Source organism: Snodgrassella alvi (assembly GCF_002777425.1).
Taxonomy (GTDB): domain Bacteria; phylum Pseudomonadota; class Gammaproteobacteria; order Burkholderiales; family Neisseriaceae; genus Snodgrassella; species Snodgrassella alvi_B.
In genome coordinates this window covers 1-115343 of record NZ_MDVC01000107.1, presented here as the reverse complement: position 1 = coordinate 115343, position 115343 = coordinate 1, and the positions used below count along the sequence as shown (strand labels likewise).

Genomic DNA, 115343 nt, shown 5'->3' with positions numbered 1-115343 from the left:
TGATGTGTCTGTGCTGGACAATTGTGGTGATTCTCAGTCGCTGGGTACCGGAATATTTTCAAGAACCGATGGCATTGATGGGAGTAATGGGTATTCAGTTTAATGCCGTGTTTTGCTTTTTTAGTCTGCTGCCAATTCCACCGCAGCCAGGCGCCCAGTTTGTTAATAGCTTTCTGTCGCCTCGTGCTTCGATGCAGTACCGTAAGCTGGAGCCATACGGTACATGGATTATTATATTTATGATTATCAGCGGTTTACTATCGTTTATCCTGTGGCCATTTACCAATCTGATTATTTCAATGATGTCTTTTTTAATCAATCTGTTCTGATTATTATTCATACTACAATAAATAATGACAAATAATATCAGGCCGTAGACTTTGTTTCTGTGGCCTGATATTTTTATCTTGAATGAATAAGTTAAGCTACGGCAAATCAGGGATTGATATTGCTTTGTCCCAAAGTGACTCTATCCAGACCGGCTAAATCAGGCAGGGTGTGAATCTGGCTAAAACTGTGTTGCGCCAACATATCACGCACGGCTTTTCCCTGATCGAACCCATGTTCCAGTAACAGCCAGCCAGCCGGACACAGAAAGGCTGCGGCACCGGCAATAATCGTTGCCAGTGCACTCAAACCATTATGATTATCTGTTAGTGCATGCTGCGGCTCAAAGCGTAAATCTCCCTGCTGCAAATGCTGGTCGTGTACGGCGATATACGGTGGATTAGATACAATCACATCTACACTATGCGGTTCTGGCTGGGGCTGCGCTTGATACCATGAACCCTGCCCGAAATGTACATTTGCCTGCAAGGCTATGGCATTGCTACTTGCGATAGCCAGTGCCTCTTTACTGATGTCTGCTGCCCATACCTGCGCATCAGGCCGTTCACAGGCAATGGTAACGGCGATAATACCACTGCCTGTACCCAAATCCCACAGAGTGCCCTGTTCAGGTAAATGTGCCAGCGCAGCGTCTACCAGATGTTCGGTTTCCGGACGGGGAATCAGTACTGCTGAAGAAACCTGAAAACGCCGGCTGTAAAATTCGCGCCAGCCAAGCAAATAGGCTAATGGTTCACCTGCCAGCCGTCGCTGTGCCAATTGATTCAGGCTGGCCTGTTCGCTAATGCTCAATGGCTGCTGGCCATGAGTAATGATGTAGGTATGGTTGATATCCAGCACCTGCTGGAGCAACATGCGCGCTTCCAGTCGTGGTAAGTCACAGTTGTGTAACCAGCCGTCAATGGTAATGGGTAAATTTGTATTCATTATTTACTTAGCAAAGCCGATTGGTTTATAACAGAAACAGAGTGGCCAGACCGAGAAAGATAAAAAAGCCTCCGGAATCAGTGACCGCCGTAATCAGCACACTGCTGCCCAGTGCCGGATCGCGGCCGGCTTTCTGCATGCACACGGGAATGAGCACGCCTACGGTAGCGGCCAGTAACAGATTCAGTGTCATGGCGGCCACCATCACCAAACCAATGCCGACACTGTGATAGAGGAAATAGGAAACTATGCCCATCACTGAGCCCCAGATAATGCCATTGACAAGAGCAACGCCCTCTTCTTTGCGCAGCAGACGCCACGCCTGACTATTGCTAATCTGACCATAAGTCATAGCACGTACAATCATGGTAATGGTCTGATTACCGGAGTTACCACCAATACCGGCCACAATCGGCATCAGGGTAGCCAGTGCCACAATTTTTTCAATTGAGTTTTCAAACATGCCAATCACGCGACTGGCCACAAAAGCGGTACACAGATTGACAGCCAACCAAATCCAGCGATTTTTTACCGAATCGACTACTGGCGCAAATAAATCTTCCTCTTCCCGCAAGCCGGCCATATTCAGCATATCGGTTTCGGATTCTTCGCGAATCACGTCCACCATTTCATCTATGGTAATGCGTCCGATTAATTTGCGGTTACTGTCTACTACCGGTGCTGTTACCAGATCATAGCGTTCAAATGCGGCGGCCGCTTCTTCTGCATCATCTTCCGGCCGGAAGGTAACCACATCATCGGCCATAACAGTAGAAACCAGTAAGTCCGGGTCAGCAACCAACAAACTGCGGATGGGTAATACGCCTTGCAACACATCATAATTGTCAACAACAAAGATTTTATCGGTATGATCGGGCAGACGTTCAAACCGTCGCAGATAACGTAATACCACTTCGCAGCTTACATCAGCACGAATACTGACCAACTCAAAGTCCATGAGTGCGCCAACCTGATTGTCTTCGAACGACATGGCAGCGGTAATTTGCGCTCGCTCTTCTTCATCGCGGCTGCTTATTGCCTCATAGACAACCTCTTTGGGTAAATCGGGTGCTAGCTCGGCCAGCTCATCGGCCTCCAGATTATTCAGAACAGCCAGCAACTCCTGCTGTGCCATATTCTCAATCAGGGTTTCACGCACCGGATTAGAAACTTCCAGTAATACCTCACCATCTTCAGTAGGTGTAGCCAGCTTCCATACCAGCATACGTTCCTGCAATGGCAATGATGCCAGCAAGGTAGCCATATCGGCAGGATGCAGTTCGTGCAAAGCGGCAATTAGCTCAGCCAGTGCCCGCTGCTGCTCCGGTGTCTGTAAATAAGACTGGGTATGCGAATGAATATGTTCGGCAACTGGTAAAAGAGTAGCAACCAGCTCACAGATGTGGTCGGTGTCCAGATGCAGACGTTCCATCTCGCTGGGATTGCTATGGCTATCCATTGTATCGTTGTCCTAATTGTTGCACTGTGTAACTCAGGATGTTACTGCCATGCGTACAGGCCATATATCCTGACGCAGCAGTCCTTGCCTGATAGATAAATTAAAGCCTGCTTCGGCAGGCTATGGGTATATTATTGTACACGGATTTTAGCCAGATACTGTTACTTTATGCTGTATAACCGCCAGCAATGGAAAGTATTAATATAGCTATAGTGAGGCTGTGTCAGGATTTGAAGTTAAATATTAATGACAAACATGTAATACAGATTCAAACAGGTATTGCATTACCTGTTTGGATATACATTAGTGGCAGTAATAACTCAGCCACCTGCCTGCGCTGAAACAGTATTAATGCTATACAGGCACACAGTAGACAGGATGATTGCTGTGCTCAAAGAAGATTTCAATTTAAAATCTGCTATTTGTTTTCATTGCTGGTAATCTGGGATTGGGTGGCCATCACCATCTGCTGACGATAAAGCTTTAAGGCTTGCCCTACTACTTCCCCGTTCTGATAGGGAGCATAAATTTCATCTGTATTAGACAGGGTTGCACCCTCACCCATCGCAGCACGAATCAGTTCAATGGCCTGTGTAGTATCCGTAGCTGAGCCATGTCCATAAACTTAATCCCATACAGCCCAAACCCAAAGCAGATACTCCCTGCCCGCTTTTGCCCAGATAACACTATTGCATATTGCTCTCTCTTTTCTGTCTGTTACGCCACTGGTGTAATCAAACACAGCATACTCCGTGTATTCATATAGATTAAGTATCCATATTTTCAATTATTTATAATAGAAACTCACCAATCTGCCTGCATAACACCAATTGTTGCTGCTGGATAAAAAATACCACCAGACGTTGCTGAACGCTGGTGGTATTAGTAGCAAAAGCTGTTAGATTAAGCCCAGTATTTCTTTTTCGAGGTTTTACCAATACCGGGATTAAAGCTATTAGTTGGGTCAAGCTGGCGATAGAATTTTTTCAGGGCTGGCTTGGCATGATATAAATGGCCAACATTATGTTCTGCCGGATATTGCGCGCCACGCTGATCCAGCAATACCAGCATTTCATCTTCAACCTTATTGCAGTCGGTACCTTTTTTGGCAATATAGTCCTGATGGAAAACATGGCAGAAAAAGTGGCCATAATACATTTTATGAATAAAGTGCTGATTAATGCTTTGTGGCAATGTTTCGAACCATTCGCTGTCATTGCGCCGCAAGGCCACATCCAACGCAACAATGTTTTCTACCGTATCGCTATGCACATTGCGGTAGGTAGTAGCCGCGCCGGCTGCGGCAAAGCGATGCAGCATGGCGGCTTCGGCTTCTTTTTCATTACAGCGGAAATAACTGCCGGTTTTTTGCTCGAAAAAGGTTTGCAAAAATTCTTCTGCTTCGGCAATACCATCGTCAGCCATTTTCAAGATAAGGTGATGCTCGTAACGGTCGCGGTAGTCACGGATTGACTGAGGTAAGTGCTGAGGCAGGAATTTGCACATGAATACCGCAAAACGGTCTGAAAAATTCTTCGGGAAAAACGGAATTTTTGCCAAGGTACGGTCGACAAAGTTCTTGAAAGCAAACAGGCGCGGCATGGCATCGGTACCGAACTTCTGAATGGCAACAAAAATATCCTTGCCATATACCGCAGCAATATCAAAAGCTTCACGGTGCATATATTCGCCCGATACCGGCAGATTTTTGAATGTACTGAGAATATGACGACGAATATCATCCAGCTCATGCGTATCATTGCTGCCGATATAGAAAACCGCAGAATTTTTTTCTAATGGGAAAGTATCCAGACGCACGGCAAATACCATCAGACGTCCGGCACTGCCGGAAGCTTCATAGTGGCGTGCCGGATCGGCATTAAAGCGCGCTGGCGTATCTGCATCAATTTCGCGCACATGGTCGCGGTATTCGTGGTCATGTCCCATGCCGGCATCGCGCTTGATGTCTTTATCACTGTAATGACCATTTTGCAGATTCTGCAAAATGGTTTCCGGGTCATCTCCCAGCTCAATGCCAAGATGATTAACCAAATGCAGCTGGCTGTTTTCATCAAGCTGAGCAAAAACAGCCATCTGGGTATAGGCAGGGCCGCGCTGGATAAGCGCACCGCCTGAATTGTTGCACACACCGCCCATAACCGATGCGCCGATACAGGATGAACCAATCACGGAATGCGGGCCACGCTGGTATTTTTTCAGCTCTTTTTCCAGACGATACAGGGTACTGCCCGGCAAACAGATTACCTGTTCGCCATTTTCAATCACCTGAATGCCATCCAGCCGGCGCGTGCTGACAATCACAATCGGCCGGTCATAATCGTTACCATCCGGAGTAGAACCACCGGTGAGGCCGGTATTGGCGGATTGAGTGATGACAATCACGTCGGCTTCCACACAGGCTTTTAATACGCGCCACTGCTCAACCAGTGTACCCGGAAGCACGACAGCCATAGCATCGCCCACACCGAAACGGATGCCCTGCCGGTAAGGCAGAGTACGCGCCGGATCGGTGAGGGTATGTTCTTGTCCGACAATTGCCTGTAATGTATGAACGAGGCCTGTATGTATATTGATATCCATATTACTTCTCCTTTTGTATACAGTTACTTATTTCTAATCAGTACAGGCCATTTTAGAACAATTATATGTTAACGGAAAGAACTTTAACATGAGGCAGTAGCCATCAGGCCTCAGGCAGAAAACCTCCACTCTGCCGCTGCCACAGCATGGCATAAACGCCATTTTTGGCCAGCAGCTCGCTATGTGTCCCCTGCTCGACAATCTGCCCCTTATCCATCACAATCAGCCGATCCATGGCTGCAATCGTAGACAAGCGATGCGCAATGGCCACCACGGTTTTACCCTGCATCAGCCGGGTAAGATTTTCCTGAATAGCCGCTTCCACTTCTGAATCCAGCGCACTGGTGGCCTCATCCAATAGCAGGATAGGAGCATCTTTCAGAATCACCCGCGCAATAGCGATGCGCTGACGCTGCCCGCCAGACAGTTTTACCCCGCGTTCGCCGACATGGGCATCATAGCCATGCCGTGCCTTGGCATCGCTCAATGCCGGAATAAAGCCATCAGCAGCAGCCTGTTGTGCTGCCTGTACCATCGCTTCTTCTGAGGCATCCGGGCGCCCATAGACAATATTGTCGCGCACAGAACGGTGCAGCAGCGAAGTATCCTGCGTTACCAGCCCCAATGCCGCGCGCAGACTGTCCTGCGTAACATCACGAATGTCTTGACCATCAATCAGAATGCGCCCGCCTTTTACATCATAAAAACGCAGCAACAGATTAGTCAGCGTGGTTTTACCGGCACCACTGCGCCCTACCAGACCCACTTTTTCACCGGCACGGATATGCAGATTAAAGTCGCGCAACAGCGGTTTATCGTCGCTATAGGCGAAATTCACATGCTCAAAATCAATTGCGCCCTGATTAACCTTTAACGGCAGAGCTTTTGGCTTGTCCACAATTGTATGGGGACGGGACAGGATTTTCATGCCATCTTCCACCGTGCCGATATTCTCAAACAGGCGCGCACTTTCCCACATTACCCAGTGTGACAACCCATTAATCCGCGACGCCATTGCCGTAGCGGTGGCAATCGCACCGACACCAACCTGCCCATTTATCCATAACCAGATACCCAGACCGGCGGAGCTGACCACCAGCATAATATTAATCGCGGTACTCAGACTGTCGAGCAAAGTAGCCAGCCGCATCTGCGCGTTGACCGTCACCAGAAATTCCTGCATGGATGCCTTGGCGTAGGCAGCTTCACGTGCACTATGAGAAAACAGCTTTACCGTAGCAATATTGGTATAGGCATCAGTAATGCGGCCGGTCATCAGGCTGCGTGCATCCGCCTGCTGCTGGGCGGTTTTAGACAGTTTCGGAATCAAAAAGCGCAGTACCAGCACAAACAACACAATCCACAGGACAAATGGCAATAATAACCAGCTATCCATACCGGCCAGAATAATGCCGCTGGTGACAAAATACACCAGTACATACACCAGCATATTGGCCACCGACATCACTGTATCGCGCACCGCCAGCGCCGTTTGCATTACTTTGGCGGAAACCCGTCCGGCAAATTCGTCCTGATAAAAACCCATACTCTGCCCGAGCATCAGGCGGTGAAAATTCCAGCGCAAGCGCATCGGGAAAGCGCCCTGTAAGGTTTGAAATTGCACATTGGAAGACAGAAACGACCAGAAAATACTGAATATCATTACCGCCGCCATCAGAATCAGCTCATGTCCTTTTTCCGGCCACAATCTGTCTGGTGCATAGCCACCAAGCCAGTCGACCACCGTACCGAGAAACCGGAATACCAAAGCCTCCAGAATCCCCGTACCTATGGTCATAATTACCATTATCAGCAGCCAGAGGCGTGCGCCCTCCAGACAGCTCCAGATAAACGGCAGCACACCCTTTCGCGACGGCTGCGGCAAAGTCTCGGGATAAGCATCAATGCGGTTTTCAAACCAGCTTAAAAATCGGTTCAATAACATACTGCGTGGACTTTCTGCATAATTGAGCCATAACGGCCGCACAAACGATTATTGCAGCCAGAAAAATGATAAACGAAATCATTATACATAATCTGAAATATAAATCAGCTCTCATTGGTTTGTGTTAAAATCCTGCCGGCACATCAGCATACCAGACAGTCGCTGTGTACAATACGTGCATGGAGGAAAGTCCGGGCTCCACAGAGCAGAATGCCGGCTAACAGCCGGGCGTCGTGAGGCGACGGAAAGTGGAACAGAAAGCATAACCGCCGATGGCTGTGGTTTACCCATAGCACAGGTAAGGGTGAAATGGTGCGGTAAGAGCGCACCGTGCCGTTGGTAACAACGTGTAGCAGGCCAAACCCCATTCGGAGCAAGACCAAACAGAATGCGCTGACGCTGCTCGCCGAGCATTCGGGTAGGTTGCTTGAGCGGCACAGTAATGTGTCGCCCAGATGAATGACTGTCCCAGACAGAACCCGGCTTATCGGTTGTCTGATGTGCCCCCCAGCATTGCTGTTTATCCGTCTGGCTGTTTAAATTTCTATCAGACTATGTACTGCCAGTTTGCTGTACAATCAGGCACAATATAGATTACTCGGTAACCGCTACTCGGTATCAGCCTTAAAACTCCTGTATATTACTTGTATAGCATGCCATGAACTGCTGCAAAGAATATGTTGGGATTTACTGGCAGCATTAACCGGACAGTGTCATTAGTCTACACAAAATAAACTGTTTTTTACTTATAAATTGGCATCTTACAGTCTCTCTTCCTGTACATTGACAGCTGTTTGATGTCAGGCTTCGCTATTCTTATTTTTCGGTATCCGCATGCATACGCGCCAGTTTTTGTCTTTATATGGTTCCATTTTTTTCCTGTTTTCAGGTTATGGGCTGTTTCTGAATTCGGCTGGGGTAAAGCTGTCCCAAATGGGGATCAGCAATATCACCATCGGTATTCTGAATGCAGCCTTTTTTGTTGGTGGCACCATTTCTGCCATCGTGTCACACCGCATTATTTCGCGCGTAGGGCATATCCGCAGCTTCAGTGTGTTTGGTGCCCTGTTTGCCATTGCCGCCCTCGCCCATCTGATGGTGGAACAGTTGTGGTTGTGGGGCGTATTGCGTGCGGTACTGGGCTTTTGTCATTACAGTTTATTAATGGTGGTGGAAAGCTGGTTTACCGCACGCAGTGTCCCGCAAACCCGCGCCAAGATTCTGGCGTTGTATGAAGTGGTGTATTACGTATCATCAGCGACCAGTGTATTGTTGCTGAGCCTGAATATGTCCAGTAACAATATCTTCACGCTGGCAGCCATTCTGGTAATTGCCGCCACATTACCGGTAGGGCTGACACGTATGCAGCAACCGGAAATTCCTAAGCGTGAGCGCATCAGCCTGCCACATGTCCTTTCCATTGTCCCACTGGCGTGGTTAGCCTGTTTTATGGCCGGGATTTTTATTAATGGCTTTTTCACCATGGGCTCCGTATTCATGCTGAAACTGGGTTACAGCCTGCCTAAAGTATCCCTGTTTCTTGGTTCAGCGATGATTGGCGGTTTCACCATTCAATTGTTTATCGCCTGGCTGTCGAATAAATTCGGCCGTCCGCGCACCATTTTCGGCTGCGCCTGTGTAGCTGCGGCAGCCGCAGTCTGTGGTATGCTGTTGCTGTTAGTTATGCCGGGCAATATCTGGGCACAATGTGTGATTGCACTGGCTATCGGCTGTAGCGGCTTTCCACTGTATGCACTGGGGCTGGCGCGCGCCAATGATGTTTTACCCGCCAATATGAATACAGTAGAAGTGAATCGCTGTCTGCTGTTTGTATATGGCTTGGGTTCACTGGTAGCACCGTTGCTTCTCGGTGCAGTGATGCAGCTGTTTAATCACTATGGCTTTTACAGCGTGTATGCCATTATTGCCACTGTTCTGGCGGTATATGCCTTTATGCAGCCGGCCGTACCGATTTCGGAGCGCAGTGTTTATGTACCCGTATCCGGCAATGTCGGGCCGATAGCTCCTGAGCTTGACCCACGTAACAATGATGCTACCGATACCCCGTATGATGCCGACAGTGCTGAACAGCATGTTCAAGCCACCTTGCAGAATACCGAAAAGCAACAGCAAGCAGACAATTAGTTATTCCTGAAATAACACCCAGATACTGTATAAAGAAAACTGCCCGGGATAGTGTAACTATTCCGGGCAGATATCATGTAATGTCTGAAACCTATTCTTTCAGCCACGGAGACTTACGCCGTCCCAAAGCCATAAACGGCTTTTCAATATACTGATAAGTTAAAGTACAGATAACCAGTAATACAAACATGACTGCGGTGGACAGTAATGTGTACTGAGTACGATTTAAAACCAGATTGTGCACTGCAATATATTTATTCAAACAGAACCAGCCAATGCCATGTAACAAATAAATGCTGTAACTGGCATCACCAAGCCGTACAAAGGCTTTCAGCCGGAGCAGCCCAAATATATCGCCGCCCAGCGCTATCAGGATAAACAGCAGGGCAAACAGGGGCAGGAAGTTGATGTAGTAGCGGCCAGTGGTGATGCTGAAAATCAGCACCAATAACAGCACAATTGCGCTGTCACACAGCTTTTTCGGTATCTGTATCGATTCTGGCACTATTCTGGCCAGTGCGCCCACGGCAAAGCAGGCGATGAAATAGGCTTTTTGCTGATTAAACGGGGCGACACAATAGACGGCGATAAATAACACGCTGATTGCCAGTGGTAGCTGGCCGGTTTTCTGGCGTACAAAGCACAACAGCGGCAGGGAAAAGTAAAAAGCCCATTCCCAGTATAATGTCCACGCTACACCAGCATTAATCAGCCGTGCATCCCTCATGTCAAACAATGGCGGTTTGACACCGGTAATGCCGGCATCAAACCAATAATACAGGTTTAGCAGCATATCGCGGCTTACCAGTGTATGCCGTTGCAGATACAGTGCCAGCAGCACACAGCAGCATGAAGACAAATAAAATATCGGGGCAATGCGCAAGAAGCGCTTCAGATAAAAATGCAGCCACGATGCCGGGCTGGATTGGGCAAACAGATAGCCTGAGAGCATGAAAAACAGGGTAACGCCGAATACGCCCATGCGCAGGTTGAGCGGATTATGCGCAAATACAGCCGGTGTCCACGGCTGGCCATGCAGATAATAATAGCTGTAAACATAATGATGCATGGCTACGCTGAATGCCAGCAGAAAGCGCAGGCCATCCAGCCGCTCTATCCGCCGGCTGCCGGGATTATCCATAAATACAAACAGCCGCGAACTGAATACTGCCCAGCACAGCAGTAATAATCCCAGTATCCAGCCAAACATCTGATATGATTGAAGCATAATCCCTGCAAGCTGGCAAAGGTTGGACACAACCCGATATTAATGGGTTTGGTCAGGGTTTGTGAATCTCGTTTCCATCATAATGCATGGCTGTTAATACACATCCCGCTGATAACGCTGCTGCTGCCGCAGCTCACTCAGGTAGTCATCGGCATCTTCAAGGCTAAGCTGCCCGTGAGTGGCCACGATATCCAGCAATGCCTGCTCAACATCATGTGCCATTTTGCTGGCATCGCCGCAAACATAAATATGTGCTCCTCGCTGTAACCATGCCCAGATATCCGCGGCCTGTTCACGCAGTTTATGCTGCACATAGACTTTTTCGTTGCCCTGCCGGCTCCAGGCAAAGTCGTAACGAGTCAATAACCCGCTTTTGCGGTATTGCAACCATTCAGCCTGATAAAGAAAATCATCGGTAAATTTCTGATTACCGAAAACCAGCCAGTTTTCGCCCGCGTCGCCATTGGCATCACGCTGCTGCATAAATGCGCGAAACGGGGCAATGCCGGTGCCGGCGCCAATCATAATGATAGGCGTATTACCGTCTTCGGGTAAGCGGAATCGGTGATTTTCTTCCACAAATACCCGTACCGCTCCACCCTCCTGCAAATATTCACCAAGAAAACCCGAAGCACCGCCGGTATATTGCCGGCCACGCTGGCTAAAGCGCACAACCCCCACTGTTAAATGAACTTCTTCCCCAACCTCGTCCTGACTGGAGGCAATGGAATACAGGCGTGGTGTCAGCGGGCGGAAGAGGTCATGCAGTGTCTGCGCACTGAGTAGCTGCGGATAGGAAGCCAATACGCTTACCGGCGGCGTGGTGGCGATAAACTGTTGCAAGGCAGCAGCATCAGCAATGATGCCATCCAGTTCGGCAATATGTGCCTGCTGCGCATAAGCCTGTACCAAAGCTGGTGTAGTCTGCGTAATATCCAGCTCGTTTTGTAATGCCTGTTCAATAGTCACCTCGCGGCCATCCGCCAAACGCACCGGTGTATCCTTATCCACCTGCGTATGTTGCAGAATTTCGCTGACCAGCATAGGAGCGTTCTGATAAAACACGCCCAGTGCATCACCGGGCTGATAGCGGATACCGGAACCGGCCAAATCAATTTCAATGTGTTCAACGTCTTTGCCGGCATTGGGCGTTGTAATTCTCTGCCGTACACTCAGGCTGGCCGTGAAAGGGGCTTCTTTAGTAAATACCGCCGTCTGGGCGGCAACCACACTTTGCTGTACCTCATTACTCACACCGGCATGACTGCTATTCAGGGCGCTAATCAGAGCAACGATTTTATCCTGCCACGCTGCTGCGCTGCTTTGATAGTCAACATCGCAATCTACCCGCTCGGCAAGACGCTGGGCACCCAGTTGTGCTAGCTGCTGGTCAAAATCTTTAGCACACTGACAAAATTGCGGATAGCTGCTGTCGCCCAGTCCCAGTACGGCAAAATGAAGCTGATTAAGTGCGGGGGCTTTTTTACCGAACAGATATTTATACAGCGGTAAGACTTCTTCCGGTGGTTCACCCTCCCCCTGAGTGGAAGTAACCAGCAGCAGAATATCTTCACTGGCAAGCTGCTTGCTTTTGTAGTCGCCACTGGCACAGAGGGTAGCATTAATGCCCGCGGCTTCAAGTTTCAGTTGCAGACTTTCTGCCACACGGCGGGCATTGCCGGTTTGTGAGGCGGATAAAACCAGTACTTTACGTGCCACAACTGCTGCGGCAGCACTGGCTACAGGAACGGCTACCGGAGCAGCAGCACTTCCCTGCTGGCTGGTTGCCCATGCATAGCCAGATAACCATGCTAGCTGCGTGGGCGATAGCTGCGCGAGTGATTGCAGCAATTCGGGGGATAGGGGTATGGTCATGGCTTGTGCTCGATAAAATTATGATTAATTTCATTTACAGGCTGCTAAAAACAATTCAGCCATACTAGCAAGCACAAAGATTTTTGAGAAAGAAATGGCGCTTATTTAGTTAGAAGCGACAAGCATATGTAAAAAGGCAGCCGGCGGGCTGCCCAGAAACGCATAGTCTGACTTCTCCAGACTGTCGTGCTTAACGTTGTATACCGATTTCGGCAAAGGTATTGCGCATCACTTCATCCAGTTGGCTGGCTGAGGCACGCATTAAGCCCTGCTCTTTTTCATTCAGCGGAATTTCAATTACCTGACGGACACCATGACGGTTGAGCACGGCCGGCGTACCAATATACATATCCTGAACACCATACTGGCCGTTCAGATAGGCGGAAACAGGCAAAATGGTGTTTTCATCGTCCAGCAGCGCCCGACAGATACGAGCCAGTGCCGCGCCGACACCATAATAAGTTGCCCCCTTGAGGCGGATAATATCGTAAGCAGCATTAACTACGCGGTCGGCAATAGTGTCTAAATCGGCTTCGGTAAAGCGCGGGTCATTTTTAATCCATTCTGCCATAGTCAAACCGCCTACACTCAGGTGTGACCAAGCCGGAAATTCAGTATCGCCATGTTCACCAAGCATATAGCCACTCACAGTACGCGGGTCGACATCAAACAGATAGCCTACATATTTACATAAACGGGCAGAATCCAGTGAAGTGCCGGAACCGATTACCCGTTCTGCCGGAAAACCGGATAATTTCCATGTGGCATAGGTAAGAATATCCACCGGATTGGACGCCACCAGAAAAATACCATTAAAGCCCGATTCGACGATATGAGTTACGATACTTTTAATGATATGCAAGTTGCGGTTAACCAAATCCAGACGCGATTCACCCGGTTTCTGTGCTGCACCAGCGGTAATCACGACGATATCAGCATCGGCAGCATCGCTGTAATCGCCAGCGTAAATGTTTTTCGGGTAGGTAAACAGTAAAGCATCGGCAATATCTTTGGCATCTCCATGCGCCTTGTCCCGGGCAACGTCGACAATCACCAGCTCCTGACCGATACCTTGAAGAGTAGCTGCATAAGCAAAAGTAGAACCAACAGCACCGGCACCAACCAGCACAATTTTCTGATGGTTTTTAGCATTAGTGGGCTGCAACATAATTCAACCTCGTTTCTATGGATAAATGCAAATCTACGCGAATTTATGCATAAATTGTAACAGGTTATCACATGACAATTTCATTATTTATTAATATTCATCATTAATTACATATTTTGGTGCATGCTGCCTATAAATATGATTTTGTATAAATGTTTTATTATTTTTTCCAGACTTTTTGTTTATATATTTATGTTTGCATGATTTGTACCATACAAAAAAATACGGCCACGAACAGACCGATTATTCTGCAAGGCATGTGCTTAAATGGCAAACAATATTCACATCAGCCAAGCTGACAACTGTACTATATTGATACAGGCTAGCGAGGGTTTCAAACAAAACGCTCTGGCTTGCCGTTCTACGGTGCAAGGTGCGTAAGGGTGGTATTTGACTAATTTGTAATGGCTTTGTCAGAGAAAAAATTTTTATATATCTGGTATTTCAATTAAATTAAAGCAATATATATAATTCAAAAATCACTAAAAAAAGTTAAGTTAAAACTAATTATAATTAACTCATCAAACAATTATAGAGGTGATACCAATATGACCAATCAACATTTTTCTGCTGATGCGCCGGTTTCATCAAAAGAAGAAGATAAATTTTCTCGATGGAAATTTGCAGAAAGAGTTGGACAAGTGATTGCGAGAAGAGAGGATCCAAGTGGTCTTGTGATTGGGCTATATGGGGTATGGGGAGATGGAAAAACTTCCGTTCTAAACTTTATACAGCAATCCCTCAAATCTGAAGAAAAAGTTATTTGCATCAAGTTTAATCCGTGGCGTTACGGTACTGAAAATGATTTATTAAAAGGTTTCTTTTTTACCATTGCGGAGGCATTAGATACTAAATTAATTAAAAAGGGTGATTATTTTAAGGATTTAGTAAAAAACTTAGCGCCACATGCTGGAGAAGCAATAAATTTGGGCTGGCTGGGTAATATAATTAGTCACTTCATCAAAAAAGTTGATACAGATGAATTGAAAAAGAGAATTGAAGCTGCATTAGAAAAAGCCCAAAAGCGAGTTCTTATTTTAATTGATGATGTGGATAGATTGGATAAGGCAGAAATCCAATTATTATTTAAAATTGTTAAATTAATCGCCGATTTTAAATATACAGCCTATATTTTAGCCTTTGATAAAGATATTGTGGCTTCATCATTACAAGAGAGATATGCGGGTGCTAATCATCATGCCGGTGAAGCATTTCTAGAGAAAATCATCCAAATACCCTTATATTTACCTGCAATAGATAATAAAAATTTACAACAATTTTGTCTCAATAATATTAATAATGCTTTAACTGTAGCTGAAATTAAGCTTACTGATGAACAATATCGAACGTTTCGTCACTATTATTTTAGTGCCTTTAATGAACAATTATGTACGCCTCGCAGAGCTAAACTCTATGGTAATGCGTTGTTATTTTCTCTTCCTCTATTAAAAGGTGAAGTTAATCCTGTTGATTTAATGCTTATTGAGGGCGTTAGAATTTTTTATCCATCTTTATATGAAGCTATTAGAAACCATAAGAATTTTTTTACAGGAACATTCCAGAAACAAAATAGTGAATCAGTAAAAAAGCAAATAGAAGATATTATTAATACCGCATTTGATTTGCCACATATTAATAAAGAAAATATTATCAGATTATTAATGCAATTATTTCCTAATTTAAATCCGAGATCTAAAAAAATTCCTTTTAATTTTGAATCTTATCAAAAATGGGATTTGGGTCAACGTATTTGTTCAGAAAATTATTTTTCAAAATATTTTTTGTATTCAGTTCCAAATGGCGAAGTTGCTGATTCGGCTATATCTTCTTTATTATTAAACTTAGCGTCTTGGCACCCCGTTTTTCATGAAGATGAAAATCCATTAAATGGTTTAATAAATACTGATAATGCAGGCAATATTATTCAAAAATTGACGAATAAAGCCAATAGTATTCCAAGTAACATTGCTTATCCATTAACAATTGCAATAGCCCAGAAAAGTGAATTAATGCCTAATTCTGAAACATTATCAAGTTTCTTAACAGCGCTAGATCAATTCACTATGTTATCAGGTGATTTAATTCAAAATGTTGAACAAGATAAAAGAGCAGAATTAGTTTATACATATATTGATATTACTTCATCTCTTGCGTTCAAAGTAGCACTTTTCCGCTGGTTGAGTAGCGAGGATGAAGAAAGACCAGAAAAAAAATGCTTTTCAGATGAATGTATCAATCAATTTGGCAGATATTTAGGTAGAAATATTATAGAAAAACATATAGCTCAAGGTGAAGATATTATTGTAGATTATTCTGAGTATTTATCTCATATCTTTGATATATTACATAAGTATGTTAACAATTATTGCGTTAATGATTATGTTATGCAATTAATTGCTCAAGACCCTACGGCCATTATACGTTTGCTTACCGCATATGTGCCAACAGCATGGAGTGCGGCAGGTCAATATAAAGCTGATTTTACAAGGGAGCAATATAATAGTTTAACTGAAAAAATAGATGTGTCTGCTTTTATTGAAAGCATTGAAGAGAATTTTTCTCATTTGCTTGATATACCAGATGATTATCCAAAAAATCCTTGGAAAGAAAATCCAAATGCAGGGGAGCTGTTTATACAACAATTTTTGTGGCTACATAATCATCCTGAAAAGGATTAATCACTGGAATAAATAATAAAGCCGCAAGCTGGCTTGCGGCTTACCATTTTATTTGTTGTTACATCATTCCGTTTTATTAATCAATCTCTCAACTGCTATAGGGGTGATTTCTAAAATCTTGGCAATATCTTCAATGGATACACCTTTTTCCAATAAAACATTAATCAATGCTTTTTTCTCGGAATCAGCTTTTTCTTTTATCTCTTTTGCTTTTTGCCGTGCTGTTTTAGTCTTGCTCTTTTCAACCGCCAGTTGTTCTTTGGCGATTTTCTTCTCTTCTTTGCGTATCCGTTCAACCACTTGGTAAGGCGGTACATATTTCAGGCTTTGTTCGAGCTCTTCCATCAGTCTGATGGTGCGAAAGCTGATGTAGCTTCTGGGGGTGATAATCAGGTGGTCGGTAAGCTCGATATTTAAAATGCGGGCAACCTGAATTAAGCGGTCGGTGGTGTCTTTATCGTCCTCAGAAGGGGTTAGCGAGCCGGATGGATGGTTATGTACGATAATCACGCGTGAAGCGTTTTTCATTACGGCTACGCGAAACACGTTCATGGGCTCGATGTTGACTGCTTTATAGGTGCCGAGCGCAATCAGTTCGATATACAGGATATAACCGCGCAGATTCATGCCGATGATCCAGAAATGTTCTTTTTCTTGGTCAATTTTGTTTTCACGCAATAATACGCGCTGCATGATGCTGTATACGTCGTCTGTGTTCTGGATATAGCGTTTGTCATTTTTGGTCAGTTTAATATCCATCTTATCCCTATGTAAAATAACTTAAAAATAATATAACGTATTCTGTCTGTGCTAAGCAGTAGTTAATCTACACCGATAATTCATGTTGATAAAGAATGTTTGATTTGGGCTGGCAATATTCTTTTAAACAATAAAGTTAAGCGGTGATGGTTTGCTAAAACCAACGAGCGGCAGATAACCTGACTATACATGCTATTGTTTATGATTATACCATTAGATACAAGCTGTAAAGGCCTGTTGTGTTTCAAGTGTGATGGTGAATTTTTTTGTGTATCTATGTTGTTTTAATGGTTTTTAAATGTTGCTTCTGCTGCGCTTTATCATGCGGATATCCTTTGCCGTATATATGGCACATGGCTGATTCTGTTTTTATCAATGGCGGGGAAATACGGCGCGCTGGATATATCCGCTATCAGATGCTTACTGGAGCTGTGGGGAGGATTTCTGACTTTGAGTTTCTGCTATTTTATGAGGTAATTTCCATCAGGAAAATGGTTTAGGTTATAAGCGGTTTCGGTATGATAAGCTTGGCTATAGCCGGTTTGGCCAGCCATACCCGATAGAATTAGCTGAGCGCATTAATTTCTATCAGTGTCTGGCTGGCTGCAATGGTATGTGATACTAAAGCTGTTTTACAGTCCTACGGCATAATAGAATATGCGGCCAACTATAACTATATGTTTAACCGATACGTATTCATCCTGATACTCTGCTTTGTTATAGGCATGCAGGCGTACTTCATCGTAAGGCATGGAATACAGTTTTCTGATGCGATACTGGTGATTCTGTTTAATCAGATACAGATTGCCGTCAATTATATTGGTACGGTTTAAATCTACGGCAAAAATTGTTCCGTGCGGAATGATGGGATCCATGCTGTTATCTCTCACTGGAAAGCACACCACCATTTCGGGGCTGATTTTTTTACGCGCCAGAAGCTCGGTACTCAGGCTGAATTTTTTGCAATGCTGTCCGTATGGCTGTTTTGAATGTGCATAACCGGCCATTTCAATCGATGGATACAGGCATACCTGTGTTTCATCCTGATTGTACGGGGCAATGTCAATTACAGCAGGCACGCCGGTAGTCTGTGTCGGAAACGGTTTGCCTCGACCTTCTCGTAGCCACGCTAAATTGACACTCAATATGTTGGCAAGTATATCGAGATTCTTAGGTTCGTAATGGCCGCATTCCCACTTGAATACGGCAGTTTTGGAGACGCCCATTTTATCGGCAATCTGTTGTTGAGACAGGCCAATACGCTGCCGAGCCTGTTTAATGCGATCACTTAACATCTGTTATTTCCCGATTAAAAAGACAATAGAATATTAACTTAATTGGTGTTATGTTTTGTTTACAAAAATAGTTATTGTCAACATGTGATTTGACAATTTTTCTAATTATTCTTTGCAATATTTACGTTATCTATAATAGTCTTAAGTTGTTAACCTGCAATTGGGTTGATACAACACATATAGGTTATAGCAATATAACCTATATTCAATTAATGTTCACACATTATTCTTACTTGTTGTTTACATACACTTTTTATATTGCTGTATTTGTACTTACCTCTAAGGCCTGTGCTATGAATAATCTTTAAACAAATATTTACGTGGTATGTATGCTTGGGTATATGTTTTAATCAATAGCTAGCTGAAAGCATCTGTAAATGGTTTTCCAATAAGTTTGGCTATTGCCTCTGCAATTCTTTTACTTCTTCTACCACTTGTTATAACTTCAGCAACGGAATGATTTGTCACATTTAAAGCATCTGCAATTAATCGCGCAGATAAGCCTTTTTTCTTTGAATCTTCATAAATTTCATTCGGCTCCATAGTTTTCCCATTAAAATACTGGTCTACTTGACTGATTTACCTGCTTGTTTTAACTAACGAACTAACTTTACTACAAAGATATTTGGTATAGCAAGTATCTTTGTGAATTTAAAGGGGTTTAATTATGCAATTAATTGATTTGGCAATGAATTTAATTAATGAAAGAGAGCGTCTCGGCTATTCACGCAAAAATTTCGCAGCACAAACAAATGTTAGTAGTGAAAGTCTACGTTTATATGAATCAGGAAAAGTTAATATGTCTGCTGAGTTTTTACTTGCGGCAACAAAACTGGGAGTTGATATTCAGTTTATATTTACGGGGATAAGATCTATGAATTTAGATGTTGTTTCTTCTAAAAATAAGGAGGAGATTACTGAAAATGTCTATGCTGTAGGAAATTTAATATCTGGCAATGTCAATAATTCGGTTATTGCGGCATCTGAAGCGGTTGTGCACCATACTCAAATTTATTCTAACAAACGAGAAAATGAAAAAAATAAAGAAATTATTTATATCACTGATAAGGAAATAAGAAATTTACAAGAGCTGGTTAGACAAATTGTAGAAACTGAAAAAATTTTGAAAAAAAAACCGAGGACAGCACGGTCGGTTTGGCAGAGTTTAAGCGCATATTGTAATACCAGTAGTTATAAATGCATAGCATTAAAGGATTACGAAAAAGCGGAAACATATTTAAAAAAATGGCTTAGCTTGTTAATCTATGAATTTGGGCGCAACAAGCTGCAATCAAAATAACAGATTAAATGATTTCTATACTAGTTAGTTGTGACTGGTTATGCTGTTTTAATTCGATTAATATAAACTAGTGAATATGCAAATAAATCCATGCGTCTGCATATTTCTTTGTAGCGGTTATCGGCCAAACAAATGTTTTTTGTTTGGCCGATAACCATATTAATTCATACTTTTCTATAACCAATTAATTTAATTAAATAATTAAGCAAAAAACTGTGCATTTTGTTTAGTTTGCTAATTATAAACAAATCAAACCAATCTAATAGCCCATGCTTTGTTCAATGGAATTGGTTTACTCATGACTTGCAAGCAAAACACAGAAATAATGGTAAAAAACAAGGCTACTATACGATTTAATTTATATAACACTGTATAACTTAGAAAAAAGTAATAGGTAATAAAATTTTAGAAATCGAATTCAATTTAATGTTTTTAAAAAACTTTTTTAAGTTGTACATTTGAAATAAAAATAATTGCGCCATATTAATGCTTGAAATCGATATGGCACAACAGTTTAAATATTGCTCAAACCTTTTTATTATCTGCTTAAAAGATTTCAAAATTTGCGCAATTTTTGCCTAAAAAGGTACAAAAGCTGAATTTCAAATTTTTGCCATCCCCCTCCCTGAATGCCCGTGTTTCCTATATTTCAGCCTTTTGTGTGTGTTGCAGAAAGGTTCAAAAAAAAAGCACTACCCCACGTGTAAATGCTGCTGTGGCTAATAATGAATAACTATACACTGCCAGTGTGAAGTGAGGCTGGCAGTGTATGTGAGAGGGTTAATTATCTGCGCCGGATTTTTCAGGCTACAGACACGCACTTGAGTGCGGTTTTAGGCCAGTGAGGCAATCATGCCGGCGGCTACGGTGTGATTGGTGGTTTCGTCAATCAGGATAAAGGCACCGGTAGCCGGATTGGCTTGGTAGGTAGTGGCTACTATTGGTTTCTGCACGCTGAGCTGTATGCGGCCGATATCATTCAGTTGCATACTGTCGCTGTCTTGGCGGTGATTCAGGCTTTGTACATCGAGCAGGTAATCAACCTGCCTGATTTTGGTATAAACGGTCTGTGTGCTATGTTTGAGCCAGTAGCGTCGGGCGCAATTCAATGGCTTGCTGTCAAACCAGCATATTGAAGCGCTGAGATTTTTAACTGGCTGCAATGTGCTGTCTGCGGCAACGATGCTGTCGCCGCGTGATACATCTATATCATCAGCCAGTACTATGGTGAGCACGGTACCGGCCTGTGCCTGCTCTACCTGACCGGCCGGGGTATATATGGCGGCAATGGTGCTGGTCTGGCCGGCCGGTTCGATGCGCACTGGGTTGCCCACGCGCAGGCAGCCTTGTTCCAGCCGCCCCTGATACCCGCGAAAATCATCGGCACTGCTGCCATCCAGCCGCGCAACGCGCTGTACTGGAAATAGTGCCGGTGCGGCCAAAAGCTGGCTGTTGCGGTTGGCCACGGGCAGGCTTTCCAGCAGTCGTAACAATGGCTGCCCCTGATACCACGGCATATGCGCGCTGACGGTTACGATGTTGTCTCCATTGAGGGCGGAGATGGGTACGTAGTTAATATTGTGCAAATCCAGTGCTGTAGCCAGTTTGTTATAGGCACGTTTGATGGCGTTGAATTTTTCTTCGCTGTAGTCGAGTAAATCCAGTTTGTTTACGGCCACGATGATGTGTGCTGTTCCGAGCAGTTTGAGGATGGCACTGTGGCGCTGGGTTTGCGGTAATAAAGCCGGTGTGTGTTCGCTGTAATCCAGCCGGGTGGCATCTATCAGGATAATGGCGGCATCGGCGGTTGAGGCTCCGGTTACCATATTGCGGGTGTATTGTTCATGCCCGGGGGTGTCGGCAATGATGAATTTGCGTGCTGGTGTGGCAAAATAACGGTAGGCTACGTCGATGGTTATGCCCTGCTCGCGCTCGGCGGCCAGCCCGTCGGTGAGCTGGGCAAAATCGGGGACGCCATCGGCGGTACGTTTGTGTTTGCCGTGATACAGGGCGGCCACTTGATCGGCCAGTAATGACTGGCTGTCAAACAGTAGACGCCCTATCAGGGTAGATTTGCCATCATCCACGCTGCCGGCAGTTATAAAACGCAATACGGAATCGGTGCTCATCGGTGTCTCACTTTTGTGGGGTTGCTGCCTGCGCCAGCATTTGTTGCAGGCTCTGCCAGACGGGTGGTAATTCGCTGAATCCGTCTTCGGCCATTAGGTGGCCGCCAGACGGTACATAATCGATGCTGCTATGCAATGCATGGGCGATGGTGCTGCTGGCGGCTTCGGGAACATAGGGGTCATTGGTGGAAATAATGCTGTGTACCTTCATGCTGATGTGCTGCAAAGCGGTGAAATCGGGCTGGCTGGCATGGATATAGTCATCCAGTATTTTTAATTCGGGCAGTTGGGTGGCAAAGCCGGCCACTAGTATGAGCCCGCCCAGCCGTGCCGGCCGGTGCCGGCTGAGAAAGTGCAGCAAGGTGATGACGCCGAGGCTGTGGCCAATCAGAAAGGTGTTTGCTTGGGGCTGGCCGATAATTTCATCCAGTGTCTGCTGCCACTCTGCGGCCTGTGGGTAGTCTGGTGTGGGCATGGCCGGCTGGGTTACGGTGTTACCGGCGGCGCGTGCTTGTGTGGCCAGCCAGTCAAACCAGTTATCATGCGGGCTACTCTGAAAGCCGTGTACGATAAATATATGCGGTGTTGCTGTGGTGGGTGTATTGGCCATCAGAAATAACCTGCTTTCTTGCGCTCTTCCATTGCTGCTTCTGATACTTGATCATCCATGCGGGTAGCGTTGCGCTCGGAGATGGTGGTTTGTGCGGTTTCGGCTATGATTTCTGCTGCGGTGGCCGCTACGCTGGCTACGGGGCAGGTGCAGGAAATATCGCCTACGGTACGGAAGCGTACGCTGCGGATTACGCTCACTTCGTTTTCTTTTTTGGGTGTCAGCTCGGTTACTGGTACCAGCATATTGCCGCGTTCTACGACTTCTCGCTGGTGTGCATAGTAAATCGGTGGCAAGGCAAGCTGTTCGCGCGCGATGTATTGCCAGATATCGAGTTCTGTCCAGTTGGAAATCGGGAATACGCGCATGTTTTCGCCCGGGTGCAGGCGGGTATTGTATAAATCCCATAATTCCGGCCGCTGGTTTTTGGGATCCCACTGACCAAATTCATCCCGAAAGGAGAAAATCCGTTCTTTGGCGCGGGCTTTTTCCTCATCCCGCCGCGCGCCGCCCATTAATGCATCAAAGCCATTGGCTTCGATGGTTTCCAGCAGGGTGATGGCCTGTGCGGCATTGCGTGAATCGGTAGCACGGCGCAGGGTTACACTGCCGCGGCGGATAGAATCTTCTACGCTGCCAACAATCAGCCGTGCGCCCAACTGTTGTACGGTGGCATCGCGAAAAGCGATGACTTCGGGATAGTTGTGTCCGGTATCTATATGTACCAGTGTAAGCGGTAATTGCAGGCTGTGTCCGGGAATCTGAAATGCTTTGACGGCCAGTGCCAGCAGTACTACTGAATCTTTGCCGCCGGAAAATAGTAACGCCGGATTGCGTGCTTCGGCTACTACTTCGCGGATGATGTAAATCGATTCGGCTTCCAGCCAGTCCAGATGTTTGTCTTGAATACTCATGATGTTTCCGTTATGGCTGCCAAGCATGTCGGCCATGCCTGCAACGCTGGGTTGATTTCTGCCTATTTGTGCAAACCACATTCTTTGCTATCCTGACTTTCCCACCACCAGCGTCCGGCACGAATGTCTTCTCCGGCTTTTACGGGACGGGTGCAGGGCTCACAGCCAATGCTTGGATAGCCTTGCTGGTACAGCTCGTTTACTGGCAACTGCTGCATCTGGGCATATGCCCATACTTCGGTTTCCAGCCAGTCGGCCAGTGGATTGTATTTGGCGATGCCATGCGCTTTATCCTGCTCCGCCAGTGCTAACGCTGTGCGTGTAGTTGATTGCTCCCGCCGCTGTCCGGTTATCCATGCATCGGCCTTGTTCAGGGCGCGGCCAAGCGGTTCGATTTTGCGGATATGGCAGCATTCACGCCGCAGGGCAACGCTGTCATAAAAAGCCTGTTTGCCATGGGCGGCTACATAGGCATCAACAGCGTCTTCATCCGGCCGGTATTCGGCAATGCGGATACCCCAATGCTCATAGGCGGCACGCAGCAGGTTCTGTGTTTCGTTATTGAGTGCGCCGGTATTGAGGGTAAATATTTCAATTGGTAGCTGCTCGCGCACAATGATATCGGTAATGACCATGTCTTCAACCGCCAGACTGGAGGCAAATTTAATATGCTGATGCTGCCGTACAATCTGCTGTAAACGTGTCTGCAACTGGGCGGTTAAGGCCGGCAGGCGTTTGGTGGCGGCCGCATCATGCGGTGGTGTCCACAGGCGAGGGCGCAACATGGTTATGACTATCCTGAATGTACAATTTGTTAATGACAGCAACTGTTTAAGCTGATTACTGTCTGAATCACACGGATAGTAGCAAGCGCAGGCAACGGCAAGGAAAGAATAAAAATTTCTTTCTTTATAACCAAATCCCCAGTCTGTGCATGGCGATGGCAGATATAACTGCCAACGCTTTGGTTAGAAAAATTGCTTCTTTTTCAGGCGGGCACTGGTGCTTATAAGATGGCATGCTAAATACAACGATAAGCCAGTATGAATCACTATCCGATATTTACTCATTTATATCAGCGCAAGGTATTACTGGTAGGCGGCGGTCTGGTGGCCGAACGTAAGGCCAGCGCGCTGTTACAGGCCGGCGCGCGGCTACAGGTGGTTGCGCAGCAAACCACTGCTCAGTTTGCAGAGTGGTTTGCGGCACAACAAGCCGAATACATTGGTACGGAATTCAGCCCCGATTTATTGAATGGTGTGTTTCTGGTGGTTGCAGCCACCAGTGACCATGCGCTGAATCGGCGTATTTTTCAGGCGGCCGAAGCGGCGGCGACATTTTGCAACTGTGTCGACCAGCCGGCCTGCTGTTCCTTTATTGTGCCGGCACTGATTGACCGCAGCCCAATACAGGTAGCGGTGAGCAGCGACGGCCACGCGCCGGTGCTGGCGCGCCTGATTCGCCAACAGATTGAAGTGTTGCTGCCTTTCTCTCTGGGACGGGTGGCTGCGGTAGCCGGACGCTGGCGCAAACAGGTGAAAACTGCCTTACGCAGTCTTAGTGAGCGGCGGCGTTTCTGGGAGCAGTTGTTTCAGCACAGCCGCTTTGGCCAGTATATTGCCAGCGGCGATGAAGTTGCGGCAGAAACGCTGTTGCAGCAACAGTTAACTCAGCACCAGCCGCTGCCGCAGGGTGAAGTGGCGCTGGTGGGTGCCGGCCCGGGCGATGCCGGCCTGCTAACTTTACATGCTTTGCAGGCCATGCAGGCAGCGGATGTGGTGTTATACGATGCACTGGTATCGGCAGAAGTGTTGGCGCTGGTGCGTCGCGATGCTTTAAAAATCAGTGTGGGCAAACGCTGCGGACGCCATCAGGTGCAACAGCAGCAAACCAATGAGCTGCTGGTAGAGTGGGCACAGCAGGGTAAACGTGTGGTACGCCTCAAAGGCGGTGATCCGTTTGTCTTTGGCCGTGGCGGTGAAGAATGTGCGGTATTGCAAGCGGCTGGCATTCCTTTTCGTATTATTCCCGGCATTAGTGCCGGTTTGGGAGCCACTGCCTATGCCGGTATTCCACTCACGCATCGCGATTATGCCCAGAGTGTTTTGTTCGTTACCGGCCACCAGCAATTGGGCAGCCAGACATACGGCTGGCAGACGCTGGCCTGTGCACGGCAAACTCTGGTGATTTATATGGGAACGCTGCAAGCGGCAGAAATCAGCCGGCAGTTAATTGCCCATGGGCGGGCGGGCAGTACGCCGGTAGCGATTATTTCGCATGGCACTCAGGCCAATCAATGTGTCTTAACCGGTGAACTGCATCAATTGGCGGTACTGGCACAACAGGCAGCCACACCGGCGCTGATGGTTATTGGGGAGGTGGTACGGTTGCGGCAGCAACTGGCGTGGTTTCAGCCACAGGGCAATTCTGTCGCCGACGAGGCAGCAGCTTAGCGATGATGTGCTTGCTGCCATAAAAAAACAGCACGTGCGCAGACGTGCTGTTGTTGTTTTCTGTATAACCTGTATCAGTCTGCCCGTGCCGCTGTCTGGGCATAATTGGCCAAGCCAATTTCTTCAATCAGGTCTAGCTGTGTGCCCAGCCAGTCTAGATATTCTTCATTTACTGCTTTTTGCTGTTCAAGCAAATCGCGTGACACAAAATCAAGCTGATTTTCACACACGGCAATCGCATCGGCCAGCGCGATATGCTTGGCCTGTTCCGCCTGCTGGTCACACTGTAAAATTTCGGTGATGTTTTCACCCACCAGAATCTTGCCATATTCCTGCAAGTTGGGCAGCCCTTCCAGCAGCAGTATGCGTTCAATCAGTGCATCGGCACTTTTCATGTCGCGAATCGAGTGTTTGTACAGCACTTCGCCCAGCTCGGCAAAGCCCCAGTTGCGTAATATCCGTGCATGTAAAAAATACTGATTGATGGATACCAGCAGCAAACCCAGATTTTTATTCAGTGCCTGTAAGGCCAAACGGTCTCCCTGCATATTTTTCTCCTTACAACTGGTTTTGCAGATAGTTTGGCAAACCCATTACTTCAATCTGGCGTAATTGCTGTTCCAGCCAGTGGGCATGGTCTTCTTCGGTATCTTTCAACTGTGCCACCAGAAACTGCCGGGTGACATAGTCTTGTTCCTGTTCACATAGTTTAATTGCATCTTTCAGGTTCTGGCGCACACTCAGCTCGGTAGCCAGATCATTTTGCAACATGCTCACTACATCGGTACCAACATTGACTGCATCCGGCACCATGTTTGGCTTGCCATTGAGCATCAGAATACGGTGGATAAACTGGTGGGCGTGGTCGGTTTCTTCCTGCATCTCATGGTCTATGCGCTGAAAAAGCTGCATATAGCCCATATCTTCATACATACGTGAGTGCGCAAAATACTGGTCACGTGCGGCCAGCTCTCCTGCCAGTAAGCGGTTTAAACAATCCAGTACAACTTTTTTGCCTTCCATATTTGCTTCCTTTTTGCTCAAAGCTGTTCTGTTGGCATAGCCAGACAGCTTTGATTAATTATTAAACAGTCATCAACAATCCAGCCTGACCCTGAAACCGTCATCACCAGATAAACCATTTAAATAGCATTAATTTATGCTGTTGTTTTCGTACCTGTGCTGCGTATACTAAACCTATCAGTAGATTAAGCATGCATTTGCATCACCGTACTGTATCCAATGGGGATAAATAGTCTACCGCAGTATTTTGTGCAGCCGTGAATTGCAGGCTTAAATTAATCTGCCATCCCATCCCCCGCTAAACAGGTGTATTAATTACGCAATATTTTCAATACAATAATCGATACAACCATTTGAACTTATCATAACATTAAATTTCATCACTATTTTTAATCTAAATAAAACTAATTTTCATAATTATTCATCTGAAAATTCAAAAATTAACTTAAATATTCAATATAAACATAGCATTAGAATAATAATGGTTCTCATCATTTATTAAAATCTATCAGCAGGCCTGCCTGAGCCAGTTAAATTAGAAAATATTTATATAAATTAACTTTATTTAACTAATATACAGACACTTGTACAACCAAATTATTACATAGCCATAATGAAGTTATGCCAGAGAAAATATAACCATTCGCATTTATTGCCTGTTCATGCCATATCCGCCAATCCACATATTTTTTGTCGTATTTATTGTTGGTATAAATGTAATGGACACCAGTGGTACAGATAGCTACAACTGGTGCCTGCAAATAGGCCAATAAAATATATTCTGCAACGATATGCTTCAGCTTACCCAGCTTAGGGGAGCAGATTTAGTCGCGTATGCGTACTGCTGCTGGCTGACAAAATACGCGGGGGCGCCAGTAATACCACAAAGTTATTAATGCACTCATACCTGCCCTTCATGACTCAAGTGAATGGTGGCTGCACCACCCTGATGTAATTGTTGTAAGGCTTGCAGGGTAGTTACATAGGCACGCGGATTATCCATAATCAGATTAGCCAGTTTCAACGGTAGCCGCATCTGCTGATAATTCAGGTGCGACCAGGCTGCATCACTGGCCAGCAGCGTCCAGCCATTATCTGTGGCCACAAAAGCGCGCCACTCCTCCTGTTCCGGCAGCCTGTGCCAACTTGCGCGTGGCCAATACATTGGCCTGATAGAATTCTGCCCAGCTTCCCCAGGCTGAGGACTTGGCTGCACAATGCCAGACGGCGTCACAGCACTGCATTAACTGACACACTGTTCGACACTGGCCTGCTCCAGATCAAGCGCAGTAAATGACGCTTGATACTGGTGCAGCCATTGCGCAGCCGCCTGATTGCGACCGGTGGCATGTACTTGATGTCCCTGCTGCAATAGAGATTCCGCTGCATTGCGCTCTAGCCCACTGGTGGCACCAGTGACTAGTATTTTCATGGCAACAGCACCATACCCCCAAGTGTTAGGCCGGCAGCAGTACCCAACAACATTAACGGTTTGCCCGCATGTACTCTTCCTGTCGTCCATGCTTCATGCATTACCGAGGGGATGGAGGCAGCCACCTGATTACCGCGATAGCGGTAAATATCCACATACTGATCCGGCCTGATACGTAGCTGCTTGCAAATATGTTTAAGCGCCAGATGACTGGCCTGATGCATCAGCACACAATCCAGTTGCGACATACTCAAACCGGCCTGCTGCAACAGACGCTCGGTAAAGCTTTCAAGCAGTGTGGAGGCTAGCCTGAATAATTGCTTGCCTTTCATATCAAACAGAAAATCACTGTCATCCATCCCTACTCGCAGATTGCGTCGCGTGCCACCACAACGCACCTCACATAAATCCAGCCCCTCAGGATAGGTTTCCAGCAAAAACGACACAATACCACTGCTGCCATCGCCTTTTTCCACAATTGCACAAGCTGCACCATCACCAAAAATCAGTGCAGACTCCTCATCATCCCAGTTAAGACCGCGCGAAGGCAGATCGGCAGAAACAATAGCAATGCGCCGGTACACACCCTGATTAAGCAGACAGGCTGCCGTTTCCAGCGCAGTCATAAAACTAACACAAGTATTATTGATATCGAAACTGGCAATATTCTGCGGTAAATTGCTAACTTTTAGAATATGCGCGGCTGTATACGGTAATACCTGAATACCAATTGCCGAAGCAGAAATCAGCAAATCAATAGATTCCGGCGCAATCTGCTGGCGTTGCAGTGCATCATTCAATGCCTCGACAGCTAACTGTGCCTGACCGACATCATCAGTAATATGAAAACGGTGCTCTATACCGGAACGTCGCTGCACATAACCATCAGGTTTGTTAAAACGTTTGTCTAGCTCGGATGATGTCACACACCTTGCCGGTACGGCAGCACCTGTAGATAGAATTTTTAACGGTATAGTTGCACATATTGAATTTTGAACAGTCATTCGCTTCACCTCAAATATTAATCTTCATTATGTAAATTAATGATACAAATCAATGTTATTTAACGTCTATAAAATTTTATTCACAAATTTTGATACAGCACAAATATTAATCAAGAAACTGATTATTCAATAAATCCTATTCAGTAAATTTTAATTTCATATGGGTAAATAATCTTATTGGCATATTTAATTTTTATAAGAAACTCTATATCAGCCGATACTTTTTTTAATCAGAAATTTATGACAAAACTAAATAAAAATATAGTAAATAAACAAATTTATTGTATAAAATTTACCCTTAATCACAATAACATATGTAGTTTATTAACAACATACAACAAAAATTGACTTATACAACACATCTCAAACATAATTATATATATAAAATTTATGTATAAAAAAAACTACTCACATTACTCAGTTGAAATCAATAAAAAATCCGTACTAGAAACTCATATCTACAACTGACATACTGCCAGCATAGAAAGAAAGTTTTAGTACGGATTGATTTAGATTAAAAACGAATTATTGCCTTACAACACAATACCGCCAGTAACCCCGTATACCTGAGCTGTCACATAGCTGGATTCATCAGACATCAGGAAAACATAGGTAGGTGCAAGTTCAGCAGGCTGACCGGCACGGCCAAGTACAGATTCACTCTGGCCAAATTTCGGAATGGCTTCAGGAGGCTGGCCGCCGGTAATTTCCAGTGCAGTCCAGATGGGGCCTGGTGCCACAGAATTTACCCGGATACCTTTTTCGGCCACCTGTTTGGCCAAGGCCTGAGTAAAGGCCACAATCGCAGCTTTAGTTGCAGCATAATCCACCAGATTAGGACTAGGCTCAAAGGCTTGTACAGAACTGGTGGTAACAATGGTAGAGCCAGCAGGTAAATGAGGCATAGCAGCCTGAATTACCCAAAACAAGGAAAATACATTAATCTCAAATGTTTTTTTCAACTGTTCCGTACTGATATCACAGAAACGCTCTACTGCGGTCTGTTTGCCGGCAACCAAAGTCAAACCATCCAGTCCACCCAGCTCGGTATGCGCTTTTTCAACTAGCTGTTTGCAGAAATGCTCATCACTCAAATCACCGGGAATACACACCACTTTACGGCCAGCTTCCTGTATTAGTGCTGCAACCTGTTTAGCGTCTTCCTCTTCAGCCGGCAAATAATTAATTGCCAGATCAGCACCTTCACGGGCGTAGGCAATCGCTGTAGCGCGCCCAATACCCGAATCGGCACCGGTGACCAGAATCTTGCGTCCGCTCAAACGGCCATGACCTTCATAGCTTTTTTCGCCACAATCCGGTACCGGATCCATCCTGCTTTGCAGGCCCGGGGCAGGCTGATACTGTTTAGAAAAATCCTGATGGTAGTACTTGGTTCTTGGATCTTGTAAACCTTCTTGATGATTCATAATACATCTCCATGTTTAACAATGCTTTATCCAGATGGAACAGCAAAACCATCATACGACAGATTATGATACGCGCAAAGAAAATCCCCTGTAATTTATGTCAATATTGTAGTTAAAATTTATTAATCTCAATGGCTTGTATATTTTTATACAAATTATGACAAAAAATAACCAGAGCAGGCTGAATACTAAACATAATTATCCATATCCAGCATAAGCAGCCCGCCCGGACAAACCTCAGAAACGATGCGTATACGAAATACCAGCAATATGTGCATGTGAACGGTAATCCGCCTCACCTCGTACATTGCTGGAAACATGCACACCCTGATCCTGCTGGTTCATATGCGTCTGCTGAATATGCAAATAGGCATACGATACGGCTACAGTATCATTTTTATTCACATCATATTTGACACCAGTGCCAAACAGCCAGCGGTTACCATCAGGAATTGTAGACAGTCGCGTAGACGAGCTGCGTACCGGCGACTGGTCATAATTCACCCCGAAACGCCACTGTAGGCGCGGATTCTGCTGGTAGGAGGCTCCTACACCCACTGCATAAGTATCACGCCAATTAGTGACAATATGCGTAGTATTAGAAGTAGCCCCATGTACCGGATCAATCGCTTTGTCGTGCTCAAAATTAATATCCAGCTGATGCAGACGCGAAGAACGCGTCCAGCTCACATTACCAAACACATTCCACTGCGGATTCACTTTCCACATACCATGTAGCGACATCACTTCCGGCGTGGTAATTTGTACCTGCGCACCTTCCAGAGCCTTAAAGCCAAACTGCTCAAACAACGGTGCATAGCTTTGCGCATAGCTGCCCATTGGCTTCCAACGTGCGGTACCGTGCAAATGCTGGTTAATTTTCGAGCGATAGCTAACACCTACCCGCACATCATCATTAATATCCCACAGCCAGCCAGCATTGAAGCCATAGCCCCAGTCATTGCCTTTCACCGTGGCACGCGCATCAAATGCTCCCGGTGCTTTCTGATGTAATACAGCCTGCGGAATGCCAGACTGTGCACTGCCCACCGGCGCAAAATCAGCATATTTCTGTACTTCCGCATGCAGGTACTGCGCAATCAGCCCGACACCAATCGAGTGTCTGTCATTGATTTTATAAGCGATAGCCGGATTAATATCCAGCGCTTTCACATTAGTTTTATTCACGTTATAGCGCAGCACTGAATCAGAACTGTCATTAGTTCTGGCTGCATACGGAATATATACCCCCAGTCCCATACCCCATTTATCATTCAGGCGATGGGAAAAATACAGTTGCGGTACCAATTGAGCAGTATTGGCAATATTATCCTGCTCAGGCCCCTGCACAGCAGAGCCATCCGCAAACGTACCGCGGGCATTACGGTATGTAATATCGGGCTTAATTACAAATAAATTAGTATCGATCTGTGTACCATCCAGATTCATCAGTCCGGCCGGGTTATTCACAATAGTTGCCGCATCCGCAGCCTCAGCAGCCGCAGCATTACCGGCTGCTACCGCAGTTACAGACTGTAAACCCAAATGATATCCAGACGCATATACAGGAGAAATAATCGTTGCAGCACTGATAAATACAGTGCTTATTTTCATCACAGCTGGCAAATGTCTTGTCATTGTGTTTTTTCTCAAAGGCAGAAAACAAAAAAGACCTTAATTAAAGGTCTGAAAACAAATAAAAATATTCAGAAAAACTGAAAATCAGCTAAATTTGAGTGTTTATTCTAACCCAAAAATCCCAAAATTGCCGTTTAGCATCCTTACAATTTTTCAATTAAATTAAATTCACCATATCTAAATACAATTATTTTTCACCCAAAAAGCATAAAAATTCAGCTTAACAACCGCACCAGCATAAATAAAAATCAATAATTTTCAACAATATACACAAGAATCAAATTATACTCAAAAGATTAAAACTAGCATAATGCCCTGCAACTCAAACACATATAAAATCAAATAACAATAAATTGGTTTTTCCAGCCCGAACATGAAACATATCTGCCCAACACAAATTACAGCCCAAATATTCTGTGCCAGCAGCAACTGCCAATCAACAGACAGGGCATAAATACCCAAAACATAAATACAGCCAGAAAATAATGGCACAAAAGCTAAGTACAGCCATCCATCAAAACCTCATCACCGCACCAACCCTGTATTTGCCCGACTTTGCAATCATTAATTATTTTTTATACAGCCACTTTGGCATTTTATAACAACAAATACAATAAACTATTCCGGCATGCATACATGCATATTTCCCAGTTGCAGACCGCAAGCACAACAGCCTAACCGCAATATCGGCCATTTTTACCATAATCATCCGCCTGACAGCCATTTACAGTAGCCAGCACCAATGGTTACACTGTCACATTATTATCGGTTTACATGGTTACACAACAATGTTTCAACGACTGAAACGCACCTGGCCGCTATTACTATTATGGCTGGATCTGATTTACAGTTTCATCCTGAATATTGTTGCCAGCATCTCACTAGAACAAACGCCAGCGTCGCAAAACAATTTACCGGTATCACCAGACATTGCTTTCAGCTGGTTACAGGTAATCGCTAATGGCGGCATGGTGCTTACCCTTAGCTTTGCCTTCTCTATCCTGCTACAACTGAATCGTGCCGTGCAGCAGCATCAGTCGTGGCCAATGACACCAGTAAGAATCTCCGCCCTGCTGATTGTGCTGGCTTTCAGTCTGCCCGCCTGGTGGCAATGGCTATGGGCATTATGGGCACTGGCTCATGGCCAGATGGTAGTCGAATGGCACAATCTGCGTTATCTCATCGTTTCGATACTGTTACTGTATCCGGCCTGCCTGTGCCTGCGTTTACTCTGGATTCGGCACCGGCAGCACAAAAACATAGATGATTCCGACAATTTCATCCAGCCTGCCGGTACCCAGCCACCATACTGATTACCCGGCACTGCCTCAAGCAAATGCTGGCCGCAAGCCAATATAGGATAAAATATGCGCCAGAAATACAGCTGCGGATTAAACTTACATGAACACACAATCCATTACCACCTTACTCAACAGCATCACCATTCCAGCCAGTAGCCGTACTCTGGGTAGTGAAAAAGCCGTGAGTAACGTTACCATCGCCAACGATGGCATTCATCTTGACCTTACCTTTCCTTACCCTGTTGCACACCTCATTGATGAACTGCAACAGCTTATTGATCAGGCCATCACTGCCAAATTTGGCGATACACCCCTATTTGTACAAGTACAGCTGGCCATAGGCAAACACAAAGTACAGCCTGGCGTACAAACTATCGCCGGCGTTAAAAACATCATCGCCGTAGCTTCAGGCAAAGGCGGTGTGGGCAAATCCACCACCAGCGCCAATCTGGCCGTTGCTTTAAGCCGTATGGGCGCACGCGTAGGCGTACTTGATGCTGATATTTACGGCCCCAGCCAGCCTACCATGCTTGGCGTAGCCGCACAGGAACCACGCCAGCATGACGGCAAAATGATTCCCGTAATGGCCGCCGGTGAAATTCAGGTGATGTCAGTGGGCTTTCTGGTTGATACCGATCAGGCAGTTATCTGGCGCGGCCCGATGGTAAGTCAGGCTTTACAGCAGCTATTGTTTCAAAGCCAGTGGGACGATGTGGATTACCTGATTATCGACTTACCCCCCGGTACCGGCGATATCCAGCTCACACTGGCACAGAAAATTCCGGTTACCGGTGCAGTAGTAGTCACCACACCGCAAGATGTAGCCCTGATTGATGCCCGCAAAGCTGTGAATATGTTCCAGAAAGTGAATATTCCCATTTTCGGCGTGCTCGAAAACATGTCCATGCATATCTGTTCTCAATGCGGCCATGCCGAATCCATTTTCGGGCACAATGGCGGTAAAGAACTGGCGGACAGACTCGGCGTTCCCCTGCTGGGGCAGCTACCGTTAACACTGGCAGTACGTGAAGCCATGGATAATGGTAGCGCCTGTATACTGGCACAACAGCAGCCCCAAATCGCCAGCCTGTATGAACAAGCAGCATGGAAGCTGGTACAGGCATTGGCGGATCAGGGCAAAGACTATAGCCAGCGTTTCCCCAAAATTGTGGTTGAGTAAGCCCGAACAAACAGAGACAATTCCCCAACCATGCGATAACATTCACAACGGTTGTGACCGCACAACCGTTGACACAGCCTACCCGTATCCGGTCATATAGCAGAAGCAGCAACATCGAATTAACCCATTGTTATCGATAATAACTATGGTGATGCCATTTTATGAACACCCCGTTTTGGCCTTTACTGGCTCTACTTGCCGACGGTCTGGCACATAATGTCCAGACACTGGCAAATACCCTGAATAAAAAAATTCCCCAGCTCAATGCAGCCTGGCAGGATATGCCTGCCCACATCCAGAATCTATTGCGCCAGCACAATGACGTCTGGCAGCTCACCAAAACCCTGGCACTGATACCAGAACACATCTTCAACAATTGTGCCCGCCAGTATGGGTTTAATCCCCGTCTGCTGGTACAAACCACTTCCACCAACACCATCCTGCTGGAACAAGTGCGCCGCGCACCTACTGATGCCCCACCACAAATCTGTTTGGCCTATGAACAGACTGCCGGCCGCGGCCGACAAGGCAAAACATGGCAAAACCGCATTGGCGAATGCCTGATGTTTAGCCTGAGCTGGTCATTTCAGCGCTCACAGGCTCAACTGGGCGGTCTGGCACTGGTCGTGGCACTGGCCGTAGCCCAAACCCTGCGCGAACTCGGCATAACAGCACAAATCAAATGGCCGAATGACCTGATGCTGGATAACAGCAAACTTGGCGGCATTCTGATTGAAACCGTACCACAACAGAAACAAACCACCGCCATCATCGGCATCGGCTTAAACTTCAGCATCCCCGAGCAGGTGGGCACAGCCTCCGCTATCCTGTCGCTGCTGCCACAGGCGCAGGTAACACAGATTTTTCAGGGCATTCTGTCCCGACTGGCACAATACCTGCCACGTTTCAATCAGGATGGACTCAGCCCCTTTCTGGCCAATTACAACCAGCTGCACCGCGATCAGGGACAACTGGTACACCTGTTAGCTAATGGCAGCAGCATTGCCGAAGGCACAGTCAGCGGTATTGCCGCTTCCGGTGCCCTGCTGCTGCAAACCGCCAGCGGTGAACGCAGCTTTGTCACCGGCGAAATCAGCCTGCGCCCCGGTGCGGCACAAAGCCAGTCTGAAGAGGCCAGCAGAAAACGTTACCTGCTGCTGGACGCCGGCAACAGCAAACTCAAATGGGCCTGGGTAGAAAACGGCTGTATACTCAGCTATGGCAAAGCAGCCTATTACGACCTGCAACCATTAATACAGGACTGGGCACAACATGGTACCGGTGTACAGCGCATTATCGGCTGCGCTGTTTGTGGCAAAACACGCCAGCAGCAAATCGCCAGCATTCTGCCCAGCCCGGTAATGTGGTTGCCTTCCATGCCAGAAGCGCTTGGCATCTACAATCATTATCGCAAGCCGGCTGAACATGGCGCCGACCGCTGGTTTAACGTCATTGGCAGCCGGCGCTACAGCCGTCAGGCCTGCGTTGTGGTCAGCTGTGGTACAGCCGTCACCGTGGATGCACTTACCGATAACAATCATTATCTGGGTGGCAGCATCTTGCCAGGATTTCATTTAATGAAAGAAGCATTATCCAAACGCACAGCCAACCTCAACCGCCAGCTGGGCAAACCCTATGCGTTTGCCACCACCACCCCGAATGCTATGGCCAGTGGCATCATGGATGCAGTCTGTGGTGCCATCATCCTGATGCATGCACGACTGCAACAGAAAGTCGGCGACGGCAAGCCTGTCGACATCATTATTACCGGCGGCGGAGCCAATAAAGTAGCTCAGGCACTACCTAATACATTTGTCTTAGACAACCGCATTGAAATTGTGGATAATTTAGTGATTTATGGTTTACTCAATTGGGTTGAATACGCATGAAATGGCTGTTTGCAATCTTGGTAGCATTAAATATTATTGTTTTCGGCAGCATGATAGCTGGTAAACTGGTACATGGCGTATCTGCCTCACCCGCTGCCGCCAGCGCCGCCAGCCCTGCTGCGGAAGTGGTTGAAGCTGCCGCACCAGCCACCCCGGACATCAGCGTGCGCCATACAACTGAAGCAGCTGAAACAGCCGCCAGCAGCAGCGTGCCTGCCACCAAACCCGCCAGTAAAACCGATACCGCCGCGGCCAACAAACCAAAAACTGACACGCCCACTGACGCTCCCGCCAACGCCGACAAACCGGCTACACCTACATCTATACCTACAACCAATACCTGTACCGCCACAGTTACCCTGCCAGAAGATGATTTTCACCGCATCAAAGGCCTGCTTAACCACTGGCCGTTTACCACCAGCCGCTTCATCGAGCAGGTTAGCAGCTCAGCCAAACCACATCGTGTGCCCACACCTACCCGTTACATGGTGGCACTCTCTTCAAGTGGCGACAGCGATATCCGTGCCCGTCTGCAAGAACATGGCTTTGACTACGGCATCAATCAGGGCAAAGTCAGCCTCGGTGTATTCAACCGGCGTGACGACGCAGAAAGCTTAATGGCACGCGCTAAAATGCAGGGATTCAGCGATGCCTTTATCACCACTTTAGGCGGCAGCAGTAGCGACAGCGATAGTGAAAGTGACAGCCATTCTGGCCACGCTCCCATCAGCATTGCCAAAATGCGCGTTGTATTCAGCGGTGTAGACAACTCTGCCATGCATGATATCAACGCCATTACCGGCCGTTATGGCCGCATGCAGCGCAGCGGTAACTGTCACTAAGCCAGTCAGCAAACCCTCTTGAGGCTTCATGAGCACCCGTGCAGTTATCCTGAAAAACATATCCGCCAATCTGTTGCTGCAACTGATAACTGCACTGGGCGGGTTTATCCTGCCACCACTGATCGTCGTAACCTATGGTTCGGCTACCAACGGCATGCTCGCCTCCATCAAACAGTTCATTGCCTACCTCACCCTGCTTGAGGCTGGCATTGGCGCCGCTGCCATCGTTGCCCTCTATCAGGCACTAACTGCCCGCGACAACCAGCTACGCAACCGCATTCTCGCCGCCACCCATCACTTTTACCGCATTTCCGGCAGCCTGTTTGCCATCGCACTACTGGTACTGGCCATCCTGTTTGCCTGGCTTACCCACAACGAAATCAGCGCCAGCCTCACCTTCTACATGGTACTGGTAATGGGTGCGGTCAACATCCTCGACTTCTTCTTTTTCGGCAGCTACCGCGCCCTGCTCACCGCCGACCAGAAAACCTACATCATATCCACCATACAGGCTGGCAGCATCCTCGCCAACATTACCGTCTGCTACTGGCTGATCAGCGCCGGCTACAACATCCTCACCGTACAGATAGCCTCCACCCTGATACAGGCGAGCAAATTCCTGCTGTACCGCCACTATGTCAAACACCACTACCGCAACCTAAACCAGCACTACAACAAACACAACGCCTACCAACTGCAACAAACCTGGGATGCACTCACCCACCAGCTCACCGGCCTGCTTATATTCAGCTCCCCGCTGGTACTGATTACCCTTTTCCTATCACTGAAAGACGCCAGCATTTACGCCGTCTATGCCCTGATTTTTGGCGCCATCAAAATGGCCTTACAGTCCCTGTCGCAGGGCATGCAGGCCATATTCGGCCATAGCCTCACCACCAACCCCGAGCGTACCCGGCACAACTTCTGCCGCTATAACCGCCTCTTTATGTGCTTTCTCGGCTGGGTTTACACCTGCACCGGCCTACTGCTGACACCCTTTATTCAGCTCTATACCCACAACATGACCGATGCCAACTACCACCAGCCACTACTGGCCATCCTGTTTTTACTGGTAGGCATCATCGAAAACAGCCGTATCCCCAGCATGACCATCATCATGGCCGCCGGCCACTACAAGGCCACCAAACCACAGGCACTGCTTGAAGCAGGCCTCAACATCACCTGCTCCCTGTGCTTTATCCAGCTATGGGGCAGCGCCGGCATCCTGCTGGCGGCACTGGTATCTTTCCTTTACCGCAGCAGCGAAATGGTACATTACACCTGCAAGCATATTCTGTCCCTGTCCTACACACGCCCCTACCTGTTATGGCTGGTGGTATTTGCCACCATCAGCATCAGCATCAGCATCGGCTGGCAACCCGTCAGCAGCATCGGCGTACACAACTATCTGGACTGGATTAAACTCAGCTGCATTACCGGCCTGAGCGCCGCCATACCTTTCAGCCTCCTGCTATTTCTTATCTATCGCCGGCCTGCCCAATGATACCCAAACTGATTCACTACTGCTGGTTTGGCCCCCAGCCACTGCCTGCCACCACCCAGCGTTATCTGGATAGCTGGCGCCAGTTTCTGCCCGACTACCAAATCCAGCTGTGGAACGAACACAACTTCGACTATCAGGCCAACCCCTACGCCCGCGCCGCCTACGCCGCCGGCAAATATGCCTTTGTTGCCGACGTCTGCCGCATTCAGGCACTGTATCAGCACGGTGGCATCTATCTGGACACCGACGTACAGATGGTGGCCTCATTCGACCCCTTCCTGCACCATCACTGCTTTACCGGTTTCGAACAGGGCATGAATCCCTACACCCGCCAGCTCACCTGTAACCCGCAGGCCGGCGTCATGGGCTGCGAAGCCGGCAGCACCCTGATGCACGATATCTGGCAGCAATACCAGAACCTCGAATTCAACCCACAGCAGCTCATCACCATCAACCAGCTATTCAAACAGCTCTACCAGCAGCACGGCATTATCCTCAACAACCAGCAGCAGGAAATCCCCGGCTACGTCTGTGTCTACCCCAGCGACTACTTCATGGCCAAAAACGCCTATACCCACGAACTGAACCGCACCGCCAACACCGTCTGCATTCATCACTACGATGGCACATGGCTCAACGACAGCAAATGCATCGACCAGCTCAAACGCCGGCTGCTAAACCTCCTGCGTACCACCCTCGGCGCCCGCAACAGCCAGAAACTCATCGCCCTGCTCAAACGGAAACATTAATGAACACCAACACCGACAATGCCCCGATTGACTTCGTCCTGCCATGGGTAGATGGCAGCGATCCAGCATGGCAGGCCGAAAAAAACCACTACCTGCCCCAGCATAATGGGCGCAGCGATGCCACCAGCAGCAACCGCTATCAGGACTTCGGCACCCTGCGCTACGTACTGCGCTCCATCGAACAAAACTGCCCGTGGTATCACAAAATCTACCTGATTACCGCCAACCAGCGCCCGCACTGGCTGCAAACCAACCATCCCAGAATCGAAATCATCAACCACACACAACTGTTTATCCAGCCGCAGAACCTGCCCGTATTCAACTCATCCGCCATCGAAATGAATCTGGTCAACCTTCAAGGCCTGAGCGAACACTTCGTCTACCTCAACGACGACACCGTTATCCTGCGCCCCACCCCACGCGAACGCCTGTTCCAGCACGGCCTGCCCGTCGACTTCCTCTGTCACGGCTGGCTAAAGCGCAACGCCCTGTTTCGCCGCCTGCGCGGCCAGAATAGCTGGGTAGACGCCCTTAACAACAACATCGCCCTGATTAACCGCATATATAAGCCCGCTACCCTGAACACACAGCACCTTTTCGCCCCCAGCTACAGCCTGCGCGAAAAACTCAGCAACGCCCTGCTTAAATATCTCCACCGCCACTACTTCTGGTTTGCCCACTGGCACCAGCCCCAGCCCTATACCCGCAGCACCCTGCAACAGGTTTACCAGCATTTTCAGCCCGAAATCCTCGCCTGCACCACCAACCGCTTCCGTGCCCGCAACGACCTCACCATCTACCTCAACCGCTACTGGCATCTGGCCAGCGGTGCCTTCATCCCACACAAACACAACGACGGCTTTGTACGCAATATCAGCAACCTAACCGAACTCAACCGCGCCATTGACCACCTGCACCAACACCCCGAAATCCGCTTCGTCTGCCTCAACGATACCTGCAACAACAGCAACGAACTGGCACAGCTCAACGCCGCCCAGAGCGCATTCTACGAACACTACCTGCCCAACCCAGCCTCATTCGAACAAAACAGCAGCCAGCCACCACAACAGCGCGCATAAATGTAAAAAATCAGCACCTAGCCTTAATTTAACTACACAAACCCACCGCGCCAGCCAGCCAGGCGGCACCAGCCAACATTGTTGCGATATAATAAACAAATCTTCACAAACCCCGTGCATACACATCTACTGCGGTCAACATCATGAAAACCCGTCCTTTTTCCGTTTTGCTTTCCCTGTATGCACAGGAACAGCCCGGCTGGCTCAGCGCCTGTCTGGACAGCCTGTGTGCCCAGAGCATACAGGCCGAAGAAATCATCATGGTACTGGATGGCACCATCGGCACCGAACTACAGCACGTACTTAGCCACTACCAAACCCGCCTGCCGCTGAAAATCATCCCCCTGCCACAGCACGTTGGCCTTGGCAACGCCCTCAATGCCGGCTTGCAGCATTGCCGGCACGAATGGATCATGCGCATGGATACCGACGACATCTGCGCACCTGAGCGCTTTGCGCACCAATGGGCATATATCCAGCAACATCCAGAAATTGCCCTGTTCAGCGGCCAGATAGCCGAATTCAGCACCACCCCGGAACACACCAGCGCCGTCAGACAAGTACCCCTTACCGACAGCGCCATCCGCCACTATGCCCAGTGGCGCAACCCCATCAACCACATGGCTGTGGCCTACCGCAAAAGCGCCGTACAGACAGTAGGCGGCTACCAGCACCACCAGTGGATGGAAGACTACAATCTGTGGCTGCGCCTGCTGGCTGCCGGCTATCCGGTTGCCAACCTGCCCGAAACCCTCGTCTACGCCCGTGCCGGCCACAATATGCATGCACGCCGGCGCGGACTGCGCTACCTCTGTAGCGAATGGCAGCTACTACGGCTCAAACGCCGCCTCCACAGCCAGCCCCTGCTAGCTGCCCTAAGCTGCTTTGCCTTGCGCGGCAGCAGCCGCCTGCTGCCCACCAGTCTGCTGGGGCACCTCTACCAACATTTGCGCCTGAACAAATAAACCACACATCATGCGAAAATTACTGTCCTATAAAAGCCGCCTCTTCTTCGGAACCCTGCTGGTTATGCTATTGCCACTGGCCATCATGGAGCCCATCAAAGGCTTCTCGCAGGGGCGTGCCGCCTTCATCACCAGCACCATCCTTGCCGGCATCGCCCACCTGCTCAACACCAAATCCCTGTCCGTATTCAGCAACTTTCCCGGCAGAAAATCCGCCGTCATCGCCCTGCCGCATACCTTCTTCTGGTTTTTCGGCATGTGGATGGCCGCCAAATTCTTCAACCTGCCCTATACCGTGTGGTTCCTGTTTATGGCCGGCTGCCTGTCTCTCTTTTTGTGCGTAGCCTACATCTACTACCGCAACAAATTCATCACCACCTACGCCTACCTGCCTTATGGCCGCGCCCTCAATGCCGACCAGCTACCCAACGTCAACTGGATAAAACTCACCAGTCCCGGTCTGCCCGCAGCCACCACCATCAACGGCATCGTAGCTGACCTGCACGAACCCGAGCTCGACCACCACTGGCAGAAATTCCTTGCCCGCCAAACTCTCGACGGCATGCCCGTTTACAACATCCGTCAGGTAGAAGAATTCCTAACCGGCCGCGTAAAAATCCATCACCTGTACGAAAACGACCTCGGCTCCCTCCTGCCATCGCCTACCTATGTCCTCATCAAACGCCTTACCGACATCCTGCTTATCCTGCTGTCTGCCCCCCTTACCCTGCCGGTAATGCTCATCACCGCCATCGCCATCAAACTCGAAAGCCCCGGTGACATCCTGTTCCGCCAAAACCGCATCGGCCGCGGCGGCCGCGAATTCTGCATCTACAAATTCCGCAGCATGTGCAGCGACTCCGAAAAAAACGGCGCCCAGATGGCGCAACTGGGCGACGCCCGCGTCACCCGCATCGGCCACATCATCCGCAAAACCCGCATCGACGAACTGCCCCAGTTCTGGAATATCCTCAAAGGCGACATGAGCCTTATCGGCCCCCGCCCCGAACAAAAAATCTTTGTCGACCAGTTTATTCAGGAAATCCCCTTCTACGACTACCGCCACATCGTCAAACCCGGCATCTCCGGCTGGGCACAGGTTACCCAAGGCTACGCGGCCGACACCGAACAAACCCAGATAAAAATCGAACACGATTTTTACTACATCAAACACTTCTCCTTCTCACTCGACATCCTCATATTCTTCAAAACCCTCAAAACCATGCTCACCGGCTTCGGCGCACGCTAACCCAGCCATCCCCATACAAAACGCTACCAGTAAAACCTTACCGGTAGCGTTGCAACACACAAACAGAAACCCATAAATCCAACAAAAAGCAAACCACGAACATCAAAACAGCCAAGCAGTAATACTCATAACATCGCTTAATCTTCTGTTTACCACCATTTTCTATAATCTATTCAATTCCTTTAATTACATACCAATCGAAATCTGCCTGCACTGCGCATCCATATACACGTATCAAAAAATAATAATCACATCCATTGCCAAATCCAACATCAATCTATAGCAATTAGCGCATAACATGCCTCAACTAAATCTATGCATAACCAATTATCAAAACCTAATCAAAACCCAAGATTATTCATATACAAATATTTATTCCCCGTATATAACATATCCTAACAATATAATTATTTCACAAACCTTATTTAGTCATTAACAATTATCAAATAACAGAAAACTTAAACACCAAACAATATTCAGCCATTCCCTGAATGTAAATAATATGTTAATTTATCTTTATAAAATAGAGAAAAAGGGCTGCTTATGAAGTCTGGATATAAAAAGATTGTGCTTATCGTGGTGCTGCTGTGGCAGATATTACTGCTTACCGGCTGTGACTATTATTTGAGCGAACAGCCGGAAAAACAATCAGCGCAGCAGGTACCAGAACCATTCCGCAATCAGGATAGTCGTGGGCGTTATGACACCATTGGCAAACTAGGCACTCACTCCATCAGCATCCCCGCGGGCGTGATTGATGGCTGGGCACGTTATATCGGCGATCCGGGCGATTTTGCCGATCCGAAAATCAAAGCCAAATACCAGCGTCCACCTAAAACCTATGATTTACCGATTGAATCATTTGGCTTTCTGTATCGGATTACTGATGGTGATGTCTATACTTCTTTCCGGCAGACACAACAGGATTATCGCCGTGATAATGAAACCCTAATCCCTTATGGCAAACCCTTTCCGTGGGCAAGCGTAAGTGTCTATGGCCAATATGATGCTGCGCCGTTGAATTTTAACTTCACTGTTCAGAATGAATTCAAATTGGCAAAAGAAATCACCTATTTTGATTATATCCTGCAGGAACAACCGCTGTATGGCTTAACCGTATATAAAGCCAATAATGGCATTAATCCGGAAACCGGCGAACCATGGAAATCTGATGCCAATGCCAAGGATATTTTGCTCAAAAAAGATCAGGCTGGCAATATTAAAACCTATATCCAGTGTGAATTTACCCAGCATAAAAATTTTTGTAGCCATATGTTTTATAACGATGACTGGCATATCCAAATATGGATTAGTTATAACCGTGTTTATCTGCCACAGTGGCAGGAGATGGAGAGTAATATTATCAAAATACTGGATAGCTGGCGGGTAAGCCCAGAAGGCAAGCTGCTGGGCAAACAGATTGGTAAGGCCTAGTTTTTGGTAGTGGTACAACTGATTAATTATCGCAAGGAGATTACTATGTTTGAAGCACAAAAAGTATCAGTAAATGAAATTAGGGCATGGCGAGAACAAATTGAAAATGGCGATTTGTCCGATGCTGGGGAAATGTATCAGCAACTGGCCAAACGTGGCTATCATTATGCCAAATGGGCGTACGGGGTAGCATCCGCAGATACCATTACCGGCAATGGCGCACTGGAATTTATGCAGGCGGTGGCGAAAGAACATCACCATATTTTAACGGACGACGAAACCAATAAGATTCGCTGCGCTGGTTGAACTTAGCGCAATGTAAATATTTATTAATATATCCGATATACATGAATACTGAATTGTTGTTTAACATTTAATTTAAAACAATAAAATTTTTAAAATCGCATTCTTTTTCTTTTCTTTTCGTAAAATTTATGTTAATTTTTACTCTATAAAATAGAGCAACAGGGCTGCTTATGAAGTCTGGATGCAAAAAGATTGTGCTTATCGTGGTGCTGCTGTGGCAGATGTTGCTACTTGCCGGCTGTGACTATTATTTGAGCGAACAGCCGGAAAAACAATCAGCGCAGCAGGTACCAGAACCATTCCGCAATCAGGATAGTCGTGGGCGTTATGACACCATTGGCAAACTCGGCACTCACTCCATCAGTATCCCCGCAGGCGTGATTGATGGCTGGGCACGTTATGTTGGCGATCCGGGCGATTTTGCCGATCCGAAAATCAAAGCCAAATACCAGCGTCCACCTAAAACCTATGATTTACCAATTGAATCATTTGGCTTTCTGTATCGGATTACTGATGGTGATGTCTATACTTCTTTCCGGCAGACACAACAGGATTATCGCCGCGATAATGAAACCTTAATCCCTTATGGCAAACCCTTTCCGTGGGCAAGCGTAAGTGTCTATGGCCAATATGATGCTGCTGCACCATTGAATTTTAACTTCACTGTTCAGAATGAATTCAAATTGGCGAAAGACATCACCCATTTTGACTATATCCAGCAGGAACAACCGCTGTATAACTTAACCTTATATCGGGCCAATAATGGTATTGATCCGGAAACCGGCGAACCATGGAAATGGGATGACAATGCCAAAGATATTTTTATCAAAAAAGATCAGGCCGGCAATATTAAAACCTATATCAAGTGTCAATTTACTCATCATATCAATTCTTGTAGTCATATGTTTTATAACGATAGATGGCATATCCAAGTATGGATTAGTTATAGCCGTACTTATCTGCCACAATGGCAGGAGATGGAGGGCAATATTATTAAAATACTGGATAGCTGGCGGGTAAGCAGGGAAGGCAAGCTGCTGGGCAAACAGATTGGTAAAGCTTAGTTTTTGGTAGCAGTAGAACTGTTGATTATTTTCAAGGAGAACAGTATGTTAGAAGCAAAAAAAGTAAGTAGAAGTGAAATTCAGGCATGGCGTGAGCAAATATTAAATGGTGATTTGAACGATGTTGGCGAGGTGTATCTGCAACTGGCCAAACGTGGCTATCATTATGCTCAATGGGCGTATGGGGTAGCATCGGCGGATACCATTACCGGTAATGGCGCATTGGAATTTATGCAGGCAGTGGCGGAAGAACATCATCATATTTTAATGGCCGATGAAACCAATATGATTCGCTGCGCTGGTTGAGCTTAGTGCAATGTAAATATTTATTAATATATTCCATATACACCAATACTAAACTACTGCTTAACATTTAATTTAAAACAATAAAAATTTTAAAATCGCATTCTTTTTCTTTTATTTTGGTAAAATTTCTGTTAATTTTTACTCTATAAATAGAGCAACAGGGCTGCTTATGAAGTCTGGATGCAAAAAGATTGTGCTTATCGCGGTGCTGCTGTGGCAGGTATTGCTGCTTACCGGCTGTGACTATTATTTGAGCGAACAGCCAGCACAGCAGGTACCCGTACCATTCTATAACCGTGATAGCCGTGGCCGCGCCGATACCATTGGTAAGCTGGGTACTCACTCTATCAGCATCCCCGCTGGTGTGATTGATGGCTGGGCACGTTATATGGGTGATCCGGGCGATTTTGCCGATCCGAAAATCAAAGCCAAATACCAGCGTCCGCCAGAATCTTACGATTTGCCGATTGAATCATTTGGCTTTCTGTATCGGATTACTGATGGCGATATTTATACCTCTTTTCGGCAGACACAACAGGATTATCGCCGCGATAATGAAACCTTAATCCCATATGGCAAACCTTTTCCGTGGGCGAGCGTAAGTGTCTATGGTCAATATGATGCTACTGCGCCGTTGAATTTTAACTTCACAGTTCAGAATGAATTCAAATTGGCGAAAGAAATCACCTATTTTGATTATATCCAGCAGCCACAACCGCTGTATGGCCTAACCGTATATCGGGCAAATAATGGTATTGATCCAAAAACCGGCGAGCCGTGGAAATGGGATGACAATGCCAAGGATATTTTTATCAAAAAAGATCAGGCCGGCAATATTAAAACCTATATCAAGTGTGAATTTACCCATCATATAGATTCCTGTGACCATATGTTTTATAACGATGACTGGCATATCCAAGTATGGATTAGTTACAGCCGTACTTATCTGCCACAGTGGCAGGAGATGGAGAATAATATTATCAAAATACTGGATAGCTGGCGCGTAAGCCGGGAGGGCAAGCTGCTGGGCAAACAGATTGGTAAAGCTTAGTTTTTGGTAGCAGTAGAACTGTTGATTATTTCTAGGGAGATAAATATGTTAGAAGCGCAAAAAGTATCGGCAGCTGAAATCAAGGCATGGCGTGAGCAAATATTAAATGGGGATTTATCCGATGTTGGTGAAGTGTATCAGCAACTGGCCAAACGTGGCTATCATTATGCTAAATGGGCGTATGGGGTAGCATCGGCAGATACCATTACCGGTAATGGCGCGCTGGAATTTATGCAGGCGGTGGCAGAAGAACATCATCATGTTTTGACTACCGATGAAACCAATAAGATTCGCCGCGGCATGGCCTTGGGTTATCTGGCTATGCTAGAGAAAAAGGCCGGTTCGGGTAGTGTCAGTCAGGATATTACTTATCAACAAATGAAAGAATTTCATATTAAGGTATTTAAAGATAATAATGTTGATATTAATTACTGGACGCTGTATGAGCCGATGCGCATTATCGAACAGTATGCGTCGGGGAAACTCATTGGTGGGCGCGAAATCAAAGGCGAACAGGTTGTCGAACGAGAGTGGGAAGCTATGTGGGCAACCGAAGGCACCAATGTCGATAGCTGGACGATGAGCTTTGGATTATCTGAAATCATGAGAGATGCTCATAATGGGTATATTTATATTGATAAACTAACTGGTAAACCTAAATCCTCTGCTGCGATAGAGCTAATGGCAGCGAGTTTGGGTCTGGTTGGGGGAATGCTGCTTCGGAGTTGCTATAAAAAAGTGCCAATTTCCAGCGCTGATCAGGCACTGGCGAAAAAGTGGATAGATAATACTAGCAGATTTGCCCCGCTAAAGGATTATTGGCAAGAATTTGGTAAAGAAGGTATGGAAAACTTATGGTACAAGGACTATGGTTCTCCATACGATCGGGCAATTGGGCGATATTTTACCAATCAGCAGAGTTCAGATGCAGAATTAGAGCAGTTGAAATATAACTGGGACGTAGCTGGCGGCAAGGCGGTAACACAATGGATTATGGCAGCAATATTAAATACTAATAGCATTAATTCATCCAATCCGCGGATTAATAGCATTAATTACGATAATTTTGCTGATAAAGGGATGGGTTTTGTCTTTGATCCGGTGAATGGTCATCGCAATGAAATTGCCGGGAAGCCGGGCAAGTTTGAATTTAAATACCAGCTGGCATTTATTGATGAGCTGCCGGAAAAATTATTAACGCAGTTGCAGGCATGGGAAAAACAAGGCAATCAACAAATGGTATCGCTGTATCTGAATGCACTGATGCAGCTTAATCCGGTAGTAGTATTGAATCCGGATAAGATGCCAACGGCGCGGAAAATTGATGATGTAGGCGAAGACTGGATTAAGGTGCGCACCTGGATGATTCAGGAAATGCGCCTTGCTCAGGCAGATGAATATAATCAGGTGTTAAGTGATAAATTTAATGAACATGACGGTGTTGCTTTTTCTAGGCGCCCGAGCTATCTGCAACAAAAATCGATAATAGAATCGATTCGTAAGCAATACGGCTTCGGCGCCGAAGATGCGATTGTATTTCGTGATGAGCAAACCGGGCAAAGCTGGAGTACCGATGCCAATGCTGGTGATGACGCCCATCAGGTGGTGATGCTGGGCAATGGCACTACTAAAGTAGTGGGCGGCAAGCAGGCGGATGTGATTTTTGGTGGCAAGGGCAATGATGATATCTCTGGCGGTGACGGTGATGATTATCTGTTTGGCGGCGCCGGCAATGATACGCTCAGGGGCGGTAAAGGCAATGATATTCTGGTAGGCGGTGTTGGCGCAGACAAGTATTATTTCAATAGCGGCGATGGCAAGGATAAGATTTATGATTCTGACGGCAAAGGCAGTATCTATCTTAATAACCAACTGCTTTCAAAACTCAAATGGACAGCAAAAGAAAATAATGTCTGGATTTCATCCGATGAGAAATGGCGTATAAGTGTGGATAAAATCACTGGCGACCTGGTGATTCAATCGCAGGAAAACAAAAATGATATTTTAACCATTGTCGGCTGGGAGCAAATGAGTGGCGGCAAGCTTGGTATCAGGCTGCCCAAATTCAAGGATAGTAACAATAACAATAATAAAATCAATAAAATTGTTGGCGACTGGCGCACAAAAATTATTCATGAAGAAGGCCACTTTGATTTAGACAAGAGTTTCGCCGGCCAATATTACTGGGGCTGGAAAAATCGCAATGCCAAAGGTGCGATTATTGGTGGTGTGATAGAAAAAGGCTTTGAAGATGTGATTAAGGGCACAGACGGTGCCGATGAGATTAATGGCCTCGATGGCGGCGATGCGATTGACGGCATGGGCGGTAACGATATTATTCTGGGCGGCGATGGCACGGATTTACTTGCCGGAGGTGGCGGCTCCGACATCATCAAAGGCGGTGCCGGTGATGATTTTATCTGGGCTAATCATCATTTAACTATTGGTAATCGTGTCCGCCCGGATGAGCGCTGGACGATGCCGGCTTCCGGTAAAAAACTAATTTATGCCGGCCCAAACTGGGGCATATATATTAATCGGGATGGCGTCCGGATATTTGATGGTATTAGTGGAAGAAGTGATGATGCTGCGGATGGGGGTGGAGACTATTTATATGGTGGTGATGGCAATGACCATATTGTAGGCGGTAATCTGAATGATTATATTGAAGGTGATTCAGTGGCTCCGGGCAGCACGGAACAGGGTGACGATATCATCTATGGTATGGCTGGCAATGATTATATTGTAGGAGGCAAAGGAAATGATTTTTTATATGGCGATGGTATTACAACGCCAGGCTACCTAACCTCGCTGGCGGGTGCCTTACATGGGGATGACTATATTGATGGCGGCGACGGCAATGATGAGATAGTTGGCGGTGGTGGTAATGATGTGATTATTGGCGGCGATGGAGATGACCGCCTGTTTGGCGATGATGGCATTTATGAAACAGGAAAAATGCTGGACGCTAAATATCATGGCAATGACACTATTTATGGCGGTGCCGGTAATGACAAAATTATTGGCGGTGGTGGTGATGATTATCTCTATGGTGGTGATGACGACGATATAATCTGGGGTGATGATTCAGACCCCAAAGGCCGCCATCCGGAGCTTAATGGCAACGATCATATTTGGGGCGATGCCGGCAATGATATTCTCGATGGTGGCTATGGCGATGATGTGATTCATGGCGGTGATGATAATGACAAAATTTATGGTGGCGCCGGCAATGATGAACTGTATGGCGACGCTGGCGATGACGAAATTTATGGTGACTGGTTAGATAAAGATATTACCGAACATGGTAATGATTTCATCGACGGCGGCACCGGCAATGATAAGCTGGCTGGCGGTGGTGGTGATGACTGGATTATCGGTGGTGATGGCGATGATATGCTATGGGGTGATGATGGTCGTGAAGGCCATGAGCTAAATACCACCATGGCGGGGAATGATTATCTTTCCGGCGGCGCTGGCAATGACATGATTTTTGGCGGCTATGGCGATGATACACTGGATGGCGGCATCGGCGATGACATTCTCTTTGGTGGTGGTGGCCGCGATACCATTTATGGTGGCGATGGTGATGACCAGATATTCGGTGATTTCAATTCTGGTGTCGGTATGGATATTGTGGCTACAGACAATAGCTATAACGATACTATTTACGCTGGTAACGGTAATGATCTGGTGGTGGGGCAGCTGGGTGATGACCTGATTTATGGTGGTGCGGGTAATGATAAATTATTCGGCGATCTGGGCTGGAAGAATCCGAAAGAAAACCGGCCGCAGGATAATGGTAATGACACCATCTATGGCGAAGAAGGTGATGATTATATAGATGGTGGCTATGGCAATGATTACCTTGATGGTGGTACCGGCAACGACACCGTTTTTGGCGGTGGCGGCAATGATGTGCTCTATGGCGGGGAGGGCAATGATTTCCTCAGCGGCGGTAATGCGATGAATATGAATGATACGGATACGGCCGGTGGTAATGATGTGATTTATGGCGGCGCCGGCAATGATACGATACTTGGCGGCGAAGGCAATGATCTGCTGCAAGGCGATGAAGGAAATGATTACCTCAGTGGCGGTAATGGTAACGACCGGCTTTACGGCGGCGACGGGCGTGACTGGCTGCTGGGCGGCAAAGGCAATGATTATCTGAATGGTGGTACAGGTGATGATTACTTTGTATTCAAGAGTGGTGACGGCGTTACCACAATTGAGGATTACAGTGGGCAGTCGATAGTGATTGTGGATGTGCCACTGGATAATCTGTCCATCAGTACTTACGAAAAAGGCATTAAGGTAACCAATGGAGTTAATGGGGATGTAATCTATCTGGTTGGCTATTATCTGGATGGACGTGCCAACAGCCTGGATATGAATAATTTATTATTTGCCCAGCCTAATGGTGGTAATTCTTATATAACGCGCTCCTTAAAGCAGCTGACTGATAACATACAGCATCATAATGCCGCCAAGTATGACCGCATTATTGAAGGCAATGATAGGGATAATGAGCTTTTTGGTACGGCCGGCAAGGATTTGATGTATGGCTATGGCGGTAATGATATTTTACATGGCTATGGCGGCAATGATTTGCTTGATGGCGGCGACGGCAATGATATTCTGTATGGCGGTGCCGGAGATGATCAGTTATTTGGTGGTGCTGGCATGGATATTCTGGAAGGAGGCAGCGGTAATGATTTGCTGGTTGGCGGTAGCTGGCAGCGGGATCGTTATGTATTCCGAGCCGGTTATGGATACGATGAGGTGATTGATCAGGCGGCAAATGAATCGCAGGGCGATATTCTGGATTTTGTCGACTACCGTAGTGATGAGTTGCGACTAAGCCGCAATGGGGATGACCTGCTTATCGGCCATATTGGTTCACATGATCAGGTACGGCTGGATAACTGGTTTGCGGATGCGTCGTACCGGCAGTATCAGATTCATACTGCGGATGGTATGCACTATACAGCCGCACAGGTACAGCAATTGGTAGGAGCAATGGCTACTTTCTCCAGTGGCAGCAGTGAAGGCCGGATATGGGCGGCGGATGAGGTGAAGCAGTTTGCACCGCCGAATATTCTTGCGGCCAACTGTGGTTAAGCCAAAAGCACTGTAGTACAGACAAGCCTGCAAATATAATTTGCAGGCTTTTTATTGTGGATAAAGATAGCTGATGCTAAGCCATAATAAATATTATTTCCCTCAGCCCCGAAATTTTCAGGTAGCCATAAAACATTCCGATTCAATACCGACAGGCTATGAATATATTTTGTACTCTGTCGTGATATATAACATCTGCTACTTAGGCTAATAAATAATATTTCTCTGGCAGATGATATTAAATTCCTATATCTGGTAGTTTGATTAATAAAACTAATGCCAGGGTTTTAAAATCAAGCAGTACGGGGAGCAATGGAATTGTTTCTAGGCTGATTATCTATACTGCTGATATCATTTGCTATTACAAGACAAAACCACTGCCGGCATGAATTTAGTGGTTTGCTATTTGGCTAAATTCAGACAATCATCAGTTGAGGATTACCTGAATCAAGCAACCACATAAACCAGCAGATTAGTTAAGGAATAGTTTTTGCTGTAATTGCACTGCACAATCTCGAGCAATCTGTTTACATTCATCAGCTTCTGCTTGTAAAAATAATTTATCTGTACGCTGTTCAAATTCCGCTAAATTACCTACCAGAGTATTTCCGCCTACAATTTTGATTTCTCCTTGTAAATAGACTGCAAAAATTGTTGCTTTTACTGAAGGACAATTTTTATAAACTATGTTTTTTATTTTTTTAGGATTTAATTCGATACAGCCAAACGCCAAATCTTCAGGCAAAGTAGTGATTTTAGTATGTCGGATATCTAAAGTATTCTTCACAGATAAATTTTTAGGAAGTCTTTTAATTTTTGTATTATTTAAAATTAAATCGCCATTTAACTTTAAATTATCCGGTAATTTTTTAATATTGGAATAGCTAAGCCAAAGATCACCTTCTACTTTTAAATCAGACGGCAAAGTTTTGATGCTGGTATTGCTTAAATACAATGTATTTTTTACAAATAGATTTTTAGGAAGCTTTTTAATTTTTGTGTTATATAAATCCAGCGTTCCGTTTACTTTTAAATTATCCGGGATTTTTCTAACCTTGCTATTATATAAGTCTAAATCGCTACTAATATGTAAATTATCCGGTAATTTTTCAAGTTTGGTTGAGCTAAAGTTGAGCTTACCCTCAACTTTTAAATTTTCAGGCAATTTTTTGATTCTGGTGCGGCTCATATCAAGATCACCACCTACCATCAAATTATCCGGTAATTTTTTAATAGCTGCATAGCGTAATGTTAAATCCCCTTTCAGACAGAGATTATCCGGCAGTTTTTTTAATTTGGAATAATCCAGATATAAACTGTTTTTTTCTTCTGTATTGGCAGGCAATTGCTTTATCTTAGCGTATTCTAAACCTAGGCTGGTGCATTGCACATTTGAATGCTTTAATAATTTTTTGACATTAGTGCCGCGTAATCCCAAATATCCGTTTACAATTAAATTATCTGGCAACTTTTTTATTTTTGAAAAACCTAAATCCAGATAGCTGTTGACGGTTAAATTATCGGGTAGCTTTCTAATTTTAGAACCGCCTAAAGCAATGCCATTTGCCACAGTTAAATCATCTGGTAATTTTTTTATTCTGGTACCGCATAGTTCCAATTCACCGCCTACTTTTAAATTGCTTGGCAATTTTCTGATTCGGGTATTACTCAACTCTAAATCACCAGCAATAACCAGATTATCTGGTAATATTTTAATTTTAGAATCATTCAGTCTGAGACTACCCGCTACATTTAGATTTTTAGGTAATTTTTTAATTCGGGTACGATCAAGATTCAGATCCCCCTGCACGTTTAGATTGTTAGGCAATCTGTCTATCTTAGTATCTGACAGATCCAGTTTACCATCTACATGTAATTTTTCCGGTAAATATAAAAGATGCGAATCGCCCAAATCCAAATCTCCTTTTACAATAAGGTTGGCTGGTAAGGATTTAATATGGGTTCCCTCTAAATTCAAATCGCCATTTACAGTTAGGTTATCCGGTAATGAGGCAATTCTGGTCTTCAGTAAATCTATAGAGCCTTTTACATTTAAATTAGCAGGTAATGCCTTGATTTTGGTACCGCGCACGCATAATCTACCATTTACTGTTAAATTATCTGGCAATTTTTTTATCTTTGTTACTTTTAGATCGAGATCGCCATTAACAATGAGATTATCCGGTAAGACTTCAATTCTCATCCCTGTCAGATCAAGATTTTCAAATATTGTTACTGTATTATCTTCAATAGAATATTTAATCTCACGTGTGTCGAGAAATGCGATAAATTGTTCCATAACTTAGTTTTCTGTGTTTTTAACTTAGGTTATTAATAAAAATTAAGCCGATTTAATGCGCTAAAATCCGGGGTATTTATGGATGATTATTTTTCGGCTACTAAAGCTTATATCAAGCTGAATGATTAAATTCTAAAATAAATAACACATAACAATGCTAATTAGATATTTATGTATATTTTCAGGCTGTTTATCTATACTGCTAACAACATTAATATTACGATACACAATTTTTGCCAGCCTGAATTTAGTGGTTTACTATTTGGCTAAATTCAGGCAACCATCAATTGATGATTACCTGAATCAAACAATCACATAGACCAGCAGATATTATTTAACAGATAGTTTTTGCTGCAACTGCGCGACACAATCTCTTGCTGCCTGTTTAAGTTCACTGGCTTCTGGATTAATAAATTCTTTGTTGGCATACTGTTCGAATTGTTCCAGATTGCCAATGAGGAATTCATTCATAAAAATTTTAAATTCTTCATGCAGATAGGCAGCAAAAATCGCTTTCTTTCTGGAAGTACAGTTTTTTCTGTAGGCAATGTTTTTTATCTTGTTAAGGCTCAGACTCAGCCATCTGACATCCAGATTTTCAGGCAGAGATCTGATGGCGGTATTTTTTAGATTTATGCCATGACTAAGTTTCAAATTATTCGGCAATTTACTGATTTTAGTGTCATTCAGTAACATGCATTTTCCTACTTTCAAACCTGCTGGCAAAGATTTAATTTTGGTTTTGCTTATATCCAGTGTATCACCTACATATAGATTGTCTGGCAGTTTTTTTATTTTGCTGTCACTTATTCTTAAATCAGTTTCTATGCGCAGATTAACAGGTAAATTTCTGATTTTAGTACCAGTTAAAACCAGTTTGTTTATTTCTTGCAGATTTTCCGGTAGCCTGTCAATTGGGGAAAAACTTAAATCCAGTCCATTTTTAACATTGAAATTTTTGGGTAATTTTTTAATTCTGGTACATTGCAAGTTAAGGGTACCGCCAACGCTAAGGTTTTTAGGCAGCTTTTTAATATCTGTGCTTTCAAGATATAGCTCCCCGCCTACACTTAAATTTTTCGGCAATTTTTTAATTTCAGAAAATTCCAGATTTAAACTATCTTTTATTTTCAGATTATCTGGAAGTTTCTTTATTTTGCCACAGGAGATATCTAAACTATCAAATCTGCCATTAAAATTTTTCAACATTTGATAGATTTTTGTGCCGGACAATGACAGCCAGCCGTTTACTGTAAGATTTACCGGTAATCTTTTAATCCATGTGGCATTCAGATTTAAATCTCCATTGATAGTTAAATTAGGCGGCAATTCTTCAATACCAGTATTGCATAAATCTAAACTACCTTTGACAACTAAATCATCAGGAAATTCTTTTATTTTGGTACTACGAAGATCCAAGCTACCGGCCACATTGAGATTTGCCGGAAGTACTTTAATTTGCGTACTGCTTAAATCCAGATCACCATGTACATATAAATCATCAGGTAAAATATCGATTGGACAGTTTTTCAGACATATGCTACCTTTTATATTGAATTTTTCTGGTAGTTTGGTAATGACGGTTTCTGAAGCGTCAAAATCGCCCATTACCGTTAAATTTTCTGGTAATACATCAATTCTAGTATGAAATATATGCAAGTAACCATTGATAGTTAAATTTTCTGGTAATACATCAATAGGTGTATAACTTAAATTCAAACTACCGCCAATTTTTAAATCTGCCGGTAGTGCTTTAATTTGTGTAGATATCAAATATAACCCCCCTTGTACAATCAAATTATTGGGCAGTTTTTCTATTTTGTTGCCATACAAATCCAAATCACCATAAACTGTTAAATTATCAGGTAATTTTTCCAGACCGATTTGTCTTAAATTTAGATTTTCAAGTACACTGATAGTGCGATTTGCAACAGTATATTTAATTTGTTTTTGATCTAATATTTCAATAAATTTTTCCATTTGTCTAAATCTGTGTAGTTATAAACATTAATAAAATATGATATAGGGACTTATTCAGATTAGTTATGCATATGTAATATGCATTGAGTCAATGATATTTATGCAAAACTAATTTGATAAGTATGTTAAATAAATATAATCTGTAATCAGATAGCACACAATTTTGTGTGTTTTTCTTCAAAAAAATAATTTTTATTTATTTGAAGAAAGAGATAAACACGTGCAGATTACCCGGTATCGGGCTGCTTTTGTGGTTGTTGAAAGAAAGAAAATTAATACAGCTACAATATAGAAATAATACATTGCTGAAAGTTGTTTAACTGCTAGCTCTAGCAGTAGTGAGGTACTGCAAATGTACACCAAAGAATAATATGTGTAAATAATCTTCTGATGATAAATGGCCACTATTGGCGCAGTGTTGGTTAAAAACATCTTGAATAGTCATCCATATACTGCTGCCAGAGTTTATACAGGTAGATTATGTCGTTATGTTTTGATGCTGGCTAGTACTCTTTGCCGCTATAAATTAGTCACTCTTTATTAAGCTTAATCTCGGTTTAATACAATCAGGCTATAATTACAGGATGCTGCTCACACATGAGTTTTTAATTGATGTAGTCAGACTATACAGGTGGCACACTGCTGCCTGATTTCTGGTTATTACTTTGTTTTGTTCAAAAATCATTACGGATAGTTTATGGCCATTCTGGTAACAGGCGGCGCCGGCTTTATCGGCTCCCATACCTCTGTACAATTACTCAATGCCGGCCACGATGTGGTTATTATTGATAATCTGTGCAATGCTTCACCTGCGGTATTACCGCGTTTAAGCCGGATTACTGGTAAAGAAGTAACGTTTTATCAGGGAGATATTCGGGATCGCAGTTTGCTGCAAGATATTTTTGCCCGTCACTGCATTGAGCATGTGCTGCATTTTGCCGGTCTGAAAGCGGTAGGTGAAAGTGTGCGCGAACCACTGAAATATTATGATAATAATGTCAGTGGCAGTTTGATTCTGGTGGAAGAAATGGCGAAAGCCGGGGTATTTAATCTGGTGTTCAGCTCGTCCGCCACGGTGTATGGTACGCCGGATACTGTTCCGATTGATGAAAGCGCTGCTACAGGTGGCACAACCAATCCATATGGCACTTCCAAATATATGGTAGAGCGGATGTTAATGGATATACAGGCGGCAGATGCGCGCTGGAGTATCACCTTACTGCGTTATTTCAATCCGGTAGGTGCGCATGAATCCGGCCTGATTGGTGAAGACCCGAATGGCATTCCGAATAATCTGCTGCCGTATATCTGTCAGGTAGCGGTAGGCAAGCTGGCACAATTATCGGTATTTGGTGATGATTATCCTACTGCCGATGGTACGGGTGTACGTGATTATATTCATGTGATGGATTTGGCCGATGGGCATTTAAGTGCTATGCGCGCTACGGGCAATCGGCCGGGTGTACATATTTACAATCTGGGTACGGGTCAGGGCTATTCGGTACTAGAAATTGTGCGCGCTTTTGAAGTAGCCAGCGGCCAGAAAATTCCTTATCAGATTGTTCCTCGCCGCGCCGGCGACATAGCTAGCTGCTATGCCAATCCTGAGCGCGCTGCACAGGAACTGGGCTGGCAGGCACAGCGTGATCTGGCCTGTATGATGGCCGATGCATGGCGCTGGCAAGAGCTCAATCCGCAAGGTTATGGCAGTGATGATTTGGCCTGATTGCTGCCATTCCTGTGTTTAAACATCAAAGCCACTGAGGATATCAGTGGCTTTGATGTTTTCGGTTTTTGAGTTTTGATGCAAAATTTAACGCTAATCGCTAAGCCGCTCCTGAAAATAGGTTTAAAGATACTTGAGATCGTTACCGGTTAACTATCGCTAACTAACTGGTAAGACACATTATAATATAATGATAATAATTATCAATATCATTGTAGTGATTTTTACATAATGTTTTTTTTCCTGTCGCTAAAACAATTCTGCTTCTGCTTTTGATGCGACAGATGGCTGTCACACAGAGACAGCTTGTTTTCGGTATAATTGCCCACAATTGTATTCTGGTTAAACCATTTCCCTGTTTGTGCTTTTGTCACAACTCAACCTTTTATTGCTCATGCCTATCTCTACTCAAACCGCTCAACTTGTACACCAACAGCTACTGGCCGATAACGAGCTGGCCGTGGCTGATTTTACTCATGCATTGTCACTGATGGGTGCTCACCACATTGACTATGCCGATATCTACTGCCAGCGCAGTATCTATGAAAGCTGGCATCTGGAAGAGGGCATGGTGAAATCAGGCAGTTTCCAGATTGAGCAGGGCGTGGGGGTACGCGCGGTAAGTGGGGAAAAAACGGCATTTGCCTATGCCGATAATCTGAATGTACAGGCATTAACCAATGCTGCGCAGGCGGTACGGGCGATTGGTCAGGCCGGGCAGCAGCGTTCAGTTGGCCTGACTACGCTGCCGCTGGCCAAGCCACTGTATGGTATGGCTAATCCGATGCTAAGTCTGGATGCGGCAGCCAAAGTGGCTTTATTGCAGCAGGTGGAAACACTGGCAAAAGCAGCAGATCCGCGCGTTGTGCAGGTAATGGCCGGGCTGGTATGCGAACACGAGCTGATTTATCTGGCACGGCTGGATGGACGGATACATACTGATATTCGCCCGCTGGTGCGCTTGTCGGTGACGGTAATTGCCAAACAGGGTGAGCGGCGTGAACAGGGCAGCAGTGGCGGTGGCGGCCGCTTTGACCTGGGCTATTTTGATGAAGCCATGCTTAAATCATATGTGGATACGGCCGTGGCACAGGCGCTGACTAATCTGGAGGCGCGTCCGGCACCAGCAGGTTCGATGACGGTGGTTTTGGGTAACGGCTGGCCGGGTGTATTGCTGCATGAAGCTGTTGGCCATGGTCTGGAAGGTGATTTTAACCGCAAGGGTACCAGTGCATTTGCCGGCCGGCTGGGTGAGCGTGTTGCCGCAAAGGGGGTGACAGTGGTGGATCAGGGTAATATTGCTGAACGCCGCGGCTCTCTGAACATTGATGATGAGGGTAACGCCACCAGACGCACTGTGCTGATTGAAGACGGTATTTTATGTGGTTATTTGCAGGACGAAACCAATGCCCGCCTGATGGGGGTACCGGTAACCGGTAATGGCCGCCGTGAAAACTATGCTTCAGCACCGATGCCGCGTATGACTAATACCTATATGGAAAACGGCCAGCTTAATCCTGAAGAAATTATTGCTTCTGTCGATAAAGGCTTATATGCGGTGAATTTTGGTGGTGGACAGGTAGACATTACCAGTGGCAAGTTTGTATTCAGTGCTTCGGAAGCATGGTGGGTTGAAAACGGCAAGCTACAGTACCCGGTTAAAGGAGCCACCATCATCGGCAGCGGCCCTGAGGTATTAAAACACGTCAGTATGATTGGCAATAACACCAGTCTGGACAGTGGTGTAGGCGTATGTGGTAAAGACGGCCAGAGCGTTCCGGTAGGTGTGGGACAGCCCACCTTGCGTATTGATGAAGGTCTTACCGTTGGCGGTAGCCAAACCTAATCAGCACCAAACCAGTAAAAAAACGGGCGAGCATTTCTGCGCCCGTTTTTTTAATCTGGCCATAGGTGTGACTTTATTATAGCCTGTGCTTAACTCGCCTGAATAGAATCGTATTCAGGCTTTCATCGCGGTTATTAAAGAAAAGTTCGCATTCTTTTTAGTACAGATAATATTTGTCTACGCTAATACTATTAAACATGGCCAACTACTGCGTCGCTAATAATCAGAATAAACAGTCTGATGGTTTTTTCTTACGCTGTATTAAGCTTTTATTCCTGTGATGCAGGTATATACGTTTATTTTTACAGCATCAATCAGCATAGCATACGAATTTCAGCAGTGTGCTGGCTGAATCATGCTGATGTCTCGTTCACCACCCAATATCAGCCGGTAGTGCTTGGGAATGATTTCTACACATACTTTGCTTTCTCGGCACGACAAGCCACAAACAAAATTTTTATCCGCAATACTGTCGCAATAACCACAATACGGCTGGCTATAGTCATTGGTTATCGCTATATTACAATTAACAGATGACTACATGCCAACAGCAGCACTATCCGGCTGTACTGCTTGTACATAAGTTTATCGACACGCATCCTGTTCACATTACTTAACTAATCAGCTTTCAATTCGAGTAAATATTCTACCAATAAATATATAATACTACGAAAAATATCCTTATTTATGTGAGTATAATAGTAATATATATTAAATATTTTAATAACACATCTTTAAGCTGTTTTGTTTAACCTAAGTTATTCTGTGAGTCGCCATATGTTTGTTACCAAAAAAATAAAATCTAAGCCCAGCCTAATAAAGTTCCTGATAGTCAGTACTTTATTAAGTTTAAACTTTAATCTTGCCATGGCGCAGGATATACCGGACGATGCAGCCCCACAGGCGCGGATACGTATATTCGGGCAAAACGGCAAGCCTACCAATATGAAATACAGCTTTCAGGGGCATGTGGTCAAAGAATCAACCGGTGGCAATATGGGCGGTGCATTTGCTTCATTATTGGGTGTAGCCCGTAACAGCACTATCGGCATACCAGCCACTACCACTCTGGATACTATGAAGCAGCACAATCATAATCTGTCGAAGCTGTATTACCGTGAATTCACTATCCCGGCCAACGTACCCATTACCATATTTAATGCGATTATTGGCCTAACCAACGTTAATAATACCCATCATGGTGGGAAAATAATTACTAACCAGCCATCCTGCCAGAGTAAAAAACTTACGTTTGTCGCCGAACCAGGTAAAGATTATGAAGCTATTGCTACCTATACCATAGCAAAGTGTGGCGTGATTCTACAGGAGGTAAATGCAGATGGATCAACAATACTACTACTTAACTCTGAATCTGATGGTCAATAAAATTACACACTAGTACCGCCTGTTCACGATTACATTCACAGTCACAGATTTAAGATGGCTATAGCCATAATGATTTAAGTCAGCCAACTAGCCATGTTGCTACTGGCTGGTAAAATTAAACGTTTATATAAAATTTGAAACTGTCTGGATAAATAAAATACCCGCAGCTATATATCTCTCTTAACAAAACCTGCCAATCAGGCATTTTGCGGATAGCAGCGGGAAAAGAAGGCGTGCTCCGATACTTCTGAATGAAATTTCAAGCTTCCCTGCATTTAAGCAAAATAGTCAGCAGCGATATATTGCTGCTGCTAGTTCAAGCTACACAATTCTGATTATATTTATATAATTAGTGTGACATTAAAGCTAAACCAATACCTGCTGTCATATTGTTCTATATGCTTCTTAACTGGTCATCTATAACCATTATCACAATGTTTGCCAGACTGTATAACTGTTATTTATTATTCAAAAATCAATAATATAAAAACAAAAAAGTGGTTACATTCGCCAGATAAATATTTCTGGCAAACACAACCACTTTTAATCAATACAACAATTAATTAGATTCTACTGCGGCCTGTACATCGCTATACGGAGCTTCTTTAGTACCAGAATGTGTCGTTGCACAGGCAGACAGTGCCATAGCAGCCAATAAAGCGCCGATTCCTAATAATTTTTTCATCATAGTGTCCTTTGTGATTGGTTTGAAAAACTGCTTTGCTAATCCAGTTTAACTCTACCACTATAACAATCAGTCCATGCAAATTTTGCACTTTCCAACCGCATAATATACCCAATTTACGACACTAATTAATTCATATAGGACAATAGCTTATATCAGCGAAGTTACGTAAGCAGTAAGTTTAATGACCCGTATGAGATGATTCCACCCCACCTTTAAGATTACCATATACCTCAGTCTGGCCACCGCCGGTGCCATGACTGGCACAACCAGCTAATACCAGTGCACTGCACAACAAGCCTAGAGACAAAAGTTTCTTCATTCCACTATCCTTTCTTTAAGGGTTAACATGATAATTTTGCATAAGTTTAACATAATGCGCCGCAGAATATGGCAAAAATTCGCGTTCTTTTTCTGTTAACGGGCGAATTTGCTGCACGGGAGAGCCCATATACAGATAACCACTGGCCAGCCGTTTGCGTGGCGGAACCAAACTGCCGGCACCAATCATCACCTCATCTTCAATAATGACGTCATCCAGCACGATTGAATTGATACCCACCAGAACGCGATTACCAATGGTGCAGCCATGCAGATTAACATGATGGCCGATGGTTACATCTTCACCAATCAGCAGGGGTGAACCCTCTGGCTTCGCTGCTGTTTTATGGCTCACATGCAGCATACAGTGATCCTGAATATTGCTTCTGGCGCCAATCTGCATCCTGTTCACATCTGCACGAATCACCGCAAACGGCCACACAGATACCTGTTCGTGCAATACCACATCCCCGATAACCACTGCCATATCATCTATATAACAACTATCAGCAATTTGTGGTTGCGTATCCAAATAAGAACGAATATTGTTTTTCATGGTTTTGACCTTATCCTATTGCATTATACACATCATTTAGAGCAGAAGATAAACAGCAGCTCCTGCCTTTTCCACCCGATTTACCTGAAAAACCGCAAATTTACAGGTATTTTTCTCATGAGAATACTATGTCTGAAAATGTTTTGTTGAATCTGGATAGCGAACCGCGCTTTGATGCCATCAGCGCCACTGATATTGAACCGGCCATGACTGAAGCCATGAATCAGGCCAATGCCGCCATTACCGCGCTGAAAGCAGAATCTGGCGTAAACTGGAATAACACGGTAGAAGCATTAACCAATATCACCGAACGTGTCGGCCGTATCTGGGGGGTGGTTGCCCATTTGAACAGCGTGGCCGATACGCCTGAATTACGCGCAGCCTATAATGCCCTGATGCCAAAAGTAAGCGAATTTTTCACTGCCATCAGTCAGGATATCGCTTTATATGAGCGCTTCAAGAGTATCAAGGCCGGTGCAGAATATGCACAATTGAGCGCAGCACAGCAAACCAAACTGAATCATGATTTACGCGATTTCGTCCTGAGCGGCGCCGAATTGCCGGCACAGGAACAGGCCGAATTTGCAGCCTTGCAGGCCGAAGGCGCGCAACTTTCTGCTGCATTCAGCCAGAATGTACTGGATGCCACCGACGCGTTTGCATTGTATTTTGCCAATGGTGAAGCATTGGTCGGTAAAGAGAATGCATCCAGCCATAGCAGCACCGCTGCCGATTTTGCCCATGACAGCGAAATTAGCGGGCTGACAGAAGAAGCTCTAGCCATGTTTGCCGCCGCAGCCGAAGCCGAAGGTAAAACCGGCTATAAAATCGGCCTGCAAATGCCGCATTATCTGGCGGTAATGCAATATGCGCACAACCGCGAACTGCGCCGGCAGCTTTATCATGCCTACTCAACCCGAGCCAGCGAGCTGGGTGAGGCCAAATGGGACAATACCGCCAATATCAACCGTATTCTGCAAATCGCCGCACGTGAAGCACAATTGCTGGGTTTTCAGAATTATGCCGAACTGTCTCTGGCCACCAAAATGGCCGATACACCGCAGCAGGTACTGGCATTCCTGCAAGACTTAGCCAGTCGCGCTAAACCATTTGCCGAAAAAGATTTGGCCGAAGTTAAAGCATTTGCCCATGAACAGCTCGGACTGGATGATTTACAGCCATGGGATATTACCTATGCCAGCGAAAAACTGCGTCAGGCCAAGTATGCATTCAGCCAGATTGAGGTAAAAAAATATTTCCCGGCCGACCGCGTACTGGCTGGCCTGTTTGCTCAGATTGATAAATTGTACGGTGTGCATTTTATTGAAAAACAGGTACCGGTATGGCACCCAGATGTACGTTATTATGAGCTGGAGCAGGGCGGAGCCATTATTGGCGGTGTATACATGGATCTGTATGCACGTGCTGGTAAGCGCGGTGGCGCATGGATGAATGACTACCGTGGCCGTCGCCGTTTCACCACCGGAAATCATGCCGGCCAGCTCCAAACACCGATCGCCTATCTGGTATGCAACTTTACCCCGCCCGTAGCCGGTAATATTGCACGTCTGAGCCATGATGAAATCCTGACCCTGTTCCACGAAACTGGCCACGGCCTGCATCATCTGCTTACTCAGGTAGATGAGCTGGGGGTATCCGGCATTAATGGCGTGGAGTGGGATGCTGTAGAAATGCCCAGCCAGTTTATGGAAAACTTTGTCTGGGAATACGATGTGCTGGCAGGCATGAGCAGCCATCAGGATACCGGCGCGCCTTTACCAAAAGAGCTTTACGACAAAATGCTGGCGGCCAAAAACTTCCAGACCGGCCTGTTTATGCTGCGCCAGATGGAATTTGCTCAGTTTGATATGGAAATCTACAGCCATCCGGGCTGCGACTGGCAGCAAACCTTGCAGGAAGTACGCCGCAGAGTAGCAGTGATGCCACAGCCAGACTTTAACCGCTTTGCTCATTCCTTCAGCCATATCTTTGCCGGTGGTTATTCTGCCGGTTACTACAGCTATAGCTGGGCTGAAGTGCTTTCTGCTGATATCTATGCTGCGTTTGAGGAAGAAGCTGATGCAACCACCACAGGTAAGCGCTTCTGGCGTGAAGTCCTCGCGGTAGGCGGCTCCCGCCCGGCCATGGCGTCATTTAAAGCTTTCCGCGGCCGCGAGCCACAAATTGATGCGCTGTTGCGTCATTGTGGTTTTAATATGTAGTTTATCAGAAATCTATATAGTAAAAATTGCCTGCATGACACAATTTATTGTTTTGCAGGTAATTTTTTAATTAACAATTCAAAATTTGTTTGTACTAGAATTGTAATTATTTAATTTTTCATATAAAAACAAATGGTTTTAATATTTATCAATATATTATTATGTTACATATTGATTAAATATAAAAAATAATATTAAATAAAGTTAAATTGAAGCTCTAGTGTTTAAATCATTAACCATCCCGAAGAAAGATGTAAATGGTTACCAAAGATGCAAGCTCTAAAATTTTGGGATTTCTCTACCAAATGCAACGTGCACTTTATCGGATTTTTTCCTGTGAAACTAATAATACAGTTATCGGAATCGAAACAGCAGATGACGTAGTTGAAGAAATACGTTCCGAAAACGAAAATTGGCAGGTTTTTTTCGAACAAGATAAGCATTCAATCCAAAATAACCACCAACCATATCAAGACAGCAGTTACAATTTATGGCACACACTCCATATCTGGCTATTTTTTATAGAAGAAGCACGTGAAAAATATGAAAAAATCACATATTGTTTGGTATCTAATAAAACGATCAAAAAAGATAACTTAGCATATATTTTATCGCAAGCAAAAAGTGATCAAGAAATTGATGCAGCACTAGCAAGATTAAAAGAAAAAGGAAAGGCAATTTATAACGGCTTAAAGGATAGCAGTGAAATCAAAAAAACAATAGGGGAAGTATTAAAGTATCAAGATGAAAATTTAAAGTTCTTAATTAAAAATATTACCTTACTTTCTGAGGATGGAACAAAGTCAACTCAAGATCCCAAATCGGCCACTATTAATTTATTACACATACCATCTGAACTTATTCAGGAATCTGAAAATATCTATAAATCCGTATTTGCACATATGATAAATGAATGCATCTGCGCGTGGAAACAGAAACAAAGTGTTCAATTAATACCGCAGACTTATAAAAATCTTCTGTATAGTGAACTTATCGCAAGAAAAAAAAATCGCTTCTGTGAACAATCCTTTTACAAAACAGCATATCAAGAATATCTGAAGAAAGATATTGATAAAAAGCATCTATTTATAGATCAACTTTGTAGTATAAATAAAAGCGAGGAACATATTAATACAGCATTAAAAAACTATTGGGCTTTTTATTCCGAAAAGGTGAGACTCGAAAGTATTGGCGATATTCCCTTGGATGCATGGCAGGAACGTGAAGATATATTGTACCAGCGCTGGAAGAATGAATGGACAAAGTACGATCTTTCAAATGTTACCGAGGATGAAAAAATTTCTCAATATGAAAAAATATATGATTCAACTACAGATATAAGTTATCTTCCTGATTTAAATAACAACCCTACTAAACAGCCTTATTTTACACAAGGCCATTATCATTTTCTAGCCAACGATAATACCAATGAATTTTATATTTATTGGCACGATAAATTTAAAAAAAATGAGGAATTTTAGATATGACTTATCTGGATCGAAATATTATCAACAACAGTATGCTATCTTGTTATTTGCAAGTTTATTTCTGCGATGAGCTACTAAAAAAAAATAATGAGCGCAATCCTGACCTATTGTTATTTTTATTAATTCTACCTTTTGTTTGGCACAAATCTAGTAGGGAAGCTATGCAAAACCGAAAACTCAATACAAATCTCAATACAATTATAGAAGAAAAACCTGCGATCCGTATAAATTTAAAACAACGTATTTCCAGCTTTTCAGGTGCCACTCTTCAAGGTTTGAACCTTGCAGTAGCGTCTGGATTAATAGCAATCATTAATGCTGATACTGAGCAAGCGTATTTTAAAAGAACTTCCAAAAAATTACCCCAAGCTATTAAAAATAGCTTACCAAAAGAAATGACTAAAACACTTAAACGTTTAGCTAATTGGTATGCAAATATGGATACGGCTTCAATTTATAAATTACTTTTGGGAAATACAATATGCAACTAATGATAGATTCACTACTATTATGGCCATCTAATCCAAAGAACAAAATTCAAAAAATAGATTTTAAGAAAGACAAACTGAATTTTATACATGGAATTAGTGGAACAGGAAAATCTGCTGTTATTCCCATAATTGATTATTGTCTTGGATCAAGTAAATGTGCTATCCCTGCTGGAATAATTAGAGATAGTGTTCAATGGTTTGGAATCATCGTTGATATCCAGAATGACAAATATATTATTGCGCGTGAAAAACCTATCGGCAGATCAGCTGGAAATTTTTATTTTAAGCCTTATACAAATGAGTTTCCTCTTAAATTAGAAGTTACCCATAATCTGACAACATTCAAAAGTCAATTTAATAATTTTGCACAATTAAGTGATTTAATATTAGCGGAAAAAGATACGTCTATAGGCTTTGATGGAAGAGCATCATACAGGGATATTGCTGCATTTAATTTTTTACCTCAGCATATTGTTGCAAACCCATATGCACTTTTTTTCAAAGCTGATACTTATCAAAATAAAGAACGACTAAAAAGAGTTTTGCCTTTAGCCCTGGGTATTCATGACCGAGAATATATGAGAAAGGAGAAAGAATGTAGAGATCTGGAGAAAGAACTTCAAAGAATTGAAAGAAATCAACAAGCCAGACAAATCAGAATAGAAAGTAGAAAATCTGAAATTGATCATTTATGGTATAAATGTATTGAATATGGTTGTCTTTTACCCACATCTGACTACACATCCAATATTTCTTTAGATAAAAAGATTGAAGATCTAAAAAATATACATAACTTATACAAACAAGGAAATGCTGTTTTTTTAGAAAAAAATTTAAATTATTTTTCCACAAATGATGAATACAATCATTTAATTCAACAAGAAGAAATAATTCAAAAAGAAATTTTTGATCTTAAAAATAGCATAACCGATTATGAGCAAATTTTTTTGAAAGGTAGAGACTTTACCTTGGCAATTGAGACAGAAAAAAAGCACCTAATTGGCTTCGACTGGTTAAAGGAAAATTTGTCTCCCTCTGGCAAGTGTATTGCTTGTGGGGCAGAAACTAAGTTTTTATCATCTGTCATTAATAATCTGGAAACTAAAGTCTCTGAAATTAACACTTTATCAAACGCACTATTTAATAATCCTATTACTGATACTATAAGTGCAGAATTAAAGCAAAAATTAAGAGATAAAAAAAATATATTATCTGAAATAAATAAAGCAAAATTAAATATCATCAACGCCAACAAAATAGAAGGTGATTCCTTAAAAAAAATATATATATTATTAGGAAGAATTGAAGAAGCCTTAATCTATCTGAATAAACTTGAGCAAACTGATAATATTGATAGCAAACCTGAAATATTAAAACAAAGAATTAATTCTTTGAAAGAATATTTATCTAATTCAGCAATTAGAAATCACGGATTAACGACATATTCAAAAATTAATTCACTTATCGACTCATATTCATCCCAACTTCAGCTTGAGCAACATGGAGAGATTCAATTAGACTCTAAAGAACTTACATTAAGCTTTAGAATAAATAACACAGTTAAAGAATATTTATGGGAAGTAGGAAGCGGTGCGAACTGGATGGGGTATCATATTTCAGCATTTTTAGCGATCCACGAATTCTTATCTCTCCCAGAAAACATTAATTTACCTCCATTTAGTTTTATAGTGATAGACCAACCTAGTCAGGTATATTTTCCAAGTACCCCAACAGGGGAAAACCTGTTAGATCAATATAGCACTAATAATTTACCAATCACCGCTACAACACAAAATGATATCCTAGCAACAAAAAAAATCTTCGAAGTCCTGTCCTCTGCACTTCAAAAAAGTAATTTTAATTTCCAAATAATTGTACTCGAACATGCAGACAAGTCTATTTGGGGTGAAATAGATAATACTTATGAAGCCGCCTGTTGGAAGAAAAAAGGCGATGGTCTTATCCCTCAAGAATGGATCTTATAATTAACTTGAAATAAATATGGCTTATTTGCTAATTTTATTTCTAATAAGTAAGCAATTAAAAAAGCTAGTTTTAAATATAACTAGCTTTTTTAATCCTAATAACAAATATTACTCATCCTCAATCAACGCATCCACAAACGCGCGTGCATCAAACGGGCGTAAATCATCGATGCCTTCACCTACGCCGATAAAACGTACCGGAATAGGGCGTTTGGCCGCCAGTGCGGCGAGAATACCGCCTTTGGCGGTGCCATCAAGTTTGGAAACAATCAGGCCGGTTAAGCCAAGGGCGTCATCGAATGCGACTACCTGATTGATGGCATTCTGGCCAACGTTGGCGTCCAGTACCAGCATCACTTCATGCGGCGCTTCGGGCAGGGATTTTTGTAGTACGCGTTTTACTTTTTTGATTTCTTCCATCAGATGTAGCTGGGTAGGTAATCTGCCGGCGGTATCGGCCAGTACCACATCAATACCGCGTGCTTTGGCGGCTTCCAGTGCATCAAAGCAAACGGCAGCCGAATCGCCGGAAGCCTGCGCAATCACGGTAACGTTATTGCGCTCACCCCATTGCTGCAATTGTTCGCGCGCAGCAGCGCGGAAAGTGTCACCAGCGGCCAATAGTACGCTTTTACCCTGGCTCTGGAAATATTTGGCCAGTTTACCGATGCTGGTGGTTTTGCCTGCGCCATTCACACCAGCCATCATGATAACAAACGGCTTTTTATCTGTGGGTAAAATCAGGGGTTGCTGTAGGGGCTGTAGTAATTCATACAATGCTTCTTTCAGGGCACTGCGCAGTTCGTTACCGTTTTTCAGCCCTTTCAGGGTCACACGCTGGCGTACCTGTGCCAGTAGTTTTTCGGTGGCTTCGATACCCATATCGCTGGTGAGCAGTACGGTTTCCAACTCCTCGTACAGGTCTTCGTCGATTTTGCCGCCGCCAAACACGGAAGCCAGCGATTTGGCCATGTGGTTACGCGATTTGCTCAGCCCCTGTTTTAAGCGTGCTGCCCAGCCCAGCTTGGCCGGTTTATCTGCCTCGCTACTGGTTTCTGCTGGTGCAACCGGGATAACCATGGCATTTTCGCTTGCCGGTGTCTGGGCTGATGCTGGTTCTGTGGTTGTGGCAATGGCTGCCGGTTCATCCACCACTGTCGGTACAATGATTTCTTCGGCTGTCTCGGCGGCCGGTTGGGCAGTTGCTTCGTCAGCTGGTGCTGCTTCGGCTGTGGTAGGGTGGTTGGGTTCCGCTTCAGTTTTAACAGTTGTTTTAGCCGGAGCTGATTCAACAATTACATCCTGTGGCTGTTGTACACTCTCTGGCTGGCTGGGCGTGGATGTGGATTGTTCCACTGCTGGCTCTGTATTTTTTTTTCTTTTAAAAAATCGAAACATGGGGTATTCCTGATACTAGGGTAAACCAAAGTTCAATAAACACTTGTCTTTGGTAATGAATTAATTGTGCTATTGTAGCCTAAGCAGATGCTTGTTTGATAATACATTATGACATGATTGCCATGTTATTCAGGCGGTTTTGCTTATTCGCGCAATCCTTTTGGCTGTTTATATTCATGGATATTTAGACCACTGTATAATCGTGATTACTTATAATAATAGCCTGCTGATTATTAAAAGGTATTAGCTTTAAATGATTGCTATACTTCGCATAGATTTGCTGTACTGAATCTGCAAAAGGTTCTTCTATATAATGCGGTAATGGATAGAAATCGATGACATTTAAACCGGCATAGTTCTCCAGTTGAGGAGCCAGACTGCTGTCGTCCATCATACTGCTATATTCAATGTCTGCGGCCAGAATAATTGCGCCTGCCGACTCGCCGATATAAATGCAGCCCTGTGCAATTCTGTATACAAGTAACTGATCAAGATTTTTTCTTTTCAGTTGCTGCAATAAATAAAATGTATTGCCGCCGGCTATGCAGATTATTTCGGCGGCAGCAAAGGCCTGGTGGCACTGCTGGGTATCGACACTGGCTATATCCAGTAATTCAAGCTGAAATCCAAGTTGTTGCAGTGCTGCTTTGCCTTCATCTATATATCCGGTGTAACTTTCAACATTGCCAGCAGTGGGAATAAACAGGACATTTTTACTGTTTATTTGATTTTTCTGAATAAAATCTGCAAGCTGCTGGGTTGTTCCGGCAATATAGGAGGTTAAAAATATTGTTTTCACTGCTAGTCTCCAACCTTTCTATTTATTCTGTATGGTCTTTATTGCAATAATTCAGACCAGGTTTCGGGCTGTGCCCAGTTTACCCGGTGCAGCCCGGTCTGGGTTCGATTGTAAGGCTGATCGTAAATCCAGTGCTGCCACTGCGGTATCAGGCTGCCGCTTATCTGTGGTTTGTCATCAATCAGAATATCGCCACGTACCCATGTTTTGTCTTTGGCTAAAATAATGCGCTGTAGCCAGTCTTCGCCCAGATGCTGGCATACCCAGTCAAATTTTTCAGCTACACAGTAATGATAAGCCTGAATGGGTGAGGTACAGATACGCACATCATGACCGGCTTCCAGTAAGCGTCTGGCCGCGGCAATACCATCTGGCATGGGTGGTAAGGAGGCGAAAAAACCTTTGCTGCTGTAAATCCGGGCTAGCTGTTGGTGATACTGGGGTGCCATATCATCACACAGGTAAAAATGCCTGCGTTCAGCCAGTGGCAGTGGTTGTTCATAAGTCTGCTGCCATAGTTGCCGTACTCCCTGTTCAAAGTCGGCTAAAACGCCATCCTGATCCAGCAAAATCAATTTAGAGGCCATACAAATTCCTATGGTGGCTTGTGTCATTATCAAACAAATAGTTATAGCATGTTTTTTAAGGCCAGCCGTACGCCCTCACTGATGTCAGTGCCCGCCGGTATATTTTTGCAGGCAGTACGGGCTTCTTTGTCGGTATAGCCTAAGGCAAGCAGTGTATTGATAATATCTTCGTTACTACCAGTGGCTTCCGGGGTAAACAGACCAGCGGCATTGCCACCACCGGCGAGCTTGCCACGTAATTCCAGTACCATGCGTTCGGCAGTTTTTTTACCGATACCGGGCGCGGCTGTCAGGCGTTTAATGTCTTCGGAGGCAACTGCCGTAGCCAGTTCATCGCTGGTAAGGGTGGATAAAATACCCAAAGCACTTTTGGCTCCAATACCGCTTACTTTTACCAGAGCCCGGAATGTTTCCCGTTCTTCGCGGGAGCCAAAGCCAAATAGCAGGTGGGCGTCTTCACGTACCACTAGCTGTGTATACAGTGCCGTCTCTTCTCCCACTGCCGGCAAGGTGTAAAAGGTTTGCATGGATACTTGAGCCTCGTAGCCCACGCCATGAACATCAAGTACGACTACAGGCGGATTTTTTTCCAGTACAATTCCACGTAAACGACCAATCATTATATTCCTTTTCCAACTAGCAAATAAACAAAAGCCCGTGCATGATACCACGGGCTTTTTTCCGACCTGACAGCAGGGTTTACAATGCGGTTAGCATTGATTTTTTCGCTTCATCAGCACGTTGCTGTTGCTGAAAAGGCCCCATGCGGACAACATAGCTGTCTTTGACTTTTACTAGCTTGGCCTGATGTTGGCTTCCGGCCGCCAGCAAATGCTGTGAGGTTGCTTTCAGATATTGCTGGGCTTTTTCTTTGCTGCCAAACCGCTGTAGGTCTACATAAATATTGCCACCTGTGCCAGCCGGCTGGATACGTTCGCCGGGCACAATCTGTTCTACCCGTACCTGAGCGGTACCGGCACGGACGAAACCTAACTGCTGCGCTGCGGCATAGGATAAATCCATTACCCGGTTAGCGTGAAACGGGCCACGATCGTTAACACGTACGACCACTGTCTTGCCATTGGACAGATTGGTTACCCGGGCATAACTGGGAATAGGCAAGGTTGGGTGAGCGGCAGTAAGCATCTGGCTGTTAAAACGTTCACCAGATGAAGTGCGGCGCCCTTGAAAATTCTGACCATAGTAGGAGGCTCGGCCTACCTGACTGAAACTGGCCACTTTTTGCAGCGGGTAATAACGTTTGCCCGCTACCTGATAGCTAAGATTAGCTGTTTTGTGCAGATGTTCTGCTGGTACTACTGTAAGATTAGATACTGATTTTTTAGCATGATAAACCGGCGCTGACAAATTACTGGTTTGTTTGGCATAAGCCATACTGAAACCAAACATCATTGCCACACTAACAAATAATACTTTAATCCTGATCAAACCGTATTTCCGTTTCTTTGAGTAAAAGACGCAAAAACCAGACGCACAACCATTGTTGTTCACAACAATACTTTGTCCGGTAAAAACTGAATTTATACTAAGACAGCAAAAAACAGCGGCGGCCACTTTAAAATGTGGCGGGAGAGGCTGTAACCTCAATTGGCAAGAACAAACACCGGCTGTTATTTATTACAGCACATTGGCGGGTTCAGAAAGTTGCTTACTAATTGGCAAAATGCCAAAATTGTAACGCAGTTAATAATTGAATCAGTTATTTAACAGGGCGACACTATGCCAAATAGCCCTTTGTCTGTCAAAGATTTTTCATTCCGGATGTGCCAGTGTCCAGACATAAATCCGTGAAGCGCCCGATTTCTTAAGGGTTTGAGCCAATTCAGTAATTGTTGCGCCTGTGGTCACAACATCATCGATTAACAACAGGTTACGTTTTTTTACTGCATGATTAAGACGAAATACACCGCGTACATTGCGCTGGCGTGCTGACTTTTTCAAAGTGGATTGTGGCGGCCGGTAACAACGTTGTACGCAGTCTGGCCGCAGCACTGGCAGCGCGTAATGCCGGGCAATGATTGCGGCAAGCAGTTGGCTCTGATTAAAACCCCGTTCAAACAAACGTTTGCGGCTTAGTGGCATGGCCAGTACAGCATCTATCTTTACTTGCGCCAGCCATTGCGGCGGCTGTGCCAGCATCAGTGCCGCCAGTGTATCCAGCAAGGCGAGCTGCCGCTGATGCTTGAATGCGCTCAGCATCTGCTGCAATGGCGCTGCATAGCGGTAACTGGCATACAAGGTGGTAAACGGCCATTGCTGCTGACACTGCTCGCAAAGTCCGGCCACTAGTCGGCCACCACGACAACGCAGACATATATCTGTATCGGTACGCTGCAAAGCGGTCATATCATGCCAGCATGCCCGGCACAAACCTGAGACATGTGCATAATCGTGGCATAATAAGCAATGTGGCATACCGATACATGCGTGCCAGAATGAAGTGAGTAATGAAATCATACCCATGACTACACCTTCCCAAACTTTACTGATTCACGGCTGGGGCGCCAATCACCATATATTCGACCCTTTGCTGGAGCATCTGCCGGCCACATGGCAAAAACACTGGTGTATCCCGGATTTGCCCGGCCATGGCTGTGCACCATTTGATGGTACTTTTAATATAGACAGCATTGCCGACCAACTGGCCACGCAACTAACTGCTCGTACCCATTTACTTGGCTGGTCGCTAGGTGGCATGGTGGCATTAAGTCTGGCGGCACGCTATCCAGACAAAGTAGCCTCGCTGTGCCTGACGGCCAGTCTGGCCAAACTGATGGCCAGCAGCGACTATCCGCAAGGTTTGCAGCGCGTTAGCCTTAATATGATGGCCGGCAAATTCAGTGAAGATTATCCCAAATACATGCAACAGTTTCTACAATTGCAGATGCTGTATGCAGATACTTGTGCACATGCATGTCTCGACAGTCTGGTAGCCGCCATCTGCCAGTATGGGCCGCCTGCTGCTCTTAACGCTGCTTTGCATGCACTGGAACAGGCTGATTTACGCCCGTTACTCAGTAGCATAAACTGTCCGGTATTACTGGTTTATGGCGGCCGCGATGCCATTACCCCGCCACGCATGGGTGAATATCTGCATCAGCAACTACCGCAAAGCGAATGGTGTCTCCTGCCGCAGGCGGCACACACACCATTTTTAAGCCATCCTGATGAATTTGCCCGAGCACTGGGCCAGTTTTGGGAACAACATTCATGACAACCCTGCCACACCAGCCAGACTGGTTTCTCCATGCACATCTGGCCGCTACTCTGGACGAACGCCTGAGTATTCTGAGACAACCACCGCAGCACATCCTGCTGGCCGCCGCAGATGGCAATGAAAGCTACCGGCTGCTCAAAATGCGTTATCCTCAGGCTCAGTTTCAGGAGTTTGACAGCCGCAATACCTATTTACAGGCGGCTCAGGCTATTCGCAAGGCCAAACTGAGCTGGTGGCAGAAACTCAATGGCAGCCTGCCTGCACAAACTGTTTCCGACCAGCTTCCCGGCAATCAGACTGCCGATATGGTATGGAGTAATCTCGGCCTGATTCATCAGGCGGATCCAATAGCGGTGATAAAAAACTGGGCAGAAGCTTTGCAGCCGGATGGTTTGTTGTTTTTCAGCCATTTTGGTCCGGATACTCTGAAAGAAGTTCTGACACTGTGGCGCGCAGAGGGTATAGTTGTCAAAACTCCGCGCCTGCTCGACATGCACGACCTTGGGGATATGCTGTACCAGCACGGCTTTTACGATCCAGTGATGGACATGAACATGCTTACCCTGCAATACACCAGAGCAGAGCGCTTTATTGATGATATGCGCACAGCCGGCCTGTGGCAGAGCCTGCAATTTGATAACGAAATTGATGCGGTGCGCATTCTGGCTCAGGCCTGGAAAAACAATGATATCCATAACGTTACGCTTGAGCTCGTGTATGGACATGGCGTTAAAAAACAGGTACTGCCAGAGAATGCTGCACCTATACAATTTTATCCATCATCTGCAACCAAAACATCCGAACCTTAATATCATATGAAATTCACAGCGTTGCTGCGCAATAGCGTACTGATTATTACCACATTTATTACCATTACTGCCTGCAAAAGCACTGCTCCGGCCACACCGCCGGCACCTGCCAAGCCTCGCGCCGTTATCGGGCTGGCACTTGGTGGGGGCGTTTCCAAAGGGTTTGCCCATATTGGCGTCATTAAGGTGTTACAGGAAAATCACATTCCGGTACGTGTTGTTACCGGTACCAGTGCCGGAGCGCTTGTGGGCAGCATGTACGCTTCCGGTATGAGCCCCGACCGGCTGGAGCTGGAAGCCGAAATACTGAATAAATCCGATCTGGTCGATCCGGTACTGTCTACTTCCGGCTTTATCAAAGGGCAGAAACTGCAAGATTACATCAATGCCAAAGTACGTAATAAACCGATTCAGCAATTTCCTATCCGCTTTGGCGCAGTAGCCACTGAATTTGGTACTGGGCGCATGGCGGTTTTCACCAGTGGCAATGCTGGGCAGGCGGTACGGGCTTCTGCCAGTATTCCCAATATTTTTCAGCCTGCTGTTATCGGTAATAAGCGTTTTGTCGATGGCGGTCTGGTTGCCCCCGTGCCCGTTAGTGCTGCCAGACAGCTTGGCGCCAATGTGGTGATTGCTGTAGATATCTCGGCCAAACCCGCACGTCTGACCAGCGAAGGTTTTTTCTCTTACCTCGACCAGAGCCTTAACATCATGAGTGCATCAGCGCTAAGCAGCGAGCTGGGTAAAGCACAGGTGATTATCAGTCCACAGGTACAGAAGCTGGGTACTGTTGGCGGCTTTGACCAGAAAACTCAGGCTATCCAGCTAGGTGAACAGGCAGCACGTGCTGCTTTACCACAGATTCGGGCGGTACTGGCCAAATATCAGGTTAACTAGGTATATAAATTAAAAACAGCCGGTGCAGACTGCCTATGTGGCAGTCTGCGTTTTTATTCAGGTTAATTTTGTTAAAAACAGGGTAAAATCAATAGCTGAAATTTAATGCTAATTAAGCAGCACAATTAATTATTACCCATACTCAGCAATATCTGTTGGTACTTCTAAAAATCTAACCGCTGTATTTAACCAAGAAACGGGTATAAAACATAATGGTTAAATTTTTAAATCTGACACGATAAACATGAAAATTTTATCGTTAAATTAGTATGGCATATAGCAACTAATAGTTTAGTTTCGATTGAGCTTTGAACAGATGGTTAAAAAACCAATCTAGCACTCAATGCGATACTTATGGTGAAGCCGTTAAATTTTTACGATTTCTTCATGAAGCTTTGGTTTTAAAATGAGTTTCGCAAATATCTATTTAAGTTTCCGTTTTTGGTTCCTAAAAACCATTCATAATCTAATATCAGTGTCTTCATACCTCATATTTTTTCATTATGGATAAAAAAGTGAATTATCCATGCCATTTTTAGAGTAGATTTTATTATGGGAAATACAGCTTATGCTTCTAATATGGATACGCTTTGGCACTCAGTCATTTTTCATATTTGATCCTCTTTTATGTTTTTATGCTAGAAATTTTTCTACTTTTTAACTGTATATCAACGGATAGTTCAGCTAGATTATAAAAAATGAAATATATATATTAATATTAAGAGTTTATTGAAAATAATTTATTAAAGTCAAATTAATAACAAGCTAATTTGCACTGTGTTCTTTTGCACGCTTAATAATGGCAGGTATCAAACGTTTCAATTATAAAAATTTGATTATAAATAATTTTTTCAATTTTTGCTAATGAATTTCACCCTTGTCCTGATTTTAATTTGGTTATTCTTTTCATATAATAAGCTTAGATGATGGAAAAATCCTCAGGGAAACCATGAGCAGAATGGCTTCAGCTGCACTTGAAAATGTCAAAAAATTTAAAGTACAAACAGACTCGAATAACGAAGAAGCCGGCCAGCAAAATACTAATAACCAGTAGAACTGAAGAAAAAGACGCAGCAATATTAATATGTTTATGGCAATAATTAAAGCCACCAACTTTTGTCATGAGCTTATAAATGATTACAATTGATGTTAGATATGGGTAATCAACCTGTAATGTAATTTCCGACATCACATTATATTATCCTAATCTAGACGTATTAACTGGATAATTAATCATTGTGATTACCAACTTGCTATCACGCAGAATGTGTTTTGGGATTCCAGAAAGTATAGTGCTTTGTTTAAGTATTCAAAATAATAGTGATGGTGTTTATCTGCTATCACCACCTAATGCTGTTTGGGCATGTATACGGATTTGGTAATTTTTGATTTTTAACCAACATCTTAACAAGCACAATGCTTGTTAAGATGTTTCAGGTTGAAAATATCATTTAGTGTTAAGCAAATAGCAATTAGGATTTTTGATTCTGCAAAGGATTATCAGAATAAGGCAAAACGCCATCTTTTAGACTAAATGAAAAGTCTTTGGTACTGATTTCACCAATCGTTTTATCGCTATCATAAAGTGCTATTAAAAAGCCCGCCATTTGATCGGCTGTATGAAACTGATTAAACTGTTTTTTATAATCATATTTAAATGTGTTATTTGCTACGTGACCAAATTCTGTTTCTGTTGCAGCAGGTGCAAGTACTTTTGCCACCAATTTGGCTTTAGCCTGCTTTAATTCATGTGCCAATCCCTCAGTAAAGGCATTAACATAAAATTTAGTGGCACAATAGGTAACCGCATTGGGTACGATTGTATATCCTCCACGCGATGAAATATTAATAATTTGAGTGCCTGGCTCATTTTGATATTTACTGACATAACGGGTAGAGAGAATTGTTAATGCTTCAATGTTGAGATGAAGCATGGTTTCTATTTTATCTAAATCCTGATCTTTAACGCTTCCATAATGTCCGAATCCGGCATTATTTATCCACGTTTCGATAAAATAGTTTTCTAAATCATCAAATAGCGAATGAGTATTTGTCGCGCTGGATAAATCGCATACTTTAATCATAACCTCTACATTAGCATTAATGCTTGTTATTTCTTGCTTTAATGCTTCCAGTTTTTCTTTCCGTCTGGCGATCACAATAAGGTTTTTATCTCGCTTGGCAAAAGCGATGGCTGTTGCATAGCCTATTCCAGAGCTGGCACCGGTGATAACAGTATATTTATTATCTCTGCTTTTCATATCTTATTTACCTTTTTATAATAATTTATGATTATTGATTAGTAATATTCAAATTTTTAATCACTTATTTCCATGAATTTTCTGGTAATTCGATGTCTCTTTGTGCTTGCTTTAGTGCATCATGTAACTGTTGAACATTTAATGGGAAGCAATACGCAGGCTTAGCCCGTTCAAATTTCCAGCTATCAGATAAAAGACCAACATCAACATAATCATAGCCGACATGTTCGAGTAAATTAAAAACAGTTTGTTTGGCTGCTAAATCATTGCCAGCCACAGGGATTGCTCTTCTATTCAACTTATTATCTGGTTTGGCATCTTTAACAATATCTTTTGCCAGAATTGCATTAAAGACTTTAACAATTTTGGATTTAGAAAGATGCTGAGCAACCAATTCACTGGTTGTGATTTCATAGTTATCTAATTGCTGAAAATGCCCGTCACGATTAGGATAATAGTTCATTGCATCAAGCACTATTTTATTATCCATTAAATCAGCGGGTAGTTGTGAATAATTAATAAATGGAATCGCGATCAAAATAACATTTCCAAATTCAATGGCTTCATCTCGACTGCCAATTTGACAACCTATGTTACTGCCCGCACTAAATAGTGTATTTTTATCTCGTGAGTTACTTAACATAATCTGATAGCCTGCCCGCATAAATATGGTCGCACAGGCTTGGCCGACAAATCCTGCACCAATAATACCAATCTTTTTCAGCATAATATTTCCTTTTTTGGACAGTTATTTGCATTATCATTACAAATTAAAACATAATAAATATTGTTATAATTGATTTACTAACAACTTAGAGTTGGCAATATGGATTTATTTAGATGTATGGAGGCATTTGTCTTGACCGTGAAAACCGGTTCTTTTGCGGCGACGTCTATTTCATTAAATACATCACCACAAATGATCGCTAAATATATTGTATTTTTAGAAAATTATTTGGGCTTAAAGCTATTAAATAGAACAACTCGGTCGCAAAATCTTACCGAGTTTGGCAAACAATATTATGAAAGATGTTTGTTTATTTTAGGAGAAATTAAAGCAACTAAAACGCTTGCACAACAATATAGTGATGAACCGAGGGGAAATTTAAAAATTAGTGCTCCGGTAAGCTACGGACATTTTAATGTAATACCAGTAATAAGCCATTTTATGAAACGCTATCCAAAAATGAGTGTGGATATTCAATTGAATGATCGCTATGTTGATTTAGTTCAGGAAAATTTTGATATTGTGTTTCGCGTTGGTGAATTAACTGATTCAGGTTTAATTGCTCGTAAACTAAATCCTTATCAACTCATTTTTGCGGCTTCGCCCAGTTATCTGGCTCAATATGGTGTGCCATCTGTTCCCAATGATATAAAAAAACATCAGTGCCTGATTTATCAGTATGTTAATCCAAGTAAAAAAGATTATCTTTGGCCTTTTACGATTAATGGAAAGTTAGTTCACCTTCCCATATCAGGTTCGTTGACAAGCAATGATACTTTGGCGTTAGCAACCGCAGCAGTCGAAGGATTAGGTATCACCATGCTACCTGAATCTATGCTTAGAGAGGCTATCACACAAAATAAATTACTACCCATATTACAAAATTTTTTACCACCAGCAAGAGAAGTACATTTACTTTATCCTGCCGACAGGCAACGGCCATCAAAGCTTAATACTTTTATTGAGTTTGTGCTTGATTCTATGTCTTAGGGTCTATTATTCGGTTACATTGATGAATCAATATTAAGGTCACAATCGATATTGATTCAGATAATAATTTCTCAATTCAGTCAGAAGTAAAACAACGCTTAAATCGCTTTTTTCACTGTATCAACTCATATACCGCAATGGGCAAAAGGCATAAGATTATGCATTTTAAATGCTTTGTGCCCTATGCGTGATATCGGCTGTAACAGGATGCTTTATTAAAGAGCTGCAATATTTTCAGCTTGCAACAATATAATCCTGTACCCAAGATTGGCGGTGTGTATGCTGGTCTGTTTACCAGTATAGCGAAAGTGGCTTGCATTAAATTAAAGTGGTGGCTTACGTTACATTTTTGTTACGGCTTTATAGCCATTATGTAGCATGACTGTATATTTATTGAGGAAATGTGCCTGAATAATACAGGGGCTTTTATATGTGCATTTTATTCCGATTGGATTATTTAATTAATTATTTATTGGTCTTTTCCTGAGCGTTAATTTAGCAAGCGGATACAGAAAACCGCCCCGGTTGTGCCGGAGCGGTTGGGTTGTGCAGGGCTAAGCGGGGTTTAGGCGTTTAATTCGGCACGCAGTTTTTTGGTTACTTTCACCATCACTTCCAGTGCTGCGGTGGTTTCTGGCCAGCCTCGGGTTTTCAGGCCGCAATCTGGATTTACCCATAAACGCCGTTGGTCGATTACTTTCAGTGCTTTACGCAGCAGGTGTTCTACTTCTGCTTCGGTAGGTACACGCGGGCTGTGGATATCGTAAACACCGGGACCGATGTCATTCGGATAGCTGAATTTCACAAAGGCATCCAGTAATTCCATATCGGAACGTGAGGTTTCAATGGTAATTACATCGGCATCCATGCTGGCAATGGCGGGCAGTATGTCGTTGAATTCGGAATAGCACATATGGGTGTGAATCTGAGTGCTGTCGTCGGCATCAGTTGAGGTAAGGCGGAATGATTCACATGCCCAGGCCAGATATTCATCCCATTGTGCACGTTTCAGCGGCAAGGCTTCACGAATGGCTGGCTCATCAATCTGGATAACGCGGATGCCGGCTTTTTCCAGATCCAGCACTTCGTCGTTCAGTGCCAGCGCAATTTGTTTGCATACCAGACTCAATGGTACATCGTTACGCACAAAGCTCCATTTCATCATGGTTACGGGGCCAGTTAACATACCTTTCATCGGCCGTTTGGTCAGAGACTGGGCATAGGCAGACCAGGCAACGGTCATGGCTTTGGGGCGTGCAACATCACCAAAAATAATCGGCGGTTTAACGCAGCGGGAACCGTAGCTTTGCACCCAGCCATACTGGGTGAAGCAGTAGCCATCCAGTTGCTCACCAAAGTATTCGACCATATCGTTGCGCTCGGCTTCACCATGCACCAGTACATCGATATCCAGTTGTTCCTGCTGTTTAACACAGTAGGCAATGTCTTTTTTCATGGCGGCTTCGTAATCAGCCGCGCTCAGCTCGCCCTTTTTAAAGGCTGCACGTGCCTGACGGATTTCCTGAGTCTGTGGGAAGGAACCAATGGTTGTGGTTGGCAGCAAGGGCAGATTCATCCATGCCTGCTGTTTTTCAATCCGCTGTGCAAACGGACTGTGGCGTTGGTCGGCATGAGCGCGCAGGCTGGCTACGCGCTCTGCAACCTTGTCATTATGAATCAGTTTGCTGGTTTTGCGTCCGGCAGCAGCCGCATCGGAAGCAGCAAGTGCTTCCTGTACGGTGTCTTTACCGTGTGCCAGTGCCTGTTTGATGATGCCCAGCTCCCGCAATTTCTGGGCAGCAAAGGCAAGCCAGTTTCTGATTTCGGGGTTAAGTTTCTCTTCTACGCTTAAATCCTGCGGACTGTGTAACAATGAACAGCTCGGGGCAATCCACAAATTGTTGCCTAGCTGGGTAGCAACTGGTGCGAGTAAATCAATCACTTCACGCAGATTGGCACGCCAGACGTTGCGTCCGTCAATCAGGCCAACAGACAGTACTTTGTTTTCCGGCCATGCGTTGGCAAATTCGGCCAGTTGTTCCGGTGCGCGTACGCAATCGATATGTACGCCGTTTACTGGCAGGCTTTTGAGTAAATTAAGATGTTCGGCAACACTGCCAAAATAAGTACCGATAATGATGCGGGTACCGGTGATGGCCAGCTCCTGATAGGTAGGTGCGAAAGCATCCAGCCATTCGGGGGCAATATCGACGGCAAGAATCGGTTCGTCAATCTGAATCCAGTCAACACCAGCATTGGCCAGTTCACGTAAAAGTTTCTGGTATTCAGGCAACAGGCGCGGCAATAATTGCAGCCGGTTATGGCCGGCATCTTTTTCTTTACCCAGCCATAATAGGGTAAGCGGGCCTACCAGAGTGGGTTTGATATCGTGACCGGTGGCTTTGGCTTCTTCTATCTGGGCAATCAGGTTGGCTGCGTTGGCTTTGAAGCTGGTATCCTGATGCCATTCTGGCACGATGTAATGGTAGTTGGTATCAAACCATTTGGTCATTTCCATGGCTACCTGAGTGGCATTACCGCGTGCCAGTTCGAAATACTGGCTTAGTGTGAGCTTGGCTGCATCAAAACCGAAGCGTGCGGGAATGGCTCCGAGTGCACACAGGGTATCCAGTACGTGGTCGTAATAGGAAAAATCACCTACAGGCAGCAAGTCTGCGCCGGCAGCAATCTGGGTAGCCCAGTTTTTCTGGCGGATATCGGCGGCAGTCTGGCGCAGCTCGGCTTCACTTTTATTACCTTTCCAGAAGGCTTCAACCGCAAATTTTAGTTCGCGTTTGGCGCCAACACGTGGGTAACCAGACAGATGGAATGTATTCATATTTATTTCTCCCTATGCGATGATGAATTTCAATAATTATCAGTGTGCGTGAGTTATAACATGACGACAAGCGATAAATTTTGCGGTTACGTATGAATATTTTTAATACTGTATTTCAGTACAATGCAATGCGAGAGTATGATATGGTACGTAGGTGTTTAGTCTGGAAACAGATAAGTGGCTACCAGCAAGATGATAATTATGTTAGCCATATAATTTTTGTTTATAAACAGCGCGGCTGTTTATGAATTTTTTAACTTGTGTCCGTAGTTAAAATGCTAATCAAGGGTGGAAAATATGGAGTCGATTATTGAACTGCGTCATTTACGCACTTTGCTGGCTCTGGAAGAAACCGGTAGTGTATCAATGGCTGCCAAACGGGTTTTTTTGACCCAGTCTGCGCTGTCACATCAGATTCGTGTTCTGGAACAATTTTATGGTACACCGCTGTTTGAACGTAAGTCCAACCCAATTCACTTTACGCCGGTTGGTGTGCGTCTGTTGCAGCTGGCACGCGAAATTACGCCACTGGTAACGGTAGCCGAGCTGGATATGGCGCAGATTATTGAGGGGGAAGCAGGGGAGCTGCGCGTGGCAGTGGAATGTCACACCTGTTTTGACTGGCTGATGCCGGCCATGGATGCTTTCCGGCCGCTGTGGCCAAAAGTGGAGCTGGATATTGTGTCCGGCTTTCAGGCAGACCCAGTGGGGCTGTTGCTGACTCATCGGGCTGATCTGGCGATTGTGTCTGAATATGCGCCGCAGCCGGGAATTATTTTTCAACCGCTGTTTGCTTATGAAATGGTGGGTATTTGTGCCAAGGATCATCCGCTGGCCGCTAAAAGCGTATGGCAGGCACAGGATTTTGTAGATGAAACACTTATCACTTATCCGGTACCAGACGATATGCTGGATTTACTGCGCAAGGTATTAAAACCGGCTGGTGTGCAGCCCGCGCGCCGCAATAGTGAGTTAACCATTGCCATTATCCAACTGGTATCAAGCCGGCGTGGTATTGCCGCCTTGCCTTACTGGACAGTAATGCCCTATCTGGAAAAGGGCTATGTGGTCGCACGGCAGATTGGCGATAAACCGCTGCAAAGTGAGCTATATGCAGCCATACGCGAATCTGATGGTAATAAAAGCTATCTGGATAATTTCTGCCAGATTGTACGCGAACGCAGTTTTGCCGATTTACCGGGGCTTAGCCCGCTCAGTACACCAGATTAATCTGTACTGGCAACTCTGGCAGGTACAAAAAGGAGCAGGATGGATTATCAGAAACTGGCTGCATCGTTGCTACAGGCGTACGAACAGCAGCAGCCATTAAGTATGCTCGGCTATACTGAAAGTGTGCGTGATATAAATGATGCCTATCAGATACAGCATATGTTTACTGCTGGCAAGACTACGCCTTTGGGCGGCTATAAAATTTCTCTGACCAATAAAATTACCCAGATGCTGCTCCGCATGGAGGAACCATTGTATGGGCAGCTAGAACAGCGCCAGATATTGCGTGCACCGGCCACGCTGTCGCTGACACAGATGAATGCGCCACTGATTGAAGCTGAGCTGGGTTTTATTGCCAAAACTGATTTAAGCTACGGCATAAGCGACGCGGATTTGTTAAAGCGTGTCTGGGTAACCGGCTGTATGGAGATTCCCGACTCTCGCTTTGCACACTGGTTTCCGGCGCTGAATAAATATCTGATTGTAGCTGATGGTGCAGTAGGTGGTTATATTGTCTATGGTGACCGTATCGACGGCCATGATTTACAGGTAGATGCACTGAGCAATATTCAGGTTGAGCTCACTCTGGATAACCAGACAGTGATCACTGCTCAGGCCAGTGCGGTGATGGACAATCCACTATATGCTTTGCAATGGTTGCTGAAAAAGCTGGCTGAGCATGGCCTGAGTTTACATGCAGGCGAGGTGGTATCTTCCGGTGCCTTTTTTCTGACCCATAAGCTGGTGGCAGGGGAATACAGTGCTAATTTTACTGGCGCTATCAACCAGAGTTTAACCCTGCATGTATTGCCCTGATTCGGCTTAGCACGCTCAAACAGCAGAGTAAACTTTATTATTCAGTTATTTAAATATTCACACCATAGGCTATAGGCATATTTTTCACAGCGATTTTTCAGCCTTAATCAGCTACAATAAGCACTATGGAAATTTTATCTTCTGCCGGTCTGCTGGCCGGCCTTAATAGTGAACAGTTAGCTGCCGTAACTTGGCCCGCGCAACCTGCGCTGGTGCTGGCAGGGGCTGGAAGTGGTAAAACCCGGGTTTTGACTACCCGTATTGCTTGGTTATTACAGACTGGTCAGGCCAGTGTACACAGTATTCTGGCCGTAACCTTTACCAATAAAGCGGCCAAGGAAATGCAATTGCGCCTGAGTGCGCTATTGCCAGTTTCAGTACGCGCAATGTGGCTGGGTACTTTTCATGGCCTGTGCCATCGCTTTTTGCGCCTGCACTATCAGGAAGCCGGCCTGCCGAAAACATTCCAGATACTTGATATTGGCGACCAGCTGGCTGTAGTAAAGCGTTTGCTCAAACAGCTGAATATTGCCGATGAAGTCATTGCACCGCGCAGTTTGCAAGGATTTATTAATGCACAAAAAGAAAATGGTCTGCGTGCTTCCCAGTTAACGGCACGCGACCCGCATGAGCGGCTGATGATTGAATGCTATGCTGCCTATGATAGCTTGTGCCAGAATGAAGGCGTAGTGGATTTTGCTGAGCTGATGTTGCGCAGTTATGAAATTCTGCAAAGCAATGAAGTGCTGCGCAGCCATTACCAGAATCGTTTTAATCATGTTTTGATTGATGAATTTCAGGACACAAACAAATTACAGTATGCCTGGTTAAAACTGCTTGCCGGAGAACATGCGGCGGTTTTTGCCGTCGGCGACGATGACCAGAGTATTTACCGCTTTCGCGGTGCTGAAGTAGCAAATATGACGCGTTTTCTGCACGAATTCGGTGTAAGCGAACCTATCCGGCTGGAGCAGAATTACCGCTCTGTAGGCAATATCCTTACCGCAGCCAATGCCGTGATTGCGCATAATGCCAGCCGTCTGGGTAAAAATCTACGTACAGAAGCAGGTAGTGGTGAAAAAATCCGCGTGCTTCAGGCAATCAATGATATAGAAGAAGCTCAGTTTGTGGTTGATGAAGTCAAGGCTTTACACCGTGAAGGGCTGAATTACATGCAGATGGCAGTGCTCTATCGCAGTAATGCCCAATCCCGTGTGCTGGAACAGGCCTTGTTTCGCGCCGGCATACCCTACAAAATTTACGGCGGTTTACGTTTTTATGAACGTCAGGAAATTAAGCATGCACTGGCTTATCTGCGGCTGACGGTCAATCCCAATGATGATAATGCATTATTGCGGGTAATCAATGTACCTGCACGCGGTATCGGCGCACGCAGCATTGAAAATATACAGGCAGCAGCCAATGAAACTGGTATTTCACTGTGGCAGGCCGCCACCAGTCTGGCCGCCAAAAACAGTAAAATTGCTGCTTTTGTGCACCTGATTGAAAATTTGCAGGCACAGGCTGCGCAAGTTTCCCTGCCGGAACTGATGGCCGCAGCCATTTATGATAGCGGCCTGATGGAACATTACCGCACCCAGAAAGGCGAGCAGCAGGAGCGTATCAATAATCTGGAAGAATTACTGAATGCTGCCGTAGCATTCAAACCGCAGGAATCCGGTTTTAATCTTGAGCCAGAATATGATGAAAACGACCCGTTATCCGCCGTACTGTCCTTTTTAAGCACAGCCTCACTGGAAGCAGGTGAACATCAGGCCGGGCAGGGCGAAGATGCCTTGCAGTTAATGACGGTGCATGCGGCCAAAGGGCTGGAATTCGATGGTGTATTTCTCACGGGGCTGGAAGAAGGTTTGTTCCCGAGTGAATACAGCATGGCTGAGCGGGACGGGCTGGAAGAAGAACGCCGCCTGATGTATGTAGCCATTACCAGAGCACGCAAACGCCTGTATTTAACCATGGCGGAACAGCGCCTGTTACACGGGCAAACTCACTTTGCCCTGCCATCACGCTTTGTGGATGAAATACCTGAGGCAGTGCTGCACTATCTGTCAGCACATAAAAATTCTCTGGTAAGCAGACAACAGACGACACAGCGCACCAATCCGTTTCACAGTCGCAGTAAACTGGCAGAAACACCAGCCAGTACTGATTTTGACGGCTTCCAGCTTGGACAGAATGTTCACCATGAACGTTTTGGTACTGGTGTGATTATAGACGCTACTCACAAGGCTGAAGGCGCACGTCTGACCATTAACTTCGGCAAACAGGGGATTAAAGAACTGGATACCGTATTTGCCAAAAGCAAGCTAACCATTATTTCTTAAACCGTTACTCAGGTAACAACTGGTAAGCAAACAGGCCTGAGAGGAGACAGATAATGCAACAATATGACCGTAACAATATATTTGCGCGGATCATCCGCGGCGAAATTCCCTGCCATAAAGTCTATGAAGACACACAGACACTGGCCTTTATGGACGTGATGCCACAGGCACGCGGCCATGTACTGGTGATTCCGAAATGCGAAGCAGTCGAGTTAACCGATATGCCGCAAGACTATCTCGTTGCGGTATTCAGTGCAGCCAAGAAAATCATTGGTGCACAGCGTAAAGTTTTACACCGCGATGGCGTTGTTCAATTACAGCTATCTGGTGAGCAGGCTGGCCAATCTGTATTTCATTATCATATCCATTTAATTCCCGGTCATATTCATGAATTGGGAAAACACGAGAGTGTGGCTGCTGATCAGGCAGAACTGGCACAGCTGGCAGCACAATTACGCGCCGAGCTGGCCTGAGCTACCACTTTGATTGATAATTTATCCACAGCATTATCCACAGATAAGCAACAAAATAAACAGTACCCTCTACGCTATACCCATTGTTTTATAAGGGGTTAAGCATACATGCTGAATTTTATTCAGCCAAAAACATTAAATTTGTCCACAACAAATTATCTATTGTGCCAAATCATCCACATCGCTCCTATACCTACCACTTGGGTAGAGGAGCGATAATTTATTTCTCCATCGATAGCGGACTATGCCCATCAGTAGATTGCAGCTTAAATAGCTTTGCTATTTCATACCAGCCACATCCTGCATATTTAGCAAACTTTAAACAGTCCAAACTTGGGCTTACCCTTTTCCTCAACAATAAAGCGACAAACCATCCTCAGTAGCCAGTACCATCAAGCTTGAGCGTTAAACTGCTTATGTCTTTGCTGTGAATAACAAAATCCCGCTGATTACCTACAATCAGCGGGATTTACACAGCATAACCAGTATTAATGTGTTACATATCTGGAATAAACACGCCTGAATTATGCTGTTTCAAGTATTTATTCAAACAAGTCGCGCAGCTTGTCCATGAAGGATTTCTGTCGCGGCGTTTGCGCCCGATCCATACCAGTAGAGATTTTTTCAAACTCTTCCAGCAGTTCGCGCTGACGCTCGGTCAGATTTACCGGTGTTTCTACTACAATGTGACAATATAAATCGCCTACCGCAGCCGAACGCACGGATTTAATTCCTTTACCCCGCACGCGCATACGGCGGCCGGTTTGTGTTTCCTTTGGAATATTCAGTTTTACCTTACCATCCAGCGTTGGCACTTCAACCTCACCGCCAAGTGCTGCTGTGGTAAAGCTGATAGGCAATTCACAGTGCAAATCCATGCCATCACGCTCAAATACCTGATGCGGACGTACATTCACCATCACATATAAATCACCTGCCGGTGCACCATGCTTACCCGGCTCACCTTCGCCGCTCAGCCGGATACGCTGGCCATCATCAATACCGGCCGGAATGGAAACCTCAACCGTCTTGCGTGTTTTTACCAGCCCTTCGCCATGACATTTAACACACGGGTCTTTAATCTGCTTGCCACTGCCGCGACAGGTAGGGCAGGTTTGCTGCAACTGGAAAATGGCCTGCCGTACATGCACCACCCCGCTACCGCCACACATGCTACAGGTAGTGGCTGAGGTACCAGCCTTGGCACCACTGCCATGACAGACATCACATTCTTCATGCGTAGGAATAGTGATTTTTTTCTTGATACCGCGTGCCGCTTCTTCCAGACTGATTTCCACATGATACTGTAAATCAGCACCCTGATGATTCTGCTGCCGTCCGCCAGCACTGCCGCCAAACATCTGGCTGAAAATATCACCAAAATCAAAGCCGCCGGAAAAACCACCGCCACCAGCACCCATATTGCCATCTACGCCGGCATGGCCAAACTGGTCATACGCAGCACGTTTTTGCGCATCAGACAATACTTCATAAGCACGCTGAATTTCCTTGAATTTCTCTTCAGCGCCCTTATCGCCCTGATTACGGTCGGGATGGTATTTCATGGCCAGCTTGCGATAAGCTTTTTTGATTTCCTCATCCCCTGCAGTACGGGTTACACCCAGCACTTCATAAAAATCTACTTCAGTCATAATTTTATTCCAAATGTTTGCAGGCAACCTGTTCCTGTACAGCAGGCTGCCTGAAAAGCAAAACCGGATAATAGAAATGCAACCCATATATGGGCTGCACGTATAAAAACAAGGTTTTAAGCGAAACTTATTTCTAAATGTAGCAACACGGGCAACCGGCCAACTTACTTATACACAGACAAACAACACAAAGGATACAACAGTATATTTATCCGGCTAGCAAAACAGCGCATCAATTCATAACCAGCCAGCTGCCAATCATAAAATCTTTTCTAATAATTCACTCACACAATCAGCCACCAGCTACCGGCACCAGAACATTGACATAATTAAGCCCGACATTTACCTGCTCCAGATCAATTCCGGTTATCGCTACCTTCATCTGGCATTTGGGCATGGCATCAATCGGCACGCCAGTAACACGGCTAACCAGAGGCAGCCCCTCAATGCGTACCAAATCATCACGTATTAACTGGGCAGTCAGTTCCTGCAACTGTTCCTGCTGGATATATATCAGGCTCCAGTACGCTTCCATATGACGCTGGAAATCATTATAAGCAGTGTAAGCCGATTCAAAATCGCGCAGCACCGCAAACAGCATGGCATCCTGTGGTTCAAAGCGGGATGGGGCATCCGGGTCAAGTAAACTGATTAATTGCTTCTGGTTGATATAATCAGTAGCACGCCGTAACGGCGAAGTAAACCAGGCATAATGTTTCAGACCCAAACCAATATGTGGCTCAGACTGGGTACTCATACGCACCCTGCCGGTTGGCTGCACCCGGAACAGACCAGCCATACCCGCCTCATCCAGCATTTGTGCCCAAGTACTGTTGGCAAAAATCATCAGCTCACTTACCAGCGTATCAATCGGGGCACCACGTTCCCGTACACTGATGCGCACTTTGTTTTCTGTTTCCAGCTTAATCCCATAATCGTATTGGGGTAAGCGTTCGGGATCATATTTACCCCGTGCCTGCATTCTGGCTATGGCAAAATCATACAACCAGTTCATTTCATGCTGATGAGCAAAAACTTCAGTGTCACCGCGCGCCTGCTGGGGCTGAAATGCCTGCTCAATATTTTCAATACGTAAATTACAGTCTATATAAACCGATTCAATTCGCGATTCACAGTGCACAATTTCAAACTGCGGATTAACTTCTGCATAGAGACTGACTGCCGGCCGTGCAGCACCCTCATCCAGACTGAAAGCAGCTATCCAATTATCCGGCAGCATCGTGATTTTACCACCGGGATAATACACCGTACTTAAGCGTTCAAATATCAGCTTCTCCAGCGGAGATTCAGCAGTAATGGCCAGAGCAGGGGCAGCAATATGAATACCGACCAGTTTGTTACCATTGGGCAGGTCGCGCACACTGAATGCATCATCTACCTCACTGGTTTCAATATCATCAATAGAAAATGCCTGCACTGCTGTATCAGCAGCAGGCAGGTTGTGAATAATCGGCACAGCATAATCGCCACAGTCCACACCCTTAGGAAACTGGGTTAGCAAAAAGCCATCAAGAAAATATTCAGGCAGGGGTGGCACAGCGCCAACACTCTGGAGCAGGGCAAAGCGTGATGTTTTTTTCTGTTCAGCAGCTTTTATCACCGCCTTGTAGCTCTGGCTCTGTTTGTCTGGTGCATGCAGAATCATTTTGGCATCAGCAGCAATAGCGGCAGGCAGGCTGCCAGCCAGCAACTCCTGTATCCAGCTATTCATTTGCGCTTCCTGCTGTTTGCGCCGTTCAATCGCCGCCAGAGCCTGCTGTAAGGTTTCTGCCGGTGCAGCCTTAAATACCCCTTTATTTTTCTTGTAAAAATACATAGGTGCGGCATACAGAGCCATTAATGTGGCCGCCAGCTCAACATTCCCGCTGTTGCTGCCAAAATATTCCGTAGCTGCACTGGCTGCGGTAAATTCAGCTTCACTACCCACCGCTTCCCACAGTAGACTGATATCAATACCCGCAGCAGCATCGGCGGCCTGCTGTAAAAACTGTGCAGCATCGCTGTCAAATGCCAGAAAAACATGACTGGCCTTGATTTTTGCCCGTTTACCGTGCTGTGTATTAACCAGAAAAGTAGCATCGTTTTTCTGTACTACCTCTGCTACTTTAAACTGACCTGACTCCTCATAAAAAATATGTTTACCCATAACGCCTACTTAAACCAAAGAAACTACCCAAGTAACCTGTAAAACAGATTGAAAAACCACCAATTATTCGATTATAAACGAATGTACAGCATTTCAAGTTTTACGCTGGAACTACCATTGTGCTTCCATACAGCCATGCCAGTACAAATAGTTCACTATTACTTCCCCTCTGGTTTTCCTGTTCTCCATATGTCAACCATTAAAACATACAAATTAAATAATTCTATGTTTTAATTTTTTAATAAAACTATCACTCAAAGTTAGCACAACATAATTATGCTTTAAACAATATTATGCTTTAAAACCAGATAAATAAACAGTAAAAACTCTTCTTATCTGACACTATTCATAATAGTAAGCAAAAATTTATACCATGCCAAACAAATAACCAACCAAACATCATCAATAAAATGATAAAGTACACAAGCAGACATGTCCGCAAACCAGACCATTGTGCTAAATTTATGCTGTAAATATAAGCTGTAGAGAACCAAATTTTATCAGCTTTTAGCTATCAGGCCTGTTTGATATTTCCACACCCATCGCATCATCCGCAATCAGCATCTGAAAAAATTAATTACATTGAAATAAACTTCAATATTACAATAGTATTTTAAATAAGACTATTAATATTCAAAAAATAAAATATTAATTAATTAAAATTAATCATTTAAATAAGCAAAACTTCTGAAGAAAATACCTGTGCCAATTTAGTTATACATCTGAAAACCATTAACAAAAGTATCATTAGGATTCTTAATGTTTATACTCATGCATATAGACACCAGCCCCATTTCCGCAGAAACAGTCCGATAACATACCAGCCAGCAGCCTACCTGAACCGATAAGCTACCATCTCATCTCACAGATATCCATAGCAACAGCAACAGCAACAGCGTGAGTGTTACAATAGCCATAAATTCGCGTAAAGAGCCACGATATGAAGAAAATAACGCCCAAAAGCTATGAAGAAGCCATCCAGCAACTGGAAAAAATTACCGAATCCATGCAAAACAACGACTTGCCTTTAGAAGAATCACTGGCAGCCTATGAATATGGTCAGGAACTGGTGCAATACTGCCAGCAGAAACTGGCTGAAGTAGAACAAAAACTACAGCTACTGGATCACGGTGAATTAAAGGAGCTTAAACTTGAAGCAGAGGAGTGATTTTACCGGCTGGCAAAAACAGGCACAAACACATGCCGAACAAACCCTAACCCGACTATTACCACCAGCCACACAGCTTCCTGCCCCACTGATTGAAGCCATGCGCTATGCCACACTGGATGGCGGCAAACGTTTGCGCCCGATGCTGGTATTGGCTGCTGCCGAGCTGGGCAATGCCATTACAGAAGCAGTGGATTATGCTCTGGCCGCAGTCGAATGCATTCATATTTATTCACTCGTGCACGACGACATGCCGGAAATGGATAACGACAGCCTGCGCCACGGCAAAGCCGCCTGCCACATACAATACACACCGGCAACAGCCTTACTGGTTGGCGACGCCCTGCAAAGCATGGCTTTCAGCCTGCTGAGCCGGCCAACCAGCCTTGAAGCCACCCGCCAGCTACGCATGATACAGACACTGGCGCAGGCCGCTGGCTGTAATGGCATGGCTGGCGGACAGGCCATTGATCTGGCTCATGTAGGTCTCAGCCTGAATCAAACCGAACTCGAGCACATGCACCAGTTGAAAACCAGCGCACTGATTCGGGCAGCCGTCACACTGGGCGGTCTTTGCTGTCCGGACATCGACCAGCAGGCACTGACAGCACTCGACAGCTATGCCACCCATCTGGGACTGGCCTTTCAGGTTATTGATGATGTTCTGGATTATGAACAGGATAGTGACATCTTAGGCAAAACCGCCGGTAAAGATGCTCAGGCCAACAAACCTACCTACGTTAGCCTGATGGGGCTGGCTACAGCACGCCGGTATGCCGAAAATCTGGTACAAAAAGCCATTGATGCGCTGGCTGATTTTGACCAGCGTGCAGCTCATCTGCGTGCACTCGCCCAATTTGTTGTTGCCCGCAATCACTAAAGTCGCACCATGCGTGATGTGAACAACCATAGCAGTAGCAATACCCATTCTGCTGTTGCAGCTACCGGTACGGATATTCAGATATCAGCCAGTAGCCGAAATTGCTAGCGCAGCCGCTTACCGGATACCCAGTCAATAATCTGGCTGGGCTGTTTGCGCCCGCCAGTGCGCCCACCTACAATCATCACCTGACGCCCAAACTGGCGTCTGACTTCCCGTTCTGTACCACAGGCTTTTTTTCCGGCTCGATTACATGAAGTAGACACCAGCGCCGTACCGACAGCGCGGCACAAAAAGCGCGCTGTTGCCAGATCAGGAATGCGTACCGCCAGCGTTTGCCGGCCTCGCCCGCGCAACACTGGCAACACCCGCTGCCGTACCGGTAACAGCAAGGTTTTAGGAGCCGGCCATTGCTGACTGACAGCCGCCACTTCGGTGGCAGACAATGGTGCCAGCAAAGATTGCAGTTGCGCAAAATCAGCAGCAATAACAATCAGGCCTTTATGTTGCGGCCGTTTCTTCAGCGCAATCAGCTTACGCAGCGCCGGCGCATAAGCGGGCAGACAACCAAGTCCATAACTGCCTTCCGTCGGATAAGCAATCAGGCCGCCACGATGCAGATGGGCGCGCAGACGATGTAAAAACCGGCCGGCCGGCCGGACAGGATGGCGCATAGATATTCAGAGAAATAAACCAAACTATTATAATAGCAGTGCAGAATCAACCAGACTACTCATGCCCCCAGATACTGCATTCAATCGCCAGAGGCTACCATGATTACTGATGAACAACTATTGCGTTACAGCCGTCATATTTTACTGGATAAACTGGATATTGCCGGACAGGAAGCCATTCTTGCCGCGCGGGCACTGGTGATTGGTGCCGGCGGCCTGGCACATCCGGCACTCACGTATCTGGTGTCCAGCGGAGTAGGGCACATCACCGTTGTGGATAACGACAGCATCGAAATCAGCAACTTACAACGCCAGTACTGGTTTAGTGATCGGGATATCGGTGAGGCAAAAGCCCGTGTATTGTGCCAGCTACTACAGGCACATCACCCGCAGGCTCAATTACAGCCGGTTGTGGCCAGAGCAGATGCCAGCCTGTTACAACAACTGGTGCAACATGCCGACATTATTCTGGATTGTACCGACAATTTTGCCAGCCGCCGGCTGATTAATCAGGCCTGCTTCAATGCGCGCAAACCACTGGTTTCAGCCTCAGCCTTAGTATTTGCCGGCCAATTGGCCGTATATGATTTCCGCAACGGCCACGGTCCCTGTTATCAGTGTCTGTTTGAAGAAGAAATGAATGATGAAGGCGCCAGTTGTGCCAAAAACGGCGTTTTTGCACCGTTACTGGGCATAATGGGCGCAGCACAGGCAAGTGAAGCATTGCAGGTAATCGCTGGCATTCATCCTCTCGGCTGCTGGTTACACTGTTTTGACGCTCATCGCTTTCAGTGGCAACGTTTGCAGCTAGCGGCCAATCCAGACTGCCCTGTATGTGGACAAACAGCCTTATCCACAAAATCCTGTGGATAAGGCTGTGTATATCTGTATTATTTCTGAAAATCAGACAGCTTGCGATCCTGTCCGGCTTTCCAGCCGGATACAGTAATCACCAGTGCGGCAAACAGCATTAACCATAATGCAGGAAACCATGAATGAATGATATCGTGCAAAGCACCCATTAATACCGGCCCCACCGACGCAAACAGATAACCACAGGTTTGTGCCATTCCGGATAACAGTACTCCCTCAGTAACACTACCGCTGCGCAGACTGAAAAACATCATACTCAGACAAAAAGCCCCACTGATTCCCAGCCCCAGCAGCAATACCGCTGGTAAATAGCAACTGCGCCACGGCGACATCAGCAATAATACCGACAATATCAACGCTACCCCGCACATTGCACCAATCCAGTGCTGCTGTTTTAATCTGGCAGCATAAATCGGTATCAGCAAATTAGTAGGTACCATCACCAGCTGCATCAATCCAAGCCAGCCACCGGCCTCAGTTGCAGACACACCGGCTTTGGCCACAATCTGCGGCAGCCAGCTAACCGTTGAATAAAACAGAAATGACTGAAACCCCATAAACAGGGTTACCTGCCAGGCCAGCGGATTACGCCACAGATGTACCGTTACCGGCCGCGAACGAACAGCAGCTCTGGGAATGGCATTGGCGGCCTTAAACGGCAGCCACCAGATAACCATTGCCACCAGTGCCGGCAGCACCCAGATTACCAGCGCACCGCGCCAGCCCCACAGATTATCGTGAGCCAGCGGCGCACTCAAAGCAGAGCCTGCCGCCCCGCCAACATTCATGGCCAGTGCATATAAGGCCGTAACCAGCCCCATTTTTAATGGAAAATACTGTTTTACCATGCTGGGAATCAGCACATTGCCCACCGCAATGGCACAGCTGAGCAAAGCCGTACCGGTGAGCAGCAGAAACAGCCCCCCGCCACAACGCAGCACCAGCCCCAGAGTTAAAACCCACAGAGCAAAAAATATCATTTGCTCCGCACCCAGCCGTGCTGCCATTCTGGGGATAAAAATAGAAAACAGACCAAATGTCAGCAACGGTACTGTAGTCAGCAGCCCGGCCAGCGTACTGCTAATCTGGAGCTGGAGCTGAATATTCTGCAACAAAGGCCCCACACCAGTCAGAGGCCCACGCAAAACCAAGGCCAGCGCCAGAATCGCCACAAAAAGACTTAGTAGATGCTGTGTTTTCGATACAGCCGAATCTGTTTTCATTACTTCACCAAATTACCGTTACCCTTAATCCTACAGATTAAGACTGAAGAAACCATTTAATTTTGCGGCCATCGCTGCAATAGGGCACGGCCGCATTCCAGACCCGCTGCATAACTATAACGCAAACGACCGGCATCGCGACACAGGCGTCCGGCCATTTTGCTATCATTTGGGGGATTAATTTCAATAATATAGCGACAGTTTTCAGGCTGCCGCATCCATGCCAGCGTAGCATTATAATGTTTTACCCGCTGACGTAACGCCTGTGCAAACCCACCGGCAGGTAAGTGCCGTGCCAGCAAAGCATCACTCAGACCACCATTCTTAATATAATCATACGTACGGGTGCGAATAACCACCACACGGCCGATATTCGGCTGCGACAGCGCCCACTGTACCGGCAGGGCATCTGCCACGCCGCCGTCATAATAACATTCACTACCGATTTGTACTGGCTTGCGGATAATAAAGGGAATTGAGCTGGAAGCACGCAACACGTCCAGAAAAGATTCGGGTTGGGCGACAGCATATTGTGGCAGACCACTAACTGCATTACTCAGCACAATCCGGAAATCACGCTGCTGTGCAAACATGCGCTCACAATCCAGCGGATTTTCCTGTTGTACAACCCGCCATAACCAGTCGATATCCATCAGGTCACCACCGCGGATAAAGCGTGACCAGCGAATAAATTCCGGCCGGCACGACTGATCCAGCAGAACAGCCAGATTGCGGCCTTCTTGTCCGGCCAGATAGCTGGCAATGGTACTGGCTCCGGAAGACACCCCAACCAGCAAAGTAAATGGATTAAATTCTGCCTGCAAAAAAGCATCAGTAACCCCGCTACTGAATGCAGCGCGCATCCCTCCGCCTTCCACAACCAGCGCAGTCTGCGTTCTGGCTGGTTCCTGCTCAGTATCAGGCATTATTTACCATTTCCATTCTTATGTAATATTAAATTAATATTATTAAATATATAATACTAGCTGAATTAAATCAATGAAGCTTCCAGCAGGCTGTTTCACATCAGCGCTCTGCTGCCTGCAAGCACCTGAGCCTGCCCGTTTACACATCTGCCAGTAAAACAATGAGCATACCATTTAAACATACTCCTCTGGCAGCATTATTCTGTCTATCCGGTGAGTAAGCATCCACAATAATGACAGCCTGCGCCATGTTAGCTGCATTTTTATACAGCCTCCGTAATACATCTAAAACTGTTTGCCATAAGTAGTAAAAAATAAAGACAATAGCTATTCATCTGTATGTCGTCACAAGCCTGTTGAGTGAAGAAAACCGGCACAGTTAACTGATAATTTCCAGCACCACAGTCAGAACAGCCGAGCATATCAAGTAAAAACCGGGCAAAGCATGTAAACAATTCTGCTGTTATCCGGCTAATAAGATTCTTATCTGGAATACTTCTAACAGACATCCCCCGCAACCGGCTAAAACAGCAGTCTAGCAGGTAAAAATCAGCCAAGCCGGTGGACTCTTATCTTCACTAGTCGCGGCAACCCAATATGCTCAAGCCATCGATTCAGCCAGGCTACTCAGGTGCAAATTAGCCAAAACAAATATTTCACACCAAAATCATTCGCACTTAGCGTATTGCCAAGGCCATAAAAAAACTTCCGGATTCAGAGAAATCCGGAAGTTACTTTAGCTAGGTAGCACAATGGTTTAGTTACTGCTCCATTTGAAGCCTACACCGCCATTAAAGCCAACCTCTTTGCCAGTGGTGGAAACACCTGCACCCCAGCCAATATTACCGCTATTGCTGATTGCCTTGTAATTGGCACCTACGGCAGTATAGCCACGGTAAGTACCAACACCAACACCAACAGCCTGTTCACCAGCATTCAGAGATGGCAGATAGGCACCGGATAATGCCATGGCCAGAGCAGTACCTGAATAAGCACGACGTTCCGTACGCTGTAAACGTTCATTTACTTTATTCACATACTTATTGATGTTATCAATCTTATTATTAACACCTTTAAGCTGAGCCACATTCACAGCATCCGTGTTTTCACTACCCGCAGCAACACCGGTTATCTGACGGTATTTTCCATTATCTTCATCACCCACAGATACCGCGCCCACGCCATCACTCTGCGTGGCTACGATCTCTCTTCTCTGCTGCTCGGTTGCCGTTCCCGGTATATATGCTTCTTTCTCTTTACTAGTCCTGCCCTTCACTTTTGAACCCGCTCCCAGAGCAACACCTCCGGTCTCCATTACCTTTGTTTCTCTGCCCAGCGCTACACCATCTATCGCCTGTGCACTGGCTGAAGCACCTATCGCAATGGCCGAATTACTAGCGGCAACCGCTCCACCACCTACTGCTATCGAATCATTACTCAGAGCCTTTGCATGGCCTCCTGTTGTATTCGGACCGAAGCGTGCATACATCGTACCATTATTCTGCATATTCTCCAGCACTTTAGACACATCATTTACTTTCTCTTTGCTACCATCCGGCTTAGTAATCTCATATTCATGCAGATCAAAACCACCACCAGAATTGGTCGAAGCACCCAGACCTGATGCTATGGAGGAAATCTGGTTGCTAAGTGCAGTCGACAGACTGTTCAGCGCCTCTTGTGAAATACCGCTGCCTATAGGCAAGTTATCTACTTTCTCAGACAGACTAGTCAGATCGTTTTTCACAGTCAACAACTGACCAAGATTGACTGCATCGGTAACATCACGAGCATCATGCACATTGGTAATCCGCCGTGATTTACCATCATAAGCTTGCAATGAACTATCCCACCTCAATGCATTTTCCTGTAGGCTAGAAATACTGCTACTAATCCCGCCTATTTGCAGCACATTGTTTATCGAAGACAAACTGCTTGACGTAGCGGTAGACAAACTGGCCAGATCACTTTTCACAGTAAACAACTGTCCGCCTGTTACTGCATCATGCGAATGCTCACTAATATCGCCATTGGCCACATTAACAATCTTGCCTGGTTCAGAAGCACGAGTGAGGCTGCCTGGTTTGCTGGCATCAAATGCGCCTTCACCTCCATTATACTCACTATTCCATCTCAGGTTGTTCAGGCTATCCTCTTTCAGTTTAGCCACACTGTCGTGCATTTCCAAATAACCGGTAGACAGACTGTCTATGCCGGTCTTGGTGTCGCTCACCAGATTGTTCAGTCTATCATTTGTTGTACTCAGGCTATCTGACAGACCTGAGTAGCCGCTAGACAGAGAGTTAGAGATGTTACTGATTTCAGTAGTCATTGCCGTTGAAACTATTGTCGACAAACTGCTCAGACCGGATGAAGTAGAGCTGGACAGACTTGAAAGCTGGCTGAAATTAACCGCATCGGTATCGTTCTGGCCGGCAGCCACATTGGTAATCCGCTGTGCCACAGCTTCACCATTAACCTTATAGCTGGCATCATAAGCTTTCAGTGAATCGTTCCACTGCATTGCATTCTGCTGTAATGCCGTCAGATTCTGATTAGTATTACCCAGACTGTCATTCAGACTGGTCGACAGACTGCTCAGACTAGATGAAGTCGCCGTTGACAGGCTGTGCATCTGCATACCGTTGATGGCATCAGTTGAAGTTTCACTGATTGCGCCATTGGCAATACCGGTTAGTTGCTGAGATTTGCCTCCACGGGTTGCATCAAAGGCACCCTCAGTACCACTGTTACTGTTCCATTGCAATGCATTGCCCTGCAATGCAACCACATTGCTCTCAACTGTGTTCAGCTTGTTAGTTACCTTACCCAGATCGCCCATCTGGGCATCGGTAAAGGTTTGCAGACTGGTCGACAGACTGCTCAAACCTGTTGAAGTAGAGCTGGACAGGCTAAAGAGCTGGCTGCCGTTAATGGCATCAGTAGAATCTTTAGCCACAGCACCAGCGCGGACATTGGTAATAAGCTGAGCGCTACCGCCATGGCCGGCATCATAGGCACCACTACCATTATTTAAATCTTTATTCCACAACAGTGCATTCTGCTGCAATGACTCAATATGGTCATTGGTATCTTTGAGAGAATTTGATGTTGATAAATTCAGATCAGCCAGCTTCCTATTAGTATCGTTCAATTCATCGGTCAAACCGGCCAGACTATTGTCGCTAATGTTCTGCAGTGAACTTGACAATGAATCGAGAGTAGTACTTACACTGCCAGACAAATGGCTAAGCTGGCTATTGGTGGTATACAACTGGCCGCCGGTAACTACATCACTGGATCCGGCTATTGCATTTCCATCCTGTACATTGGTAATGCGTTGAGCCTCCCCATTGTGGCTAGCATCATATGCACCCTTATCAGCATTTAGATCTTTATTCCATAACAGTGCATTCTGTTGCAGAGACGAAAGGCTGGAATTAGTTGCAGACAGGCTGTTATCAAAGATTGTAGACAGGCTGCCTACTGCGGTATCAGCAAAATTATTCAGAGCAGTGGATAGACTGCTAATACCAGTTGATGTTGATTGGGAAAGATTAAACAGCTCGGTATTAACTATGCTGGACAAACTGCTCAAGTTGCTATTGGTAGTAAACAGCTGGCCACCAGTAACTACATCACTTGAGGTTGATGATAAAGAGGCATCAGCTACATTGGTAATTTTTTCCCGTCCGCCTGCCACACCATGGCTGGCATCATAGGCTTTGCCATTCCATTGTAAAGCATCCTGCTGCAAGGCTGTAATATAGCCATTAGCAGCATCCACACTAGCAGATAAACTGTTGATCCCCTCTGCAGAAATTCCTTGTAGCGAAGAAGATAAACTATCCAGATGCTCTGCTGTCGCGGTGGAAAGAGTATACAGCTGATTACCCGTTGCAACATCTGTTGAATTGAGTGCAAGCTCTGTCTCCATTACATTGGTAATACGCTGATTTTCATTTTCATATTTGGCACTGTATGCCTTATCAGCACTACTCCATTGCAAAGCAGTTTTTTGCAGGGCTGCGATATCGCCTTTACTGCCATCCACAAGTGAAGACAGGCTGCTGATAATTGATTTGGAAGAGCTATCTAAAGCCGTGCTCAAACTACTCAAACCAGTTGAAGTTGATGTAGACAATGCGCTCACAGCAGTATTGGTCTCATGTAGCTGCGCACCAATAACCACATCAGAAGAACCTGTGTCTAATTCGCCGCGGGCAACACCGGTAATTTTCCGTCCACGAGCATCATATGCACCATGACCATCATTTATATCTTTATTCCATAACAGTGCCTGATCTTTTACTTCAGTTATTATATTTCTGGTATCAGTCAGCGCAGACGTTACTGTAGAAATGGCACTAGACAGCCTGCCTCTTGTAGCTGTAGAAAGACTGTGTAACTGGCCACCGTTAATCACCTCGGTTGAATCTTGAGCAACACTACCTGCTTCAACATTGGTAATTTTTTGTGGCGCATCATCATGGCTGGCATCATAGGCTTTGCCGTTCCATAACAAAGCATTACTTTTCAGGCTGTCAACATCCTTAACGACATTATCGGTCGCAGTAGACAGACTGCTAATATCTGTTGTATTTAAAGCGGTCATCTGCTCTTGCAGAGTCTGTAGTCCGGTAGAAACTTTGCTGTCTAAATCGGACAGTTTTACATTAGTTGTATATAGCTGGCCGCCATTCACAGCATCTGTGGATGTTTCTGAGTCAATATTCCCAGCAGCAACATTAATAATCTTTGCTGCTTTTTCTCCATGAACCGCATCATAAGCCTTTTCCTGTGCATTCCACTGTAATGCATTTTCTTGCAGATGCTGAATGCTGGCAGAAGTCGAATTCTTTAATCCTTCTAAAGCAGAATTAGTCTTCCCAATGTGTTCATCAATAGAAGCTGAAAGAGCAGTCAGCTTCTCACTAGTTGAAAGAATACTTGTAGAAGCAGAATTATCTAGCTCAGCTAATTTGTCCTTAACCGTACCTAAACTGGTTTCTGCGGAAGTAGACAGGGAAGCAATGCTCGTTGATGTGGAATCATGCAAACTTTTTAGCTGCGCCACGTTTACAGCATCAGTATCCTGCGTACCTGCTGCCAGCCCGGTAATCTGCCGGGTGTGACCATTAGCAGCATTGCCAATAGCCACTGCACTGGCTGTGCTTTTCCAGACAGGTGATTCTGCTGTTTCGGCACTGGCGCCAGGATTAAATCCGGCCTTACCTTTCTCAGTAGAAACCACAGAACCGCTGCCCAGAGCGACACCGTCATCAAATTCGACCCTTGCACCTTCACCTAATGCCACACCATTGGTTCCGAGAACCTTAGTATTGTTACCCAATGCCAGAGCATTGGCAGCACGCACCTCAGCGCTATTACCCACTATCATGGCACCACTAGCTTTGGCAGAAACGGTATTGTGGTTACCCAAAATTCTGATATCCTTGGTTTTTTCTATGGCTGTTGAATCAGTTCCTATGGTATTGTAATTACCAAATACGCCAGTATTATTAGCAGCGATGGTGCCGTTCTGATTACCGAAAGAATAGCTTCCGTCACCTGTTACTGTTGTTGCACCGGTAGCAAAAGTAGCCTGAGCTCCATTCTCAGTATTATACCTAGTAGTTTCAGCAGAACCGCCAATAGCACCAGATGCCTTGCCGCTAACCTGATTGGCCGAACCAATACTGATACTCTGCTCGCCCGTTGCCTGCGCAGCATTACCGATAGCCACAGCTGAATGATTTTCGGCTCGTGCCTGCACACCCAGTGCGACAGTACCATCTGCCTTGGCCTGAGACAGCAGGCCGGCTGCCACACTGCCCACCCCATTAGACGAAGCTACCGAACCCAAAGCCACACTGGAAACACCAGTAGCCTCAGCACCAACACCGAAAGCAATCGAAGCACGTCCAGAAGCCAAGGCCGCTGTTCCGATAGCCATCGCGCCACCAGCCAGTGCTGTAGCATTGGTGCCGAAAGCCATTGAATAGTTACCGGTCGTAAAAGAACCACAACCAGAGGCAAAAGAATATACGCCATAAGCCACAGGCATTTTACTTACAGCTCCGCCAGTAAGTTCTCCCTGCATGGCTGCATTACCAGCATTTGTCGCGTCAGTCGTTGTGCCATAGGGATTTTTGCCATTGAAAGCTTGGTTATTAGCAAACCGTTCATATTCCTGTAGTGCAGTTAACGATGAACCGGAAATATTGCGTCCGGTAACACCTCTGCCCTGAACTTCATCTGCACCACAGGTATAAGGAATACTTTTACCATCTGCTGCAAGATCGTTTGCCCCATTAAGAATAATGGAACCATGACTTACCAGCATATTCCCCTGCTTGTCTTTATAGTTGTTTTGAAATTTGGTACTATCACCCAGATTACTACCGCCAATAATTGCTGCATTGGAAGCATATACAGGTGATGACAGTAACGACATATTCAGAAATGAAGCTATAAGACCTAGTTTAAAAATTGTACCCAGTCTGGATTTGCTGTTTGCTGAACCAGCAGCGGGCAAAGAGGAAACGGTATCAGACTTGGTTCTGCTTTTCGCTAGTTCGGAAGCTGCTACCCACGTTTGGGTTGTTTCATTCCATATAGCACGATATATTTTATTCAATTGGTTTACTCCTGATTAGAAATCATGCTGTCAAACAAAAATCTCGATAACTATATAAAGATATAGTTAAATGTTAAATTATTTTAATTTAAATCTTTAGGTAATATAACATAAATATTTGTTTGGATGTATTAAATAAAACCAACGAATAATTATTATGGTTAACACCCAGCCTTTTTATACAATAACAAACATTTGAAATATATATATTTTTTAATATTTGTTTTTTCTGGTTTATGTATATCTATGTTTATTAACTACATTGTTTAGATATTATTATTGTCTTATTAACGCCACAATTGCCCGATTAACGAATGTTTATGCTGATAAAAGAAATATTCACAGGTTGACACATATATTTAAACCGTAGCAGGAAATCACTTATTGTTCCGCATGATAACAAAGTTTAATAATACAAATGAATATTCAAATATTATTTAAAACCGCCAATATGGTGTCAGCTATGTTTAGAAAATAGCTTTAAATGAACATTATATTGTCTATTCTGATTATAGCTGAGCAATAATACAATTTGCCACAGTATAAAAAGTAGCTGATTTGCACCCAATCCAGCTATTTTTAGTCAGTCAGCCAAGTACTGTAAACCGAATGCCTATCTGTCTGTGTTGAAGCATATAAAAAATTGCGCTGGTTAATCCAGATCAGAATAATTATTAATTCGTTCAGACAGGCATAAATTCTGCTCTGATCAATATGCAAATATATTGCAGCATGAACATACAGTCAAAACAGATAGCATACGGATCAGACTTGTCGGTAAATCAATAAATTTCCGGCCAGCTTAATAACAGGTACAGCACATACCATTACTGCGCCATCTGCTTTTCAACATCAATGAGCGCACGGCGGGATAGAGCCAGATTGGCTCTGCTGCTGTCAAGTACAGAATACAAAAACAGGCTGCCAAGCTTTTTCAGCGGCCGGATCAGATGATATTGATGACCAAGGGTAATCAGTATATCTTCAATTTCATCATTCAGCTCCAGCATCTGCATGGTTTTGATTTTTGAGCGGATAACTTCGGTACTGCTGGCAGCGGCAATTTCCAGATCTATTTTATTAATAGCACTACCAGCCATCAGCATACCATTATCATAATCAACCACTGCAGCTGCCAGCGCACCTTCTACGTTAAGTAATTGTGCTACAACAGCCTGATAGTTCATTTTCTTATCCCAGAATAGTGAATATAAAGCCAGATAATATTTGTCCGACCATGCTATTTTTGACGGCGCTGGGCATTATAGCATATTCTGCACCCGAATAATGTAAGTTAGTCCTCAGGCAACCTGAGGCAGATGATGAAAGGCAGCGGGCAATTGCCGGTTGTGTGGAAAAGTTACCCATTCATATGTTTCTGGCTGAACCAGTAACTTACGTAGTAGTGCATTATTTATTGCATGGCCGGATTTATAGCCTTCAAAAGCACCGATAACCGGATGGCCAAGTGTATAAAGATCACCAATGGCGTCCAGAATTTTATGACGCACAAATTCATCTGAGTAACGTAAACCCTCCGAATTTAGAACATCCATATCGTCAATTACAATAGCATTACTCAGATTTCCCCCCAATCCCAGATTATGGCTGCGCATCAGCTCCACTTCCTGCATAAAACCGAAAGTTCGCGCCCGCGATATTTCATCCACATAAGACTGGCCAGCAAAATCAATCTGAAAAGTCTGGTTACTGCGATTAAAAACCGGGTGATCAAAAGCTATGGTTAAAGTAACCCGAAAGCCCTCATACGGCGTAAATTTTACCCATTTATCTCCTTCAGCAACCATCACCGGCTGTTTTATCCGTAAAAAACGTTTTTCAGCAGGCTGATCGATAACACCGGCATCCTGTAACAGATAAATAAAAGGCAGGCTGGAACCATCCATGATGGGAATTTCCGGTGCATTCAGTTCTACAAGAATATTATCAATACCATAGGCTGCAAATGCCGACATAATATGTTCTATGGTACCGACACGAATACCATCTGTCGTGACTACTGTGGAAGACAGACGGGTATCGTTAATCAGTTCAGGCGTCAGCTGCACAATCCTGTTCTGTTCTCCTGACAGATCAGTACGCCGAAAACGAATACCACTATCCGATGCAGCCGGATGCAGTCCGAGCCTCACCCGTTCTCCGGAATGCAAACCCACCCCGGTAACGCTGATGCTTTTTGCTAATGTACGCTGCAACATATTCTGCTTCCTGCTTAATCTGATTGCACTATGGTAGCGAATTTCGCCAGTGGACGTAATGAATTTTGTCAAAAAGTGGATAAATTATCGCTATTAGCCTTCATTATTGCCCGTTATTCACAATCAGCAAAATTTTTATTAAAGTTATCCACATAATTCACAATCCATACCCAGAAAAAAACCTGGACTTATTAAGATTCAAACATATGATTTATATTAATATTTAAAGTTTTCCACAGGATGTATGACTTCATCTTTGTCCCCATCCTTTTATTATTTATACTTCTATTTGAATAACAATTTAACACTACACATGCTTTCTTAATCCGACCACCTCAACCATATTATTTTTAATCTGAAATAAAACATCCCAATCAAACAAATGCATGACAAAAATCTTGTCTGCATGTTGTTGATGTACTGGTCGTGGATCCTGAGCCAGACTCTGGTTAACTAGTTGATAATAATTTGAATCTAAAGAAAATAATGCCAGTTGCTCTAAAGCTGGCTGTGACCAGTACACATTCAGTAACTCACGCTCATGCGCAAAACTACAATTCGCATCAGGTTTGGCTTCAACAAAAGGAATATAGGGTTTGATATCAACAACCGGAGTTTGATCCAGAAAATCCACCCCACTTACATGCAAACGAATCTGCTTACCATATTCAATCTGTTCCAGCTTCACCAGTGAAAGCCCAAGATGATTTGGCCGATGTGGACTACGGGTAGCAAAAACCCCTTTTTTTTCTTTACCTCCCAATTTTGGCGGCCTAATCAAAGGTTGCCAGCCATCTTTAACTGTGGCATGAAAAACAAACTGTACCCAGATATAGTCGTAATCACTTAATCCACGCACACAATCAGCGGTGAATTCAGTTGATAAATCTATATAAGCATGTGCCGCAGGTACCAGACCGGGCTGTCGGGCCACGCCAAATTTTTGTTTATAGGGAGAATATATATAGCCAATTGGCTGGATCATCCAATGCTCACTTGAGGCTGCGAAAGAATGAGACATAAAACTGAACATATAATTATTTATCTGAATAGCAACTATTATAGGGTAACAAGTGTATATGTATGTATATAAGTTGTGGATAAAATATTCAGTTTATTGTTTAGTATTGTATTTAATTTTTAGCCGCCATTTTTCACAGCTTATGGCTGATTATCTGGTAACTTTACTCTTAATGCCTCGTATTAAATTAAAATAAATTATTTTTTAGTATTTTGATAAATATTAATTTTTTATTTATCTGTTCTGCTTATATTGTGTCAATTTCTGAGCGAAAATTAAGAAACTGGCTACTTGACACAGTGAATCCATTCAGTAGCTACTGTTTACTACTTTAACAATGCGTCTTTATTCAATATGGCTGTTGTCGAGATAGCAAAACAGGCTGAACCAACATCCATAAATGCACTGATTGTGGATAATTGGCACTGCTGGCACATAGGTATTACAATAATGGCTATTGTTGTGTGGATACTGCTTCTGCATGATGGTAACTGTGAATAACTTAAAGTACGAAACCTGAATATTGTGTTTGGTTAAGTATCATCCACTGCTTGTGGATAAGTCTGATAGAGTAGGGCAGGGCTTAAATTTTTGATTTATATTTATATTATTGCTCTACCTGACGGTGCCATACTTCAGTAGGAATCTGCCTTATTTCAGCTGCTAAAAATAAGACTGTACAAAATGCACAATCAATCCTGAACTAACCATTAATCAGCCAGACAGATTTAGCTGGCAGAAAATATTTGTTATCTCTATTGACTGGACTATTGCTCAACTGTGGATATTGTTAGGTGAGGAATAGTAAGAATAATATCGGTACCAGTCTGTTAAATATTATCCACAGGCTGATCATGTCAGCAGAATGATATTATTGGCTGATTTTCGGCAGTTTAATTGTTCTTATGTTACTATGTCAGGTTAGTTAAGAATTATAGTAACAGTTGAATCATATTAATTGGCTGATTTTCTGTATTAGGATGGTTCGGATGAAAGTATTGGTAGCGGTAAAACGTGTTGTTGATTACAACGTTAAAGTACGCGTAAAAGCAGATGAATCAGATGTGGATATTGGCAATGTAAAAATGTCGATGAATCCGTTTGATGAAATAGCAGTGGAAGAGGCTGTACGTTTAAAAGAGGCGGGCAAGGCTACTGAAGTGGTTGTGGTATCGCTCGGGGTGAAACAATGTGAAGAAACCCTGCGAACCGCTCTGGCCATGGGCGCTGATCGTGCTATTCATGTGGAAACGGATGAAGCACTTCAACCACTGGCTGTGGCCAAACTGCTAAAAGCCGTGGCCGATCTGGAGCAGCCACAGTTATTATTGCTGGGCAAACAGGCAATTGATGATGATGCCAATCAGACAGCACAAATGCTTTCAGCCCTGATGCAGCTTGCTCAGGGTACTTTTGCCAGCAAGATAGAACTGGCTAACGATGAAGTACTGATTACCCGTGAAATAGATGGCGGGCAGGAACGGTTGGCGCTGACCTTACCTGCGGTGATTAGTGTTGACCTGCGTTTGAATGAACCACGCTATATCAAGCTGCCCAATATCATGCAGGCAAAAAAGAAATCGCTGGAGAAAAAAACAGTAGCTGAGCTAGGGGTGGATATCAGCCCGCGGCTGGTGCAGCTGAAAGTGACAGAACCTCAAGCCCGTGCGGCTGGTATTGTGGTACAAAATGTAGCCGAACTGGTGGACAAATTGCATAACGAAGCTAAAGTCTTTTAAGGAGATACTGATGTCTGTACTGATTATTGCTGAACAGCAGCAATCCTGTCTGGATGAGGCTACTTTGTCTGCGGTATCCGCTGGCCGGCAACTGGGTGAAGTAGATATACTGATAGCAGGGCATAATGTAGCGGATATTGCTGTGCAGGCACAGCAAATTAGTGGTGTACGTAAAGTTTTGCTGGCGGATGCGTCTGTATATGCTCACGTGTTGGCCGAAACATTGGCGCCACTGGTGGTGCAACTGGCTGATTCATATAGTCATATTGTTGCTGCCGCTACCAGTTTTGGTAAAAATCTGCTGCCGCGCGTAGCTGCTTTACTTGATTGTGCACCGGTTTCCGATGTTACTGCGATTATTGATACGCAAACCTTTGTTCGTCCGATTTATGCCGGAAATGCTTTACAGACTGTGCGTTGTGAACAGGCAAAACAGCTACTTACCATTCGTACAACCGCTTTTGCGCTGGCTGAAATAACTGGTGGAGAGGCAGTAATTGAAAATATTGCTGCTGTAGCAGCGCCGCAGCTGAGTCGTTTTATTGAGCGTAGTCTGACCAAATCTGAGCATCCGGAATTAACCACTGCTAAAATTGTGGTTAGCGGTGGGCGAGGATTAGGCAGTGCGGAAAATTTTGCTGCGCTGCTGAATCCGCTGGCTGATACTCTGAATGCAGCCATTGGTGCTTCACGTGCAGCTGTAGATGCAGACTATGCCCCGAATGATTATCAGGTGGGGCAAACGGGTAAGATAGTGGCACCGGATTTATATATTGCCATAGGTGTTTCCGGAGCCATTCAGCATCTGGCCGGAATGAAAGACAGTAAGGTAATTGTGGCGATTAACAAAGATGCAGAAGCACCTATTTTTAAAGTGGCAGATTATGGTCTGGTTGCTGATCTGAATACCGCTGTTCCTGAACTGATCCAGCAGATAAAGGCAATCATACATTGAATTGATGATTACGGATTTGGCAATGTTTCACGTGAAACATTGCTGTATGTAGTGAATCCGGCAAACTGATTAGCAGTAGTCCTATTTGGTAGGAGAAATATTTTTATTGCTCCTTGTTACTGGTAAATTGCCTGAAAAAGGGAGCATTATTCAGGCAGTTTTCATAATGCTGTTCATAAAATTTTCTATCTGGCTTATAACAAAATGAACTGTTTACATGATAATCAGAGTTATGCCTTTGCCTCAGATAATTATGCAGGTGTCCATCCAAAAATTTTACAGGCATTGACGCTGGCTAATGGCGGTCATCAGCCAGCATATGGTGCAGATGTTTACACTATTGCCTTGCAACAGAAAATAAAACAGTTATTTGGTGAGCAGGCTGAGGCTTTTCCGGTTTTCAATGGTACAGGTGCAAACATAACCGCTCTACAGGCATTATTACCCCGCTGGGGTGCCGTAATCTGTGCCGATAGTGCGCATATTCAGTGTGATGAGGGTGTTGCACCTGAACATATGGCTGGCGTGAAGCTATTAACCGTTGCCACCACCGATGGTAAATTAACACCACAGTTGGTGGCAAAACAGGCATGGGGTTTCGGAATGGAACACCGCGCCCAGCCGGCCGTGGTTTATATCAGCCAGACAACTGAACTGGGCACCTGTTACAGTGTAGCTGAAATCCGCGCTCTGGCTGATTACTGTCATCAGCATAATATGAAGCTGTACGTGGATGGTGCTCGTCTGGCAAATGCGCTGGTTGCAGAAAATACCGATGTCAGAACCATGATTACTGATACCGGAGTAGATATGCTGAATCTGGGTGGTACTAAAAATGGCATGTTACAGGGCGAGTGTATTATCAGTATGCGCGCTGATACTCATGCTGCCATGCCATATTTGCGTAAAATCAATGCTCAGCTTGGGGCAAAAATGCGTTTTGTTTCTGCCCAGTTTCTGGCTTGGCTGGAAGATGATTTGTGGCTGAATTTAGCTGCCAACAGTAACCTGATGGCGACACGTCTGGCCAACTCTCTGGCTGGGATTGAGCATGTTACTCTTACTCAGAAAACGCAGGCCAATGCCGTATTTGCTGTTTTGCCAGTTGTTGCCCGCACCCGGTTACACCAGCAATTTCATTTTTATGACTGGGATGAAAGCAGGGGAGAAGTGCGCTGGATGACCAGCTTTGATACCACTGCCGGGCAGGTTGATGCTTTTGTGGCTGCCATCAGGCAGGCTGTAGCAAAAGCATGAGCACAGTTTTTCAATATACAACGCTGGCAACACCGGCACAGGCTGAATTCAAGGATAAAGGCAGCCGTTTTCTTGCTTTTGCCTGGCCGGTGCACAGTGAAGCTGAAATTCGTGGGTATGTGCAAACATTGCGTGAACAGCATCATAAGGCACGTCACTGCTGTTATGCCTGGCGTCTGGGCGTGGATGGCAATCGTTATCGTGCCAATGATGATGGTGAACCGGCCGGTAGCGCCGGCAGGCCAATTCTTGGGCAGATTGATTCTGCGGCCATTACTGATGTTCTCGTGGTAGTAATACGTTATTTTGGTGGTACTTTACTTGGCGTGCCGGGGTTGATTCATGCCTATAAAACCGCAACTGCTGCTGCGATAGCTAGTGCTGAAAAGATCCGTTTGGATGTATGCCAGCAACTACGACTTTACTGTGATTATGCACATCTAAGTGAAGCATTACGCTGGTGTAAGCAGCAACAGGCACAAGTATTGCAGCAGGATTTACAGCAGCAGTGCTGCCTGCTTGTACGCATACCACTTGCACAACTGGAAGGCGGTCTGGCCGTTTTACGTCAGCAGCGGGCAATTGATGTTAAACTTGACAACTGAATAACACGGATTATTGCTTAAAGATACAGAAAATGGTTTACTGACAATCTGAAAATCATTTTCTGGAGAAGGGGATTTATGAAATTACTGGTTATAGGTGGTGGCGGGCGTGAACATGCTCTGGCCTGGCGTCTGGCGCAGTCGCCCAAAGTGAGCACAGTATATGTGGCTCCGGGGAATGCCGGTACCGCGACAGAACCAAAACTGCACAATATTGCCATAAGTGATCATCAGCAATTGATTGCATTTTGTCGTGAGCAGCAGATTACATTTACCGTTGTTGGTCCGGAAGCACCACTGGCTGCCGGTATTGTGGATGATTTTACGGCTGCCGGTCTGGCTATTTTTGGCCCGAGCCAGTATTGTGCCCAGCTGGAAAGTTCCAAGGATTTTGCCAAAGCATTTATGGCCAGTGAGGGTATACCTACAGCAGCCTATCAGACTTTCACAGACGCTGAAGCTGCACATCAGTATGTCAGTGAAAAGGGCGCGCCGATTGTGATTAAAGCAGATGGCCTGGCTGCCGGCAAAGGCGTAATTGTTGCCATGACACTGGCTGAAGCTCATCAGGCGATAGACGATATGCTGCTGTCCAGTAGCATGGGTGCTGCCGGAGCCAGAATCGTTATTGAGGAATTTTTGCAGGGAGAAGAAGCCAGTTTTATTGTTATGGTAGATGGCGAACATGTTTTGCCCATGGCCACCAGTCAGGATCACAAGCGTTTACTCGATCACGACAAAGGGCCTAATACTGGTGGAATGGGGGCTTATTCTCCTGCACCGGTGGTTACCGCGGCTGTGCATCAGCGGGTAATGGATGAAATCATCCTGCCTGTGGTAAAAGCCATGCAGGCAGCAGGCCATCCTTATCGCGGCTTTCTGTATGCAGGCCTGATGATTGATGCAACAGGAGCCCCATACACGATTGAGTTTAATTGCCGTTTTGGTGATCCGGAAACCCAGCCGATTATGTGCCGATTACAAAGTGATCTGGTAGAGCTGATACAGGCCGCTCTGGCTGGAGAGCTTAACACCGTAACCGCAAGCTGGAGCAGTCAGGCTGCTGTTGGTGTGGTACTGGCTGCTGCCGGTTATCCACAGGCTCCCCGTAAAGGTGATGTGATTTCCGGTGTTATAGCTGCCAATAAAACCGGTAAAGTATTCCATGCCGGTACGGCACTCAATTCCCGTCATGAACTGATTACCAACGGTGGTCGGGTGTTGTGTGTAGTAGCTCTGGGAGCAGATGTGAATGCTGCCCGGAAACAGGCTTATGCTGCTCTGGCGCCAATACATTTTGAAGGGATGCAATACCGGCATGATATCGGAGCAAAAGCACGGAGCTCTGTGGATAACTGAACTGGTTTTATACAGGCGCGGCTATCATCTATCTGCCGGCAGCTATTTGACAACAGGAATTTATTTTGTCTGATATCAGAAATCTATTCAGCACGCTGTATGGATTTCGGGGCTATCTGAACAGGTATTATCAGTAATGGCTGCGGTTCAGTTATCACGTCTAAACCTTTTGCTGTTATCGCTTCAATCCTTTAATAAGCCAGGCTGTGGATAATATTTTACGTAGCAATCATTTTGGCTTAGCTGTTGATAAGTATAAAAGCAAGGCAATATACTTGTATTTGCTACAGATAGTGCTTATGTGGCCAGTTGTTGGGGTAAAAAATCTGTACAATATGCAGCTATCTGCCTTTCTCTGATAAAGTGCTGATGTATAATTACTTATATGGCTTGTTTAGCTCTGCTTCCTTATGCTGTTCCTTTTGCCTATTTGTCTGTTCAAAATAATCTCTATTCAGGTAAAAGCTTTCCTACCTCTAAAAATTTGGAAAAAGTTTCGACTATCTGACCTCAGCATGTAAACATTATTTCAGTACAGGCAAAACAAGTTGCAGATAGAATGGATAGTAATTTAAATTGTTGGTATTTCATTACTGTATTAGGTTATCGCTGCAGCGGTAATTGTGGATAATTAATTTTTTATTCAGTCTTTGTAAGCGCATTCCACTATATCCTATGGCCGTTAGCTAGTCATACGGTTATAATCATCACTTTCTGATACTGCCGTGCCAATGCTATTAACAGCTATAGGATGAATTTTCTGTGCGGATATGATGTAGTGGTAGCATAACTGCTTCCCAAGCAGTTCGGGTGGGTTCGAATCCCGTTATCCGCTCCAGCCTATTTAAAACGGTTTTCTGGCTAAACCAATGGTTGTGAATAATTTCTAGCAAAATATCTTAATAAGTCTTACTGGTATATATACAGTTTTAGTATGATATTCCTGTGGATAAGGTTTGTGCCCGTTTAAAGATAAAATCGTTGGCCTGTTTATACACAGGTTAATTAACTGGTTGCGCAGAATAGGCCTCTTTAGCAGAAAAAGTTTGGATTTAGAAATAATTAACTAGCTTTGGCTGATATTATGTATTATTCTGAATCAAAAATAATATCCACAGATTTATTCACAAGTATGAACTTAGGTAATTTAATTGTAAATCTGCCCTGATTTAATATATCTATATAAATTTT

At 45.0% G+C, this 115343-nt stretch carries 88 protein-coding genes, 1 tRNA gene and 1 other RNA gene (1 of these 90 running past the window's edge); 45 read left to right on the top strand and 45 right to left on the bottom strand.

The genetic code is table 11. The annotated features are described in order from the left end of the window. Positions 1-329: the 3' portion of a site-2 protease family protein gene (locus tag BGI33_RS10640; RefSeq protein WP_100091162.1), read on the top strand. The gene continues 322 nt to the left of window position 1, outside the view; the window shows 329 of its 651 coding nt (coding positions 323-651); its start codon lies beyond the left edge, outside the window; its stop codon occupies positions 327-329. A gap of 106 nt (positions 330-435) precedes the next feature. On the opposite strand, the gene prmC is transcribed toward BGI33_RS10640, so the two are convergent. The 5 genes from prmC to BGI33_RS10620 all read right to left on the bottom strand — a co-directional run bounded on the left by prmC (position 436) and on the right by BGI33_RS10620 (position 7280). Further along, positions 436-1275: a peptide chain release factor N(5)-glutamine methyltransferase gene (prmC, locus tag BGI33_RS10635; RefSeq protein WP_100091160.1), complete on the bottom strand. Its 840-nt coding sequence runs from the start codon at positions 1273-1275 to the stop codon at positions 436-438. Between the two features lie 25 nt (positions 1276-1300). Further along, a complete protein-coding gene (gene mgtE, locus BGI33_RS10630) occupies positions 1301-2734 on the bottom strand; it encodes a magnesium transporter (protein ID WP_100091159.1) in 1434 nt (477 codons plus the stop codon). Between the two features lie 418 nt (positions 2735-3152). Then, positions 3153-3299: a hypothetical protein gene (locus tag BGI33_RS13285; RefSeq protein WP_180296998.1), complete on the bottom strand. Its 147-nt coding sequence runs from the start codon at positions 3297-3299 to the stop codon at positions 3153-3155. 338 nt (positions 3300-3637) lie between these two features. Next, positions 3638-5335, bottom strand: a complete 1698-nt coding sequence (dld, locus tag BGI33_RS10625) for a D-lactate dehydrogenase (RefSeq protein ID WP_100091157.1) — start codon at positions 5333-5335, stop codon at positions 3638-3640. 103 nt (positions 5336-5438) lie between these two features. Further along, complete coding sequence (locus BGI33_RS10620) at positions 5439-7280, bottom strand: ABC transporter ATP-binding protein (protein ID WP_100091256.1); 1842 nt, start codon at positions 7278-7280, stop codon at positions 5439-5441. 143 nt (positions 7281-7423) lie between these two features. Between BGI33_RS10620 and rnpB the strand changes: the two genes are divergently transcribed. Together rnpB and BGI33_RS10610 are read left to right on the top strand one after the other, a co-directional pair. Further along, positions 7424-7783: RNase P RNA component class A (rnpB, locus tag BGI33_RS10615), an RNA gene on the top strand. 331 nt (positions 7784-8114) lie between these two features. Continuing rightward, entirely contained in the window at positions 8115-9425 is a 1311-nt protein-coding gene (locus tag BGI33_RS10610) for an MFS transporter (protein WP_100091156.1), read from the top strand. A gap of 91 nt (positions 9426-9516) precedes the next feature. Here BGI33_RS10610 and BGI33_RS10605 read toward each other — a convergent pair whose 3' ends face one another. The 3 genes from BGI33_RS10605 to BGI33_RS10595 all read right to left on the bottom strand — a co-directional run bounded on the left by BGI33_RS10605 (position 9517) and on the right by BGI33_RS10595 (position 13696). Further along, positions 9517-10653, bottom strand: a complete 1137-nt coding sequence (locus BGI33_RS10605; protein WP_100091155.1) for an acyltransferase family protein — start codon at positions 10651-10653, stop codon at positions 9517-9519. Between the two features lie 93 nt (positions 10654-10746). Beyond that, on the bottom strand, positions 10747-12528 hold the full coding sequence (locus tag BGI33_RS10600; RefSeq protein WP_100091154.1) for an assimilatory sulfite reductase (NADPH) flavoprotein subunit: 1782 nt from the start codon (positions 12526-12528) through the stop codon (positions 10747-10749). Positions 12529-12718: 190 nt separating this feature from the next. Continuing rightward, complete coding sequence (locus tag BGI33_RS10595; RefSeq protein ID WP_180298980.1) at positions 12719-13696, bottom strand: L-lactate dehydrogenase; 978 nt, start codon at positions 13694-13696, stop codon at positions 12719-12721. A 548-nt stretch (positions 13697-14244) separates the two neighbouring features. Here BGI33_RS10595 and BGI33_RS10590 point away from each other — a divergent pair. Next, complete coding sequence (locus BGI33_RS10590; protein ID WP_100091153.1) at positions 14245-16374, top strand: KAP family P-loop NTPase fold protein; 2130 nt, start codon at positions 14245-14247, stop codon at positions 16372-16374. Between the two features lie 63 nt (positions 16375-16437). Here BGI33_RS10590 and BGI33_RS10585 read toward each other — a convergent pair whose 3' ends face one another. The 3 genes from BGI33_RS10585 to BGI33_RS10575 form a co-directional block, all read right to left on the bottom strand. Then, positions 16438-17133, bottom strand: a complete 696-nt coding sequence (locus tag BGI33_RS10585) for a JAB domain-containing protein (protein ID WP_100091151.1) — start codon at positions 17131-17133, stop codon at positions 16438-16440. Positions 17134-17765: 632 nt separating this feature from the next. Continuing rightward, on the bottom strand, positions 17766-18428 hold the full coding sequence (locus BGI33_RS10580; protein ID WP_100091150.1) for a helix-turn-helix domain-containing protein: 663 nt from the start codon (positions 18426-18428) through the stop codon (positions 17766-17768). Positions 18429-18785: 357 nt separating this feature from the next. Next, on the bottom strand, positions 18786-18971 hold the full coding sequence (locus tag BGI33_RS10575) for an XRE family transcriptional regulator (RefSeq protein ID WP_100091148.1): 186 nt from the start codon (positions 18969-18971) through the stop codon (positions 18786-18788). A 124-nt stretch (positions 18972-19095) separates the two neighbouring features. Here BGI33_RS10575 and BGI33_RS10570 point away from each other — a divergent pair, with 124 nt between their 5' ends. Further along, complete coding sequence (locus BGI33_RS10570; RefSeq protein ID WP_100091147.1) at positions 19096-19728, top strand: helix-turn-helix domain-containing protein; 633 nt, start codon at positions 19096-19098, stop codon at positions 19726-19728. Positions 19729-20561: 833 nt separating this feature from the next. Here the strand turns inward: BGI33_RS10570 and BGI33_RS10565 are convergent. From BGI33_RS10565 to BGI33_RS10550, 4 genes are all read right to left on the bottom strand, one after another. Next, positions 20562-21857, bottom strand: a complete 1296-nt coding sequence (locus tag BGI33_RS10565) for a sulfate adenylyltransferase subunit 1 (RefSeq protein WP_100091145.1) — start codon at positions 21855-21857, stop codon at positions 20562-20564. 7 nt (positions 21858-21864) lie between these two features. Further along, the gene (locus tag BGI33_RS10560; RefSeq protein ID WP_100091144.1) at positions 21865-22467 is read right to left on the bottom strand and encodes an RBBP9/YdeN family alpha/beta hydrolase; all 603 of its coding nucleotides are present in this window, start codon (positions 22465-22467) and stop codon (positions 21865-21867) included. After that, entirely contained in the window at positions 22467-23381 is a 915-nt protein-coding gene (gene cysD, locus BGI33_RS10555) for a sulfate adenylyltransferase subunit CysD (RefSeq protein ID WP_037407542.1), read from the bottom strand. The genes BGI33_RS10560 and cysD overlap by 1 nt, the downstream gene beginning before the upstream one ends. A 62-nt stretch (positions 23382-23443) precedes the next feature. Beyond that, a complete protein-coding gene (locus BGI33_RS10550; RefSeq protein WP_218965192.1) occupies positions 23444-24172 on the bottom strand; it encodes a phosphoadenylyl-sulfate reductase in 729 nt (242 codons plus the stop codon). 252 nt (positions 24173-24424) lie between these two features. On the opposite strand from BGI33_RS10550, the gene cysG reads away from it, so the two are divergent. Continuing rightward, positions 24425-25834, top strand: coding sequence for a siroheme synthase CysG (gene cysG, locus BGI33_RS10545; protein ID WP_100091141.1), 1410 nt, complete (start codon positions 24425-24427; stop codon positions 25832-25834). Positions 25835-25908: 74 nt separating this feature from the next. Here cysG and bfr (BGI33_RS10540) read toward each other — a convergent pair whose 3' ends face one another. The 7 genes from bfr (BGI33_RS10540) to BGI33_RS10505 all read right to left on the bottom strand — a co-directional run bounded on the left by bfr (BGI33_RS10540) (position 25909) and on the right by BGI33_RS10505 (position 32334). Further along, positions 25909-26382, bottom strand: coding sequence for a bacterioferritin (bfr, locus tag BGI33_RS10540; protein ID WP_100091140.1), 474 nt, complete (start codon positions 26380-26382; stop codon positions 25909-25911). Between the two features lie 10 nt (positions 26383-26392). After that, positions 26393-26857, bottom strand: a complete 465-nt coding sequence (gene bfr, locus BGI33_RS10535) for a bacterioferritin (protein WP_100091139.1) — start codon at positions 26855-26857, stop codon at positions 26393-26395. Between the two features lie 901 nt (positions 26858-27758). Then, the gene (locus BGI33_RS12960; RefSeq protein ID WP_180298979.1) at positions 27759-28022 is read right to left on the bottom strand and encodes a hypothetical protein; all 264 of its coding nucleotides are present in this window, start codon (positions 28020-28022) and stop codon (positions 27759-27761) included. Between the two features lie 78 nt (positions 28023-28100). Beyond that, positions 28101-28289 (bottom strand): SDR family NAD(P)-dependent oxidoreductase, encoded by a 189-nt coding sequence (locus BGI33_RS13565; RefSeq protein ID WP_100091136.1) that lies wholly within the window; start codon positions 28287-28289, stop codon positions 28101-28103. Next, positions 28286-29293: a 3-oxoacyl-[acyl-carrier-protein] synthase III C-terminal domain-containing protein gene (locus tag BGI33_RS10515; protein ID WP_100091135.1), complete on the bottom strand. Its 1008-nt coding sequence runs from the start codon at positions 29291-29293 to the stop codon at positions 28286-28288. The genes BGI33_RS13565 and BGI33_RS10515 overlap by 4 nt, the downstream gene beginning before the upstream one ends. A 533-nt stretch (positions 29294-29826) precedes the next feature. Next, the gene (locus tag BGI33_RS10510) at positions 29827-30720 is read right to left on the bottom strand and encodes an SDR family oxidoreductase (RefSeq protein ID WP_100091133.1); all 894 of its coding nucleotides are present in this window, start codon (positions 30718-30720) and stop codon (positions 29827-29829) included. 237 nt (positions 30721-30957) lie between these two features. Further along, complete coding sequence (locus tag BGI33_RS10505) at positions 30958-32334, bottom strand: OmpP1/FadL family transporter (protein ID WP_180296996.1); 1377 nt, start codon at positions 32332-32334, stop codon at positions 30958-30960. Positions 32335-33146: 812 nt separating this feature from the next. Here BGI33_RS10505 and BGI33_RS10495 point away from each other — a divergent pair. From BGI33_RS10495 to BGI33_RS13890, 15 genes are all read left to right on the top strand, one after another. Continuing rightward, positions 33147-33671, top strand: coding sequence for a hypothetical protein (locus BGI33_RS10495; protein ID WP_100091130.1), 525 nt, complete (start codon positions 33147-33149; stop codon positions 33669-33671). A gap of 88 nt (positions 33672-33759) precedes the next feature. Continuing rightward, positions 33760-34839 carry an iron-sulfur cluster carrier protein ApbC gene (gene apbC, locus BGI33_RS10490; protein WP_100091128.1) on the top strand — a complete coding sequence of 360 codons (1080 nt, stop codon included), beginning with the start codon at positions 33760-33762 and terminating at the stop codon, positions 34837-34839. A gap of 161 nt (positions 34840-35000) precedes the next feature. Then, positions 35001-36728, top strand: coding sequence for a biotin--[acetyl-CoA-carboxylase] ligase (locus BGI33_RS10485; protein ID WP_100091127.1), 1728 nt, complete (start codon positions 35001-35003; stop codon positions 36726-36728). Beyond that, complete coding sequence (locus BGI33_RS10480; protein ID WP_100091126.1) at positions 36725-37570, top strand: hypothetical protein; 846 nt, start codon at positions 36725-36727, stop codon at positions 37568-37570. Before BGI33_RS10485 ends, BGI33_RS10480 begins: the two co-directional genes overlap by 4 nt. 28 nt (positions 37571-37598) lie before the next feature. Further along, on the top strand, positions 37599-39074 hold the full coding sequence (locus BGI33_RS10475) for a lipopolysaccharide biosynthesis protein (RefSeq protein WP_100091125.1): 1476 nt from the start codon (positions 37599-37601) through the stop codon (positions 39072-39074). Beyond that, positions 39071-39823 (top strand): glycosyltransferase family 32 protein, encoded by a 753-nt coding sequence (locus BGI33_RS10470; protein ID WP_100091124.1) that lies wholly within the window; start codon positions 39071-39073, stop codon positions 39821-39823. Before BGI33_RS10475 ends, BGI33_RS10470 begins: the two co-directional genes overlap by 4 nt. Then, complete coding sequence (locus BGI33_RS10465; RefSeq protein WP_180296995.1) at positions 39823-40902, top strand: stealth family protein; 1080 nt, start codon at positions 39823-39825, stop codon at positions 40900-40902. The genes BGI33_RS10470 and BGI33_RS10465 overlap by 1 nt, the downstream gene beginning before the upstream one ends. A 143-nt stretch (positions 40903-41045) precedes the next feature. Further along, a complete protein-coding gene (locus tag BGI33_RS10460; RefSeq protein ID WP_100091122.1) occupies positions 41046-41867 on the top strand; it encodes a glycosyltransferase in 822 nt (273 codons plus the stop codon). Positions 41868-41877: 10 nt separating this feature from the next. Continuing rightward, the gene (locus BGI33_RS10455) at positions 41878-43116 is read left to right on the top strand and encodes an exopolysaccharide biosynthesis polyprenyl glycosylphosphotransferase (RefSeq protein ID WP_257378958.1); all 1239 of its coding nucleotides are present in this window, start codon (positions 41878-41880) and stop codon (positions 43114-43116) included. A 543-nt stretch (positions 43117-43659) separates the two neighbouring features. Continuing rightward, positions 43660-44550, top strand: a complete 891-nt coding sequence (locus BGI33_RS10450) for a hypothetical protein (RefSeq protein WP_100114490.1) — start codon at positions 43660-43662, stop codon at positions 44548-44550. 45 nt (positions 44551-44595) lie between these two features. Continuing rightward, positions 44596-44856, top strand: coding sequence for a hypothetical protein (locus tag BGI33_RS10445; RefSeq protein ID WP_100091119.1), 261 nt, complete (start codon positions 44596-44598; stop codon positions 44854-44856). A 170-nt stretch (positions 44857-45026) separates the two neighbouring features. Further along, positions 45027-45920: a hypothetical protein gene (locus BGI33_RS10440; RefSeq protein ID WP_100091118.1), complete on the top strand. Its 894-nt coding sequence runs from the start codon at positions 45027-45029 to the stop codon at positions 45918-45920. A gap of 45 nt (positions 45921-45965) precedes the next feature. After that, positions 45966-46226, top strand: coding sequence for a hypothetical protein (locus BGI33_RS10435; RefSeq protein ID WP_100091117.1), 261 nt, complete (start codon positions 45966-45968; stop codon positions 46224-46226). A gap of 169 nt (positions 46227-46395) precedes the next feature. Beyond that, entirely contained in the window at positions 46396-47277 is an 882-nt protein-coding gene (locus tag BGI33_RS10430; RefSeq protein ID WP_100091116.1) for a hypothetical protein, read from the top strand. Positions 47278-47322: 45 nt separating this feature from the next. Further along, on the top strand, positions 47323-52401 hold the full coding sequence (locus BGI33_RS13890; protein WP_100091115.1) for a calcium-binding protein: 5079 nt from the start codon (positions 47323-47325) through the stop codon (positions 52399-52401). 472 nt (positions 52402-52873) lie between these two features. Here BGI33_RS13890 and BGI33_RS10420 read toward each other — a convergent pair whose 3' ends face one another. Both BGI33_RS10420 and BGI33_RS10415 read right to left on the bottom strand, forming a co-directional pair. Then, positions 52874-54700 (bottom strand): hypothetical protein, encoded by a 1827-nt coding sequence (locus BGI33_RS10420; RefSeq protein ID WP_100091114.1) that lies wholly within the window; start codon positions 54698-54700, stop codon positions 52874-52876. Between the two features lie 330 nt (positions 54701-55030). Beyond that, a complete protein-coding gene (locus tag BGI33_RS10415) occupies positions 55031-56680 on the bottom strand; it encodes a hypothetical protein (protein WP_100091113.1) in 1650 nt (549 codons plus the stop codon). A 697-nt stretch (positions 56681-57377) separates the two neighbouring features. On the opposite strand from BGI33_RS10415, the gene galE reads away from it, so the two are divergent. The 3 genes from galE to BGI33_RS10400 all read left to right on the top strand — a co-directional run bounded on the left by galE (position 57378) and on the right by BGI33_RS10400 (position 61638). Next, entirely contained in the window at positions 57378-58406 is a 1029-nt protein-coding gene (galE, locus tag BGI33_RS10410; RefSeq protein ID WP_100091112.1) for a UDP-glucose 4-epimerase GalE, read from the top strand. Positions 58407-58800: 394 nt separating this feature from the next. Next, positions 58801-60252 carry a metalloprotease TldD gene (tldD, locus tag BGI33_RS10405; protein ID WP_100091111.1) on the top strand — a complete coding sequence of 484 codons (1452 nt, stop codon included), beginning with the start codon at positions 58801-58803 and terminating at the stop codon, positions 60250-60252. 867 nt (positions 60253-61119) lie between these two features. Beyond that, the gene (locus BGI33_RS10400) at positions 61120-61638 is read left to right on the top strand and encodes a hypothetical protein (protein WP_143557256.1); all 519 of its coding nucleotides are present in this window, start codon (positions 61120-61122) and stop codon (positions 61636-61638) included. Positions 61639-62197: 559 nt separating this feature from the next. Here BGI33_RS10400 and BGI33_RS13885 read toward each other — a convergent pair. The 3 genes from BGI33_RS13885 to BGI33_RS10395 all read right to left on the bottom strand — a co-directional run bounded on the left by BGI33_RS13885 (position 62198) and on the right by BGI33_RS10395 (position 63200). Further along, positions 62198-62323 (bottom strand): hypothetical protein, encoded by a 126-nt coding sequence (locus tag BGI33_RS13885; protein ID WP_255453832.1) that lies wholly within the window; start codon positions 62321-62323, stop codon positions 62198-62200. A gap of 181 nt (positions 62324-62504) precedes the next feature. Beyond that, a complete protein-coding gene (locus BGI33_RS13230; RefSeq protein ID WP_180296994.1) occupies positions 62505-62645 on the bottom strand; it encodes a hypothetical protein in 141 nt (46 codons plus the stop codon). A gap of 15 nt (positions 62646-62660) precedes the next feature. Then, positions 62661-63200 carry a gamma carbonic anhydrase family protein gene (locus BGI33_RS10395; protein ID WP_100091109.1) on the bottom strand — a complete coding sequence of 180 codons (540 nt, stop codon included), beginning with the start codon at positions 63198-63200 and terminating at the stop codon, positions 62661-62663. Between the two features lie 128 nt (positions 63201-63328). Between BGI33_RS10395 and BGI33_RS10390 the strand changes: the two genes are divergently transcribed. From BGI33_RS10390 to BGI33_RS10375, 4 genes are all read left to right on the top strand, one after another. Beyond that, complete coding sequence (locus tag BGI33_RS10390) at positions 63329-65422, top strand: M3 family metallopeptidase (protein WP_100091108.1); 2094 nt, start codon at positions 63329-63331, stop codon at positions 65420-65422. A gap of 257 nt (positions 65423-65679) precedes the next feature. Next, entirely contained in the window at positions 65680-66903 is a 1224-nt protein-coding gene (locus tag BGI33_RS10385) for an ABC-three component system protein (protein WP_100091107.1), read from the top strand. A 2-nt stretch (positions 66904-66905) separates the two neighbouring features. Then, positions 66906-67400 (top strand): three component ABC system middle component, encoded by a 495-nt coding sequence (locus BGI33_RS10380; protein WP_100091106.1) that lies wholly within the window; start codon positions 66906-66908, stop codon positions 67398-67400. Beyond that, complete coding sequence (locus BGI33_RS10375) at positions 67391-69385, top strand: DUF3732 domain-containing protein (RefSeq protein ID WP_100091105.1); 1995 nt, start codon at positions 67391-67393, stop codon at positions 69383-69385. Before BGI33_RS10380 ends, BGI33_RS10375 begins: the two co-directional genes overlap by 10 nt. 108 nt (positions 69386-69493) lie before the next feature. On the opposite strand, the gene ftsY is transcribed toward BGI33_RS10375, so the two are convergent. The 6 genes from ftsY to BGI33_RS13880 form a co-directional block, all read right to left on the bottom strand. Continuing rightward, positions 69494-70783 carry a signal recognition particle-docking protein FtsY gene (gene ftsY, locus BGI33_RS10370; protein WP_100091104.1) on the bottom strand — a complete coding sequence of 430 codons (1290 nt, stop codon included), beginning with the start codon at positions 70781-70783 and terminating at the stop codon, positions 69494-69496. A 184-nt stretch (positions 70784-70967) separates the two neighbouring features. Further along, positions 70968-71582 (bottom strand): Type 1 glutamine amidotransferase-like domain-containing protein, encoded by a 615-nt coding sequence (locus tag BGI33_RS10365; protein ID WP_100091103.1) that lies wholly within the window; start codon positions 71580-71582, stop codon positions 70968-70970. A 38-nt stretch (positions 71583-71620) separates the two neighbouring features. Next, positions 71621-72169, bottom strand: a complete 549-nt coding sequence (locus BGI33_RS10360) for a 5' nucleotidase, NT5C type (protein WP_100091102.1) — start codon at positions 72167-72169, stop codon at positions 71621-71623. Positions 72170-72210: 41 nt separating this feature from the next. Then, complete coding sequence (ruvA, locus tag BGI33_RS10355; RefSeq protein ID WP_100091101.1) at positions 72211-72789, bottom strand: Holliday junction branch migration protein RuvA; 579 nt, start codon at positions 72787-72789, stop codon at positions 72211-72213. 79 nt (positions 72790-72868) lie between these two features. After that, positions 72869-73618 carry a septal ring lytic transglycosylase RlpA family protein gene (locus BGI33_RS10350; RefSeq protein ID WP_373885381.1) on the bottom strand — a complete coding sequence of 250 codons (750 nt, stop codon included), beginning with the start codon at positions 73616-73618 and terminating at the stop codon, positions 72869-72871. A gap of 324 nt (positions 73619-73942) precedes the next feature. Beyond that, positions 73943-74653: a ComF family protein gene (locus tag BGI33_RS13880; protein WP_257378957.1), complete on the bottom strand. Its 711-nt coding sequence runs from the start codon at positions 74651-74653 to the stop codon at positions 73943-73945. Between BGI33_RS13880 and bioH the strand changes: the two genes are divergently transcribed. The 3 genes from bioH to BGI33_RS10330 are packed head-to-tail and all read left to right on the top strand — an operon-like array spanning position 74652 to position 77113. Continuing rightward, positions 74652-75404, top strand: a complete 753-nt coding sequence (gene bioH / locus BGI33_RS10340) for a pimeloyl-ACP methyl ester esterase BioH (RefSeq protein ID WP_100091100.1) — start codon at positions 74652-74654, stop codon at positions 75402-75404. The genes BGI33_RS13880 and bioH overlap by 2 nt on opposite strands. Then, entirely contained in the window at positions 75401-76216 is an 816-nt protein-coding gene (locus tag BGI33_RS10335; RefSeq protein WP_100091099.1) for a methyltransferase, read from the top strand. Before bioH ends, BGI33_RS10335 begins: the two co-directional genes overlap by 4 nt. Before the next feature lie 6 nt (positions 76217-76222). Next, a complete protein-coding gene (locus tag BGI33_RS10330) occupies positions 76223-77113 on the top strand; it encodes a patatin-like phospholipase family protein (RefSeq protein ID WP_100091098.1) in 891 nt (296 codons plus the stop codon). Between the two features lie 1472 nt (positions 77114-78585). Here BGI33_RS10330 and BGI33_RS10325 read toward each other — a convergent pair. Together BGI33_RS10325 and BGI33_RS10320 are read right to left on the bottom strand one after the other, a co-directional pair. Then, the gene (locus BGI33_RS10325) at positions 78586-79374 is read right to left on the bottom strand and encodes an SDR family NAD(P)-dependent oxidoreductase (RefSeq protein WP_100091097.1); all 789 of its coding nucleotides are present in this window, start codon (positions 79372-79374) and stop codon (positions 78586-78588) included. A gap of 64 nt (positions 79375-79438) precedes the next feature. Continuing rightward, positions 79439-80101, bottom strand: coding sequence for an NADPH-dependent F420 reductase (locus tag BGI33_RS10320; protein WP_100091096.1), 663 nt, complete (start codon positions 80099-80101; stop codon positions 79439-79441). A gap of 117 nt (positions 80102-80218) precedes the next feature. On the opposite strand from BGI33_RS10320, the gene BGI33_RS10315 reads away from it, so the two are divergent. After that, a complete protein-coding gene (locus BGI33_RS10315; RefSeq protein ID WP_180296993.1) occupies positions 80219-81091 on the top strand; it encodes a LysR family transcriptional regulator in 873 nt (290 codons plus the stop codon). Between the two features lie 565 nt (positions 81092-81656). On the opposite strand, the gene metE is transcribed toward BGI33_RS10315, so the two are convergent. Beyond that, positions 81657-83930 carry a 5-methyltetrahydropteroyltriglutamate--homocysteine S-methyltransferase gene (metE, locus tag BGI33_RS10310; RefSeq protein ID WP_100091094.1) on the bottom strand — a complete coding sequence of 758 codons (2274 nt, stop codon included), beginning with the start codon at positions 83928-83930 and terminating at the stop codon, positions 81657-81659. A 297-nt stretch (positions 83931-84227) separates the two neighbouring features. On the opposite strand from metE, the gene BGI33_RS10305 reads away from it, so the two are divergent. The 4 genes from BGI33_RS10305 to BGI33_RS10290 all read left to right on the top strand — a co-directional run bounded on the left by BGI33_RS10305 (position 84228) and on the right by BGI33_RS10290 (position 88794). Further along, a complete protein-coding gene (locus BGI33_RS10305) occupies positions 84228-85160 on the top strand; it encodes a LysR family transcriptional regulator (protein WP_100091093.1) in 933 nt (310 codons plus the stop codon). 39 nt (positions 85161-85199) lie between these two features. Next, positions 85200-85976, top strand: coding sequence for a 2-keto-4-pentenoate hydratase (locus BGI33_RS10300; RefSeq protein ID WP_100091092.1), 777 nt, complete (start codon positions 85200-85202; stop codon positions 85974-85976). 125 nt (positions 85977-86101) lie between these two features. Next, positions 86102-88321, top strand: a complete 2220-nt coding sequence (locus BGI33_RS10295; protein WP_100091091.1) for a UvrD-helicase domain-containing protein — start codon at positions 86102-86104, stop codon at positions 88319-88321. Between the two features lie 53 nt (positions 88322-88374). Continuing rightward, positions 88375-88794, top strand: coding sequence for an HIT family protein (locus BGI33_RS10290; RefSeq protein ID WP_100091090.1), 420 nt, complete (start codon positions 88375-88377; stop codon positions 88792-88794). Positions 88795-89336: 542 nt separating this feature from the next. Here BGI33_RS10290 and dnaJ read toward each other — a convergent pair. Both dnaJ and BGI33_RS10280 read right to left on the bottom strand, forming a co-directional pair. Continuing rightward, positions 89337-90446, bottom strand: coding sequence for a molecular chaperone DnaJ (gene dnaJ / locus BGI33_RS10285; RefSeq protein ID WP_100091089.1), 1110 nt, complete (start codon positions 90444-90446; stop codon positions 89337-89339). A 292-nt stretch (positions 90447-90738) separates the two neighbouring features. Then, positions 90739-92613: a ribonuclease catalytic domain-containing protein gene (locus tag BGI33_RS10280; RefSeq protein ID WP_100091088.1), complete on the bottom strand. Its 1875-nt coding sequence runs from the start codon at positions 92611-92613 to the stop codon at positions 90739-90741. A gap of 940 nt (positions 92614-93553) precedes the next feature. Between BGI33_RS10280 and BGI33_RS10275 the strand changes: the two genes are divergently transcribed. Next, complete coding sequence (locus BGI33_RS10275; RefSeq protein ID WP_100091087.1) at positions 93554-93781, top strand: exodeoxyribonuclease VII small subunit; 228 nt, start codon at positions 93554-93556, stop codon at positions 93779-93781. Further along, positions 93765-94661, top strand: coding sequence for a polyprenyl synthetase family protein (locus BGI33_RS10270; RefSeq protein ID WP_257378956.1), 897 nt, complete (start codon positions 93765-93767; stop codon positions 94659-94661). The genes BGI33_RS10275 and BGI33_RS10270 overlap by 17 nt, the downstream gene beginning before the upstream one ends. A 104-nt stretch (positions 94662-94765) precedes the next feature. Here the strand turns inward: BGI33_RS10270 and BGI33_RS10265 are convergent, their stop codons facing one another. After that, positions 94766-95335, bottom strand: a complete 570-nt coding sequence (locus BGI33_RS10265) for an L-threonylcarbamoyladenylate synthase (RefSeq protein WP_100091086.1) — start codon at positions 95333-95335, stop codon at positions 94766-94768. Between the two features lie 99 nt (positions 95336-95434). On the opposite strand from BGI33_RS10265, the gene BGI33_RS10260 reads away from it, so the two are divergent. Further along, positions 95435-96208 (top strand): HesA/MoeB/ThiF family protein, encoded by a 774-nt coding sequence (locus BGI33_RS10260; protein ID WP_218965190.1) that lies wholly within the window; start codon positions 95435-95437, stop codon positions 96206-96208. Positions 96209-96225: 17 nt separating this feature from the next. On the opposite strand, the gene BGI33_RS10255 is transcribed toward BGI33_RS10260, so the two are convergent. From BGI33_RS10255 to tsaA, 6 genes are all read right to left on the bottom strand, one after another. Continuing rightward, a complete protein-coding gene (locus BGI33_RS10255) occupies positions 96226-97431 on the bottom strand; it encodes a CynX/NimT family MFS transporter (RefSeq protein ID WP_100091085.1) in 1206 nt (401 codons plus the stop codon). A gap of 56 nt (positions 97432-97487) precedes the next feature. Then, entirely contained in the window at positions 97488-98357 is an 870-nt protein-coding gene (locus BGI33_RS10250; protein WP_100091084.1) for a patatin-like phospholipase family protein, read from the bottom strand. A gap of 757 nt (positions 98358-99114) precedes the next feature. Beyond that, positions 99115-104997 (bottom strand): ESPR-type extended signal peptide-containing protein, encoded by a 5883-nt coding sequence (locus BGI33_RS10245; RefSeq protein ID WP_100091083.1) that lies wholly within the window; start codon positions 104995-104997, stop codon positions 99115-99117. Positions 104998-105824: 827 nt separating this feature from the next. Further along, the gene (locus BGI33_RS10240) at positions 105825-106184 is read right to left on the bottom strand and encodes a hypothetical protein (RefSeq protein ID WP_093093779.1); all 360 of its coding nucleotides are present in this window, start codon (positions 106182-106184) and stop codon (positions 105825-105827) included. A 114-nt stretch (positions 106185-106298) separates the two neighbouring features. Continuing rightward, positions 106299-107216 (bottom strand): UDP-3-O-acyl-N-acetylglucosamine deacetylase, encoded by a 918-nt coding sequence (lpxC, locus tag BGI33_RS10235; protein WP_100091082.1) that lies wholly within the window; start codon positions 107214-107216, stop codon positions 106299-106301. Positions 107217-107523: 307 nt separating this feature from the next. Next, on the bottom strand, positions 107524-108237 hold the full coding sequence (gene tsaA, locus BGI33_RS10230) for a tRNA (N6-threonylcarbamoyladenosine(37)-N6)-methyltransferase TrmO (protein ID WP_100091250.1): 714 nt from the start codon (positions 108235-108237) through the stop codon (positions 107524-107526). Between the two features lie 989 nt (positions 108238-109226). On the opposite strand from tsaA, the gene BGI33_RS10225 reads away from it, so the two are divergent. From BGI33_RS10225 to BGI33_RS10200, 6 genes are all read left to right on the top strand, one after another. After that, positions 109227-109976, top strand: coding sequence for an electron transfer flavoprotein subunit beta/FixA family protein (locus tag BGI33_RS10225; protein WP_100091081.1), 750 nt, complete (start codon positions 109227-109229; stop codon positions 109974-109976). Positions 109977-109986: 10 nt separating this feature from the next. After that, positions 109987-110931, top strand: a complete 945-nt coding sequence (locus tag BGI33_RS10220) for an electron transfer flavoprotein subunit alpha/FixB family protein (protein WP_100091080.1) — start codon at positions 109987-109989, stop codon at positions 110929-110931. Positions 110932-111135: 204 nt separating this feature from the next. Then, positions 111136-112188, top strand: a complete 1053-nt coding sequence (locus BGI33_RS10215; protein WP_100091079.1) for a threonine aldolase family protein — start codon at positions 111136-111138, stop codon at positions 112186-112188. Next, on the top strand, positions 112185-112793 hold the full coding sequence (locus BGI33_RS10210) for an IMPACT family protein (RefSeq protein ID WP_100091078.1): 609 nt from the start codon (positions 112185-112187) through the stop codon (positions 112791-112793). The genes BGI33_RS10215 and BGI33_RS10210 overlap by 4 nt, the downstream gene beginning before the upstream one ends. Positions 112794-112871: 78 nt before the next feature. Further along, complete coding sequence (gene purD / locus BGI33_RS10205) at positions 112872-114152, top strand: phosphoribosylamine--glycine ligase (RefSeq protein ID WP_100091077.1); 1281 nt, start codon at positions 112872-112874, stop codon at positions 114150-114152. A 764-nt stretch (positions 114153-114916) separates the two neighbouring features. Continuing rightward, a tRNA-Gly gene (locus BGI33_RS10200) sits at positions 114917-114990 on the top strand. Positions 114991-115343 lie beyond the last annotated feature (353 nt).

What these genes read in the sequence shown, in the direction of transcription:
- prmC (WP_100091160.1), bottom strand. Translation starts at nt 1,275, where the DNA reads ATGAATACAAATTTACCCATTACCATTGACGGCTGGTTACACAACTGT.
- mgtE (WP_100091159.1), bottom strand. Translation starts at nt 2,734, where the DNA reads ATGGATAGCCATAGCAATCCCAGCGAGATGGAACGTCTGCATCTGGAC.
- BGI33_RS13285 (WP_180296998.1), bottom strand. Translation starts at nt 3,299, where the DNA reads ATGGGTGAGGGTGCAACCCTGTCTAATACAGATGAAATTTATGCTCCC.
- dld (WP_100091157.1), bottom strand. Translation starts at nt 5,335, where the DNA reads ATGGATATCAATATACATACAGGCCTCGTTCATACATTACAGGCAATT.
- BGI33_RS10620 (WP_100091256.1), bottom strand. Translation starts at nt 7,280, where the DNA reads ATGTTATTGAACCGATTTTTAAGCTGGTTTGAAAACCGCATTGATGCT.
- BGI33_RS10610 (WP_100091156.1), top strand. Translation starts at nt 8,115, where the DNA reads ATGCATACGCGCCAGTTTTTGTCTTTATATGGTTCCATTTTTTTCCTG.
- BGI33_RS10605 (WP_100091155.1), bottom strand. Translation starts at nt 10,653, where the DNA reads ATGCTTCAATCATATCAGATGTTTGGCTGGATACTGGGATTATTACTG.
- BGI33_RS10600 (WP_100091154.1), bottom strand. Translation starts at nt 12,528, where the DNA reads ATGACCATACCCCTATCCCCCGAATTGCTGCAATCACTCGCGCAGCTA.
- BGI33_RS10595 (WP_180298980.1), bottom strand. Translation starts at nt 13,696, where the DNA reads ATGTTGCAGCCCACTAATGCTAAAAACCATCAGAAAATTGTGCTGGTT.
- BGI33_RS10590 (WP_100091153.1), top strand. Translation starts at nt 14,245, where the DNA reads ATGACCAATCAACATTTTTCTGCTGATGCGCCGGTTTCATCAAAAGAA.
- BGI33_RS10585 (WP_100091151.1), bottom strand. Translation starts at nt 17,133, where the DNA reads ATGGATATTAAACTGACCAAAAATGACAAACGCTATATCCAGAACACA.
- BGI33_RS10580 (WP_100091150.1), bottom strand. Translation starts at nt 18,428, where the DNA reads ATGTTAAGTGATCGCATTAAACAGGCTCGGCAGCGTATTGGCCTGTCT.
- BGI33_RS10575 (WP_100091148.1), bottom strand. Translation starts at nt 18,971, where the DNA reads ATGGAGCCGAATGAAATTTATGAAGATTCAAAGAAAAAAGGCTTATCT.
- BGI33_RS10570 (WP_100091147.1), top strand. Translation starts at nt 19,096, where the DNA reads ATGCAATTAATTGATTTGGCAATGAATTTAATTAATGAAAGAGAGCGT.
- BGI33_RS10565 (WP_100091145.1), bottom strand. Translation starts at nt 21,857, where the DNA reads ATGAGCACCGATTCCGTATTGCGTTTTATAACTGCCGGCAGCGTGGAT.
- BGI33_RS10560 (WP_100091144.1), bottom strand. Translation starts at nt 22,467, where the DNA reads ATGGCCAATACACCCACCACAGCAACACCGCATATATTTATCGTACAC.
- cysD (WP_037407542.1), bottom strand. Translation starts at nt 23,381, where the DNA reads ATGAGTATTCAAGACAAACATCTGGACTGGCTGGAAGCCGAATCGATT.
- cysG (WP_100091141.1), top strand. Translation starts at nt 24,425, where the DNA reads ATGAATCACTATCCGATATTTACTCATTTATATCAGCGCAAGGTATTA.
- bfr (WP_100091140.1), bottom strand. Translation starts at nt 26,382, where the DNA reads ATGCAGGGAGACCGTTTGGCCTTACAGGCACTGAATAAAAATCTGGGT.
- bfr (WP_100091139.1), bottom strand. Translation starts at nt 26,857, where the DNA reads ATGGAAGGCAAAAAAGTTGTACTGGATTGTTTAAACCGCTTACTGGCA.
- BGI33_RS12960 (WP_180298979.1), bottom strand. Translation starts at nt 28,022, where the DNA reads ATGTATTGGCCACGCGCAAGTTGGCACAGGCTGCCGGAACAGGAGGAG.
- BGI33_RS13565 (WP_100091136.1), bottom strand. Translation starts at nt 28,289, where the DNA reads ATGAAAATACTAGTCACTGGTGCCACCAGTGGGCTAGAGCGCAATGCA.
- BGI33_RS10515 (WP_100091135.1), bottom strand. Translation starts at nt 29,293, where the DNA reads ATGACTGTTCAAAATTCAATATGTGCAACTATACCGTTAAAAATTCTA.
- BGI33_RS10510 (WP_100091133.1), bottom strand. Translation starts at nt 30,720, where the DNA reads ATGAATCATCAAGAAGGTTTACAAGATCCAAGAACCAAGTACTACCAT.
- BGI33_RS10505 (WP_180296996.1), bottom strand. Translation starts at nt 32,334, where the DNA reads ATGAAAATAAGCACTGTATTTATCAGTGCTGCAACGATTATTTCTCCT.
- BGI33_RS10495 (WP_100091130.1), top strand. Translation starts at nt 33,147, where the DNA reads ATGTTTCAACGACTGAAACGCACCTGGCCGCTATTACTATTATGGCTG.
- apbC (WP_100091128.1), top strand. Translation starts at nt 33,760, where the DNA reads ATGAACACACAATCCATTACCACCTTACTCAACAGCATCACCATTCCA.
- BGI33_RS10485 (WP_100091127.1), top strand. Translation starts at nt 35,001, where the DNA reads ATGAACACCCCGTTTTGGCCTTTACTGGCTCTACTTGCCGACGGTCTG.
- BGI33_RS10480 (WP_100091126.1), top strand. Translation starts at nt 36,725, where the DNA reads ATGAAATGGCTGTTTGCAATCTTGGTAGCATTAAATATTATTGTTTTC.
- BGI33_RS10475 (WP_100091125.1), top strand. Translation starts at nt 37,599, where the DNA reads ATGAGCACCCGTGCAGTTATCCTGAAAAACATATCCGCCAATCTGTTG.
- BGI33_RS10470 (WP_100091124.1), top strand. Translation starts at nt 39,071, where the DNA reads ATGATACCCAAACTGATTCACTACTGCTGGTTTGGCCCCCAGCCACTG.
- BGI33_RS10465 (WP_180296995.1), top strand. Translation starts at nt 39,823, where the DNA reads ATGAACACCAACACCGACAATGCCCCGATTGACTTCGTCCTGCCATGG.
- BGI33_RS10460 (WP_100091122.1), top strand. Translation starts at nt 41,046, where the DNA reads ATGAAAACCCGTCCTTTTTCCGTTTTGCTTTCCCTGTATGCACAGGAA.
- BGI33_RS10455 (WP_257378958.1), top strand. Translation starts at nt 41,878, where the DNA reads ATGCGAAAATTACTGTCCTATAAAAGCCGCCTCTTCTTCGGAACCCTG.
- BGI33_RS10450 (WP_100114490.1), top strand. Translation starts at nt 43,660, where the DNA reads ATGAAGTCTGGATATAAAAAGATTGTGCTTATCGTGGTGCTGCTGTGG.
- BGI33_RS10445 (WP_100091119.1), top strand. Translation starts at nt 44,596, where the DNA reads ATGTTTGAAGCACAAAAAGTATCAGTAAATGAAATTAGGGCATGGCGA.
- BGI33_RS10440 (WP_100091118.1), top strand. Translation starts at nt 45,027, where the DNA reads ATGAAGTCTGGATGCAAAAAGATTGTGCTTATCGTGGTGCTGCTGTGG.
- BGI33_RS10435 (WP_100091117.1), top strand. Translation starts at nt 45,966, where the DNA reads ATGTTAGAAGCAAAAAAAGTAAGTAGAAGTGAAATTCAGGCATGGCGT.
- BGI33_RS10430 (WP_100091116.1), top strand. Translation starts at nt 46,396, where the DNA reads ATGAAGTCTGGATGCAAAAAGATTGTGCTTATCGCGGTGCTGCTGTGG.
- BGI33_RS13890 (WP_100091115.1), top strand. Translation starts at nt 47,323, where the DNA reads ATGTTAGAAGCGCAAAAAGTATCGGCAGCTGAAATCAAGGCATGGCGT.
- BGI33_RS10420 (WP_100091114.1), bottom strand. Translation starts at nt 54,700, where the DNA reads ATGGAACAATTTATCGCATTTCTCGACACACGTGAGATTAAATATTCT.
- BGI33_RS10415 (WP_100091113.1), bottom strand. Translation starts at nt 56,680, where the DNA reads ATGGAAAAATTTATTGAAATATTAGATCAAAAACAAATTAAATATACT.
- galE (WP_100091112.1), top strand. Translation starts at nt 57,378, where the DNA reads ATGGCCATTCTGGTAACAGGCGGCGCCGGCTTTATCGGCTCCCATACC.
- tldD (WP_100091111.1), top strand. Translation starts at nt 58,801, where the DNA reads ATGCCTATCTCTACTCAAACCGCTCAACTTGTACACCAACAGCTACTG.
- BGI33_RS10400 (WP_143557256.1), top strand. Translation starts at nt 61,120, where the DNA reads ATGGCGCAGGATATACCGGACGATGCAGCCCCACAGGCGCGGATACGT.
- BGI33_RS13885 (WP_255453832.1), bottom strand. Translation starts at nt 62,323, where the DNA reads ATGAAAAAATTATTAGGAATCGGCGCTTTATTGGCTGCTATGGCACTG.
- BGI33_RS13230 (WP_180296994.1), bottom strand. Translation starts at nt 62,645, where the DNA reads ATGAAGAAACTTTTGTCTCTAGGCTTGTTGTGCAGTGCACTGGTATTA.
- BGI33_RS10395 (WP_100091109.1), bottom strand. Translation starts at nt 63,200, where the DNA reads ATGAAAAACAATATTCGTTCTTATTTGGATACGCAACCACAAATTGCT.
- BGI33_RS10390 (WP_100091108.1), top strand. Translation starts at nt 63,329, where the DNA reads ATGTCTGAAAATGTTTTGTTGAATCTGGATAGCGAACCGCGCTTTGAT.
- BGI33_RS10385 (WP_100091107.1), top strand. Translation starts at nt 65,680, where the DNA reads ATGGTTACCAAAGATGCAAGCTCTAAAATTTTGGGATTTCTCTACCAA.
- BGI33_RS10380 (WP_100091106.1), top strand. Translation starts at nt 66,906, where the DNA reads ATGACTTATCTGGATCGAAATATTATCAACAACAGTATGCTATCTTGT.
- BGI33_RS10375 (WP_100091105.1), top strand. Translation starts at nt 67,391, where the DNA reads ATGCAACTAATGATAGATTCACTACTATTATGGCCATCTAATCCAAAG.
- ftsY (WP_100091104.1), bottom strand. Translation starts at nt 70,783, where the DNA reads ATGTTTCGATTTTTTAAAAGAAAAAAAAATACAGAGCCAGCAGTGGAA.
- BGI33_RS10360 (WP_100091102.1), bottom strand. Translation starts at nt 72,169, where the DNA reads ATGGCCTCTAAATTGATTTTGCTGGATCAGGATGGCGTTTTAGCCGAC.
- ruvA (WP_100091101.1), bottom strand. Translation starts at nt 72,789, where the DNA reads ATGATTGGTCGTTTACGTGGAATTGTACTGGAAAAAAATCCGCCTGTA.
- bioH (WP_100091100.1), top strand. Translation starts at nt 74,652, where the DNA reads ATGACTACACCTTCCCAAACTTTACTGATTCACGGCTGGGGCGCCAAT.
- BGI33_RS13880 (WP_257378957.1), bottom strand. Translation starts at nt 74,653, where the DNA reads ATGGGTATGATTTCATTACTCACTTCATTCTGGCACGCATGTATCGGT.
- BGI33_RS10335 (WP_100091099.1), top strand. Translation starts at nt 75,401, where the DNA reads ATGACAACCCTGCCACACCAGCCAGACTGGTTTCTCCATGCACATCTG.
- BGI33_RS10330 (WP_100091098.1), top strand. Translation starts at nt 76,223, where the DNA reads ATGAAATTCACAGCGTTGCTGCGCAATAGCGTACTGATTATTACCACA.
- BGI33_RS10325 (WP_100091097.1), bottom strand. Translation starts at nt 79,374, where the DNA reads ATGAAAAGCAGAGATAATAAATATACTGTTATCACCGGTGCCAGCTCT.
- BGI33_RS10320 (WP_100091096.1), bottom strand. Translation starts at nt 80,101, where the DNA reads ATGCTGAAAAAGATTGGTATTATTGGTGCAGGATTTGTCGGCCAAGCC.
- BGI33_RS10315 (WP_180296993.1), top strand. Translation starts at nt 80,219, where the DNA reads ATGGAGGCATTTGTCTTGACCGTGAAAACCGGTTCTTTTGCGGCGACG.
- metE (WP_100091094.1), bottom strand. Translation starts at nt 83,930, where the DNA reads ATGAATACATTCCATCTGTCTGGTTACCCACGTGTTGGCGCCAAACGC.
- BGI33_RS10305 (WP_100091093.1), top strand. Translation starts at nt 84,228, where the DNA reads ATGGAGTCGATTATTGAACTGCGTCATTTACGCACTTTGCTGGCTCTG.
- BGI33_RS10300 (WP_100091092.1), top strand. Translation starts at nt 85,200, where the DNA reads ATGGATTATCAGAAACTGGCTGCATCGTTGCTACAGGCGTACGAACAG.
- BGI33_RS10295 (WP_100091091.1), top strand. Translation starts at nt 86,102, where the DNA reads ATGGAAATTTTATCTTCTGCCGGTCTGCTGGCCGGCCTTAATAGTGAA.
- BGI33_RS10290 (WP_100091090.1), top strand. Translation starts at nt 88,375, where the DNA reads ATGCAACAATATGACCGTAACAATATATTTGCGCGGATCATCCGCGGC.
- dnaJ (WP_100091089.1), bottom strand. Translation starts at nt 90,446, where the DNA reads ATGACTGAAGTAGATTTTTATGAAGTGCTGGGTGTAACCCGTACTGCA.
- BGI33_RS10280 (WP_100091088.1), bottom strand. Translation starts at nt 92,613, where the DNA reads ATGGGTAAACATATTTTTTATGAGGAGTCAGGTCAGTTTAAAGTAGCA.
- BGI33_RS10275 (WP_100091087.1), top strand. Translation starts at nt 93,554, where the DNA reads ATGAAGAAAATAACGCCCAAAAGCTATGAAGAAGCCATCCAGCAACTG.
- BGI33_RS10265 (WP_100091086.1), bottom strand. Translation starts at nt 95,335, where the DNA reads ATGCGCCATCCTGTCCGGCCGGCCGGCCGGTTTTTACATCGTCTGCGC.
- BGI33_RS10260 (WP_218965190.1), top strand. Translation starts at nt 95,435, where the DNA reads ATGATTACTGATGAACAACTATTGCGTTACAGCCGTCATATTTTACTG.
- BGI33_RS10255 (WP_100091085.1), bottom strand. Translation starts at nt 97,431, where the DNA reads ATGAAAACAGATTCGGCTGTATCGAAAACACAGCATCTACTAAGTCTT.
- BGI33_RS10250 (WP_100091084.1), bottom strand. Translation starts at nt 98,357, where the DNA reads ATGCCTGATACTGAGCAGGAACCAGCCAGAACGCAGACTGCGCTGGTT.
- BGI33_RS10240 (WP_093093779.1), bottom strand. Translation starts at nt 106,184, where the DNA reads ATGAACTATCAGGCTGTTGTAGCACAATTACTTAACGTAGAAGGTGCG.
- lpxC (WP_100091082.1), bottom strand. Translation starts at nt 107,216, where the DNA reads ATGTTGCAGCGTACATTAGCAAAAAGCATCAGCGTTACCGGGGTGGGT.
- tsaA (WP_100091250.1), bottom strand. Translation starts at nt 108,237, where the DNA reads ATGTCTCATTCTTTCGCAGCCTCAAGTGAGCATTGGATGATCCAGCCA.
- BGI33_RS10225 (WP_100091081.1), top strand. Translation starts at nt 109,227, where the DNA reads ATGAAAGTATTGGTAGCGGTAAAACGTGTTGTTGATTACAACGTTAAA.
- BGI33_RS10220 (WP_100091080.1), top strand. Translation starts at nt 109,987, where the DNA reads ATGTCTGTACTGATTATTGCTGAACAGCAGCAATCCTGTCTGGATGAG.
- BGI33_RS10215 (WP_100091079.1), top strand. Translation starts at nt 111,136, where the DNA reads ATGAACTGTTTACATGATAATCAGAGTTATGCCTTTGCCTCAGATAAT.
- BGI33_RS10210 (WP_100091078.1), top strand. Translation starts at nt 112,185, where the DNA reads ATGAGCACAGTTTTTCAATATACAACGCTGGCAACACCGGCACAGGCT.
- purD (WP_100091077.1), top strand. Translation starts at nt 112,872, where the DNA reads ATGAAATTACTGGTTATAGGTGGTGGCGGGCGTGAACATGCTCTGGCC.